At 66.5% G+C, this 85,800-nt stretch carries 74 protein-coding genes and 2 riboswitches; of the genes, 43 read left to right on the forward strand and 31 right to left on the reverse strand.

Annotation, left to right across the window (positions count from 1 at the left end):
• Window positions 1-3: 3 nt before the first annotated feature.
• From G6N77_RS11120 to G6N77_RS11135, 4 genes are read right to left on the reverse strand one after another with little or no spacing between them, the layout of a single operon-like run.
• On the reverse strand, window positions 4-1,575 hold the full coding sequence (locus tag G6N77_RS11120; RefSeq protein ID WP_165182239.1) for a family 20 glycosylhydrolase: 1,572 nt from the start codon (window positions 1,573-1,575) through the stop codon (window positions 4-6).
• Between the two features lie 25 nt (window positions 1,576-1,600).
• Entirely contained in the window at window positions 1,601-3,193 is a 1,593-nt protein-coding gene (locus G6N77_RS11125) for a beta-N-acetylhexosaminidase (RefSeq protein WP_165182240.1), read from the reverse strand.
• Window positions 3,190-4,557: a glycoside hydrolase 5 family protein gene (locus tag G6N77_RS11130; RefSeq protein ID WP_205678221.1), complete on the reverse strand. Its 1,368-nt coding sequence runs from the start codon at window positions 4,555-4,557 to the stop codon at window positions 3,190-3,192. Before G6N77_RS11130 ends, G6N77_RS11125 begins: the two co-directional genes overlap by 4 nt.
• The gene (locus G6N77_RS11135; RefSeq protein ID WP_165182241.1) at window positions 4,554-7,640 is read right to left on the reverse strand and encodes an alpha-mannosidase; all 3,087 of its coding nucleotides are present in this window, start codon (window positions 7,638-7,640) and stop codon (window positions 4,554-4,556) included. The genes G6N77_RS11130 and G6N77_RS11135 overlap by 4 nt, the downstream gene beginning before the upstream one ends.
• A 301-nt stretch (window positions 7,641-7,941) precedes the next feature.
• Between G6N77_RS11135 and G6N77_RS11140 the strand changes: the two genes are divergently transcribed.
• From G6N77_RS11140 to G6N77_RS11165, 6 genes are read left to right on the forward strand one after another with little or no spacing between them, the layout of a single operon-like run.
• Window positions 7,942-9,009 (forward strand): ABC transporter permease, encoded by a 1,068-nt coding sequence (locus G6N77_RS11140; protein ID WP_240901982.1) that lies wholly within the window; start codon window positions 7,942-7,944, stop codon window positions 9,007-9,009.
• A gap of 3 nt (window positions 9,010-9,012) precedes the next feature.
• Entirely contained in the window at window positions 9,013-9,939 is a 927-nt protein-coding gene (locus G6N77_RS11145; RefSeq protein WP_165182243.1) for an ABC transporter permease, read from the forward strand.
• Window positions 9,936-10,991 carry an ABC transporter ATP-binding protein gene (locus tag G6N77_RS11150; RefSeq protein ID WP_165182244.1) on the forward strand — a complete coding sequence of 352 codons (1,056 nt, stop codon included), beginning with the start codon at window positions 9,936-9,938 and terminating at the stop codon, window positions 10,989-10,991. The genes G6N77_RS11145 and G6N77_RS11150 overlap by 4 nt, the downstream gene beginning before the upstream one ends.
• Window positions 10,984-12,015: an ABC transporter ATP-binding protein gene (locus G6N77_RS11155; protein WP_165182245.1), complete on the forward strand. Its 1,032-nt coding sequence runs from the start codon at window positions 10,984-10,986 to the stop codon at window positions 12,013-12,015. Before G6N77_RS11150 ends, G6N77_RS11155 begins: the two co-directional genes overlap by 8 nt.
• A 50-nt stretch (window positions 12,016-12,065) precedes the next feature.
• Window positions 12,066-13,721, forward strand: a complete 1,656-nt coding sequence (locus tag G6N77_RS11160; protein WP_165182246.1) for an ABC transporter substrate-binding protein — start codon at window positions 12,066-12,068, stop codon at window positions 13,719-13,721.
• 9 nt (window positions 13,722-13,730) lie between these two features.
• A complete protein-coding gene (locus tag G6N77_RS11165; protein WP_165182247.1) occupies window positions 13,731-15,386 on the forward strand; it encodes an ABC transporter substrate-binding protein in 1,656 nt (551 codons plus the stop codon).
• Here the strand turns inward: G6N77_RS11165 and G6N77_RS11170 are convergent.
• Window positions 15,367-16,626, reverse strand: coding sequence for an ROK family transcriptional regulator (locus tag G6N77_RS11170; protein WP_165182248.1), 1,260 nt, complete (start codon window positions 16,624-16,626; stop codon window positions 15,367-15,369). The genes G6N77_RS11165 and G6N77_RS11170 overlap by 20 nt on opposite strands.
• A 220-nt stretch (window positions 16,627-16,846) precedes the next feature.
• Here G6N77_RS11170 and G6N77_RS11175 point away from each other — a divergent pair, with 220 nt between their 5' ends.
• From G6N77_RS11175 to G6N77_RS11185, 3 genes are read left to right on the forward strand one after another with little or no spacing between them, the layout of a single operon-like run.
• On the forward strand, window positions 16,847-18,220 hold the full coding sequence (locus G6N77_RS11175) for a glycoside hydrolase family 125 protein (RefSeq protein ID WP_240901984.1): 1,374 nt from the start codon (window positions 16,847-16,849) through the stop codon (window positions 18,218-18,220).
• The gene (locus G6N77_RS11180; RefSeq protein ID WP_165182250.1) at window positions 18,217-19,317 is read left to right on the forward strand and encodes a Gfo/Idh/MocA family protein; all 1,101 of its coding nucleotides are present in this window, start codon (window positions 18,217-18,219) and stop codon (window positions 19,315-19,317) included. The genes G6N77_RS11175 and G6N77_RS11180 overlap by 4 nt, the downstream gene beginning before the upstream one ends.
• Before the next feature lie 2 nt (window positions 19,318-19,319).
• Complete coding sequence (locus tag G6N77_RS11185; RefSeq protein ID WP_165182251.1) at window positions 19,320-20,066, forward strand: ThuA domain-containing protein; 747 nt, start codon at window positions 19,320-19,322, stop codon at window positions 20,064-20,066.
• 473 nt (window positions 20,067-20,539) lie between these two features.
• Here G6N77_RS11185 and G6N77_RS11190 read toward each other — a convergent pair whose 3' ends face one another.
• A complete protein-coding gene (locus tag G6N77_RS11190) occupies window positions 20,540-21,082 on the reverse strand; it encodes a P-loop nucleotide/nucleoside kinase family protein (RefSeq protein ID WP_165182252.1) in 543 nt (180 codons plus the stop codon).
• A 180-nt stretch (window positions 21,083-21,262) separates the two neighbouring features.
• Window positions 21,263-22,135: a glycosyl hydrolase family 18 protein gene (locus G6N77_RS11195; RefSeq protein ID WP_165182253.1), complete on the reverse strand. Its 873-nt coding sequence runs from the start codon at window positions 22,133-22,135 to the stop codon at window positions 21,263-21,265.
• 173 nt (window positions 22,136-22,308) lie between these two features.
• Between G6N77_RS11195 and G6N77_RS11200 the strand changes: the two genes are divergently transcribed.
• From G6N77_RS11200 to G6N77_RS11210, 3 genes are read left to right on the forward strand one after another with little or no spacing between them, the layout of a single operon-like run.
• Entirely contained in the window at window positions 22,309-25,557 is a 3,249-nt protein-coding gene (locus tag G6N77_RS11200; protein WP_165182254.1) for a GH92 family glycosyl hydrolase, read from the forward strand.
• 21 nt (window positions 25,558-25,578) lie between these two features.
• The gene (locus G6N77_RS11205; protein WP_165182255.1) at window positions 25,579-27,378 is read left to right on the forward strand and encodes an ATP-binding cassette domain-containing protein; all 1,800 of its coding nucleotides are present in this window, start codon (window positions 25,579-25,581) and stop codon (window positions 27,376-27,378) included.
• Window positions 27,379-27,435: 57 nt separating this feature from the next.
• Entirely contained in the window at window positions 27,436-28,122 is a 687-nt protein-coding gene (locus G6N77_RS11210; protein WP_165182297.1) for a DNA alkylation repair protein, read from the forward strand.
• A 64-nt stretch (window positions 28,123-28,186) separates the two neighbouring features.
• Here the strand turns inward: G6N77_RS11210 and G6N77_RS11215 are convergent, their stop codons facing one another.
• Genes G6N77_RS11215 through G6N77_RS11230 form a run of 4 tightly spaced genes read right to left on the reverse strand, consistent with a single transcriptional unit; the run spans window position 28,187 to window position 30,452 of the window.
• Complete coding sequence (locus tag G6N77_RS11215; protein ID WP_165182256.1) at window positions 28,187-28,948, reverse strand: ABC transporter permease; 762 nt, start codon at window positions 28,946-28,948, stop codon at window positions 28,187-28,189.
• A 10-nt stretch (window positions 28,949-28,958) separates the two neighbouring features.
• Window positions 28,959-29,729 carry an ABC transporter ATP-binding protein gene (locus G6N77_RS11220; protein ID WP_165182257.1) on the reverse strand — a complete coding sequence of 257 codons (771 nt, stop codon included), beginning with the start codon at window positions 29,727-29,729 and terminating at the stop codon, window positions 28,959-28,961.
• A 25-nt stretch (window positions 29,730-29,754) separates the two neighbouring features.
• Complete coding sequence (locus G6N77_RS11225) at window positions 29,755-30,120, reverse strand: DUF1048 domain-containing protein (RefSeq protein WP_165182258.1); 366 nt, start codon at window positions 30,118-30,120, stop codon at window positions 29,755-29,757.
• A gap of 2 nt (window positions 30,121-30,122) precedes the next feature.
• A complete protein-coding gene (locus G6N77_RS11230) occupies window positions 30,123-30,452 on the reverse strand; it encodes a PadR family transcriptional regulator (RefSeq protein ID WP_165182259.1) in 330 nt (109 codons plus the stop codon).
• A gap of 193 nt (window positions 30,453-30,645) precedes the next feature.
• On the opposite strand from G6N77_RS11230, the gene G6N77_RS11235 reads away from it, so the two are divergent.
• The 4 genes from G6N77_RS11235 to G6N77_RS11250 all read left to right on the forward strand — a co-directional run bounded on the left by G6N77_RS11235 (window position 30,646) and on the right by G6N77_RS11250 (window position 34,663).
• The gene (locus G6N77_RS11235) at window positions 30,646-31,701 is read left to right on the forward strand and encodes a zinc-dependent alcohol dehydrogenase family protein (protein WP_165182260.1); all 1,056 of its coding nucleotides are present in this window, start codon (window positions 30,646-30,648) and stop codon (window positions 31,699-31,701) included.
• Window positions 31,702-31,767: 66 nt separating this feature from the next.
• The gene (locus G6N77_RS11240) at window positions 31,768-32,403 is read left to right on the forward strand and encodes a winged helix-turn-helix domain-containing protein (protein WP_205678222.1); all 636 of its coding nucleotides are present in this window, start codon (window positions 31,768-31,770) and stop codon (window positions 32,401-32,403) included.
• Window positions 32,400-33,116, forward strand: a complete 717-nt coding sequence (locus tag G6N77_RS11245; protein ID WP_205678223.1) for an SRPBCC family protein — start codon at window positions 32,400-32,402, stop codon at window positions 33,114-33,116. Before G6N77_RS11240 ends, G6N77_RS11245 begins: the two co-directional genes overlap by 4 nt.
• 23 nt (window positions 33,117-33,139) lie before the next feature.
• On the forward strand, window positions 33,140-34,663 hold the full coding sequence (locus tag G6N77_RS11250) for a S10 family peptidase (RefSeq protein WP_165182261.1): 1,524 nt from the start codon (window positions 33,140-33,142) through the stop codon (window positions 34,661-34,663).
• A gap of 18 nt (window positions 34,664-34,681) precedes the next feature.
• Here the strand turns inward: G6N77_RS11250 and G6N77_RS11255 are convergent, their stop codons facing one another.
• Window positions 34,682-35,950 carry a CAP domain-containing protein gene (locus G6N77_RS11255; RefSeq protein WP_165182262.1) on the reverse strand — a complete coding sequence of 423 codons (1,269 nt, stop codon included), beginning with the start codon at window positions 35,948-35,950 and terminating at the stop codon, window positions 34,682-34,684.
• A 304-nt stretch (window positions 35,951-36,254) separates the two neighbouring features.
• Between G6N77_RS11255 and G6N77_RS11260 the strand changes: the two genes are divergently transcribed.
• The gene (locus tag G6N77_RS11260) at window positions 36,255-37,646 is read left to right on the forward strand and encodes an MFS transporter (protein ID WP_165182263.1); all 1,392 of its coding nucleotides are present in this window, start codon (window positions 36,255-36,257) and stop codon (window positions 37,644-37,646) included.
• A gap of 113 nt (window positions 37,647-37,759) precedes the next feature.
• Window positions 37,760-38,506, forward strand: coding sequence for a 3-hydroxybutyrate dehydrogenase (locus G6N77_RS11265; RefSeq protein ID WP_165182300.1), 747 nt, complete (start codon window positions 37,760-37,762; stop codon window positions 38,504-38,506).
• A gap of 320 nt (window positions 38,507-38,826) precedes the next feature.
• On the opposite strand, the gene G6N77_RS11270 is transcribed toward G6N77_RS11265, so the two are convergent.
• A complete protein-coding gene (locus G6N77_RS11270) occupies window positions 38,827-39,735 on the reverse strand; it encodes a LysR family transcriptional regulator (protein WP_165182264.1) in 909 nt (302 codons plus the stop codon).
• Window positions 39,736-39,911: 176 nt separating this feature from the next.
• On the opposite strand from G6N77_RS11270, the gene mmsB reads away from it, so the two are divergent.
• From mmsB to G6N77_RS11290, 4 genes are read left to right on the forward strand one after another with little or no spacing between them, the layout of a single operon-like run.
• The gene (gene mmsB / locus G6N77_RS11275) at window positions 39,912-40,841 is read left to right on the forward strand and encodes a 3-hydroxyisobutyrate dehydrogenase (protein WP_165182265.1); all 930 of its coding nucleotides are present in this window, start codon (window positions 39,912-39,914) and stop codon (window positions 40,839-40,841) included.
• 13 nt (window positions 40,842-40,854) lie between these two features.
• Complete coding sequence (locus tag G6N77_RS11280; RefSeq protein ID WP_165182266.1) at window positions 40,855-42,360, forward strand: aldehyde dehydrogenase family protein; 1,506 nt, start codon at window positions 40,855-40,857, stop codon at window positions 42,358-42,360.
• Window positions 42,353-43,648: a CaiB/BaiF CoA transferase family protein gene (locus G6N77_RS11285; RefSeq protein WP_165182267.1), complete on the forward strand. Its 1,296-nt coding sequence runs from the start codon at window positions 42,353-42,355 to the stop codon at window positions 43,646-43,648. Before G6N77_RS11280 ends, G6N77_RS11285 begins: the two co-directional genes overlap by 8 nt.
• Window positions 43,645-44,484, forward strand: a complete 840-nt coding sequence (locus tag G6N77_RS11290; RefSeq protein WP_205678224.1) for an enoyl-CoA hydratase/isomerase family protein — start codon at window positions 43,645-43,647, stop codon at window positions 44,482-44,484. The genes G6N77_RS11285 and G6N77_RS11290 overlap by 4 nt, the downstream gene beginning before the upstream one ends.
• A 189-nt stretch (window positions 44,485-44,673) precedes the next feature.
• Here the strand turns inward: G6N77_RS11290 and G6N77_RS11295 are convergent, their stop codons facing one another.
• The gene (locus G6N77_RS11295) at window positions 44,674-45,345 is read right to left on the reverse strand and encodes an ABC transporter ATP-binding protein (RefSeq protein WP_165182268.1); all 672 of its coding nucleotides are present in this window, start codon (window positions 45,343-45,345) and stop codon (window positions 44,674-44,676) included.
• A 3-nt stretch (window positions 45,346-45,348) separates the two neighbouring features.
• On the reverse strand, window positions 45,349-46,815 hold the full coding sequence (locus G6N77_RS11300; RefSeq protein WP_165182269.1) for an ABC transporter permease: 1,467 nt from the start codon (window positions 46,813-46,815) through the stop codon (window positions 45,349-45,351).
• Between the two features lie 163 nt (window positions 46,816-46,978).
• Between G6N77_RS11300 and G6N77_RS11305 the strand changes: the two genes are divergently transcribed.
• From G6N77_RS11305 to G6N77_RS11315, 3 genes are all read left to right on the forward strand, one after another.
• Window positions 46,979-48,052, forward strand: coding sequence for a lipid II:glycine glycyltransferase FemX (locus tag G6N77_RS11305; protein WP_165182270.1), 1,074 nt, complete (start codon window positions 46,979-46,981; stop codon window positions 48,050-48,052).
• A gap of 96 nt (window positions 48,053-48,148) precedes the next feature.
• Complete coding sequence (locus G6N77_RS11310; protein ID WP_165182271.1) at window positions 48,149-49,441, forward strand: peptidoglycan bridge formation glycyltransferase FemA/FemB family protein; 1,293 nt, start codon at window positions 48,149-48,151, stop codon at window positions 49,439-49,441.
• Window positions 49,442-49,596: 155 nt separating this feature from the next.
• On the forward strand, window positions 49,597-50,976 hold the full coding sequence (locus G6N77_RS11315; protein WP_165182303.1) for a threonine/serine exporter family protein: 1,380 nt from the start codon (window positions 49,597-49,599) through the stop codon (window positions 50,974-50,976).
• A 30-nt stretch (window positions 50,977-51,006) separates the two neighbouring features.
• Here the strand turns inward: G6N77_RS11315 and G6N77_RS11320 are convergent, their stop codons facing one another.
• Window positions 51,007-51,861: a siderophore-interacting protein gene (locus tag G6N77_RS11320; RefSeq protein WP_306987319.1), complete on the reverse strand. Its 855-nt coding sequence runs from the start codon at window positions 51,859-51,861 to the stop codon at window positions 51,007-51,009.
• A 68-nt stretch (window positions 51,862-51,929) separates the two neighbouring features.
• Entirely contained in the window at window positions 51,930-52,595 is a 666-nt protein-coding gene (locus G6N77_RS11325; RefSeq protein WP_240902003.1) for a uracil-DNA glycosylase, read from the reverse strand.
• A 314-nt stretch (window positions 52,596-52,909) separates the two neighbouring features.
• Between G6N77_RS11325 and G6N77_RS11330 the strand changes: the two genes are divergently transcribed.
• Both G6N77_RS11330 and G6N77_RS11335 read left to right on the forward strand, forming a co-directional pair.
• A complete protein-coding gene (locus tag G6N77_RS11330) occupies window positions 52,910-53,179 on the forward strand; it encodes a DUF3263 domain-containing protein (protein WP_165182304.1) in 270 nt (89 codons plus the stop codon).
• A 42-nt stretch (window positions 53,180-53,221) separates the two neighbouring features.
• Window positions 53,222-53,824 carry a LytR C-terminal domain-containing protein gene (locus G6N77_RS11335; protein ID WP_165182273.1) on the forward strand — a complete coding sequence of 201 codons (603 nt, stop codon included), beginning with the start codon at window positions 53,222-53,224 and terminating at the stop codon, window positions 53,822-53,824.
• Window positions 53,825-54,337: 513 nt separating this feature from the next.
• Here the strand turns inward: G6N77_RS11335 and G6N77_RS11340 are convergent.
• On the reverse strand, window positions 54,338-54,790 hold the full coding sequence (locus G6N77_RS11340; RefSeq protein ID WP_240901986.1) for a TM2 domain-containing protein: 453 nt from the start codon (window positions 54,788-54,790) through the stop codon (window positions 54,338-54,340).
• 424 nt (window positions 54,791-55,214) lie between these two features.
• Between G6N77_RS11340 and groL the strand changes: the two genes are divergently transcribed.
• Both groL and G6N77_RS11350 read left to right on the forward strand, forming a co-directional pair.
• On the forward strand, window positions 55,215-56,843 hold the full coding sequence (gene groL, locus G6N77_RS11345; RefSeq protein ID WP_165182274.1) for a chaperonin GroEL: 1,629 nt from the start codon (window positions 55,215-55,217) through the stop codon (window positions 56,841-56,843).
• An 89-nt stretch (window positions 56,844-56,932) separates the two neighbouring features.
• On the forward strand, window positions 56,933-57,907 hold the full coding sequence (locus tag G6N77_RS11350) for a ribonuclease HI family protein (RefSeq protein WP_165182275.1): 975 nt from the start codon (window positions 56,933-56,935) through the stop codon (window positions 57,905-57,907).
• Between the two features lie 30 nt (window positions 57,908-57,937).
• On the opposite strand, the gene G6N77_RS11355 is transcribed toward G6N77_RS11350, so the two are convergent.
• From G6N77_RS11355 to G6N77_RS11365, 3 genes are all read right to left on the reverse strand, one after another.
• Window positions 57,938-58,231 (reverse strand): WXG100 family type VII secretion target, encoded by a 294-nt coding sequence (locus tag G6N77_RS11355; protein WP_165182276.1) that lies wholly within the window; start codon window positions 58,229-58,231, stop codon window positions 57,938-57,940.
• A gap of 110 nt (window positions 58,232-58,341) precedes the next feature.
• Window positions 58,342-59,841: a sensor histidine kinase gene (locus G6N77_RS11360; RefSeq protein WP_165182277.1), complete on the reverse strand. Its 1,500-nt coding sequence runs from the start codon at window positions 59,839-59,841 to the stop codon at window positions 58,342-58,344.
• Window positions 59,842-59,847: 6 nt separating this feature from the next.
• Window positions 59,848-60,558: a response regulator transcription factor gene (locus tag G6N77_RS11365; RefSeq protein ID WP_165182306.1), complete on the reverse strand. Its 711-nt coding sequence runs from the start codon at window positions 60,556-60,558 to the stop codon at window positions 59,848-59,850.
• A gap of 245 nt (window positions 60,559-60,803) precedes the next feature.
• Between G6N77_RS11365 and G6N77_RS11370 the strand changes: the two genes are divergently transcribed.
• Window positions 60,804-61,439 (forward strand): TetR/AcrR family transcriptional regulator, encoded by a 636-nt coding sequence (locus G6N77_RS11370; RefSeq protein WP_165182278.1) that lies wholly within the window; start codon window positions 60,804-60,806, stop codon window positions 61,437-61,439.
• A gap of 9 nt (window positions 61,440-61,448) precedes the next feature.
• Window positions 61,449-62,285 (forward strand): maleylpyruvate isomerase family mycothiol-dependent enzyme, encoded by an 837-nt coding sequence (locus tag G6N77_RS11375; RefSeq protein WP_165182279.1) that lies wholly within the window; start codon window positions 61,449-61,451, stop codon window positions 62,283-62,285.
• Between the two features lie 19 nt (window positions 62,286-62,304).
• Here the strand turns inward: G6N77_RS11375 and G6N77_RS11380 are convergent, their stop codons facing one another.
• From G6N77_RS11380 to G6N77_RS11395, 4 genes are all read right to left on the reverse strand, one after another.
• Entirely contained in the window at window positions 62,305-63,096 is a 792-nt protein-coding gene (locus G6N77_RS11380) for a class I SAM-dependent methyltransferase (protein ID WP_165182280.1), read from the reverse strand.
• Window positions 63,097-63,376: 280 nt separating this feature from the next.
• Window positions 63,377-65,035 (reverse strand): DNA repair helicase XPB, encoded by a 1,659-nt coding sequence (locus tag G6N77_RS11385; RefSeq protein WP_165182281.1) that lies wholly within the window; start codon window positions 65,033-65,035, stop codon window positions 63,377-63,379.
• Window positions 65,032-67,791 carry a helicase-associated domain-containing protein gene (locus G6N77_RS20130; protein ID WP_165182282.1) on the reverse strand — a complete coding sequence of 920 codons (2,760 nt, stop codon included), beginning with the start codon at window positions 67,789-67,791 and terminating at the stop codon, window positions 65,032-65,034. The genes G6N77_RS11385 and G6N77_RS20130 overlap by 4 nt, the downstream gene beginning before the upstream one ends.
• Before the next feature lie 36 nt (window positions 67,792-67,827).
• The gene (locus G6N77_RS11395; RefSeq protein ID WP_165182283.1) at window positions 67,828-68,064 is read right to left on the reverse strand and encodes a hypothetical protein; all 237 of its coding nucleotides are present in this window, start codon (window positions 68,062-68,064) and stop codon (window positions 67,828-67,830) included.
• A 198-nt stretch (window positions 68,065-68,262) separates the two neighbouring features.
• On the opposite strand from G6N77_RS11395, the gene G6N77_RS11400 reads away from it, so the two are divergent.
• The 3 genes from G6N77_RS11400 to G6N77_RS11410 all read left to right on the forward strand — a co-directional run bounded on the left by G6N77_RS11400 (window position 68,263) and on the right by G6N77_RS11410 (window position 69,745).
• On the forward strand, window positions 68,263-68,643 hold the full coding sequence (locus G6N77_RS11400) for a cold-shock protein (protein WP_165182284.1): 381 nt from the start codon (window positions 68,263-68,265) through the stop codon (window positions 68,641-68,643).
• Between the two features lie 11 nt (window positions 68,644-68,654).
• A complete protein-coding gene (locus tag G6N77_RS11405) occupies window positions 68,655-69,275 on the forward strand; it encodes a DUF3027 domain-containing protein (RefSeq protein ID WP_165182285.1) in 621 nt (206 codons plus the stop codon).
• A 68-nt stretch (window positions 69,276-69,343) separates the two neighbouring features.
• Window positions 69,344-69,745: a nuclear transport factor 2 family protein gene (locus tag G6N77_RS11410; RefSeq protein ID WP_165182286.1), complete on the forward strand. Its 402-nt coding sequence runs from the start codon at window positions 69,344-69,346 to the stop codon at window positions 69,743-69,745.
• A gap of 87 nt (window positions 69,746-69,832) precedes the next feature.
• Here the strand turns inward: G6N77_RS11410 and serC are convergent, their stop codons facing one another.
• The gene (gene serC, locus G6N77_RS11415; protein WP_262454249.1) at window positions 69,833-70,960 is read right to left on the reverse strand and encodes a phosphoserine transaminase; all 1,128 of its coding nucleotides are present in this window, start codon (window positions 70,958-70,960) and stop codon (window positions 69,833-69,835) included.
• A 226-nt stretch (window positions 70,961-71,186) separates the two neighbouring features.
• Between serC and G6N77_RS11420 the strand changes: the two genes are divergently transcribed.
• The 3 genes from G6N77_RS11420 (at window position 71,187) to G6N77_RS11430 (ending at window position 74,224) form a co-directional block, all read left to right on the forward strand.
• Window positions 71,187-71,882 carry an iron-dependent transcriptional repressor DtxR gene (locus tag G6N77_RS11420; protein ID WP_165182288.1) on the forward strand — a complete coding sequence of 232 codons (696 nt, stop codon included), beginning with the start codon at window positions 71,187-71,189 and terminating at the stop codon, window positions 71,880-71,882.
• 144 nt (window positions 71,883-72,026) lie between these two features.
• Window positions 72,027-72,252: riboswitch (cyclic di-AMP (ydaO/yuaA leader) on the forward strand.
• A gap of 2 nt (window positions 72,253-72,254) precedes the next feature.
• Window positions 72,255-73,097, forward strand: a complete 843-nt coding sequence (locus tag G6N77_RS20135) for a M23 family metallopeptidase (protein ID WP_306987322.1) — start codon at window positions 72,255-72,257, stop codon at window positions 73,095-73,097.
• Window positions 73,098-73,239: 142 nt separating this feature from the next.
• Window positions 73,240-73,438, forward strand: a riboswitch (cyclic di-AMP (ydaO/yuaA leader).
• Window positions 73,439-73,441: 3 nt separating this feature from the next.
• Window positions 73,442-74,224 carry an NlpC/P60 family protein gene (locus G6N77_RS11430; protein WP_240901987.1) on the forward strand — a complete coding sequence of 261 codons (783 nt, stop codon included), beginning with the start codon at window positions 73,442-73,444 and terminating at the stop codon, window positions 74,222-74,224.
• Between the two features lie 62 nt (window positions 74,225-74,286).
• Here the strand turns inward: G6N77_RS11430 and G6N77_RS11435 are convergent, their stop codons facing one another.
• Together G6N77_RS11435 and G6N77_RS11440 are read right to left on the reverse strand one after the other, a co-directional pair.
• Window positions 74,287-75,888 carry an MDR family MFS transporter gene (locus G6N77_RS11435; protein WP_165182290.1) on the reverse strand — a complete coding sequence of 534 codons (1,602 nt, stop codon included), beginning with the start codon at window positions 75,886-75,888 and terminating at the stop codon, window positions 74,287-74,289.
• A gap of 116 nt (window positions 75,889-76,004) precedes the next feature.
• Entirely contained in the window at window positions 76,005-76,631 is a 627-nt protein-coding gene (locus G6N77_RS11440; protein ID WP_165182291.1) for a TetR/AcrR family transcriptional regulator, read from the reverse strand.
• A 100-nt stretch (window positions 76,632-76,731) separates the two neighbouring features.
• Between G6N77_RS11440 and mobA the strand changes: the two genes are divergently transcribed.
• From mobA to G6N77_RS11455, 4 genes are read left to right on the forward strand one after another with little or no spacing between them, the layout of a single operon-like run.
• On the forward strand, window positions 76,732-77,529 hold the full coding sequence (mobA, locus tag G6N77_RS11445) for a molybdenum cofactor guanylyltransferase (RefSeq protein ID WP_240901988.1): 798 nt from the start codon (window positions 76,732-76,734) through the stop codon (window positions 77,527-77,529).
• Between the two features lie 29 nt (window positions 77,530-77,558).
• Complete coding sequence (locus G6N77_RS19910) at window positions 77,559-77,885, forward strand: DUF6457 domain-containing protein (protein WP_240901989.1); 327 nt, start codon at window positions 77,559-77,561, stop codon at window positions 77,883-77,885.
• A gap of 6 nt (window positions 77,886-77,891) precedes the next feature.
• Complete coding sequence (locus G6N77_RS11450; RefSeq protein WP_262454246.1) at window positions 77,892-79,109, forward strand: molybdopterin molybdotransferase MoeA; 1,218 nt, start codon at window positions 77,892-77,894, stop codon at window positions 79,107-79,109.
• On the forward strand, window positions 79,100-79,984 hold the full coding sequence (locus G6N77_RS11455) for an alpha/beta hydrolase family protein (protein ID WP_262454244.1): 885 nt from the start codon (window positions 79,100-79,102) through the stop codon (window positions 79,982-79,984). The genes G6N77_RS11450 and G6N77_RS11455 overlap by 10 nt, the downstream gene beginning before the upstream one ends.
• Window positions 79,985-80,048: 64 nt before the next feature.
• Here G6N77_RS11455 and G6N77_RS11460 read toward each other — a convergent pair whose 3' ends face one another.
• Window positions 80,049-81,491, reverse strand: coding sequence for an MFS transporter (locus G6N77_RS11460; protein WP_165182292.1), 1,443 nt, complete (start codon window positions 81,489-81,491; stop codon window positions 80,049-80,051).
• Between the two features lie 77 nt (window positions 81,492-81,568).
• Here G6N77_RS11460 and G6N77_RS11465 point away from each other — a divergent pair, with 77 nt between their 5' ends.
• Complete coding sequence (locus G6N77_RS11465) at window positions 81,569-82,240, forward strand: TetR/AcrR family transcriptional regulator (protein ID WP_165182293.1); 672 nt, start codon at window positions 81,569-81,571, stop codon at window positions 82,238-82,240.
• A gap of 14 nt (window positions 82,241-82,254) precedes the next feature.
• Here G6N77_RS11465 and G6N77_RS11470 read toward each other — a convergent pair whose 3' ends face one another.
• Window positions 82,255-82,686 (reverse strand): Lrp/AsnC family transcriptional regulator, encoded by a 432-nt coding sequence (locus tag G6N77_RS11470; RefSeq protein WP_165182294.1) that lies wholly within the window; start codon window positions 82,684-82,686, stop codon window positions 82,255-82,257.
• A 128-nt stretch (window positions 82,687-82,814) separates the two neighbouring features.
• Between G6N77_RS11470 and G6N77_RS11475 the strand changes: the two genes are divergently transcribed.
• Window positions 82,815-83,849, forward strand: coding sequence for an ornithine cyclodeaminase (locus G6N77_RS11475; protein ID WP_165182295.1), 1,035 nt, complete (start codon window positions 82,815-82,817; stop codon window positions 83,847-83,849).
• Window positions 83,850-83,915: 66 nt separating this feature from the next.
• On the opposite strand, the gene G6N77_RS11480 is transcribed toward G6N77_RS11475, so the two are convergent.
• The coding region (locus tag G6N77_RS11480) for an FdhF/YdeP family oxidoreductase (RefSeq protein ID WP_165182296.1) at window positions 83,916-85,800 on the reverse strand (1,885 nt) is incomplete at its 5' end.

The following is an 85,800-nucleotide window of genomic DNA, read 5'->3' on the forward strand; positions in this document are numbered from 1 at the left end:
GGGCTAACGCGGGGCGGTTCCGACGGCCGGGAACAGCGTGCTGAATTCGGCAAATGTGCCACAGGGCTTCGGCGATCCCCAGAGCTGCTGGGACAGGGACCGGAACCAGTCAAGGGTTTGATCCGCCACTTCCGCCTCCGTCAGGGCGTCAGGGTAATCACACCAGATAGACATGACCGCCCCGGCAACGGGCACCGACGCGTCCAGCTCGTCGTCGAGCAGGCCGCCGGCCGCCCCCATGAATAAGCGGGGGCGCCACAACTCGTACACGCCCTCGGCGGACTTCCTGCCCGTGGTGGGCGGGACGGAGTCGGAGGACAGCACAAAGTACAAGTGGTCGCCGTTGCGGTTCACAAGGCGGTGCCCGGCGCGGTGGAAGTCACTGGCGCCGGGGAACCCGGCATTCCAGCGGATCCAGCATTCCACGTCCACATCCGGGTCCAACGGGACACCGCGGGCGCCGGGGTGCACGTGGTCGTTCCAGACCCGGGCCCGTTTCCCCGCGGACCGGAGCAGGGCGCTGAGCTGGTTGAGGTAGAGCGTGTACCCGTCCACTGCCGTGCTGCCCGGGTTGCCGGTTTCCGCCCGTGCCCACGCGGCCAGGCCGGGGTAGCGCAGCGGGTCCTGGTGCCCGGCCGGCTCCCAGGGGGCGGCAAAGAATTCGTCGCCGCCCAGATGGAAGTACGGTCCGGGGAAGCGGTCCGCCCATTCCAGCACGACGTCGGCCGCCAGGGTCCGGGCCGCCGCGTTGGCGACATTGAGCTTGTCTTTTTCAACGGTCCCGTGGCGGTCCGTGATTGCCAGTTCGGGGCGCCGGGCCAGGATGGCGGCCGCATGGGACGGGGTGTCGAACTCGGGCACCACCGTGACGTGGTGGGCGGCTGCGACGGCCAGAATGCCGTCCAGGTCCCCGTAGGAGAGGTGCTTTTCGCTGACAATTTCCGGGTGGCTGGTGCATTCCAGGCCAACCCCGACGTTGTCGTTCAGGTGCAGGTGGAGGTGGTTCAGCTTCAGCCAGCCCATGTTTTCAATGAGACGCTTGAGCCATTCCGGGGAGAAGTATTTGCGGCCGACATCAACCATGACGCCGCGCTGTTCGAACGCGGGCCAGTCGGTGATGGTGCCGGTGGGCGCAGTCCCGCTGCGCAACAGCTGCAGCAGCGTCCGGGTGCCGTAGTACAGGCCCGCCACGGCGGGGGCCGTGATGGTCAGGACCGGGCCGGCCGTCAGCCGGTAGGCCTCGGCCAGCTGCCCGGCGGTGAGGCCCGCATCGACCAGCGGCTCGAGGCGCAGCTCGATGTCGCCGGGCTGGGCGGGGCCGGCGGGGGCCTGGAAGCGTGCAGGGGCGGCCGGGCCGGCTTCCCCTGCACGTTCCCGGGCAACTTCCCCTGCACGTTCCCGGGCACGTTCCCCGGCAAGTTCCCCGGACAGCAGCGCAGCCAGTTCCCCCAACAAGGGCGCATCCCGTGCCGCCACCACCACACGCGGCCGGGACGCGGGAACCCAGGGCCCCGGCACGCCCGGCCCCCGGCCGTCGCGGTCCTTCCACTGCTGCACGGCGGGTACGGTCTGCATCCTCATAACTGGCTGCGCCCCGCCCTCAGCGCCCGGCCTTGGCCGCGATGTCTGGGCGTTCCTGCCAGGCGTGCGGGCCGGCCAGCGGCCGGAAGTCCACCCCTGCAGCCGCCAGCCGGTCCAGGTGCCCGTCCTCGAGCCGCTCCACAAAGTCCGCATAGTCGCGGTCCCGGCTCCAGGCCAGCTCGGCGAAGGCGCTCAGGCGCGGGTAGGTGTTGTAGTCGCGGATCTCGCGGGTGTCCAGGTACTCCGTCCAGACCTGCGCCTGGATGCCTGTGATCGCGGCACCTCCGGCCTGGGCAGCCGCCAGCACGCGCGGTTCCAGTGGCTCAAAGTTGTACAGCTTTTCCGTGGACAGCAGGGGGCTGCAGCCGCTGGGCTCGCGGGGATCGTCATTTTCGCGGTAGTCCAGGTACAGGTGCGAGCAGCAGGAAATGGTGGTGTCGTAGCCTGCCGACAGGCTGTGCACCACGGTGTCCAGCCCGCCCCAGGCGTTGACCACGGCCGTCTGCGGCATGGTGGGGCTGACGGCCTCGTGCCACACGCCGGCGCGGCGCCCCCGGGCCTCCACATGCGCGGCGAGCTGGCCCAAGAACCAGCCGTGCAGCAGTTCCACGGACTCCAGGCCCAGCTCCGCCGCGCGCTGCCGCACTGTGTCGGAGGCGTGCCAGCGTTCGTAGGGAACCTCGTCGCCGCCAATGTGGATGATGGGGGCGTCAAAGACGTCCATCACGGTGTCCAGCACGGTGCGGAAGAAGTCCAGCGTGTAGTCCGACGGGTCCAGGATGCAGTCGTTCACGCCCCACCCGGTCCACACCTGGACGTCCGGCGCGTCGACGCCCAGCTGCGGGTAGGCGGCAATGGCAGCCACCGAGTGCCCGGGCAGGTCAATTTCAGGAATGATGGTCACCCCGCGCTCGCGGGCATAGGCGACGGCGTCGCGCAGTTCCTGGATCGAGTAGCAGCCGCCGTGCGGGCGCCCGGTCATGAACCGGCCGTCCTCCGTGTAGACGGCCATGGTGTCGCTGCGCCATGAGGAGACGTCCCGAAGCCGCGGGAACGCCGGAATGTCCATGCGCCAGCCCTGGTCGTCCGTGAGGTGCAGATGCAGCGCGTTGAGTTTGTGCGCGGCGGCCAGGTCGATGAATCGCAGCAGTTCATCCAGCGGCATGAAGTGCCGCGACACGTCCAGGTGCACCCCGCGGAAGGAGAAATTCGGCTCATCGGTGATGGTGACGTTGGGAAGTTCGACGCCGGTGCCCCGCCGGGGTGCCGTGCTGAAGCCCCGAGTGCCCACCAGTTGGCGCAGTGTCTGGGCCGCATTGATGATGCCGGCGGAACTTGCAGCCTCGATGGCGATTCCCGTCGGGTTGACGGCCAGCGTGTATGCGCCCTCCTGCAGGGCAGCGTCCTCGGTGATGCGCAGCCAGCCCTCTTCACCGCCGGACTGATTGGCCGGGACCGCCTGGATGCGGGCATCCAGCCAGTCCTCCAGCGCCCGGTTCAGCCAGGTGCCCAGCGGCGTAAAGGAGGACACGCTGAATGCCTCGGGGACGGCCGTGAAGCCGTGGTGCTCAACTACCGACGTCGGGAGGGGGATAAGGTTCAGTTTGCTCATGCTTCCACCGTTTCGTTCCATATGTTTGCTTCGCTGACCACCGGGGCAGCGCCTGTGCCGGCCGCCTCGGCACCCAGCTGCCCGGGAGTGACAACGTTGGTGATGCCGCGTCCGGCCAGGTGGGCCGTGTCCGCCAGTTTCGATTCACGCACCAGGGCGGGCTTTTCGCCGCGGGCCGCCAGTTCCAGCCAGGCGGCAAACACCTCCCCGGACGGGTCCGTCACGGACCGGCCGATTCCCGTTGACTCGTCCCCCGGGTCGAAGGACAGGGCCGTGCCGCGCTGGCGCAGCGGTGTCGGGTTGAGCTTTTCCTCGGCTATCAGCTCGGCCAGGCGGCGCCCCGCGGGCTTGACCTTGCGGTCCGAGTCGAGCAGGCCCAGGGTGTATTCCAGCTCCGGGAAGTCGGCCAACTTGCGGCTGACGTCATGCGAGCACCACCAGGTGACGCCCCACAGGTTCGGGGTGTCCAGGGACGGGCGCAGGCTGGCCTCCAGGAAATCGGCTGCCTCAGCCTTGGGCACGGCCGGGTACGGTGCGCCGATTTCCTGCAGCCAGATGGGCCGTCCGGGGTTGTCGGCCCAGGCGTCGGCCAGCTGCACCAGGTAGTCGGCAAAGAGCGTCCGGGCGGGGTGGCCGGCCGGGAACAGCTGCGCCACGGACGTGAACACCCACGAGTGCACCGTGGTGGAGTCGCCCAGGGAGGCCGCGTGGCGCGGCGTCACGGGGGACGAATCGATGAACCAGACGTTGTCGTCAAAGCTGTGCTGGTGCATGCCGGCCGGCCACACCTTCTTCACGGAGGAGATGAGCGTGTTGATCCATTCGCCCATCTGCGCAGGCGTGGTCACATGCTTTTCCGGGTGGCGGGCCACCGCGAACTGGTTCGTCTCGTTGCCCAGCGTCATTCCGAGCACGTTGGGCCGGGAGGTGACCTCGGTGGCCAGGGCCGTGACCAGTTCGGCTTCGGCGGCAATGACGTCGGGGTCGGTGAAGATGTTGCGGCGGTGCCAGCTGGTGACCCAGGACGGCAGGTAGTCGTAGCTGGAGAGGTGCCCCTGCAGCCCGTCAACGGAAACATCCAGGCCGAATTCCGCGGCCGCGTCCACCACCTTGCCGACGTCGGCGATGCCCTCGGGGCGGATCAGGGACCGGTTGGGCTGCAGCAGCGGCCACAGCGGGAAAATCCGCACATGGTCCAGGCCGATGGAGGCGATGGATTCCAGGTCCGCCTTGACCGAGTCAATGTTCAAGTCCTGCCAGGAGTGGAACCAGCTGTCGCTGGGGGTGTAGTTGACGCCCCAGCGCAGCGGCTGCTGCCGGACCTGGTTAAAGGCGGCGTCGAAGGTGTGCGGGGAGCCGGTCACTGGGTGCCTTTCTTCAGGCGGAGGGTGGTGATCTGGAACGGGCGCAGCGCCACGGAAAGGGTCTTGCCGCCGTCGGCGCCGTCGGTCACGGTGAGGGTGCCCGCGCCGTACGGCTGTTCGAGGAGGTTGTTTTCCTCGGCGGAGAGCACCTGGAAGGAGGTGTTCAGCGTGACCTTGGCGCGGGCGCCGAGGGGCTCGTACAGGCGCACGATCACGTCGCCGCTGCGGTCGTCAGCCATCTTCACGGCCTCCACCAGGGCTGCCGGGGAGCTGGTGGTGACCAGCGGTGCAACCGGGGCCCCCGTAAGGGCGCGCTCGGGAAGGTTGAGCGCGTAACCGGCGGCAACGGCGTCGGACACGTCAGCCCCGACCACGAACGCGTACGTGAGCTGGTGCCTGCCCTGGTCCGTTTCCGGGTCGGGGAACTTCGGCCCGCGCAGCAGGGACAGGCGCACCGTGGTGTAGCTGGAACCGTCATCGCCCAGGTGGCGGGAAACATCGTGGCCGTACGTGGAGTCGTTGACCACGGCCGCGCCGAAGCCCGGCTCGCTGACGTGGACCCAGCGGTGTGCGCAGACCTCGAAGCGGGCGCTGTCCCAGGAGGTGTTCTCGTGGGTCGGGCGGGTGATGTGGCCGTATTGGGTTTCGTAGCGGGCCGAATCGGCGTGCACGTCGATGGGGAACGCCGCCTTGAGCAGGGTTTCCTGTTCGTGCCAGTCGATGGTGTTGCGGACCGTGATGGTCTTTGAGTCCGGGGCGATCCGTACCTCCTGGACCGCCTTGGAGTTGCGGAAGGAGCGCGCGATGGTGACCACCACCGTGCCGTCGTTCTCGGTTGCCGTCTCCAGAGAATCCAGTTCGCGCACGTCGGTGACGGTGTTCTTGTAGAACTCGTCGATGTCCCAGGCGTCCCACATGTTCGGGAAGTCGGCATGCAGCTGGAGCAGGTTGGCGCCCTGGCCGGCAGGGACCACTTCGCGTCCCGCCGCCACGTCCACCATGGAGGTGATGACGCCGTCCGCGCCGAAGGTCACCGTGACCAGGCCATTGTCGACGACGGTTGTGCCGCCGTCGCGCGTGACCGTCACGGGGGCCTGGGCTGCTGCCGGGACGCCGGCCGAGAAGGCGGCAATGCCGTGGCGGGCGAACGGCGAGCCGTTGAACACGAGGTTTTCCGGGCCTGCCGCAACCGTGGACAGTGCCTCCTGGGCGCGGCTGATGATCGCATTCAGGTCCGCCGTCATTTCGGCGTGGCGCTCGGCGGCTTCGCGGTGCACCCAGGCGATGGAGGAGCCGGGCAGGATGTCGTGGAACTGGTGGAGGAGCACCAGCTTCCAGATGCGGTCCAGTTCCTCGTAGGGGTAGTCGACCAGGCCCCGGGCGGCGGCCGTGGCGCTCCACAGTTCCGCTTCGCGCAGCAGGTGCTCGTTGCGGCGGTTTCCCTGCTTGGTCAGCGTCTGCGAGGTGTAGGTGCCGCGGTGCAGTTCCAGGTAGAGCTCACCCTTCCAGACCGGAGCGTTGGAGTACTCCGCCTCGGCGGCCGTGAAGAATTCCTTGGGGGTCTGGATGGTGACCTGCGGGGAGCCTTCCAGGTCCTTGGTGCGGCGCGCACGGGCGATCATTTCGCGGGTGGGTCCGCCGCCGCCGTCGCCCCAGCCAAAGGGGGCCAGGGAATGGTTGGAGGCGCCCTTGTCCCGGAAGTTGCGCACGGCGTGGGCCAGCTGTCCTCCGGAAAGGTCCGAGTTGTAGGTGTCAACGGGCGGGAAGTGGGTGAAAACGCGGGTGCCGTCGATGCCCTCCCAGTTAAAAGTGTGGTGGGGGAACTTGTTGACGGTGTTCCAGGAGATCTTCTGCGTCAGGAACCACTTGGCTCCGGCCTGCTTGACGATCTGGGGGAGGGCGGCGGAGTAGCCGAAGGAGTCCGGCAGCCAGACCTCCTCGCATTGGATGCCAAAATTCTCGCGGAAGAAGCGCTGGCCATAGGTGAACTGGCGGGCCATGGCCTCGGAGCCGACCATGTTGGTGTCCGACTCCACCCACATGCCGCCCACCGGGATGAAGCGGCCTTCTTCCACGGCGGCCTTGACCTTGGCAAAGACCTCGGGGCGCTGTTCCTTGATCCATTCATACTGCTGGGCGGAGGACATGGCGAATTGCATGTCTGGGTATTCGGCGAGCAGGTTCACCATGTTGGAGCTGGTGCGGGCCACCTTGCGGACAGTCTCGCGCACCGGCCAGAGCCAGGCCGAGTCAATGTGGGCGTGGCCAATCGCGGTCAGCTGGTGGGCGCTGGCGTTGGCGGGCTGGGCCAGCACCTTTTCCAGTTTTTGGCGGGCCGCGGCGGCCGTGCCGGGAATGTCGGTGAGGGAAACGGCGTCGAGCGCGTGCTCCAGGGCGTACAGGATGTCCCAGCGGCGCGGGTTCCCCAAGTCCAGCTCGTTTTGGAGCTGGTGCAGGACTTCCAGGTCCTGGACCAGCTCCCACACCTCGGTGTTGAAAATGTTGATGTCGGCCCTGGCCACCTTGTAGCGCGACTGGTTGCCGGCCGTGGACTTCTCGCCGAGCTCGGTGGGGACAAACGGGTTGTGGTCAAGGATCAGCGGGTTGGCGGCCGCCTCAAGGTAAAAGTCGATCTTCTCGCCGCCGGCGGCCTTGTCCGTGACGGGCAGCCAGGAGTTGAACGGGTTTAGTGCCTTGATGACGCTGCCGTCGGGGTTGTAGGCCAGCCCCTCGGCCTGGAAGCCGGGGGAATGCCCGTCCCAGCCCAGGTCGATGACCATTTCAACCTTGGCGCCGGCAGCCTCCGCCGGCACGGTGCCTGTGATGTGGATCCAGCTGGTGCCCCAGGCGGGGCCCCATTCCTCGCCCAGGGCAAACGGCACGTATTCCACTCCCGCCACAGCCTTCGCGGCGGTGTCGCCGCCGGGCAGGGCGACGGCGGGGTCCACGGGCTCGCCCATGCCGCCGTCCACATGCCATGCAGTCATCTCAAGGCCGGCCACCGGGGTGTAGATGGACGGAACAATCCGTTCCTTCAGGACTCGCTGTAACCGGTTCTCGATCAGGCTGTGGTTGTCATGCATGGGGGCTCACCTTTCGGGGGCGTGGGATCTACTGCCGGGGGATCTTCCTACAAGAAGCATATGTGCTAGTGGCAGACATCACTTAGGCGCTTAAGCTAGCATCATCAATGCAACCACTTTTTCGCTCCAGATGCCAGCGTTGGAGGCAAGCTTTATTTGATATTCGAAAAAAGGATGCACTATTACTTCAAGTAATCGAATGAAGTATGTGTTGTTTATTTGAAATTTGATGTATCGTAGCTCACAATCCACGAAAACTTGGGAGGTAAATATGTCCATTGATGTACAAGATCATCCGCCCTTGGATAAGGGGCCTGAGCCGGACCTGGAAGTGAAGAAGCAGCCCAGGTTCTCCTACAAGGCTCGGGTCCAAGGATTCAAGTACCTGGGCAAGCGGCTCGTCACGTACCTGATCGTGGCTTTTATCTCCCTGGTGGCCAACTTCATGCTGCCCCGCTTCATGCCGGGCAACCCCGCGGACCAGATGATCCAAAGCATCGTTGCCAAGACGGGCAACATGCCCAGCCCCTATGCGCTGGCACAGATCTACGCCCGCTACGGCGATCCAAACCAAAACGTGTTGGTGGCGTTCTGGCACTACCTGGTCCAGACCCTCCAGGGGGACTTGGGCCTGTCCATCCAGTACTACCCGGTCCCGGTGGCCGACCTCATTGGCCGGGCCCTCCCGTGGACGCTGTACCTTGCGATCTTCTCCACCATCATTGGCTGGATCATTGGTACCTGGGCCGGCGCGAAGCTGGGCTGGAAGCCCGGGCGCAGGCTCGACTCGATCGTCACCCCGATCGCCATGTTCTTCAGTTCCATCCCGGCCTTCTGGCTGGGCCTGCTGCTGGTCTGGTTCATCAGCTACAAGAACGGTTGGCTGCCGCCCCAAGGCGCCTACAACGAAAGCCTGGCCATCAACCTGCTTGATCCCACGTTCCTGACCAGTGTGGCCATCTATTCCATCCTGCCCATGGCCACGCTGGTGTTGGTGGGCTTCGCCAACTGGATGTTCACCATGCGCAACATGATGATCACCACGGTCAACGAGGACTACGTCCAGCTGGCGCGGGCCAAGGGCCTCAAGCCCAACAAGGTGCTGCGCAACTATGCCGCGCGCAACGCACTCCTGCCCAACTTCACCGGCCTGGCCCAGTCCATCGGGGCGTCGCTGACGGCCGTGATCCTGGCCGAAAGCGTCTTCATCTACCCCGGCGTGGGCAGCCTGCTCTTCGCCGCCCAGGGCACGCGCGACTACCCCGTCATGCAGGGCGTCATGCTGCTCATCATCCTGGTCAGCCTGGTCTTCAACTTCATCGCTGACTCCGTATACGTGCTGCTCGATCCGCGGACGAAGGAGAAATAAGCCATGTTCGCCAGATTCATGTCCCTGCGCAAGGTCCAGATAGGCCTCGTCATCATGGGAGTCTTCCTGTTTGCCGCCGCCGTGGGGCAGCCGTTCAGCGAGCACGTGCTGGGCTGGACCCCCTACACGTTTGACGGCAACGCCATGGGCCAGGCGCCCTCGGCCAGCCACTGGATGGGCACCACCAGCTCCGGACAGGATGCCCTCTCCTGGCTGCTGTACGGAGCCCGCAGCTCCATGCTGGTTGGATTGATTTCCGCCGTCATCGGTACGGCGCTGTCCGTGGTCATCGGCACCATCGCCGGCTTCTCCGGCGGGGCCGTGGACAGGTTCCTCAACGGCGTCATCCTGGTGGTCCAGAACATCCCGTCCTTCGCGATCCTTTTCATGATCGCCGGGCTCCTGCAAAACGCAAACGTCCTGCTGGTCTCCATCATCATCGGCGGGCTGGAATGGACCGGCGGTGCCCGCGCCATCCGCGCCCAGGCCATGTCCCTGCGCGGCCGTGACTTCACAGCCGCCCTGCGCACCATCGGCGAGCATCCCCTGCGCGTGATCCTGGTGGAAGTCCTGCCGCACCTTTCGGGCATCATTTCCCCCATGTTCCTGCGCCTGATCGCGGCAGGTGTGGGCATGCAGGCCTCCCTGGCCTTCCTGGGCATTGGCAGTGCCGCCGAGCCCAGCTGGGGCTTGATGATCAACTACGCCACCACCCAGAATGCCCTGTTCAACGGCCAGTGGTGGTGGTTTGGACCTCCCGGGGTCTGCCTGGCCCTGATCGGCTTTGCCACGACGATGATCAACTTCGGCCTTGACGAAGTCACCAACCCCACGCTGAGCTCCAAGCGCATGACCCTGATGCGCAAGTTCCTCAAGCAGAAGAAGCGCCAGGATGCCGCCGGGCAGCCCAAGATCGGAGCGATGGCATGAAACTGGAAACAGTGGCTGAAATTGCCCACCGCATTGCCACCTCCCCGCCCCTGCTGGAGGCCAAGGGCCTGTGCGTGGACTATGTCACCGAAGCCGGGAACATCCGGGCCTGCGACGACATCAACATCACCCTGCACCGCGGTGAGATCCTCGGCATTGCGGGGGAGTCGGCGTCGGGCAAGTCCACCTTGCTGGCCGCCCTGGGCCGGCTGCAGCGGGCGCCAGCGGTGACCAGCGCCGGCCAGGTGGTTTTCCACGCCAAGGGCAAGGAACCGGTTGACCTGACACGGCTTTCCGAAGAGCAGCTGGTGGACTACCGCTGGAGCGGCATCTCCATCGTCATGCAGAGTGCCATGGCGTGCCTGAACCCGGTGAGCCGGTTGAAGGCCCAGTTCCTGGATGTGCTCCTGGCCCATGACAGTTCCCTGACGAAGGCGACGGCGACTGCCCGTGCCGAGGAACTCCTGCAGATGGTGGGCATCCCCTCACACCGCATCAACGCGTTCCCGCACGAGCTCTCCGGCGGGATGCAGCAGCGGGCCCTCATTGCCCTGTCGCTGGCCTGCGACCCGGAACTGGTGCTGATGGATGAACCGACCACCGCCGTCGACGTCGTCATGCAGCGCCAGATCCTCGCCAAGGTTCTGGAATTGCAGGAAAAGCTGGGCTTCGCCATTGCCTTTGTCACGCACGACCTGTCCCTGTTGCTGGAAATTTCCGACCGGATTGCCATCATGTATGGCGGCAAGATCGTTGAGGTGGGCACGGCGGCGCAAATGTATGAGGCACCGCGGCATCCGTACACGCAGGGGCTGCGCAACGCCTTCCCTCCGCTGACCGAACCTGTCCGCAAGCTCACCGGCATTCCCGGCTCGCCGCCGAACCTGCTGAACCTGCCGCAGGGATGCGCCTTCGCGCCGCGTTGCTCCCAAAAGATTGCCCGCTGTGAAAGCGAAATCCCCGCCCTGCTGGACATCTCCGGCGGCCGGGCAGCCTGCCACCTGCTCACGCAGGAAATTCCGGAACCAGCAAAGGAGGCACTCAATGCCTGAGACCACCGAACAAGTCCCAGTCCTGGAAGCACGCAACCTCGCCTTGCACTTCGACGTCCACGTGGGCGGGGACCGCAAGACCATCAAGGCCCTGGACGGCGTGGACCTGAAGCTATACGCCGGCGAGATCATGGCGCTGGTGGGGGAATCCGGCTCCGGCAAGACCACCATTGCCCGGGTCTTCTCCCTGATCTACAAGCAGACCGGGGGCGAGGTGTTCTTCCGCGGCGAGCCGATCAAGGTCTCCCCCCGCCACGAGCGCGAATACTTCAACAACGTCCAGCTGATCTTTCAGGACCCGTTTGCCTCCCTGAATTCGCTGAAGAAGATCAGCTACATCCTGGGCCGGGTGCTGAAAATCCACGGACTGGCCAAGGGACGCAAGGACGTGCGGCAGAAGTCGCTGGAACTCCTTGAACGCGTCAGCATGTCACCGGCCGAGGCCTACATTGACCGCTACCCCACCGACCTGTCCGGCGGCCAGCGCCAGCGCATTGCCATTGCGCGTTCGCTGGCCGTCTCACCCAGCGTCATCCTGGCCGACGAGCCCACCTCCATGCTGGACGCCTCCATCCGCCTTGACGTGCTGAACCTGCTCAAGGACCTGCGCGAGGAGGAGGGCATGGCGGTCATGTACATCACCCACGACATCGCCAGCGCCCGCTACCTCTCCGACCGGATTTCGGTCATGTATGGCGGGGTCATCGTGGAGTCAGGGCCCACCGAAGAAGTCATCGCCAACCCGAAGCACCCTTACACCAAGCTGCTGCTGGCCGCTGCGCCCAACCCCGCACGGTTCAAGGGTTCCGGAGTGGCCATTCCCTCCGAGGCCGCCGCCGGCACCGGCATGGACAACAGCAAAACGCATGGCGGCTGCCGGTTCGCCGCCCGCTGCCCGGCTGTCATGGACCGGTGCCTGAGCCAGGAGCCGGCGCTCCTGGAACTCGGCGGGCGCCAGTCCGCGTGCTGGCTCGTGGAGGACGAGGCACAGGCGGCAGCGTCCGGCGAACTGGTTTCACACTAAGACATTTCACGTTTGACCAACTTCAATAAATTCCCTTGAAAGGCAAGAACATGAAGGATTTTGGACGCAGGAATTTTCTGGGCGCGATCATCGCGGGCTCGGCGCTGACCATGGTCGGCTGCAAGGGCGCGGTGGCCGGCGGGCAGGCCGGTGACGGGATTTTGACGCTGGGCGCCGACGCCGGCGCGTCAAACCAGTTCCCGGAGAACTTCAACGCCAACGGCGGCGGCGACGGCGGCCCCGGCATCGGCTTCTTCTACGAGACCCTGTTCCGCGTTTCCACCCGCAACGGCGGCAAGCTGGAACCGCACCTGGCCGAAAAAGTGGTCTATTCCAACGCCGGTGCCACGGCCACGTATACGCTGCGCAAGGGTGTGACCTGGAGCGACGGCAAGCCGTTCACGGCCGACGACGTCGCCTTCACGTACAACTTCGTCTTCGGCAAGCCGGGCCCCAATGAGTTCATCAAGGAAGAAGTCAAGGCACTCGACGCGCACACGGTGGAGGTCAACTACACCGGCCCGAATTACCAGCAGGACACCAACATGTCCATGTACTACCCCGTCTACCCCAAGCACATTTACGGCCAGCAGGCGGACTACGGCAAGTACGTCGACAAGAAGCCGGTGGGCACGGGCCCGGGCGTCCTGAAGAGCTTCTCCGGCCAGCAGGTCCAGATCACCCTGCGCGAGGACTACTGGGGCGGCAAGGCCAAGGGTGTCAAGGAAGTCCACATCATTCCCACCGGCACCGTGGGCAACATCCAGTCCTCCATCTCTTCCGGCAAGGTGGACTGGGCCGACGGCGGCGGGGCGGGCGTCCTGACGCAGTTCCTGGGCATGGGCAAGGACAACCACTACGAGTACTTCCCGGACGGGTCCTCCCGCGGCGTGCTGTTCGGCTGCAACTATGCGCCCTTGAACGATCCTGCCGTCCGGCGGGCACTGCGCGACTCGGTGGACCTGTCGGCGGCCACGAAGGCCGTGGGCATCGGCTACACCGTGCCGTCCGTGACCGGCCTGAACCTTGACCTCTACAACGGCGCCGTTCCGGCCGAGTACGCCAAGCCGCTGGAGCCCGCCGTGGACAAGGCCAAGGCCGACCTCGCGGCAGCCGGTTTCACGGTGGAGGGTGGCAACCTGACCAAAGATGGCAAGGCCTACCCGCTCCGCCTGTTCGTGAACCTGGGCCAGGCGACAGACATTGTGGTGGCGCCCATGATCATTGACCAGTGGAAGAAGAACCTGGGCATTGACGTGAAGTACATGCCCACCCCTGACACCGTGTTCCAGGCCAAGATCCATGACTACGAAATGATGGTGTGGACCACCAACCTCAACGGTTCCGCCTACAACGCCTACCAGGGATACAGCTGGTCCAACATGAGCGACAAGGCCCAGAAGAACGGTGCCGGCAACCAGGGCCTGTGGAAGATGCCCAAGGACGCCAACGATGCACTCATCCAGCTTTCCTCCGTGCCCATGGACCAGACGGAGCAAATCAACAAGCTCCTGAAGGTCATCCAGACTGCCGTGGCCACCGAGGCCCCGTACATGGCCTACATGAGCGGCGGCTCCGGCGAAATGTGGACCACCAAGAACTGGAAGGGCTTCCCGAGCATGAAGGATGACGCCGTCAACTACCGCTCCAGCATTGGCGGCTACAACAACGTCAGCCTCACCACCATCAACCTCTCGAAGGCATAAGGAAATCTCATGAAGGATTTTGGACGCAGGAATTTTCTGGGCGCGATCATTGCGGGCTCGGCGCTGACCATGGTCGGCTGCAAGGGCGCGGTGGCCGGCGGGCAGGCCGGTGACGGGATTTTGACGCTGGGCGCCGACGCCGGTGCGTCGAATCAGTTCCCGGAGAACTTCAACGCCAACGGCGGCGGCGACGGCGGACCCGGCATCGGCTTCTTCTATGAGACGCTGTTCCGCGTTTCCACCCGCGACGGCGGCAAGCTTGAACCGGCGCTGGCGGAAAAAGTGGTGTATTCCAACGCCGGTGCCACGGCCACGTATACGCTGCGCAAGGGTGTGACCTGGAGCGACGGCAAGCCGTTCACGGCCGACGACGTTGCCTACACCTACAACTTTGTGTTTGGCGCCCCGGCCCCGGACGGCTTCATCAAGGAGCCGGTGAAGGCACTGGACGCGCACACGGTGGAGGTCAATTACAACAGCCCGAATTACCAGCAGGACACCAACATGTCCATGTACTACCCCGTGTACCCCAAGCACATCTATGAAAAGCAGGGCGCCCACGACAAGTTTGTGGACAAGAAGCCGGTGGGCACGGGCCCGGGCGTCCTGAAGAGCTTCTCCGGCCAGCAGGTCCAGATCACCCTGCGCGAGGACTACTGGGGCGGCAAGGCCAAGGGTGTCAAGGAAGTCCACATCATTCCCACCGGCACAGTGGGCAACATCCAGTCCTCCATCTCTTCCGGCAAGGTGGACTGGGCCGACGGCGGCGGGGCGGGCGTCCTGACGCAGTTCCTGGGCATGGGCACGGACAACCACTACGAGTACTTCCCGGACGGATCCTCCCGCGGCGTGCTGTTCGGCTGCACCTTCCCGCCATTCACGGACGCCGCAGTGCGCCGCGCGTTCCGCGATTCGGTGGACCTGACGGCGGCCACGAAGGCCGTGGGCATTGGCTACACCGTGCCGTCCGTGACGGGCCTGAACCTGGACCTGTACAAGAGCTACCTGCTACCCGAGTACGCCAAGCCGCTGGAGCCCAACGTCGACAAGGCCAAGGCCGACCTCGCGGCGGCCGGCTGGACCGTGGAGGGAGGCAACCTGACCAAGGATGGCAAGTCCTATCCCGTGCGCCTGTTCGTGAACCTGGGCCAGGCAACAGACATTGTGGTAGCCCCCATGATCATTGACCAGTGGAAGAAGAATCTGGGCATTGACGTGAAGTACATGCCCACCCCGGACACCGTGTTCCAGGCCAAGATCCATGACTACGAAATGATGGTGTGGACGGCCAACCTGAATGGTTCCCCGTACAACGCCTTCCAGGGCTACAGCTGGAAGAACCTGGAGGCAGGACCGCAAAAGCTGGGCTACGGCAACCAGGGCCTGTGGAAGATGCCCAAGGAAGCCAATGACGCCTTGGCAGCGCTGCAGGCCCTGCCGATGCAGAACACCGAGGAGATCACCACGCAGCTGCAGATCATCCAAAAGGCTGTCGCGGAGGGTGCCCCGTACCTGTCCTACATGAGCGGCGGCTCCGGCGAAATGTGGACCACCAAGAACTGGAAGGGCTTCCCGAGCATGAAGGATGACGCCGTCAACTACCGCTCCAGCATTGGCGGCTACAACAACGCGGCCATCACCACCATCAACCTCGAGAAGGCGTAGCAGCTGGCTGGTGCCCCGGCTCATCGAGCTGGGGCACCAGCACGTTCGTGCGCAGCAGTTCGCGCAGGCTGAGCAGCCCGACGCCGATCATCCCGGCATGAGGGCCCGCAATGGACTTTTCAATGGTCAGGTTCTTGGTGGCCAGGGGGTGGCAGCCTTCATAGAGCTGGCTGCGGATGGCTGCAACATACGGTTCCACCTGCGACAGGGCGCCGCCGAGGATGACATGGTCGGGATTGGCGAAGTTGACAATGCTGCAAAGCATTTCCCCCAACATGCGCCCCGCAGTCCGGACACTGGTGGTGGCAAGGGCGTCGGCCATATTGGCCAATGCCACCACCTCCGTCAGGTTCGACACCTCAACTCCCTTGGCCACCAGGTCGGCCACCACAGCGGAGCCGCTGGCGATGGTTTCCAGGCAGCCGAAATTGCCGCAGGTGCAGGCCCTCTCACCGGCCGCCTTGACGCGCACGTGGGTGATGTCCCCGGCGGTGCCGGTGGAGCCGCGGTACACCTCGCCATTGGCCACCAATCCACAGCCAATGGCCGCACCGGCCTTGATGAACAAGGTGTTGACCGGCTTTTTGGGATGGTCCTCGGAATTCTGCCGCAGGGCGTGTTCGGCCAGGGCCATCACATTGGCGTCGTTGTCACAAAATACCGGGGAGTTGAAGTGCGCGGACATCCAGTCGCGAATGGGGAAGCGGTGCCAGCCGGGCATCCGCGCCGGGGAATCAACCCACCCCGCTGCGAAGTCCACGGGGCCGGGCAGGGCCAGGCCCACACCCCGCAGCAGCCCGCTGGAGTTGCCGGCGGCCAGGGAGTCCATCATCGCCGCGATGGCAGTGAGGGTGGCTTCCGGGCCGGTGGCGACGTCGACGGCGGCCGATTCGGTGGCCAGCAAGGTGCCAGCGAGGTCCATCATGCCCACCCGGACGTGGCGGGAGCCGAGGTCGGCCACCAGCACGTGTCCGGCGCGGTGGTTGAGTTGGAGGCTGCGCGGCTTCCGGCCGCCGGTGGAGGAGCCCTCCCCGGTTTCCACCACCAGGCCCGCTTCCATCAACTCATTGACACGCAGGGAAACCGTGGAAGGGGCAAGCTTGAGGGACCTGGCCAGCTGGGCGCGGGAGATGGTGGTTTCGGTGGCGACCAAGGTCAGCATGTCCATCGCCGAGTCGCTGACGGACATGGCCGCGGGCTGCGGGGCGTGCCCCTTGCCGGGTGAGTTGTGGGCGACCATGGTGCTGCTCCTGAATGATTCCTGCGAAAGACTGGCGACTTTGTTTGAAGTCAATGATTGGACACCACTCTACCGCCTGGTAGGGCCATTGGTCTAGGACTAATCCATGCCAGAATCACGCAAAAGTACGCGGTTCGAACAAAGCTCGACTGTATTGCAGTATTGCACTATCTTTATTCGATACCCCTTCCCGGGGATGACACTACACGGAGGTGGCGGATTGCCGTCCACAAGTACACAGCAGCCGGCCGGACCGGAAGCTGAATTTCTGCACGGCGCCCTCGCAGTCGGTGCCGCCCGGATCCTCGAGGTCACGGGGGATCCCGTCCTGGCCGGGATGTTTGTCCACGCCATGCGCAACACCCTGGACACCACCTTGACGAGGGAAGCCGGCGGGACCACCTTTGTGATCACCGGTGACATTCCCGCCATGTGGCTCCGGGATTCTTCGGCGCAGATGCTCCCGTTTCTGAGGTTGTTGGGTGCGGGCGTTGGCGGGGGCGCCGGCCCCGACTCCGGGGACGAGCTTTCCGACGTCGTCGCCGGCCTGGTCAGGCGCCAATTTGAGTGCGTGGCCATGGACCCCTACGCCAACGCCTTCAACCAGGAACCGAATGGTGCCTCCTATGATCCGGCGGACGCCTGCGACAACCCCTGGATCTGGGAACGCAAGTATGAGATTGACTCGCTGGCATTTCCGGTCCAGCTGGCCCACCAGCTGTGGCGGCGGACGGGCCGGACGGACATCTTTACGGATGCCGTCCATGAGGCGATGCGGTCCATCGTGCGCCAGTGGCGCCTGGAGCAGGACCATGAGCAGAACTCCGACTACCGCTTTGTGCGCCACACGGAGCTGCCCAGCGAAACCCTGTCGCGTGACGGGCTGGGGCCGGCCACGGCCGTGACCGGCATGACATGGGCCGGGTTCCGCCCCAGCGACGACGCCTGTGTGTACAGCTACAACGTGCCCGGAAACCATTTTGCGAAGCTGGCCCTTGAACACATCGGCGAGATTGCCGCCGTCGTCTATCAGGACGCGGAACTGGCAGCCGAGGCGCTGGCGCTTGGCGCGGACATTGCGGCCGGCATTGCGCGGCACGGAGTGGTCAACCACCCCGACTTTGGCGACATTTACGCCTATGAGGTGGACGGGCTGGGCAACACGCTGCTCATGGATGACGCCAACATGCCCAGCCTGCTGTCCCTGCCGCTCACGGGCGGGGTGGACGCGGCCGATCCCGTCTACCAGGCCACCCGGGCGTTCGTCCTCAGCAACGCCAATCCCTACTTTTACACAGGTTCCCATGCCGCGGGCATTGGCAGCCCGCACACCCCCGAGGGGTACATTTGGCCCATTGCGCTTGCCGTCCAGGGGTTGACCGCCGCCACGCGCGAGGAGAAGTGGGACATCCTGCAGACCCTCCGGGACACCACCGGCGGCACCGGCAACATGCACGAAGGCTTCAACCCCGACAACCCGGAACAGTTCACCCGCCCCTGGTTTTCCTGGGCCAACTCCATGTTCTGCGAACTGCTGCTTGACTATTGCGAGGGCCCCGACGGCCATGACAACAAGAACGGAAACGTCTCATGACAACCGATGACTTTGCGGAGCGGACACTGAAGGTCGGCGTCGTCGGCCTTGGCTGGGCCGGCCAGCAGCACCTGGCGGCCTTCAGCGCCCTGGACGGTGTGGACGTCGTCGCGCTTGCCGGCATGGAGGCCGATGTCCTGGCCGAACTCGCCGACACCTTCCAGGTGCCCCACGCCTTTGCCACCTGGCAGGAACTGCTGGAACTGGAGGGCCTCGACGCCGTCAGCATTGCCGTCCCCACCTTCCTTCACGCGCCCATCGCCGTGGCTGCGCTGGAGCGCGGCCTTCATGTCCTGAGCGAAAAGCCGCTGGCCCGCAACGGTGCCGAAGGTGCCGCGATGGTCGCGGCCGCGCGCCAGGCCGGGCGGGTTCTTGACGTCGTGTTCAACCACAGGCGCCGCGGGGACGTGCGCAAGCTCAAGGAAATCATCGACGGCGGCGGGCTGGGGCGGCCGTATTACGCCAAGGCATCCTGGCTGCGCCGGCGCGGCATCCCCACCCTCGGCAGCTGGTTCACCAACCCGGATCTTTCCGGCGGCGGCCCGCTGGCGGACATTGGCGTGCACGTCCTGGACTATGCACTGCACCTGCTGGGTGAACCCAAGGTCATCTCCGTTTCGGCGTCGGCCTACGCGGAACTGGGCCCGCAGGGACGCGGCGGCGACGTGAACTACCTGGCCGCAGCGTCGGAGCACAAGTTTGAGGTGGAGGACTTTGCCTCCGCCTTCATCCGGCTCGAAGGCGGCGTGACGCTGGTCCTGGAGGCGGGCTGGGCCAGCTACCGGGACCCGGCAGACCTCATGGATTTCCGGGTCTACGGGACCGACGGCGGCGCCGAATTGCGGGCTGCCCAGTCCCAGTCAATCTCCGACGCCGGCCTGCACGTCTTTACGGACGGGGATGGCCAGAACGCCGACTACGTGGCGGAGGTTCCCGAGGACGGCAACCACAGGGCCGTGGTGGAGGACTTCGTGGCCGCCATCCGCTCGGGGTCCGAAAACTGGGGCCGGCACGACGGCTCCGTGGCACTGACCCGGGCACTGGTCATCGACGCCTGCTACCTTTCAGCCCGCGAACAACGAGAAGTGGAGCTTTAGCCATGAACCCCCAAAGCCTGCGCATCACCGTCTGGAATGAAGGCGTGCACGAGGCCCGCCAGGACCCGCCCGCCATTGCCGGCTATTACCCGAATGGCATGCACGGCGCCATCGCGGAAGGGCTGGCCGGGCACTTTCCTGGCGCGCTCATCCGGACAGCCGTCCTTGCCGATCCGGAGCACGGACTCAGCGAGGACGTGCTTGCGGACACGGACGTGCTGCTGTGGTGGGGACACCTGGCACACGGCGACGTCAGTGACGAGGTGGTGGAGCGCGTGCGCCGCCATGTCCTCGGTGGCATGGGGCTGCTGGTGCTCCACTCGGCCCATTTTTCCAAGATCTTCATCAGCCTGATGGGCACCACCTGCTCGCTGCAGTGGCGCAATGACGGCGAACGGGAGCTGGTGTGGAACGTCAACCCGACCCACCCCATTGCCGAGGGCATCACCGGGCCCATCGTCATCCCGGAGCAGGAAATGTACGGAGAATTCTTTGACATCCCCACCCCGGACGATTTGGTGTTCATCAGCTCGTTCGACGGCGGCGAGGTGTTCCGCTCCGGTGTCACCTTCACGCGCGGCAGGGGCCGGATCTTTTACTTCAGCCCCGGCGACCAGGAATACCCCGTCTACAACCAGGCCGAGATCCGCCAGGTCCTCGCCAATGGCGTCAAGTGGGCCGCCCAGCACGGCATCGAGCGCCAGGCCCCTTCCGTGGGCAACCCCCAGCGCGGCTCCTTCGGTAGCTGACAAGAGTCGAGCCGTCCGGCCCCGGTGGTCGAGCAGCGAGACCCCGCCTCCGTTGGTCGAGCAGCGAGCTCTGCGCGCGCGCCGAGACCAGGCGGGCAGCCCTGCTGCGCCGAAAGCGGGGCCAACCCGCCGGAAACCAGGCTCCGATTACGAATGACGGGGCCAACCCGCACGTGCGGTGTATTTTTCCGGTGCGTTCGCGGGGTGGCCCCGCAGTCGTGGAAAGCACCGCGGGGAGCCGCCGTTATCGCGGCTTGGCCCCGCAGTCGCCGTCCATCCCATGGTCTGGCGCGCTCGCAGGACTCGCTGCTCGACCAGCGGGGCGGGCGGTGGTTGAGCTTGTCGAAATCCTCGGTCTCGACGCGCTCGCGGGGCTCGCTGCTCGACCAGCGGTGGTTGAGCCCCGCTGGTCGAGCTTGTCGAAACCTTGCTCGACCAGCGGGTCGTGGCGGGTTCGATGGCTGGAGCGCGCGTCAGCCGGCGGCGCTGGACCGCAGTCGTTCGACGATCCGGAGGAGACCCGCTGGGTCTTGCCCGTATGTCACGGCGCCCTCTTCGTCGCCCGGGATGTCAAAGCGATCGAAGAAGTCCCGGAGGGCTTCCGGCGACACCGTTAGCGCATTGGCGTCCTCGCGTTGATTGCGTTCCGTCAGGCGGGCCAGTGCCGTACCGTAACTAACGGGTAGGTACACGAGAACGGGGATGCCGCCGGCGTCGCGGACGGTTGACTGCCAATGACGCCTTTCGGCCCGAGTCCACAGGCCATGGTCGAGTACTACGTCGCGACCGGTGGCAAGCTCCCCAATGAGCCTATTCCGGACGGTCCCCACGGCGGCGGATTCACGTTCGTAGTAGCCGTCCTCCGGATAGTCGATGCCATACCGCCCGTGTGTGCGAAACACTTCCTCATCGACTGAGGCCCTGATCATCCCGTATGTGGCAAGAGTCTCGGAAAGCGTGGTCTTTCCCGAACCGGTCACGCCTGCCAGGAGCACGGCGACGGGTATGCGAATCATGGTTCTCCTCAATATTAGGTTTGCGCCGCAGCTGTGGTCGGGCCTTTCAAGCCCTGGCTCAGCCCCGCTGGTTGTTCCTGTCGAAATTGGGCTCCACCCGCTGCTCGACCCTGGGGTCTCGACGCGCTCGCAGGGCTCGCTGCTCGACCAACGGGGAGCTCCGTCCGGCCCGCCGCCCGGTCAGCGGGTGCGGCCCTGCTCCATGGCTGCCCCCATCGCCTGGGCCCACTCCCACGGCGCAGCGGTTCCGCCGGGCTCCGAGTTGAAGTATTCCCAGGACGACATGCCGCCAAAATCCGGGTACTTGGCGGCCAGCGATGCCACCGTCTTATTGAGCACGGCAGGTTCCACAAACCCCTTTCCGTGCATGGGGTGGGTGCTGGTCCCCGCAACCACCTTGGCGGCCGGGAAAACACCCCGGGAAATGATGGCGTCATATTCGGCCGTGCTGTCCAGCACGCCCCAGCCGCAGTAAAACTGGGTGTTCATCCAGTCGATCTGGCCGCCGTGGGTGGCCCAGAGTTCCTCGTAGTCGAAGCCGGAGAGGTTTCCGCCGCCGGACAGGGCCGTGGCCACCGGGGCCAGCGTAATGATGAAGTCCGGGCCGAAGTCTGCGCGCAGTGCGTCGACCAGGTGGCGTGCACCCTCCACCGACATGTCCTCCTCGACATCCAGGTCGATCCCGTCCAGCCGGTACGTGCCGATGAGCTCGCGCAGCGGCGGGTAGTAGGTGCCGAAGGTGGCGGGTTCAAGCCGCTCGAAACTGCCCATCGCGGCCCCGCCCAGCATCCCGATCACGGCCACGCCCTGCTCCTGCACGGCGGCCAGCTCGGCCCACATCGCCTGGTTGTCGGGGTGGTCGGCGGGGTCGTCATTGAGCGTGATGTCCCCGGGCTCGGCGTTGACATGGATGGCACCCACAATGATGGCCGTCAGCTCCCGGCAGCGGCGTGCCAGTTCCACGGGGGACACCAGGGCCCCGTCCACCCGGTTCGTCTGGTAGTAGACCACCACGCGTCCGGGGGCGGCTGGGTTGAGGGGCGTAGCTGTCATGGCAATCCTTTACGACGTGGTGCCTGCCGGAAAATCCCGAAAAGGCGTCTCTGGTGATGGACTTAACTTATGCGCTTAAGCATAGAATAGTTATGCCGTGCGTCACAGCATTCCGCTCCCGGTGCCGCGCGTCCCCACAGACCTCATCCCTTCCTGACCTCCAAGGAACAGCCATGGAATTGCTGCCCCACAGCGGCCCCTCCCACACGCCCAGCTCGCGCCCGGGGCAGGGCTTCAACACCGCCTCCCCGTGGCGCTACGCCGTTTCCGCCAACGAGCCCAAGGACACGGCCGACGCAGGAGCCCCCTTGGGTGCGGAGCGCACGGTTCGCGCCGTGCTGCGGGAGGAAACGCACCGGATCGCGGCGGGCAGCACCCTGAGGTACTTCCTCTACCCGGCGTTTGCCGGCAATGACGACGACCCGGCAGGCGGCTACGGGGACTGCGCCGCCGCCGTCGACCTGGTCCTGGACGGCGGCACCCGCCTCTCGGAGACCGGGCTGGCGGACCAATACGGCTTCGGGGCCGGCGCGAAGGCGCAGGGCGAAGCCAAGACGCTCATCCCTGACCAGTGGAACATCCGCACCGTGGACCTCTCCGCGCTCGCGGGCCGCACAGTCACCGCCGTCGAGGCCGCCGTGCACCTGCCCGGTGGCGTGCCGGAGGCCGCGCTGGAAGGATGGATCGACGGCGTCGAGCTTTATGTGGCTGCCGATCCGGCGGGGGAGGGGCGCCCCAGTGACCACGTGCTGACCACGCGCGGCACGCATTCCTCCGGCGGGGTGTCGCGCGGCAACACGCTGCCGGCCGCGGCCGTGCCCTTCGGCTTCAACTTCATCACCCCCTGCACTGACGCCCGCACCACCCAGTGGGTCTACGCCTACCACCAGCACGACGTGGCCCCCGGGGTGAGTGCCCTGCAGGCCCTGAGCATCTCCCACCAGCCCAGCCCGTGGATGAACGACTACTCCGTGCTGCAGTTCATGCCCGGCACGGGCACCCCCGAGCTGGACCCTGCCACGCGCGCGCTGGCTTTCCGGCACGGCAACGAAGAGGCCGGGCCGCACCGCTACCGCGTCACCTTCGACAACGGCCTGGTGGCCACGGCTGCGCCCGCCGACCACTCCGTGGCGCTCCGCTTCGAGTACCCGGAGGGCACAGGCAACGACGGCGCAACGGGCGCCACCCTGCTGCTGGACCAGCTCGACAACAACGGCTCCCTGACCATCAGCACCGGAACCAACGGGCTGCCGGTGCTGTCCGGCTACGTGGACGGCAGCGAAAACTCCACCGCCCTGCGCATGTACTTTTACGCCGTGGCAGACCGCCCCGCCCTGGAATCCGGCATGTTCGACGCCGAACGCCCCGCCGGGTGGGTGCGGTTCGCACTGGATGAATCCCGCACCGTGAACGTCAAGGCGGCCACGTCCTTCATCAGCATCGCCCAGGCCCGCCACAGCCTGGCCCTGGAAATTCCCGACGGCGACGGCGTGGACCAGGTTGCGGCCCGCGCCAGGGAACTGTGGGACGCCAAGCTCGGCGCCGTCACCGTGCAGGGCGCCAGTGCGGACCAGCTCACCACGCTGTACTCCAACCTGTACCGGATGTTCCTGTACCCGAACTCGGCCAGCGAAAACGCGGGCACCACGGCTGAGCCCAAATGGCAGTACGCCAGCTTCCTCAAGCCCGCGGACGCCCACGGCGCCGAGGTGACCGGCGCGCAGCTGAACCCCGGCACCACCTTCGTCAACAACGGCTTCTGGGACACCTACCGCACGGAATGGCCGGCACTGTGCCTGCTGGACCCCGACCGGGCAGGGAACATGCTGGACGGCTTCGTGGAGCACTACCGCGACGGCGGCTGGACCCCCCGCTGGTCGGCACCCGGCTACTCGGATTGCATGGTGGGCACCAGCAGCGACCTGGTCTTTGCCGATGCCGCGCTCAACGGCGTGGGCGGCTTTGACCTGGCCGACGCCTACGATTCCGCGCTGCGCAACGCCACCGTGCCCTCCGGTGATTCCGCCACGGGCCGCAAGGGGCTGGACGTGGGCATCTTCACCGGCTGGATCCCCAGCGACGCCACGGACGAGGCCATGTCCTGGTCGCTGGAAAACGCCATCAGCGACTACGGCGTGGCCCGCTTCTCCGAACTGCTGCTGGAACGCGCCTCCGCGGAGGACCCCCGCCGCGCCGAGTATGCAGCCAACGCCGCCTACTTTGGCAACCGGGCCCGCGGCTACCGGCACCTCTTTGACCCGGCCACCGGCTTCTTCCAGGGCCGCAACAGCGGGGGCGCCTTCAGCCACGGCCCGGACACCTTCGACCCCCGCACCTGGGGGCACGACTACACGGAAACCAACGCCTGGGGCATGGCCTTCAGCGTGCCGCAGGACGGTGCCGGCCTGGCCGCACTCCACGGCGGCCGGAAGGGCCTGGAAGCGAAGCTGGACGAGTACTTCGCCACGCCCGAAACGGCCCGCCACGAGTTCAAGGGCTCCTACTGGGACGTGATCCATGAGATGACCGAGGCCCGCAACATCCGCATGGGCATGTTCGGCATCTCCAACCAACCGGCCCACCACGCCCCGTTCATGTACGCGTTCACGGACGCCCCGCACAAGACCCAGGCCATCACCCGCGAAAGCGTGGCCCGCCTCTTCACCGGCAGCGAGATCGGCCAGGGCTACCCCGGGGACGAGGACAACGGCGAAATGTCCGCCTGGTACGTCTTTGCCGCGCTTGGTTTCTACCCGCTGTCCCTGGCCTCGGGCGGTTTCATCCTCACGGCGCCGCTCTATGCCGACGCCTCGGTCCGGCTCGCCACCGGCAACACCATCACAGTCCGGGCCGCCAACCACGGCCCCGAAAACGTGTACATCCAGTCCCTCACCGTCAATGGCGAGCCGTGGCACAGCACCTTCATCGATCATGCAACCCTGGCCGCCGGCGCCACGCTGGACTTTGTGATGGGCGCGGAACCGTCCTCGTGGGGGTCGTCTGCCGAAGCAGCCCCGCCGTCACTGGACGCCCCCGGCGAAACCCGGGCTCCGGCGTCGGACCTCATAGCGCCCGACGGCGACATATCGGGGTCCGTGGACGCGCCGGAACTGCTGTTCAACAACACCTCCGAGGACGGCGTTTCCATGCCCGACGGCGGGTGGGCGGCCTATGCGCTCCAGGCACCCGCGGCCGTGACGCTGTATACCGTGACGGCCGGCCCGCAGCTCACCGGCTGGGTCCTGGAGGGCTCGCTGAACGGCGATGACTGGACAGTCCTGGACACCCGCAGCGGCGAATCGTTCCTGTGGGAGCGCCAGACCCGCCCGTTCCAGGTGTCCGGCTGGCCGGCCACCCATTTCCGGCTGACGGCGGCGGGCGCGGCAACCGTGTACCAGCTGGAACTTTTCGCCGGGCTGTAACCGGCAGGAACTTAAGGAATCATGAAGACATATTTGCGCAGTTCCGGATTCATCATCAGCCAGACGTTCCGGGCCTCGCCGCGCCGGACCGTGATCACCATCGCCCTGTCCCTGGTCATGTCAGCCATCCCCGCCATGCAGGTGCTGGCGATTGCGGCGCTGGTCAATTCCCTCAAGGGCGCCCACGCGATGGGCGACGTCATTGTCCCGCTGCTGTGGGTGGTGCTCATTGTCGGATTCACCGGCCCCGTGCGGGTGGCCTGCGCCACGATCCGCCTGATGGCCATGACCCGGGCCGCCGCGGCCATGCAGACCAGGCTCGCTCACAGGGTGGCCCGGATGCGTCCTTCGGAGCTGGTGAAGCCGGCCACCACCACGGCCATCGAGAAGCACAACCGGGCCATTTCCGAACAGGTCAGCTACCAGTTCGAATCCCTTGTGGCCGGCGTTTTGGAGCAGACGCTGGCCGTGGTGGGCGTCATCATCGCCCTCTTTGCCTTCAGCAAGCTGGCCGGGCTCCTGGTCCTGCTGGCGTTGGTCCCCACCATGGTTTCCGCCAAGATTCTGGGCGGCGTCCAGACCCGCATGTGGGAGAGCCTGGGCACCTTGTTTGGCCGGGAACGCTACCTGCGCGACCTGCTGGTGCGGGAAAAGACAGCCACGGAACTGTCGGGGCTGGGTACGGGAGAACGCGTGGCGGACATGGTCCGGAGCACGTGGACTGACGTGGTCGCGGCGCGGGACAAGCTGTCCAAGGCCGTGCTGGGCATGGACTGGGCCATCGGTGCCATCACCACCGTGCTGCTGGTCGGCGCCATGGGGGCCGTGGTGGTGGACATGCACTACGGGCCCGCGGCCGTGGCCGGCGTGTACGGGGTCATGGCCGCCATGGCGTCAGTGGGCGGTGCCGCCGGCTCCATTGGCGTCTCCGTGCAAAACTCGCCGCAATGCGAGGGGCTCCGGGTGTTTTTCGCCGATTCCGGCAAGCAAAAGCGCGGCGAACAGGTCATTGTCCCCACGGCCGAACGCCTGGCCGGGGCCAACATGCAGCACCGCTACCCGGGGGCGGCGGTTGACACGCTCCGGGATGTCAGCGTTGAGGCCCGCCGCGGCGAGATCATCGCGCTGGTGGGCGTGAATGGCGCTGGAAAAACCACCACCGTGAACGCCCTGCTGGGCCTGACCGAACTCTCCGGCGGGACAGTTTCGATTGACGGGCAGACGCAGGCGGAACTGTCCGAGGATGTCTGGCTGGGCTACTTCGGCCTGCTGACCCAGGAGTTTGGCCGCTACGAGATGACGATCCGGGAGGTGGTGTGCCTGGGCACCCCGCGCACCGGGATCACGGACGAGGAGGTGTGGGCGGCGCTGGAATCCGCCCGCGCCGCGGACCTGGTCCGCAAGTTCCCACTCGGCCTGGACACCCAGCTGGGCGAACAGTGGGGCGGGCTGGGCGTTTCCGGCGGGCAGTGGCAGCGCCTGGCCCTAGCCCGCATCTACCTGCGCGACCCCGCCATCTGGGTGCTGGACGAGCCGACGTCGGCCATTGACGCCGAGGCCGAACAGGACATCTTCCGGGAACTCGCCAGGACCCGCCACAACCGCATCACCATCGTGGTCTCCCACCGGGCCTGGACGCTGAAGGGCATGGACCGGATTTACGTGATCGACGGCGGCCGGGTGGTCCAGCGGGGCCGTTATGAAGAGCTCATGGCTGAGCCCGGCCGCTTCAGCGAGATATTCGCCGAACAGCTCGACGGCGGCGTCAGCCGGCGGCCGCCCGTGGACCAGGCCCTGGGTGTGGCTGCAACTTCCCGGTAGGCTGGCAGCGTGCCGGCCGGACAGGCCAGCGCCAGGTCCGATGGACAGGAGAGCATGATGTCCCCAACGACAGCGGCCGGAACCACGGCCGCCGAAGTAATGGCCGAGCTGGCCGCACTGGAGGACCCGCGGGCACGCGCCGTGAATGAGAAACACGGGGACGACCACGGGGTGAACCTGGGCAAGCTGCGGGCCATTGCAAAACGGCTCAAGCCCCAGCCCGAGCTGGCACGCGAACTCTGGGACACGGGGGACACCGTGGCCCGGCTCCTGTCGCTGCTGATCAGCCGCCCCAAGGCCTTCACAGCCGGGGAACTGGACACCATGATGCGCCAATCCAGCGTCCCCAAGGTCAACGACTGGTTTGTCAACTACGTGGTGAAGAAGGGCCCGCACACCGAGGAACTGCGCGTGGCCTGGTTCGCCGACCCCGACCCCGTGGTGGCGAGTGCGGGCTGGGGGCTGACCGGCGACCGCATTGCCAAGACACCCGGCGGACTGGACCTCCCGGGGCTGCTGGACCTCATCGAGGCGCACATGGCGGATGCCCCGGACCGGCTGCAGTGGGCCATGAACACCTGCCTGGCCCAGATCGGCATAGGGAACCCGGATCTGCGGGCCCGTGCCGTCGACATCGGCGAACGCCTGGGGGTCCTCAGGGACTACCCGACGCCGCCGAACTGCACCTCGCCTTTCGCGCCGCTGTGGATTGCCGAAATGGTGCGCCGGCAAGGCGGCCAGTAGCCCGGACGGGCGGCCTGGCGGCCCGGCCGGAAACCCCGGACGGGCCGCCTGCCTTGTGTGGGGCTCAGGCAATCTTCTTCCGGTAGGCGGCCATGGCGAAGAAGTACGCCACCACCAGGATGCCGACACACCAGACCAGCGCCACCCAGATGTTGCTCCCCACCGGCTGCTGCGCGAAAAGGTCGCGGATGGAGTTGACGATGGAGGTGACCGGCTGGTTTTCGGCAAACCAGCGCACCGGCCCCGGCATGGTGGCGGTGGGCACGAACGCCGAGCTGATGAACGGCAGGAAGATGATCGGGTAGGAGAAGGCGCTGGCGCCGTCCGCCGACGTCGCCGACAGCCCTGGGATCACAGCTATCCAGGTCAGCGCCAGCGTGAACAGCATCAGGATTCCGGCCACTGCCAGCCATGCCAGCGGGCCTGCCGGGCTGCGGAATCCCATGACCAGGGCCACGAGCACGACGACGACGATAGAGACCAGGTTGGCAACCAGGGACGTCAGCACGTGCGCCCACAGCACGGAGGAGCGGGCGATCGGCATGGACTGGAACCGCTCGAAGATGCCGCCCTTCATGTCCAGGAACAGCCGGAACGCCGTGTAGGAGATGCCGGAGGCAATGGTGATGAGAAGGATGCCCGGCAGCAGGTAGTTGACGTAGCTGCCGGAGCCGGTCTTGATGGCCCCGCCAAAAACGTAGACAAAGAGCAGCATGAAGGCGATCGGCATGATGGTGGTGGTGATGATCGTGTCCAGGCTGCGGCTGATGTGGCGCAGGGAGCGTCCCAGCAGCACGGCGGTGTCGCCGAAAAAGTGGGTTTTCATCGAATTCTCCTCAGTCCTTCTCGCCGACCAGGGCGAGGAAGACATCCTCGAGGGTCGGCTGCTTTTCAACGTATTCAACTTTGGCCGGCGGGAGCAGCGCCTTGAGCTCGGCCAAGGTGCCGTTGACGATGATCCGGCCCCCGTGCAGGATGGCTATCCTGTCCGCGAGCTGTTCGGCCTCGTCCAGGGTTTGCGTGGTGAGCAAAACCGTGGTGCCGTGCGCCGCGAGTTCGCGCACGGCGGCCCAGACCTCCAGGCGCGCCTGCGGGTCAAGCCCGGTGGTCGGCTCGTCGAGGAAGATCACGGGCGGGTTGCCGATAAGGCTCATCGAAATGTCCAGCCGCCGGCGCATGCCGCCCGAGTACTCGGAGACCTTCCGGGCGCCCGAATCGGCCAATGAGAACCGCTCGAGCAGCGCATCCGCAACGGCGCCGGGGTCCTTGACGTGCCGCAGCTTGGCAACCAGGACCAGGTTCTCCCGCCCGGTGAGGATTTCATCCACCGCCGCGAACTGGCCGGTGAGGCTGAACGACTCCCGCACCTGGGCGGGCTGGGAGGCGACGTCGAAGCCGTTGACCGCGGCAGCACCGGCGTCGGCCTTCAGGAGCGTGGCCAGGATCCTGACCACTGTGGTCTTGCCCGCCCCGTTCGATCCGAGCAGGGCAAAAACGCTTCCCTGCGCCACGTCAAAGTCCACGCCGCGCAGCACTTGCAAATCCTTGAATGACTTTTCCAGGCCCTCAACATGAATCACGGGTGCCTGGCCGCTGGTGGTTTCCATCTGCCTGTCCTTCCCTTCTGCGAAATTACTGTTCGCTGTCCGCGATGGCGTCGATGGAGTCGACCAGGCGCTTGCGCTCCTTGTTGATCCACTGCCCCTCCGAATAGTTCGCCAGGAATGAGTCCACGAACTCCACGGGGTCCGCCCCGACAATGGCGCGGACGGTGGTGCCGTCCGCGGCGCTCTGCTCGAAAAGGACCAGCAGGTCCTCCAGCATCAACAGCAGCGTGTCGCCCTTCGTGACGGCACCGAAGTACATGAGGTAGCGGTCCAGGGCCTCAATGGCCGTGCGGTAGTTTGGCGGCAGCGCCTTGATGCGCGCCTTGTACTGCCTGTACTGCTTCTTCTGCTCCAGCGAGCCGGCGACCAGCTCAATCCAGTTTGTTGCCATGGCTACTTTCCTTCCTCCTTGAGCTGTCCCAGCCTGTCCGCCAGGAAGCCCCATGTGGTCCAAAATTCCTCGAGATATTCGCGGCCCGGGACGTTGAGCGAATACACCTTGCGTGGCGGCCCCTTCTCGGAGGGAACCTTTTCCACCCCGACCAGGCCGTTGCGCTCAATCCGCACCAGCAGTGCATAGACGGTTCCTTCGGCGATGTCCGCGAAGCCCTGTTCCCGCAGCCGCGCTGTGATCTCATACCCGTAGGCAGGCCGCACTGACAGGATTGCCAGGACGATGCCCTCCAAGGTGCCCTTGAGCATCTCCGTCATTTGCTTGCCCATTCGGCGCCTCCCTTCACTACTTGGTGATACTAGCTACCAGTACATAGTAGCGTTAAGTAGCGATCGTGCAATACTTTTTTTTGAGGGACCCGGCAGGCCGTGCGGGAGGGGTTCGGATGGGGCCGGCCAGCGTTCTGCCGGCCTGCGGTCACTAGAATCAACGTGGATCAAAATCAGGATTGAGGACTATCCCATGCGCGCAACAATGATTTACGGACCCGGCGACATCAGGGTCGAGGACCGGGACTACCCCGCCATCAAGATGCCCGGCGATGCGGTGGTGAAGGTGGCCGCCGCCTGCGTGTGCGGCTCGGACCTGTGGCCGTACCGCGGCGTGAAGGCCCTCAGTGAACCCTCGGCGATCGGCCACGAATTCGTTGGCGTCGTGGAAAGTGTAGGGGCGGACGTGACCGGGCTGGGCGTGGGCGACTTTGTCATTGCGCCGTTCGTGGACAGCTGCGGCCAGTGCCCCCCGTGCCAAAACGGCGTGACCGTTGCCTGCGAGCACATTGCCGGCTGGGGCGACACCGATGAGCACGGCTTCTTCGTCGAAGGCGCCCAGGGGCAGGCAGTGCGCGTGCCGCAGGCCGAGGCCACCCTGGTCAAGGTGCCCGGCGTCACCGAACCCGACGACGCCCTGACGGCCAGCCTGCTGACACTCTCCGACGTCATGGCCACCGGCCACCACGCCGCCGTCAGCGCCAACGTGGGCCCAGGCCGGTCCGTGGTGGTGGTGGGCGACGGAGCCGTGGGCCTCTGCGGCGTGCTGGCAGCCAAGCGGCTGGGCGCCACGCGGATCATCGCGATGTCCCGCCATGAGGACAGGGCTGCGCTCGCCGTTCAGTTAGGCGCCACGGACGTGGTGGCCGAACGCGGGGACCTTGGCGTGGCCCAGGTCCGCGAACTGCTCGGCGGGGTGCTGGCCGACTCCGTGCTGGAATGCGTGGGCACGAAGGAGTCCATGGAACAGGCCCTCCACAGCACCCGGCCCGGCGGCAGCCTGGGATTCGTGGGCGTCCCCACGGGAGGGGCCGAAATCCCGCTGCGCTACCTGTTTGACTCCAACATCCACGTGGCCGGCGGCATGGCCTCGGCCAGGACCTACATCCCCGAACTGCTCAAGGACGTGCTGGCCGGCACCATCAATCCCGGCCTGGTCTTTGACTCCGTCATGGCGCTGGAGCAGGCTCCCGAGGCCTATCGGGCCATGGATGAACGGCGTGCCATCAAGGTCCTGCTCCGGCCGTAACGGCTGTCGCCCGCGGAACGCAAAATAATTCTGGACAAATAAATTATTCGGTGAGACACTGGTGTCATGTTGGAAGTGGCAGTCATCGAGGACGCGCAGGCGGCCGAGGCCTCGCTGGACCCCATCCGGGCCCGGCTCCTGGCTGAACTGCGAACCCCGGCCTCCGCGGCCACCGTGGCCGCGCGGATCGGCCTGCCGCGCCAAAAAGTGAACTACCACCTGAAAATGCTTGAACACCACGGGCTCGTGGCATTGGTCGAGGAGCGCCGCAAGGGCAATGTGACGGAACGGATCATGGGCGCCACGGCGCGCTCCTATGTGATCTCACCCGCCGCACTGCCCGGCGTCGCGCCTGACCCTGCGCTGGCACCCAACCGGGTTTCCGCCCGCTGGATGCTGGCCGTGGCCGCCCGCCTGGTCAACGATGTTGGATCGCTGATCACCGGGGCCGACAGGGCCAACAAGCGGCTGGCCACCTTCGCCCTGGACGGGGAACTGACCTTCGCCAGCGCGGCAGACCGGGCGGCCTTTGTCGCCGAACTCTCGGCCAGCGTGGCCGGGCTGGTGGAAAAGTACCACAGCGCAAACGCGGGCGGCGGGCGGAACCACCGCATCGTCGTCGCACTTCATCCCAGCGTCAAGGCGCCGGAAGCAGCACCCCCAATCACTGCCGGAACACCCGGCCGCACCAAGGAGCAATGATGGCCAAGGAATTCAAGATTGTGCACGAATCGGAGATTGACGGCACGCCGCAGCAGGTTTTTGACGCGGCAACGCTGGGCAACTCGGGCTGGCTGTGGCCCATGGAGGTGGAGCCCAAGCTGGGCGGCGTGGGCCCCTACGGCAGCACCGTCACCGTGTGGGAGCCGCCGCACCGCTTCGCCAACCACCTGGAGGGCGAGGGCGGCTTCTTCAACACCCTCGAATATGACATCTCCGAGCTCCCCGGCGGCAAGTCCTGGCTGCGCTACGTCCACAGCGGCGTCTTCTTCGAGGACTGGGACAACCAGTACGACGGCGCCGCCAAGCATACGGCGTTTTACCAGCACACCCTGGGCCAGTACGTGAAGTACTTTGCCGGGAAGCAGGCCGCGTTTGCCGACATCCAGGGGCCGGCCGCCTCCTCGTCCCCCGAGGCCTTCGAAGCCGTCAAGGCAGCCCTGGGGATTCACGACTCCGGAGCCGGGGGACATGTCAGCCTCACCATTGCGGGGGTCGGCACCGTGGACGCCGTGGTGGACTACCTGGATAAGAACTTCGTGGGGCTGCGCACCGAGGACGCCATGTACCGCTTCTTCGGCCGCAACGCCTTTGGCGCCGTGGTGGGCATGACCGTCCACCTTTTCGCGCCCGGGGCCGACGGCGAGGCCGCCGGAACAGCATGGGGTGCCTGGCTGAACGGGATTTACTCCTAGCCGCAGGGCGATAGGCTCGCTGCATGGCTGAAAACACCGACAATGCAGCAACCACCGGTCCGGACGGATCCGCCGGCGTGCAGGCGCCGTCCGCCGGCACCCCCGCGTCGTCCGCGACTCCCGCCGTCACCGATGACTTCACCTCCCGGAAGCATGCACTGGCATCCGGCCTGCGCTACACCAGCACGGCCGGCCGGCTGGTGCTGCGCCAGGAGGCCACCGAAGACGGCAAGGCGCAGGGCTTCAAGCCCAAGGCCGAGATTTTCATGGTCAGCTACGTCAGGGACCAGGAAACTGAGGCGGATGCGGCCGGGCCGTCTTCGCGTCCCGTCGTGTTTGCCTTCAACGGCGGCCCCGGCTCCTCCAGCGTGTGGCTGCACATTGGCCTGCTCGGCCCGCGCCGCGTGGACAGCGGCGACGTGGGCGCGCTGACGCCGGCACCGTTTGGCCTGGTGGACAACGCCAACACCATCCTGGAGCACGCCGACCTGGTCCTGATCGACCCCGTCAACACCGGCTTTTCCCGCGTGGTGGACGGCGGCACGGCGGACGAATTCCACGCGTTCGTGGAGGACCGCGACCTTGTGGCCGAGGTGGTCCGGCTCTGGACCACGCGCAACAACCGCTGGCTCAGCCCAAAGTACCTGGTGGGGGAGTCCTACGGCACGCTGCGGGCAGTGGCCGTTGCCGCGCGCCTCTTTGACGCCTACGGGCTGGCCGTCAACGGGCTGGGCCTGATCTCCACCGTGCTGAACCTTTCCACCCTGGACTTCCAGCCCGGCAACGACACCCCGTACGCACTGCACCTTCCCACCTACGCCGCCATCGCCCACTTCCACGGCCGCCACCCTGGCCGCGAGTTGGAGGACGTGGTGGCCGAGGCGGAGGACTTTGCCGGGCGCGAGTATGGCTGGGCCCTCACCCAAGGCGCCCGGCTCAGCGCAAGCGAGCTGGACGGCGTCGTACTTAAATTGGCGGAGCTGACAACACTGGGCGAGGACTTCATCCGGCAGTCAAATCTGCGCTGGGACTATTCGGAGTTTTCCGCCGAACTGCTGCGCGCGGAGGGACTCACGGTGGGGCGGATCGACGGCCGGTTCACGCAGCGGCACCTGCGCGGGCAGGCGTCGGTGAACTGGGACGACCCCTCCATGAACGCCATCACCGGCCCCTACGCCGCCGCCATCAACCACTATGTGCGCGCCGAGCTGGGCTACGAAAACGACCTCCCCTACGAGGTGCTGACCGGCCGCGTCCAGCCGTGGAGCTACAAGACCTTTGAGGGCGCGCCGGTGGATGTGACGGGGGATTTGGAACGGCTGCTGAACTACAACCCGGCCCTGCGCGTGCACGTGGACTACGGCTACCACGACGGCGCCACGCCCCACTTCGCGGCCGAATACGTGTGGGCGCACCTGAACATTTCAGACGAGGCCCGCGCCCGCTTCACACACCACTACCACCGGGCCGGGCACATGATGTACCTCAACGAGCAGTGCCGGGAGGACCAGCTGGCCGCGCTCGCGGAGTTCGTGGCGCCGCGGTAGGGGCTTTGTCCGTGCGAATCAGCTCCCCAGTGTCAGTGGGCCCCAGCCTCCGGTGCCGATCTGGGACCGGGCGCCGAAGCCGCCGGTGAGGATGGGGTAGTGCAGCAGGTTCCCGGCGCCGTCGCGGGCCAGGATGCCCCAGGCGTTGGTGCCGAGATGGTTGTAGATGCCGGACAGGTGCGTCATGCCGCCCCAGCCGGTGCCGATGACCCGCCGGGTTTCGCCCACGAAGCCGCCCGTGCCGGTGCCGCGGTAGAGCAGCAGCTGGCCGGCGGCGTTGCGGGCCGCCAGGTCCATCCGGCCGTCGCCGTCGAAGTCCAGGCCCATGATGGTCAGCGGGCCCCAGCCGTTGCCGATCTGCAGGCGCGGGGTGAAGCCGGCGCCGTTGAACGGGTAGTAAAAGAGGTTTCCGGTGGCGCGGTCCTTGGCGACGAGGCCCGGAAAGGCGTCCGAGGCGCGCCATTTGGCGGCAACAATGTCATACGGGCCCCAGCCGTTGCCAATGGCCTGCGGCGCCTTCAAGGTCCCGTTGGCCTGGCCGTAGCTGATGGTCAGCGCGCCCGATTTCCACACGGTGAGGATGTCCTGGAAGCCGTCGGAGTTCAGGTCCGTGATGGCCAGCTGCTGCACGCCCGTCCAGCCGGAGGAGACAAACTTGCGCTGCCACAGGTCCCCGCCCCTGGCTGAGGGGTAAATGAACAGGTTGCCTGCGGTGTCCACGGCGGCAATGTCGCCCGGATTGGCCACGGGTTGCGGCGGCGGCTGCGGCTGGTTGAGCCGCGAGGCGGCGTACCCCGCCAGGTTGGCCACTGTCACCGTCATGCCGCTCCAGCCGGATTTGGTGGTGACCACGTATCCGGCACCGACGTCCGTGGCGCGCGGGTCCAGCAGGGCAGCCCGGTGCGCAGGCGAGTTCATCCACCAGTCCACGGTTGCCTGGGCCGAGACGTTGATGGCAACGATCTCCGAGTACATGTCCGCCCCCGCCGGCAGGATGGAGAGCCCGCCGTCCGGGCGGTGCACCTTGGCCACGTCGAAGGTGCCGGCGTTGATGCGGCTGTTGAGGGTCCCCGCCCAGTCCTGGGAGCCCTTCGCAATGGTGGCGTTCCACACCAGGGGGCCCGCGCCGTTCTGCCACCGGTAGCTGTTCATCAGCTGCAAAACCTTGGCCAGATACGGATCGGCGGGCGGCGGAGGAGTCGTGGCGGCCAGTGCCGGCGCAATGCCGGTCCCGAGCAGGGCGGCCGCCAGCAGGAGGCTGGTCAGGAAACCGAGGAGTTTGCGCATGTGCGAAGCCTTGCTCTGGAAGTTTGGTCGGGGTTTGGTTTGCTGCGGAGCTTCTTACTGGTTTTGCGACGGGCGGGCGCCCCCATAGTACCCCGGAGGAAAAATACAGGAAACCTTCAGCCTGAATGTGCAGCCGGGCCAGGCGAGTGTGCATTCCTGCGCACGGTGTCTGCGCTAATGGCTGTTGTTACCGGTTGGTTTGCACTGCGATACTCAAGAAAACCACCCATTGTGCTTCATGTCACAGCCAGTGGATGGGCCCATTGTCAACGAAGACAGCGCGCCATGGCGCGAAGGAGAAAACATGAGTCAGAATGTTGGAGCCCGGCCATCCGTCAAGGAATCCGGGCTCCGCAAGGTGGTTGCGGCATCAATGGCCGGCACTGTGGTGGAGTGGTACGAGTTTTTCCTCTACGCCACGGCCGTCAGCCTGGTGTTCGGCAAAATGTTCTTTCCCAACGCCGGCTCCGTTCTGGACGGCATCATGGCAGGGTTCCTCACCTACGCCGTCGGCTTTGTTGCCCGGCCCATCGGCGGGATCGTCTTTGGCCACTTTGGCGACAAGTTCGGCCGGAAGAAGCTCCTGCAGCTGAGCATCATCATGGTGGGCATAGCCACGTTTGGCATGGGCTGCCTGCCCGGCTTTGACCAGGTGGGCTACTGGGCCCCCGCACTGCTGGTGGCGCTGCGCTTCATCCAGGGCTTCGCCGTCGGCGGTGAATGGGGAGGAGCCGTGCTGCTGGTGGCCGAGCACAGCCCGGACAAGTCCCGCGGCTTCTGGTCCTCCTGGCCGCAGTCCGCCGTGCCCATGGGCAACCTGCTCGCCACCACGGTGCTGCTGGTGCTTTCCTCCACGCTGAGCGAGGCGGCGTTCCTGAGCTGGGGCTGGCGCGTGGCCTTCTGGCTCTCCGCCGTGATTGTGCTCATCGGCTACTACATCCGCACCAAGGTCAACGATGCACCCATCTTCCTCAAGGCGCAGGAAGAAATGGAAAACAACCCCAATGCCGGCTACGGCGTGTTCGAGGTCTTCCGCCGCTACCCGCGGGGCGTGTTCACTGCCATGGGCCTGCGTTTCGCCGAGAATATCCTGTACTACCTGGTGGTCACCTTCTCCATCACGTACCTGAAGATCATCGTTGACATTGACACCTCGAGGATCCTGCTGCTGCTCCTGGTGGCACACGGCATCCACTTCTTCGTGGTTCCCACGGTGGGCAGGCTCTCCGATGCGATCGGCCGCAAGCCCACCTACATGCTCGGGGCCATCACCGGCGCCACGTGGGGCTTCTTCGCTTTCCCCATGATGGACACAAAGAACGATTTCCTCATCCTGGCCTCCGTCACCATCGGGCTGGTGTTCCACGCCCTCATGTACGCCGGCCAGCCCTCCATCATGGCCGAGATGTTCCCCACCCGCATGCGCTACTCCGGCGTCTCCCTGGGCTACCAGGTCACCTCCATCGTGGCCGGTTCCATTGCCCCCTTCATCGCCACCGCCCTGGTGCAGCACTACCATTCCTCGGTCCCCGTGGCCATCTACCTGCTGGGTGCCTGTGTTGTTACGGCCGTGGCTGTGCTATTCCTGAAGGAAACCAAGGGGGTCTCCCTGCAGGACATTGACGACGCCGATGCCGCCGGCACGCTGGCGATCGCCCGTACCGCTGCAGGCACGTCAGCAACGAAAGTGGGTTAGCCATGGCAGGGAACGAAACTGTGGATCCGGCAGGGGCGGGCGAGGCGCGGGCAACCGTCGTCGGGCGCGTCACGGGGGCCGTTCTCCCGGCAGCCGGGGTCCCGGCAGGCAGCCTGTCCGGCAGCCTGTCCGGCAGGCGGGCGCTAGTCACCGGCGGTGCCGGCGGGCTCGGGTCCGCAACCGCCCGTGCGGTTGCGGCCCGCGGAGCCTACGTGATCGTTGCGGACCGGGACGGGGCCGGGGCGGCCGCCGTCGCCGCCGAAGTGGGCGGCGAGTCCTGGGAGCTGGACCTGCTGGACACCTCCGCCCTTGAATCGCTCACCCTGGACGTGGACATCCTGGTCAACAACGCCGGCATCCAGACCATCAGCCCTATCGAGGATTTCGACCCGGCAGCGTTCCGGCGCATCCTGACCATCATGTTGGAGGCGCCGTTCCTGCTGGTGCGGGCAGCCCTGCCGCATATGTACGCCCAGGGGCATGGACGGATCATCAACATGTCCTCCATCCACGGGCTGCGGGCGTCGTCGTTCAAGTCCGCGTACGTGTCGGCCAAGCACGGTCTTGAGGGGCTGTCCAAGGTGACGGCCCGCGAGGGCGGCGCCCACGGGGTCACGAGCAATTGCGTCAACCCCGGCTACGTCCGCACGCCCCTCGTTGAAGGGCAGGTGGCCGACCAGGCCAAGACGCACGGGATTCCCGAATCGCAGGTGCTCGGCGAGGTGATGCTGGCCAACAGCGCCATCAAGCGCCTGGTGGAACCGGACGAGGTGGCCGGGCTGGTGGCCTGGCTTGCCTCCGACCAGGCCGCCATGGTCACCGGCGCCTCCTACGTGATGGACGGCGGCTGGACCGCCTAACGACGCTCGGTTGCAATCGGGCCCTCTTTTTCCGACGCTCGGTTGCAATCGGGGCAATATTCGCAAACGCTCCTTCACCAAGTGGGGGAGCGTTTGCTTCGCGTGCCCCGTTTGCAACCGAGGGATGGGGAAAATGGCCCCGTTTGTGCGGGAGGGATGGGGAAAATGGCCCCGTTTGCAACCGAGGGATGGGGAAAATGGCCCCGTTTGTGCGGGAGGGATGGGGAAAATGGCCCCGTTGGTGCGGGAGGGATGGGGAAAGTGGCCCCGTTGGTGCGGGAGGGATGGGGAAAATGGCCCCGTTTGCAACCGAGGGATGGTCAGGCGGGGAGGAGGCGGTGCTGCTGGCGGCGGGTCTCCCGGAGCAGGGCAGCCACCACGGCCTGCACGGCCGGGGACCGCAGCGATTCGGGGCGGGCGGCGGCCCAGTACTGCACCCGCTGCTCCACCTCCCCGGGCAGCACCCGGACAAAGCCCTCCTGCCCGTCGGCCATGAACGCCGGCAGCATGCCAATGCCGGCGTTGGCCCGGACGGCCTCAATCTGGGCAAACACGCTGGTGGACTGGAATTCGGCCGGTGCGGAAGTGGAGCGGTGGTGGCGCTGGGCCAGCTCGGCCACCTGCAGCGTGGACTCGACGTAGGAGATGAAACGGTGGTCCTTGAGCCCCGCCTCGCTGCCTGGCAGCCCGTGCGCCTCCACGTACCCCCTCCCCGCATACAGCCGCAGCGTGTAATCGGTCAGGAAGATGACCTCCGCCCGGCCTGCATCGACGCTGCCGGCCACCACCTCCAGGTCAACCCCCGAGCGGTTCCGGCTCAATTTTCGCGTGGCGCTGAGCAGTTCCACGCGCAGCAGCGGATGGTCCAGCTGCAGCCGCACCAGAGCCGGGGTGGCAATCAGGGCGCCGAAGCCGTCTGACGTGCTGACCCGCACCACGCCGGAAACAATGTCCTTTCCCTGCCCCAGGCCTGAAGAGAGCAGGGTGAGGTTTTGCTCAATCCCTTCCGCGGCACTGACGGCGGCCCGGCCCAGCTCGGTCAGCTCCCACCCCTGCGGCGTGCGCTCCAGCGTGCGCCCGCCCAACTGCTTGTCCAGGGCCAGGATGCGCCGGGACACCGTGGTGTGGGTGATCTCCAGGGCATCCGCCACGGCGGTAAAGCGGCCCAGCCGGGCAACTGTCAGCAGGATCAACAGGTCATCCGGGTTCGGAAACCTCTTAAAGTCCATCCAGCATCCCTCCATATGTACGGGCCGGATCCCCGGCCGGCCGGCAAAGTGCATCCATGCACATGGCGTCTGCCATTTTTGGTCTTGTTTGCACTCTAACAGGGTGTGATGGTTGTCATATCCGGTAAAAAATTGGGCCGGGGCATAATGGGAACAGTGAGCAAAGGGGCTTCATCATGGCAACAGTGGCGTGGATTGGATTGGGCAACATGGGCGGGCCCATGACTGCCAACATGGTCAAGGCCGGCCACGCCGTTCGGGGCTTCGACCTCAGCACGCACGCACTCGAGGCCGCCGTCGCCCACGGGGTCACCGCCACCGCCTCGATTGCGGAGGCAGTCCAGGGCGCCGACGTCGTATTTACCATGCTTCCCAAGGGTGACCACGTCCGCAGCGTCTACTTTGGCGAGGCCGGCATCCTGGCCCATGCCGCCAAGGAAACCCTCCTCATTGACTCCTCCACCATCGACATTGAGTCCGCCCAGGCCGTGCACGACGCCGCTGCTGCCGCCGGCTTCCGCTTTGTGGACGCCCCGGTCTCGGGAGGCATGAGCGGCGCGGCCGCCGGAACCCTCACCTTCATGATCGGCGGCGAGTCAGGCGCCGTGGCCGAGGCGTCCGGGTACATCGAGCCCATGTCCGCAAACATCATCCCCACGGGCGGCGCCACCACCGGCCAGGCCGCCAAGATCTGCAACAACCTGATGCTGTTCATCAACCTGGCCTCCACATCCGAAGGCGCCGTGCTGGCGGACCGGCTGGGCCTGGACAAGCAGGTCTTTTGGGACATTGCCTCCGTCTCCTCCGGCGACAGCTGGGCGCTGCGCACCTGGTACCCGCTGGCAGGGGTGGTCCCCACCGCTGCCTCCAACAACGGCTTTGCCCCCACGTTCACCGCCGAACTGGCCAACAAGGACATCGGCCTGGCCATTGCGGCCGCCCGGAGCACCGAGACGCCGCTTGAGATCGGCGAGCACGTCCAGCAGCTGTTCCAGCGCCTGATCGACGGCGGCCAGGGCGCCAAGGACTGCACCATGATTGTGTCCCTGGTGGACGGCTCCCTCGCAGCCCCGGCCGTGCCCGCATCCGCCACAGCCCTTTCCTAGGAAGGTTATTGCCATGACTGAAACAACCACCCAGACAGCACCCGCCGTCCGCGACTGGCCCATGTGGATCGGGGGCCAGGAGCAGCCCTCAAGCGGCGCGCAGTGGCGCGAGGTCTTCAACCCCGCCCGCCGCGAAACCGTCATAGCCCGCGTCCCCGCCGGCACCGTGGAGGACGTGGACCGGGCCGTGGCGGCCGCCCGCGCAGCCTACCCGGCCTGGCGTGCCCAGCACTTTACCGGCCGGGCCAAGGCTCTGCTGGCCATCGCCGACGAACTCGAGCAGCGCAGCGAGGAATTCGCCCGGCTCACCGCGCTGGACACCGGCAACGCGCTGCGCACCCAGGCCCGCCCCGAGTCCACCACCATGGTGGCCATGTTCCGCTACTTCGCCGGCATCGCCGGGGAGGTCAAGGGCACCACGCTGCCGGCCGGCGAGAACCAGCTGCAGTACACGCGCCTGGAACCCCTCGGCGTGGTGGCCGCGATCCTGCCCTGGAACTCGCCCCTGATGATCGCTGCGTTCAAGATCCCCGCGGCGCTCGCCGCCGGGAACACCGTCATCATGAAGGCGGCCGACGACGCCCCGCTCACCATCCTCAAGCTGGCGGAAGTGTGCAACCGGCACCTGCCGGCCGGCGTCGTCAATGCCCTGACCGGGCGCGGCGGCGTGATCGGCACCGCCCTGGCCAACCACCCCGGCGTCGACAAGGTCTCCTTCACCGGCTCCACGGAAGTGGGCCGCGAGGTGGCCGGGGAGGCCGGCGCGCGGCTGGCCCACATGTCGCTGGAGCTGGGCGGGAAGAACCCCTCCATCGTTTTCCCCGACGCCGTGGACGACGACGAACTCCTGGACGGCCTGCTCCTCGCCTCCCGCTTTACCCGTCAGGGCCAAAGCTGCACGGCCGGCTCCCGCCTGTTCCTCCACGAGGACATATACGACGACGTCCTGGGCCGCCTCAGTGCCCGCCTTGGGGCGCTGAAGGTCGGTGACCCGCTGGACGAGGCCTCCGACATGGGCGCCATCATCAACCGCAAGCAGCACTCGGCCATCACCGGCTACCTCGACGAAGGGCGCGCCACGCCGGGCATGAAGGCGGTGCTGGGCGGCAGTGCCCCCAGCGACGGGCCGCTGACGGAGGGCTACTACCACCTGCCCACCGTCTTCAGCGGGGTCCGCAACGAGTTCAGGCTGGCCCGCGAGGAGATCTTCGGCCCGGTCCTGGTGGCCATCCCCTGGAAGGACACCGAGGACGTGATCCGCATGGCCAACGACACCAACTACGGACTGGCGGCCTATGTGTGGAGCCACAATCTGGACAACGCACTGAACACGGCCCACCGGATCGACGCCGGCTGGGTGCAGGTCAACCAGGGCGGCGGGCAGGTGGTGGGCCAGTCCTACGGCGGCTACAAGCAGAGCGGGATCGGCCGGGAAGTGTCCCTGGAGGGCATGCTGGCCGGCTTCACCCAGACCAAGCAGATCAACGTAAAGCTGCGCGGAGTGGGCAGCAATGGGTGACAGCGGGCTGCCGCTGGCGGGGATCCGCGTCCTGGACCTGAGCCGTGCATTGGCAGGGCCGTACTGCACGGCCCTGCTCGGCGACCTGGGCGCGGACATCATCAAGGCCGAAAGCATCAAGGGCGGGGACTCCAGCCGTTCCTGGCCGCCCTTTGAACACGAGCACAGCCTGTATTTCGACTCCGCCAACCGGGGCAAGGAATCCATTGCGATTGACTTTTACAGCCCGGAGGGCCGGGAGCTGCTGTGGACACTTGCCCTCAGCGCCGACGTCGTAGTGGAAAACTTCCGCCCGGGCGTGCTGTCCACCATGTCCCTGGACCCGGATGCCCTGCGGGCGGCCAAGCCAGGCATCATCATTGCCTCCGTCAGCGGCTTCGGCGCCATTGGGCCACTGTCGCAGGCGCCCGGGCTGGACCAGGTGGCCCAGGGCATGACGGGGCTGATGTCCGTCACAGGTGCTGACGCCGACACCATGGTGAGGGTGGGCGTGCCCATCATCGACATGGTCTCCGGCATCAACACGGCCCTGGGCATCGCCGCCGCCCTGGTGGGACGTGAACGCACCGGCACCGGCATGGAGGTTTCCACCTCGCTGCTGGAAACCGGGCTGGCGCTGGCCGCGTTCCAGGGCCAGAAGTACCTCAGCACTGGGGAGGTGCCGGTGCCGCAGGGCAACAACCACCCGGTCCTGTCCCCGTACGGCGTGTTCAGCACGGGCGACATTCCGCTCATCATCGCCGTGGGCAACCAGACCCAGTGGGGCGTGCTCTGCCGGCTGCTGGGCGCCCCCGAACTGGAGGGCCACCCCGACTACGCCACCGGCAAGCTGCGCAACGTCAACCGCCACGCCCTCAAGGACGTCCTGGAGAAACTGCTCGCCAACGGCACGGCGGAGCACTGGCTGCGCGAACTGCGGGCCGCCAAGATCCCCGCCGGGCCCATCTACAATTACGCCCAGGCCTTCGCCGATCCGCAGGTCCAGGCGCTGGGCGTGGTGCAGGAAGTCCGGCGCGCGGACGGATCGGCCCTGCCGCTGGTTCGCGGACCCATTTCCGTCAACCGGCAGGCGCCGGCCATCCGCAATGCACCTCCCGCACTGGGCCAGGACACCCTTGCCGTTTTGGCGCGGCTGGGGCTGACTGCGGAACAGGTTGCAGGGCTCGTGGAGGCGGGCGTAGTGCTGGCTGTGCCGGCCCCCGCTGTGGACCCGGCCCCCGTCCCAACCCCGGCGGCAGGCGGGCCGGCCGCCCAAGGTGACGGCCCGACGTCGGACGTGTTGGCGTGAGCGCCGCACCGGCCGGGACCCCCGGGGAATCCTCGCCGCGGGTAGGCCGGCTGCGCGTGGAGAACAACGGCCCCGTCGCCACGCTCATCATGGACAATCCCGCCATGCGCAACGCCATCACCGCCGGCATGTGGCCGCAATTTGCCGAGCAGCTGGACGCGCTGGAGGCCGACGACACGGTCAAGGTGGTGGTGGTGCGCGGGGAAGGTAAGCATTTTTCCGCCGGCGCGGACATCGCCTCGGTGCGGGAAATCCTGCGGGACCCCGCCACCGGAAAGCGCGACGGCGGCGACATCACGGTGGCCGAAACCGCCCTGGCCCGCTTCCGCAAGCCCACCATTGCCGCGATTGACGGGTACTGCGTGGGCGGCGGCTGGCAGATCGCCGGGGCGTGCGACATCCGGCTCGCCTCCGAAAACGCGGTCTTTGGCATCACGCCGGCGAAGATCGGCATTGTGTACCCGCTGTCGGGAATCCGGAAGCTCGTGGAGCTGGTGGGGCCCGCCGTGGCGAAATACCTGTTGTTCAGCGGCGAGATGGTCGACGCCGCCGAGGCACTGCGCCTGGGCCTGGCGGTGAAGGTGCTGCCCGGCGGCACCTTTTGGCACGACATCGAGGCGTTCGCCCTGATGCTGGCCGGCCGCTCCCAGTTTTCCATCCAGTCGCAAAAGGACCTGGTCAACGCCCTTAGCTCCGGTGTTCCGGAGGCCGAACTGGCGGAACGGAACACGCATTGGCAGCGCGAAATGGCGGCCAGCGCCGATCCGCGGATCGGCGTGGCCGCCTTCCTTGCCAAGGAGACGCCGCAGTTCACCTGGCTCCGCCCCCTCCAGTAGCCTCCCCTCCCTTTTGACGCTCGGTTGCAATCGGGGGTCATTTCCCCGACGCTCGGTTGCAAACGGGTGAGTTTTGGGGATCGCTCCCTCAGTCGCCAACCGAGGGTCGGCTGGATGTGCCCCGGTTGGAACCGAGGGTCGGCTGGATGTGCCCCGGTTGGAACCGAGGGTCGGAGGGGGCGGGGGCGGCTAGTCTTCGGTGAGCTTGCCGCGGGCCAGGCGGAACTTCCTGTCGGTCTGTGAGGCCAGGGCGTGGTCGTGGGTGACTACCAGGATGGTGGTCTTCTTTTCGTGCGCCAGCTGGCGCAGCAGGGCAATGATGAGCTCGCCCGTCTCGTCGTCCAGGTTGCCGGTGGGCTCGTCTGCCAGGATCAGCTTCGGATTGTTCGCCAGCGCCCGGGCAATGGCCACGCGCTGCTGCATGCCGCCGGAGAGGCGGTTCGCCTTCCGCCCGTGCATCTCCTCCGTCAATTCCACCTGGTTGAGCAGCTCCGCGGCACGCTTGCTGCGCTCGCCGTGCCGCACCCCGGCGAACTCCATGGGCAGCATGACATTTTCCAGCGCCGAGAGGTTCGGGATCAGGTTGTACTGCTGGAACACGAAGCCGATGTCGTCGCGCCGGTAGGCCGTCAGCTTCCTGTCCGGAAGTTTGGAAATGTTCACCTCATCCACCACCACATCCCCCGAGCTGGCCTTGTCGAGCGCGCCCAGCAGCGACAGCAGGGTGCTCTTGCCGCTGCCGCTCTTGCCCAATATTGCGGCAAAAGTGCCCTGTTCCAGGGTGAAGCTGACACCGTTGACGGGCTTGATGGTCCGGTCTCCGGAATTAAACGTCTTGACAACATCAGTAACACTAAGCATGGTTTACTCTCCTCGCAGGACTTCGATGGGGCGGACTTTTGCTGTCAGCAGGGACGGGATCAGGGCGCCAATTGCGGCGATCACCAGAATTCCGACGGCGCCCAGCACCAGGGTCTGCCAGCCGACGGATGTGCTGATGGTTCCGATGAGCTGGCTGGCACCCGAGAAGGCGCCGCGGGTCCGGGTGAACCCGCCGCCGCCGAACCCGCCGCCGAACCCGCCGCCGCCCCCGGCGCCCTGGACGGGGCCGGCCGCCGCTGCCGTGGAACCGGTGTTTCCGGCCACCAGGGCGCTGACGATCGGGTTGCTGCTAAATGCGGCCACGACGGCGCCCACCACGGTGCCCATGACCACCAGGACCATGGCCTCCAGGACAAACTGGACGCCGATGGTGCGGTTGGCGGCTCCGATCGCCTTCAACACGCCAATTTCCCGACGCCGTTCACGCACCACCATGATCATGATCAGCAGCACTATGAGCCCGGCCGTGACGAGGGAGGCGATGAAGGCGATGAGGGAGATGCTTTGCACGCTGCCGAGGGAGCTGATGGCTGATTGCAGGCCCGAGGAGCCGGCCGTTACGTCCACATTGGTGGCCCCGAGTGAGGCGGTGAGGGCGGCCTGTGTGGCGGAGACATTTTCAATGTTGTCCACCACCACGTTCAGGCTGCTGAGCTGGCCGGCCTGGCTGGTCAGGGTCTGCGTGGCGGCCAGCGGCAGGTAGATGCCGTTGTTGTCGAAGGCGTCCCCGGCGTCGAAAATGCCCGTCACCGTCATGGTGCGGCTCTGGACGGTGAAGGTGGAACCAACCTTCAGGGAATTCTTGGTGGCCAGCGTGGTGCCGACCAGGGCCTGGGTTGAATTGGCCGCAAAGTCCGTCAGCTGCGCGCCGCTGGTGACCTTGATGGCCGCACCCGTGGCCGTCGTCGAGGTTGAAACGCCCGTGGCCTGGATGGGGATGGTGAACGCGGGGCGCGTGGTGGTGCTGCCGCCCGTCGAGCCTCCGGTGGCGCCGCTGTTGCTGTTGTTGCGCTGGCCCAGGACGCCGGGGTCAACAGCCGACTTGAGGCTGGTGGTGCCGCTGGAGCCAAAACCGCCGCCGGGGCCCCCGCGGTCGGCGCCCTGCCCGGCCCCGGGCGTCGCCGTCGTGGTGGACGTTGCCGCCGAATTGGCCAGCCGCACACTCAACGTCCCGTTGACGCTTGTTACATGCGCGACGGCGGCCGCCTTGGTGGCGTCAGCAGCGGTCAGAGGGTTGCCGCCGCCGAGCCCTCCGCGGGAGCCTGCCGGATTGACCGTGAGATTGTTGCCCACGGACGCCTTGAGTGAGTCGACCTTGGCGCCCACCGCCTGGTTGGCCACCAGCATGGCCAGCGCCAGCCCTATTGCCACCGCCAAAATGACCACGACGGCGCCGCTGCGCACCTTGTTGCGGAACGCGTTGCCCACGCTCCGGGAAACCACACCCATGTCCTGCTCCCTGCTTTTGATGGCCACCCGAGCGGCGGCCGTCCAGCTTCCATGTTCTGGCGGCCGGCGGAGCGTTCGATAGGGGTGGGCTGTGCGTGGGCTGTGAGATTCCGGGCCGGTAGACTGTTCGGCGGGAACACCAACGACGTAATTGAGGCCTCACTTGCTCGAATTCACCGCACGATTTGCCACCGCCGCCGAGATTGACCAATGGGACACACTGGTCACGGCAAACCCCAACGGCGGCAACCTCCTGCAGTCCGAAGCGTTTGCCGCCGTGAAGAAAAACCATGGCTGGACACCGCAATTCCTGGCAATTGAGGGGCCCGGGTACACCAGCTACAACCTGGCCCTGGAAAAGTCCTACCCCCTCCTGGGCCGGCTGTGGTACCTGATCAAGGGCCCCGACATCCCCGGCATAGCGGAGCTGCCGGCCGTCATGGCGGCCCTGCGCACGTTCTCGCGGCAGGCCCGGCTGAACGTGTTCGCCGTCAAAATTGAACCGGACATCGTCAAGACCGAAGAAGCCCTGGACGTGCTCAGGGATGCCGGATTTACCAAGGCGCCGGACCTGCAGCCCAACGACCACACGGCCCTGCTGGACATCACGCCCGAACCGAACGAACTGCTGCGCAAGCTCCATTCGCGGGGCCGCAACGCCGTCCGGCGCGCCCAGCGAGAAGGCGTGGAGGTGACGCCCATGGAGCCCTCGGAGGAGACCATGCGCAGCATGTACGGCCTCATGGAGGGCACCTTTGAGGCCAAAAATGCGGGCAAGGCACGTGAGTTTGGCTACTTTCGCCAGTTCTGGACCGAGTTCGCCAGCCGCGGCCAGGGCAGGTTTTACTTTGTACACGAGGACGGCGTCCCCTCGGTTGGCGCCTTCGTGATCAACTACGGGACCAAGGCCACCTACAAGGACGGCGGATCGCTGCAAAAGCGCTCTCAGTACGGCGATTCGCACCTGATCCAGTGGGCCGCCATCCTGGACATGAAGGACCTGGGCGCCGTGCAGTATGACTTCTGCGGCACGCCGCCGTCGGACCGGCTCAAGGACCCCACCCACCCGCACCACGGGCTGGGACTGTTCAAGACCAGCTTCACGAAGACCGTGACAGACTTTGTGGGGTGCTGGGACCTGGCCTTCTCTCCGGTGAAATACAGGATTTGGACCACCGTCGGTGAGCGGCTGGCACGGCAGGCATACGTCCGGCGCACCGGGCAGCGATTTTACTAGGCCTTCCACACCAGACAGATTTACCGGGCCCGGCCGCACGGCCGCCAGCTACGGGCAGCACACGCGATACTTCCAGGGAGCAAAGAGGAAAACCACATGGAATATTCAGAATTGACCGCCGGTGAATTTGACACCTTCGTTGACTCCCAGGCGACGGGCAGTTTCATGCAGTCCTCGATGATGGGCGCCCGCCGCGACGGCAATGGCTGGACCATGCGCATGGTGGGTGTCAAGCACGACGGCGCCGTGGTGGCGGCTGCGCTGCTGAGCTCGCGCAACGTCCTGGGCGGATTTGCCGACGTCGAATGCCTCCAGGGCCCTGTCCTGGATTACCGCGACGCCCCCCTCCGCACCTTTTTCTTCACCCGGCTTGAGGAAGACCTCAAGGCCCACAAGGTCCTCAGCTTCACCTTCAACCCGAAGCTGCTGGCCAACCACCGCGACCAGGACGCCAATATCATTGACGACGGCTACACGGATGCCGACGTGGTCCAGGCCCTGGCGGAACTGGGCTTCGAGCACCAGGACAACACGGAGGTGGACGCCAACCCGCTTTACCTGCGCTGGTACTTCGCCAAGGACCTGACCGGAATTGCGACGCCGGAGCAACTGCTGGCCGGCTTTGACGGGCAGGCCACGCGCTCCGTGAAGAAGGTCCTCAAGAGCCCCATCGAGGTCAGCGCGCTGGCAGAGGATGAACTGGACCAGTTCTTCGCCGTCATGCGCCACACGGGGGAGCGCCGCGGCTTTGACTACCGGGACGAGGACTACTACCGCTCCCTGGCCCACGTTTTCGGCCCCGAGCACATCGAGTTCCTGGTGGCCCGGCTCGACGTCGAACGCTATGAGGGCGAGCTGGCGGCACAGGTCAAAACCGACTCGGCTGCCCTGGAAAAGGCCCGGGCCGCCCTCGAAGCGGCGCCCGACAATGCCAAGAACGCCAAGCGGCTTGCCGCGGCCGAGCAAACGTGGGGCAGCTCCCAGGCGAAACTTGCCGACCTGCCCAGGCTGCGTGAGGACGGGCCGCAGGCCGTGCTGACCGCCGCCGTGTTCATCACGTTCGCGGGGGAGACGGTGTTCCTGGCCGGCGGCTCCTACGACCACTACTCACACTTCCACGCCAGCTACGCCCTCCACTGGCATGCCCTCCAGGAAGCCATGGCACGCGGCATCAGGCGCTACAACTTCTACGGGACCAAGGGCGAGTTCAGCAACAACCCCGAACAGCATGGCGTGTACCGCTTCAAGCGTGGCTTTGGCGGGGTCGTGGAGGAACAGACCGGCTACTTCACCAGCACGCCCAACAAGGCTGCGGAGAAGGCCCGGGAAACAGTCTCGGTCCTCCGGGGGGCCGTGGGGTCCCTGCGCAGCAAGCTCAGCGGCAAGTAGCCCGGAAGGCTCAGCACGTGGAATCCGAGCCGCGTAACCCGCAGGAGGGCCGGCCGCCCGCCCCCAAGCCGCTGACGCCCGCCGCCAAGCCGCTGACGCCCGCCCCCAAGCCGCTGACGCCCGCCCAGGCGCGGGCCAACGCCTCGGCGCGCCGCATGATCCGCAGGCTGGTCCAGGGCGACACCCCTCCGACGGCACCCATGAACATTGTGGAACGGCTGGCCGGCAGTCCGTATGCCAACCCAATGATCCAGGTGGGCAAGGCGGATGAGTCGGCGCGCAAGACCATCGACTTTGCCCTGCGCCTGGCTGAGACGATGTTCCGGTACGGGGCCGGCGCCCTGGAGGTGGAGACGTCCATCATCGCCGTGACCGCCGCCTTTGGGCTGCGCAACATTGAGGTGGACATCACCAACCAGTCCGTCATCATCAACTACGCCCACCGCGACGGCGTGCCCATCACCTTGCTGCGCGTGGTGCGGTCGTGGACCAGCAACTATGCCGGCCTGGTGCAGGTGCACGAACTGGTGACGGACATTGTCGGCAGCGGCGTGGGGCGCGCGGAGGCCCACCGCCGCCTGGACACCATCATTAAGGCGCCCAAGCCGTTTCCCCGGTGGATGGTGGCCCTGGCCGAAGCAGTGTTCGCTGCCGCCGTCGTTGGGGTCATCGGCGGCTCCGCCTTTGGCATGGGAGTGGCACTGGTGACCATCCTGCTGGCCGGCCAGGTGGCCCGCGTGCTGGGCAAATGGCGGGTGCCGGACTTCTTCGTCACCGCGATCAGCTCCTTCATTGTCACCGTGGTGGCCGTGCTGTGCTTCATGTTCCACGTCCCGCTGAGCCCTTCCGTGGTGGTGGCCGGCGGGATCCTGCTCATGCTGCCCTCGGGGCGGCTGGTCTCCGCCGTGCAGGACGCCATCAACGGCTTCCCCGTCACGGCCGCCGGGCGCTTCCTCTCCGCTTTTTTGACCTTTGGGGCCATAGTTTCCGGCATCGCCGTCGCACTTGTCATCGGGGCGCTCTTCGGCACGGACAGGCTCAACGTGGCCGAGCCCATCGCGGCCACCCTGCCGCTGTACGTGGTGTTGCTGCTGGTGGCGCTGTCCACCGTGGCGATCTGCATTGCCGAGCAGACGTCGGTGCGGCTGCTGCTGCCCACCACGGCGGTGGCGCTGGCGGGCTACCTGGCCTACTACTACGGCATGGAATTTGGCCTCGGCGCACGGTTTGCGCCCGCGCTGGCAGCCATTGTGGTGGGCATCCTGGCCCGGGTCATCGCCCTCCGCCTGGGCGCCCCGCAGCTGGTGGTGGCCGTTCCGTCCATCATTTTCCTGCTGGTGGGGCTTTCCATCTTCCGGGCCATGTTTGTCATGACCCTCACGCCCAACGATTCCGTGACGGGCGCCGTCGGCATCTTCAACGCCTTGGTGGTGATCCTGGCCGTCGCGGCCGGCGTGGTCCTGGGGGACAACATGGCCCGCCCGCTGACCCGCTCCAACGGCCAGAAGGACAGGCGCCGCAACCGCAGGCGGTAGAACCGCCGGCGCCGCAACCGCCGGCGGTAGTTAGAGGATCTGGCCGATGGGCTGCTTCTTTTCGGCCTGGAAGTAGTCCTCCGTGCGCCCGTAGGCCCAGTAGCCGGACAGGGAGACCTGGGAGCGGTCCAGTCCGCGCTGCTTGAACAGGACGTCGCGCAGCTGCTTCATGTACTCCCGTTCGCCGTGGATGAAGGCATCCACGCGCCCGGCCGGCCATGTCCCCGAGGCCACGGCGTCGACCAGGGCCGTGCACCGGTCCGGGGTGGCGCCTTCGCGGAACAGCCAGGTGACGTCGACGCCGTCGGGCGCGTCAATTGGCTGGATGTCCGCCGCGGTGTCCACCTCAAGGTAGGCCAGCCCGGAGGCCCCGGCGGGCAGGGCCTCGAGGGCGGCCGCGATGGCGGGCAGGGCGGCCTCATCCCCGGCGAAAAGGTACCAGTCGGCATCCGGATTGGGCCGGTAGGCGCCGCCGGGCCCGGAAAAGATGATCCTGTCCCCGGGGGCTGCTGCCGCGGCCCACGGCCCGGCCAGCCCGGAGTCGCCGTGGACCACAAAGTCAATGGCGATTTCCTGCGCTGCCAGGTCCACCCAGCGGACGGTGTACGTGCGAGTGGCCGGCCACTGCTCGCGCGGCATGAACTCGCGGAGGGCAAACACGTCCACCGGCTCCGCGTACTCCACGCCCGGCTGCAGGAAGTGGATCTTGACGTACATGTCCGTGGCATCCTTGGGCACAAACGCCGCCAGCCCGGGCCCGCCGGCCACCACGCGCACCATGTGGGGGCTGAGCCGTTCGGTGCGGACCACGGCCAGGGACACCTGCGTGCGGGGCTTGACGGCGGGGGCAACAAACGGTTCCGGGCTGGTGCCAGCGGGATTCACAAAATACTCCTGGGGGTTGGTGCCGCCGCGCGGCCGCGTGAGATGGGCCTAAGAATATCAGCCGCCGCTCAGGCCGCCGGCAGCGCCCAGTCGATGGGGGAGGCGCCCTGCGCGCGCAGTGAATCGTTGATGCGGCTGAACGGGCGCGAGCCGAAGAAGCCCCTGGACGCCGACAACGGGCTGGGGTGTGCCGATTCAATGATGGCCGTGCCGCCCAGCAGCGGCGCCAGTTTTTGCGCGTCGCGGCCCCACAGCACGCTGACCAGGGGCCGGTCCCGGGCCGCCAGCGTCCGGATCACGGCCTCGGTGACCTTTTCCCACCCACGACGGCGGTGCGAACCCGCCGCTCCCGGCGCCACCGTGAGCACCCGGTTCAGCAGGAGGACGCCCTGCCCGGCCCAGGCGCTCAGGTCGCCATGGGCGGCCGGCGGGATGCCCAGATCCGCCTGGAGCTCCTTGTAAATGTTGTTCAGGCTGCGCGGCAGGGGGCGCGTGGCCTTGTCCACGGCAAAGGCCAGGCCCACGGAGTGGCCCGGCGTGGGGTACGGGTCCTGGCCAACTATCAGCACCTTGACCCCTGAAAGGGGTGCTCCCAAAGCACGCAGCACACCGGTGGGCGGCGGCAGGAAGGAGGCACCGGCGTCGTACTCCCGGCGCAGCATGGTGCCGAGGCCGCGCAGCGTGTCCTCCTGGGGCGCAAGGGCCTCCGCCCAGTCCGGGGCCATGAGCGCCATGGGATGGGACGCCAGGGTTTCCAGGGCCTGCAGCTGGGCGCCGTCCCAACCGGCGGGGGAAGCGGGTTCGGGCAGTTCGAACAGTGCAGGCAGGGAATCCATGGTTCCATTCTCGCCCCCTGCCGTGCAGGCTTCATCCCTCCACAGGCGCGGCCCGCTGCCTGCCTGTCCACAACCTCCCAAATGACACTCGTGTGATTCGCCATTATCATGGTAGAAGGAGCGGTGCCTGCCGGGCGCGGCCGTGTGGACAGGAAAGAGAGCGTGTTGTGACGCAAGCAGCTGAACCCCTGCCACCTGCACACGGCGGAAACATGGTGCCGGATGCGGGCCGGGAGCACGGGCTGACCGAGCGGGACACGCAAATGCTGGCACTGGAACGGCAGTGGTGGAAGTACGCCGGGGCCAAGGAGCAGGCCATCCGCGACTTGTTCGACCTGTCCGCGACACACTACTACCAAATCCTCAATGCGCTGATCGACACGGAGGCCGCCCTGGCCCATGACCCCATGCTGGTCAAGCGGTTGCGTAGACTACGTACGTCGCGACAAAAGGCCCGGACCGCGCGCCGGCTGGGCAACTGACGCACGCCCTTACTGCCTCACCCACAAGGACAGCACTGCACTATGAGCAATTACCCGCGGGATGAATTTGACCGTGTCCTGGAGAACTCGGCCCGTCATGGCGTCCACCGTGCCTCCCTTGAGGCGCCGCCCCGGAGCCTGATGCCGCTCATGACCTTCGGTGTGGCAGCCCTGTGCATTGGCCTGCTGGCGTTCCTGATTGTGCCCAAGCTGAGCGGCAACCACGCCGTGACCAATCCTCCCGCGGCCGTGTCGTCGACCTCCGCCAAGGCCACCACGCCCAGCCCGCTGCCCTCCAGCGCCGCCCCCCACACCACGGCTGCCGCGGAAACGCCGACACCGACCCCCACGCCAACGCCCGACTCGGTCCTGAACAAGGCCACCCCCGTTGCGATCTACAACGCCACGGGCATCGGCGGGCTGGCGGCCAAGTATTCCGGAATAGTCATGACGGACGGCTGGACCGTGTCGCAGGCGGCCAACTGGGCGGGCCGGCCGCAGGGGGCGTCGTCCATTGTCTACAACGGCGTGGCCCAGAAGGCGAACGCCGAGGAATTGGGCAAGCTCCTGAACATCCCCACCCTGCTGGACAGCGCCGAAATCGGGACGCCCCTGGCTGTAATCCTGGGCCCCGGCGCCCAGTAGCCCGCAACTGGGCCGGGTTGGGGTCCGCCGATTTGTACGCTGGATTCAGGACGGGTTTGGCGCCGGGAGTCCCGAGCGTTCCGTCCAGGCTGAGTGCACGACGCCGGGTCCCCGCCCTTCGCTTGCGGCCACGTTGCGCTTGCGGCCACGTGGGGAAGACGAAGCCCCTTCGCGTAGTTGGCATGTGGCGACGGCGGGGGAAAGCAGCCGCAAGCCAAGCCCTGCTCGCCGATAACGGGGCCAAACCGCCGCAAGCTGGGCTCTGCTCGCCGATAACGGGGCCACTCCGCGGTGCCGGGGTATCTTGTCGGTGCGTTCGCGGGTTCGCCCCGCAGTTTAGAAATCTGCCCGGGGACCCACCGTTCTCATGGCTTGCCCCTGGTTCGGCGGGGTTCGGCCTCACTGCGCGGCACCCCGCGTTCACCTTTTACCGCCGACAGCACAGATATGGCGGGCGAACTGATGGTTCGCCCGCCATATCTGCGCTGTCGTCATGCGATTGCGCCCGTGAATTCAATCCTTCAGCGGTACACCGTTTGCGTCGCGCTTGAAGGGATCTGCGCCGACAAGGATCATGATGCCTTCGATAAAGCCCCAGATGCCGCCGAATCCGATGGTCACAAATGTCACGACGATCTGGATGATGCCGATCTTCGTGTAGCCAAGGTAAAAGCGGTGGATGCCGAGGCTGCCCAACAGGATGCCCAGTATGCCGGCCACGATCTTTGACTTTTGCTCATAGCCGGGCTGCTGGAAGCCGGGCTGCTGCGGGTAGCCCTGCTGCTGGTACGGCTGGGCCTGGTAGGCAGGGGGTGCCTGGTCCATGGGCTGCTGGTACGGCTGTTCCTGGTAGACCGGAGGTGGCGGTGCATCGGCATAAGCTGCCGGAGCTTCGGGGGCGGGAAATGGGGGAGCCGGCGCGGGCTCTGGTTCTGCAGGCAAATCGGGGTTTTGGTTCTCACTCATGGTGACTCCTTCAGTGGTGCCGTTGATGTTGGTGAACGGGTGCATTGAGTTCGTATGTCACAGGTGCGGAATGCGATGCTGCACGCCCCACGCTAGCCGGTTGTGTTGGCCCGGGGAAGTATTTGCAAGATGGCGGCGGCCGTTCGTGGCAGAAATGGCGCAGCATTCCGTTCGCCGTCAGCACATCGGGACAATCCGCGCTTGCACTCTAGGGTGTCGAGTGCTAATTATTGACTTAGCACTCTGTGGTGGTGACTGCTAGTTCCTAGCCAGGCAGCCGCCGTCGGAGGTAATAACTTTCCTCATGTGGTGAGGATTCCGCTGCCGGGGTGAAATAGATCGCCGGTGCCGGGTCCGTCCGTCGCGGGCACCACTGTGGGGAACAAGAGTCCAAAATGACTGTCCCGAAAGGACTGAAGCCTAAATGGCCAAGATCATTGCATTCGATGAAGAGGCACGCCGCGGCCTTGAGCGGGGCCTGAACATCCTCGCCGACGCCGTCAAGGTCACCTTGGGCCCGCGCGGCCGCAACGTCGTTCTCGAAAAGAAGTGGGGCGCCCCCACGATCACCAACGACGGCGTTTCCATCGCCAAGGAGATCGAGCTGGACGACCCCTACGAGAAGATCGGCGCCGAGCTGGTCAAGGAAGTTGCCAAGAAGACCGACGACATCGCCGGTGACGGCACGACGACGGCAACCGTGCTGGCCCAGGCACTGGTCAAGGAAGGCCTGCGCAACGTTGCGGCCGGAGCAGACCCGCTCTCGCTCAAGCGCGGCATCGAGAAGGCTGTTGCAGCCGTCATCGAGCAGCTGCTGATCTCCGCCAAGGAGATTGAGACGAAGGAAGAGATCGCGGCCACGGCCTCCATCTCCGCCGGCGACACCGAAATTGGCGCACTCATTGCCGAAGCCCTCGACAAGGTTGGCAAGGAAGGCGTCATCACTGTCGAGGAGTCCAACACCTTCGGCCTGGAACTGGAACTCACCGAAGGCATGCGCTTCGACAAGGGCTACATTTCCGCTTACTTCGTCACGGACACCGAGCGCCAGGAAACGGTCCTCGAAGACCCGTACATCCTGATCGTCAATTCCAAGATCTCCAACGTCAAGGACCTGGTTGCGGTCCTGGAAAAGGTCATGGCGTCCAACAAGCCGCTGCTGATCATCGCCGAAGACGTTGAGGGCGAGGCCCTGGCCACGCTGATCGTGAACAAGATCCGCGGCCTGTTCAAGTCCGTTGCTGTCAAGGCCCCCGGCTTTGGCGACCGCCGCAAGGCACAGCTCGCTGACATCGCCATCCTCACCGGTGGCCAGGTCATCTCCGAGGAAGTCGGCCTCAAGCTGGAGAACACCACCCTTGACCTGCTGGGCAAGGCCCGCAAGGTTGTTGTCACCAAGGACGAGACCACCATTGTTGAAGGTGCCGGCGAAGCCGACGCCATCGCAGGGCGCGTGGCGCAGATCCGTGCCGAGATCGAGAACTCCGATTCCGACTACGACCGCGAGAAGCTGCAGGAGCGCCTGGCCAAGCTGGCCGGCGGCGTTGCAGTCATCAAGGCCGGCGCGGCAACCGAAGTTGAGCTCAAGGAACGCAAGCACCGCATTGAGGACGCAGTCCGCAACGCGAAGGCTGCCGTTGAAGAAGGTATCGTCCCCGGCGGTGGCGTTGCCCTGATCCAGGCCGGCGTGAAGGCCTTCGACAGCCTGAACCTGGAAGGCGACGAGGCCACTGGTGCCAACATCGTCAAGGTTGCCATCGACGCCCCGCTGAAGCAGATCGCCTTCAACGCCGGCTTCGAGCCCGGCGTGGTTGTCGACAAGGTTCGCGGCCTGCCCGTGGGCCACGGCCTCAATGCCGCCACCGGCGTGTACGAGGACCTGCTGGCTGCCGGCGTCAACGACCCGGTAAAGGTGACCCGTTCCGCACTGCAGAACGCGGCGTCCATCGCCGGGCTGTTCCTGACCACCGAAGCCGTAGTGGCCGACAAGCCCGAAAAGGCTGCACCGGCTGCCGGCGGCGGAGACGACATGGGCGGCATGGGCGGCTTCTAGCCCTCAGCTGCCAGCACCAGGGCGCACTTTCCACTTCGGAAGGTGCGCCCTGGCGTTTAAGTATCGGTGGCATCTGAAAGTATGGACATATGACTATTGTTGCGGCAGCCGACGGTTCGGCATTGGGAAATCCTGGCCCCGCGGGCTGGGCCTGGTACGTGAACGACGACTGCTGGCGTGCAGGGGGCTGGCCGCACGGCACCAACAACATGGGAGAGCTCATGGCAGTGCTGGACCTTTTCCTCTCCACCGCCCATGTCCCGCAGGAGCCGCTGCACATCCTGTGCGACAGCCAGTACGTCATCAACTGCGTGACCAAGTGGATGCCGGGCTGGAAGCGCAAGGGGTGGCGGAAGTCCGACGGCAAGCCGGTGCTCAACGTGGACCTGCTCAAGCAGATTGACGCCGCCATTGTGGGCCGCAATTTCACGTTCGAATGGGTCAAGGGCCACGCGGGCCACGACCTCAACGAGGCTGCCGACGACCGTGCCCGGGATGCGGCCACGGCGTACCAGGGCAGGCGCGCCCCCGACGAAGGCCCGGGCTTTCCCGGCGCGGCAAGCGGCGGGCCACAGGCGCCGGCACCCGCTTTAGTGCAGGCTGACGTTCCCCCTGTAACCGCCGCAGCAGCACCCGCAGCGGGGCCGGCGGAGGCCGTGGCGCAGCTCGATTTATTCTCCAGCCTCGACGATGAGCCGGACCCCGCCTTTGCCCCGTCCCCGGATGGCGGCCTGGGCATCCTGGTGGAGCTGGAACGCGAGCTCATGGACCCCGAGGTGCGCGCCGACCCCACGAGGGTGGGCCGCCTGCTGCACCGCGACTTTGTGGAGTTCGGCGCTTCCGGCCGTTCCTGGTCCCGCGAGGACCTGATTGTCTCCCTCGCCGAAGAGGACGGCAGCCCGGCCACGCTTGACGTCCTGACGCTTGACAGCGTGGACACCGATACGGCCCTGCTGACCTACAGGTGCGTCGGGCTGCACGGCACTTCGCTGCGCAGTTCCCTCTGGCGCCGGGACAACGGCCGGTGGCAGCTGCGCTTCCACCAAGGGACCCGCGAAGCATAGCCGCCTGGCTGCTCCCGAATCAGACACGCATCAACGTGCGCTGAACATCCTGGCGTTGGCGTCCTCGGCCTGTGCGTATTGGGTGGCTGCCATCGACAGGGCCGAATTGATGCTCTCCAGGGAAGCTTCCACCTTGACCTGGGTGGCATGCCATTCCTGCAGCAGGGCCTGGAAGTTGGTGGCGGCCGACCCCGTCCAGGTGCCTTCCAGGTCCAGCAGGTTGCGCTTCATGGCGTCCACTTCCATGCGGATGCGCTCCACTGAACCCTTGACGGCCGTACTCTTGATCGCGAGGTCGTCGGAGTTGACGTTGAACTGTGCCATGGCGGGGGTTCCTTAACTGCAGTGTCCCGTGCGGGAATGTTTGTTGGATGCCTCCACCATAGGGTCCCCGTAGCCGACAGACGGAGCCGCCGCCGCAATCTGTGGATGGGTTAGTCGTTGCTGCCGTCTGTGGAGGGGGCATCGGCGCCGTCGTCCGTGAATGGCAGCTCAATGGCCATGGTGGCGCCGCCTCCAGCGGTCTGCTCCAGGCGGACCGTGCCCCCGTGCGAGGCCACAATGGCCGAGACGATCGCCAGCCCCAGCCCGCTGCCGCCCGTGTTGCGGTCGCGGGAGGTGTCGGCGCGGTAGAAGCGTTCAAAGATGCGCGGCGAATCGTCCTCGGAGATGCCGGGGCCGTGGTCGCGGATCTTGATGACAGACATCTTTTGCCCAACCTCCTGCCGCGTGCCAACCACAATTTCCACGGGAGAGCCGGCCGGGGTGTAGCGCAGGGCGTTGCCCATGAGGTTGGCCACCACCTGCCGCAACTTGGCCTCGTCTCCCAGCGTGGGGGCCGGGGCCCCGCGGCCGCCGTCGAGCCCCACCACGGAGAACGTCCGGTCCCTGGCGGATGCCCGGGCGTCCAGAACCGCGTCGTGGCCGATGAGCAGCAGGTCCACGGGACGCAGCTGGAGGGGGCGCTGCTCGTCAATGCGGGCCAGCATGAGCAGGTCCTCAACAAGTTCGCCCATGCGCTTGGCCTCGCTTTCAATGCGCCCCATGGCCGTGCCGACGTCGTCCGGGGTTTGCAGCGCGCCGTGGCGGTACAGCTCGGAGAATCCCCGGATGGTGACCAGGGGGGTGCGAAGCTCGTGGGAAGCGTCCGCCACGAAGCGGCGCATCCGTTTCTCCGACGCAGTCCTGGCGGCAAAGGCCTGCTCAATGTGCGCCAGCATGGTGTTCAGCGATCCGGAGAGGCGCCCCACCTCGGTGGCGGGGTTTTCAATGTCCACGCGCCGGGTCAGGTCTCCGGCAGCAATCGCGGCGGCCGTCTTTTCAACCCTGCCCAGCGGCTGAAAGGAGCGGGTGACCGTCCAGTACGCGATCATGGTGCCCAGGGTGACGGCCAGAATGGCCACGCCGGCGATGACCACGGCCAGGCGTTCCAGGGTGATGTTGAGGCCTTCATAGGGCAGCCCGACCACCACGTAGCCAAGGTATTCAGGCGGGCTTCCCACCAAATTGGGCGGTCCGTAGGAGAAAGCCTGCGGGGCGATGATCGTGATCCGCCACGGCGCCCCGCCGTCGGTGCTGGGGACGGTGAACATCTTCCCGTTCAGGGCAGCTGCCTGCTTCATCGAGTAGGCCGGGTATACCGGTTTGTCCTGCCCGGAGCGGTTTTGGGACGCCAGCACCGAGTCCGAGTACCGGAAACCCACGTAATAGTCGAAGCCAAACACTGAACGTCCGGCGCTGGTCGAATCCACCGTGCCAATGTTCACAATGGACTTTTGGAAGGTGGACAGCTGGGCATCCATCTGTTCTTCCAGAAAGGAGTGGAGCAGCAGGAACGTTGAGGCGGCCAGCGCCAGCAGCGACAGCGTCAACAGCGCGCTGATGATTGCCACCAGCTGCGAACGCAGGGATGCGTTCTTCCACAACTTGATCAAGGCGTGTTAGCGCTTGTCGGCCGTTCGCAGCACATAACCCACGCCGCGCTTGGTCTGGATGAGGGCAGGCAGCGAGGCATCCGTGTCCACCTTGCGGCGAAGGTAGGAGATGTACGACTCCACAATGGAGGCGTCGCCGTTGAAGTCGTACTCCCACACGTGGTCAAGAATTTGCGCCTTCGAAAGCACCCTGTTGGGGTTGAGCATCAGGTAGCGCAGCAGCTTGAACTCGGTCGGGGAGAGCTCCACGGTCTGGCCGGCGCGGCGGACCTCGTGGGCGTCGTCGTCGAGCTCCAGGTCGGCAACGCGCAGCACGGCGTCGTCGTCCTCCATGGGTTGGGTGCGGCGCAGCACGGCACGGATGCGGGCCACCACCTCGTCCAGGCTGAACGGCTTCGTCACGTAGTCGTCCCCGCCCACGGTCAGGCCCGTGACCTTGTCCTCGGTGTCGTCACGTGCCGTCAGGAACAGGACGGGAAAGTGCCTTCCGGCCGCGCGGAGGCGCCGCGTGACAGTAAACCCGTCCATGTCCGGGAGCATGACATCCAGCACGGCCAGGTCAGGGTTGTACTCTTCAGCGGCGGCCAGGGCTTCGCGGCCATTGGCGGCGGCCACCACTTCGAAACCGGCAAACCGGAGGGAAGTGGAGAGCAGTTCGCGAATATTGGGCTCGTCGTCCACAACGAGCAGCTTTGCTTCAGGTCCGGTCTTCTTCACCATCTAAGTCTCCGACCATTGGCTGGGAATAAGCTGGCTATTCCTTGGGTAAGTTCTGTCAGCTTACGCTCAGGCAGCTCCCAGCGGCTAGTGGGGCGGGTGAAAACTTGTCCCTGCCCCGGGAAGTTCGACGGCGGACGCGGCCCGCGCGGGCCGGCGGCGGTTGGGCAGGGGTTGAGTCAGGGGCCGGGATATTTCCTAATGGCCTATTGATTTCCTAATGCCATTAGGTAGATGATAAGGGCATGGAGCCAGAACAGGAACACCGCCCGGTGCTGGACCGGCGCAAAGCCCGCCGGGACGCCACCATGGGTGAAATCCTGGCCGCGGCAGTGGAGCTGATGGCCCGGGACGGCGTGGCGGGCATGTCCCTGTCGGCCGTGGCCCGCAGCGTGGGCATGCGCCCGCCGTCGCTCTACGAATACTTTCCCTCCAAAAATGCCGTCTACGACGCACTCTTTGAAAGGGCTGCCGCCGGACTCCGCGACGCCGTCGGCGAGGCCGGCGGCAGGCACCCGGACCAGCCCCTCGCGGCCCTTCGCGCGGGGGCGCAGGCGTTTGTGGCGTGGTCGGTGGGGAATCCAATCGTCGCGCAGCTGATCAACTGGCGGCCGGTGCCGGGGTTTGAACCGTCGCCGCGGGCCTTCGCGCCCAGCCAGGAGATGGTCGCCCGGTTGCAGGAACAGATCGTGCTCGCCGTCGCACGCCGGGAACTGCGGGCGTCCGCAGCCACCGAGGAAGCCGTACTGCTGTTCACCACGGTGGTGGCGGGAGTCGTCTCACAACAACTGGCCAACGAGCCCGCGGGAGGGGGGTCCGGGCGCTACGCGCGCCTGGCCGAGCCCGCGGTCGAGCTGTGGCTCGAACACTACGCACCCTAAGAAGGAACCATGAGCGCCATGACCATTTCCGCAACGTCAATCCCGGCTGCCGGCAGCGAATCCGCCGCTGCAGGCTACCTCACCGTCATGAAGGCCGTGACCGGCCAGCTGCGCGCCCTGCCCGCTGCCAGCTGGGGTGCCGGCACGGACTGCACCGGATGGACGGTCCGCGACATGGCGGCCCACCTGCTCGGGGCGCAGGAGGATGTGATGGGCGTTCGCGCCACCTTGCGGCACCGCAGGCAGGGGCACAAGAGGCACCCATCACTTTCACCCCTGGATGCCGCAAACCAGGCGCAAATCGACGCCCACGCGGAATTGTCCCCGGCTGCGCTGGTGCAGGCCTACGAGGCCAACTTTGCCAAGGTCTCCCACCGGGTCCGCACGTTTCCCAGGGTGCTGGCAGGGATTCCGGTGGACAAGTCCATGGCGCCCGGCCACTCGCCGTTGCGGCTGGGCTACCTGTACAACGTCATCTACCTGCGCGACGCCTGGATGCACGCCATTGACCTGGCCCGCGCCACAGGGGTGCCCCGCGGAACCGCTGGCGCGGACCAATTGGTGGTGGAGCAGATCATGCGCGACGTTGCGGTGGAATGGGCTTCCGGGCCGGCTGCAGCCGGCGGAATTGAGCCGGCCTCCGGACCCGGCCTGGAATTGGAACTCACCGGGGAGATTTCCGGAAGTTGGCACCTGGGTGGGGCCGGCCTGCAAACCCGGGCGGCCGGCGTCGGGCTTGAATTTGTCAGGGGACTCTCCGGGCGGACTCCTGACTCAGGTCTGGCCTGCGTGGCGGGCGACCCCCGCCAGGTGGAACGGCTGGCCGCGCTGCGCATCTTGTTCTGACGTGCCCCGGTGAGGGACTTCAGGGGCGGTGGGCATAGATTTCAACGGGTGCCAAAATGCCCGCGCGGAAGGCAGTCAGCAAGTTTGCCAGGGCGGACCCGGCCAGCCCCACGGGACCTCCGGCGTCAAGCGCGTGCTCCAGGAAGGCGATCCCCTCGGGCAGCGGCTTGGCTTCATGGCCGACGTCGAATCCAGCCTGGGCCAGCGCATCCGAATAGGCGAGCGGGGGCTGGACAAAGGACGTCTCCGCGGTGGGGGCCCAGGGCATCGGGTAGGCCTCGATGTCCCCGCCCGTGACCATGATGTCGTAGACGGCAAGGACGCCGCCGGGCCGCAGGACGCGGGCTGCCTCGGCAAACAGCCGGTCCTTGTCGCGGATGTTCATGCCCACGTGGACCAGCACGGCAGCGTCAAATGAGGCGTCCGCCAGGGGGAGGGCAAGGGCGCTGGCCTGGGTGAATTCCAGCTGTTCGGCCAGCCCGGTTCGCTCGGACAGATTCTGCGCCGCGGCCACAAATTCCGGCGTAAGGTCCACCCCGTGCACTGTGGCGCCGAAGTCGCCGGCCAGGTGCCGTGCCACCCCGCCCAGCCCGGAGCCGATGTCCAACACGCGGGCGCCCGCCCTGATTCCGGCCCTTGTGGCCACCCTGGACGTGGCGGCCGGGCCGCCAATGTGGAGCTGGTCCGCGCCGCGGAGATCCGCCGGCGCAAAGTGTTCAGGATTGCCCCCGGCATTGCGCACCACGGCCAGCATCCGCTCCAGGACGCCGCCGCTCCCATAGTGTGCGGCAACGGAATCTTCGTAATCCATGACGCCTCCAGCTGGAACGGACCTGTGTGAAGCGATCCTACTCCGCACCACTCCCGGACGCTCGGTTGCAATCGGGGCGTTTTTTCAAGACGCTCGCTCGCAATTGGGGGTGTTTTCGCGAACGCTCCCTCAGCAGGATGCGGGAGCGTCGGGGAAAAGTGCCCCGTTTGCAACCGAGGGTCGGGGAAAAGTGCCCCGTTTGCAACCGAGGGTCGGGGAAAAGTGCCCCGGTTGGAACCGAGGGTCGGGGAAAAGTGCCCCGTTTGGAACCGAGGGTCGGCTAGGGGGCGTCGATGATGCGGTAGGCGTAGCCCTGCTCGGCCAGGAAGCGCTGGCGCTTCGCAGCGAAATCCGCGTCGATCGTGTCGCGGGCCACGAGGGCGTAAAAGCGCGCGGTGCGGCCGTCCGCCTTGGGGCGCATGAGCCGGCCCAGCCGCTGGGCCTCCTCTTGGCGGGAGCCAAAGGAGCCGGAGACCTGGATGGCCACGGATGCCTCGGGCAGGTCGATGGAAAAGTTGGCCACCTTGGAGACCACCAGCGTTTTCAGCAGCCCCTGCCGGAATTCCCCAAACAGCCGTTCGCGTTCCTTCACTGTGGTGCTGCCCTTGATCAGCGGGGCATCCAGCCGCCCGGCAATCTCATCCAGCTGGTCAATGTACTGGCCGATCACCAGGATTTGTTCCCCGGCGTGTTGGGCCACCAGCTTTTCAACGACGTCGGACTTGCTCTCGCTGGAGGCGCACAGCCGGTACTTGTCGGCGTCGTCGGCCATGGCATAGGCCATCCGCTCGTCCCTCGGCAGGTCAATCCGCACTTCCACGCAGTCCGCCGGGGCAATGTAGCCCTGCGACTCGATGTCCTTCCACGGGGCGTCGTACCTCTTGGGCCCAATCAGCGAAAACACCTCTCCTTCGCGGCCGTCCTCGCGCACCAGGGTGGCGGTCAGGCCCAGGCGGCGGCGCGCCTGGAGATCCGCCGTCATGCGGAAAATGGGGGCCGGAAGCAGGTGGACCTCGTCGTAGATGATCAGGCCCCAGTCGTTGTCATTGAGCAGTTCCAGGTGCGGGTGGAGGCCGCCGCGGCGCATGGTCAGGACCTGGTACGTGGCAATCGTGACGGGCCGGACCTCCTTGGCGGCACCGGAATATTCGCCAATTTCCGCCTCCGTCAGGGAAGTGCGCTTGAGCAGTTCGGCCTTCCACTGCCGGGCCGAGACGGTGTTGGTGACCAAAATCAGGGTGGTGGTGCCGGAGACCGCCATGGCTGCCGCGCCCACAATGGTTTTCCCGGCCCCGCAGGGCAGCACCACCACGCCGGAGCCGCCGGCCCAAAAATTCTCCACCGCCAGGTTTTGGTACGGGCGCAGGGACCAGGTGCCGTCCTTCGGCGCCACGGCGTCGGCATCCCCTGCCGTCAGCTCAATCGGGTGGGGCGTGCCGTCCACGTAGCCGGCCAGATCCTCCGCGGGCCAGCCCGCCTTCAGGAGCAGCTGCTTCAGGGCGCCGCGCTGCGAGGAATGCACCACCACGGTGGAGGCGTCAATCCGCGGCCCCAGCAGCGGCCCCACCTTCTTGGCATGCATGACTTCCTCGAGCACGGGAAAGTCGGTGGTGCGCATGACCAGCCCGTGGACGGGGTCTTTTTCCAGGCGCAGCCGCCCGTACCGGGACATGACGTCCTCAATGTCCACCAGGAGCGGATGCGGCACGGGAAAACGGGAATACGTCAGCAGCGTGTCAAGCACCTGCTCGGCGTCCAGCCCTGCAGCCCGCGCATTCCACAGCCCCAGCGGCGTGATGCGGTACGTGTGCATGTGTTCCGGCGCCCGTTCCAGCTCGGCAAACGCGGCAATGGCGTGCCGTGCCTCGGTGGCCTGGGGGTGGTCCACCTCCAGCAGGATGGTCTTGTCGCTTTGGACGATCAGCGGCCCGTCCGTCATGGCGCCCCTTTCCCTTTCGCAATAATTTCCACACCCATCACGCGGTGGATGCCGATGGCCCGTTCCCTGCCGCTGCCCGGATCGAACACCCGCACCCGCCCGCCCGCCACCGACACCGGGAAAAGCTGCCGCCGCTCCGGGTGTCCGTCACTTCCGACGGCGGTCAGCCAGACAGCCTGCTTGCCCCGGACTGCCGCGTGCAGCTGTTCCAGGGCCAGGGCCGGTGCCGATTCCCCCGTGCCGGGCGTCCAGGCCGGCCGGCTGCGCAGCAGTCCCAGTTGCGCTGCGGCAGCGGCTTCAGCCGCACTGGCAAGAACGACGGCGGCAGTCGCCGCGCCGCTGTCGGCATCCGGTCCTGCGCCACCTTCAAAAGTTTCGTCGGCTTCCTCGGCCAGGAGCCGGGCCACCTCGTGGGGGGCCAGCATTTCGGGCCCGGACTGCGCCGCCCTGTCCCGGCTGCGCGGGGCGCCGGACGTGGTGCCCCGCCGGGTGCCGCCGTCGTCCGAGCCAGCGGCAAGGGGTGTGCCGGGGGCAATGCCGGGGGAGTGCCCTGCTGCCCGCAGGGCGGAAACCACCTCCGCCGCGCTGCGCGGGCTGACAGCCGCGGTGGGGGAAATTGCCGTCAATTCCAAGGCGGCCGCGGCGCCCCCGGCCAACAGCTCGGCCAGGGCGGCGGCGTCCTCAGCCGTGAGGTACGTCCCGGCCTGGCCAACGGTGAACCGGCCGTGCCGGGACTGGGCATCCCTGAGCAGGTACTCGAGGGGCTGCGGTACGGGGGTGGCTGAATGCTGCGCGAGGAAGGAGAGAATGCCTTCCGCCGTGCGGCCGGCGGAGAAGGCCCGCTGGATGGACGCGGCACTGAAGCGGTAAACGCCTGCCGCGCCCCGGCCCTCCGGATCGGCCAGCAGGGCCAGTTCCGCGGCGAGTTCCGGGGCGAGGAATCCGGGGGCCACTGCCGTGAGATCGCCCTGGAGCAGCAGGTGCTCCACGGGTTCGGGCAGAGCCGCGGCGACCAGGGCGAGGGCGCCGTCCCAGTCCCGGTGAACAATGGCCCTGCCATGGTCCGTCAGTGCGCCCGCACCGCTGAGCCCCAGCAGCTCCGCTTCGGACAGGAACCCCGCCAGCGCCTTGGCGACCCTGCGGGCCGGGCGCGGGTGGTGCCAGCCGAAGTGGGCCAGCACCTGGTCCCCGCGGGGGGAGGGCACGGTTGCCTGGCCTGCCGGGGAGGTGCCCGCCGGGGCCGGCCCGGCGCCGTCCGCGGGTGGCCCGGCTGCATCCTCAGCCGCCGTGCCGGCTGCCGTGCACAAAGTTTCCAAAACCTGCAAGGTGGAGCCGCGGAGCATGGGGGCGTCGGACCGGAAGGCTTCCCCGGAAAGGACGTTGACCACGGGCTGGCCGGTCCCCACCAGTGACGGCATCCGATCCGAGTCGAGCCACGCGGCCGCCAGCCACACCCACTGGGCTGCCCTGTCGCGGGCCAGCCAGCCGTCCGCCACCGCATGCCACTGGGAGGTGTCCGGATTGAGCTTGATGAGTTTCGCCAGGGCTGCCAGTTCAAGGTAAAAGTACGACTGTGCCACATCAATGCCCAGGTCCCTGGCAAGCTGCCGCACGGCGCGCACGCCAACACCCCCGGCACGCAGTGTCGCCAGGGGATTGCCGGCTACGGATTCGAGCAGTGAATTCATGGTCCGCAGCACGGCGGCCACCGACCCCATGGCCGCGTTGTCGCGCACCGAGAGGCGGATTTCCGGCACCTCCAGCGCCGGGGGAGTCGCAGCAAAGCCCGGAATTACCTGTCCGTTGCGCAGCAGCAGCCCCACCTCGGCAGGCAGCTCCACATGTCCGCCATCAAGCGGGACCAGCAGGCCCCGGGCCGTCAGCCAGTCGATGGCTTCGGCAGCCTGGTGGCCCTGGATGCCGCCAGTTTGCCGGGACCCCTCCTGCCGGGACCCGGCCTGCCGCGTGGACCCAGCCAGCCGGGCCTCCTCCTGCGTGGACCCTGCTTGCGTGGACCCTGCCTGCCTGGACCCCTCCTGCCGGGCCTCCGCATCCCGAAGTGCGTGGGCCACCGATCCCATGGGGACGTGGCGGAACTGGGCCAGCAGTTCCTTCGTTCCCTCGGGCGCGCCCGCCAACAGGGCGGCGGGGGACGGGCAGGCCGTCACGGCGTCGTGCAGGGCGGCTGCGGGATCCCAGGTTGCGGGATCCGGCGGATCTCCCTGGGAAGCAGCGGTGCGGCCGGCGGCCGCGGCGAGTCGCTCTCGGCAACCGGGGACCGAGGCGGCCAGTTCCGCGTAGCTGCGGCCCAGCCCGGCGGAGTGCGCGCCCAACACTTCGCGCAGGGAGGCGACTGGCAGGAAAATGGCGGGACCGGCGTCGTCCGCTGTTCGGGACGGAGCCGACGGAACCGGCGGCGACGGGACCGGCACCACCAGCGCCAGCGCGCACAGTTCCGCCAGCCAGGGTGCCAGCTGTTCTTCGCCGGCACCGGCCACGGCGGCCGCAAGCTGCTCCGCGGTGGCCCCCTGCAGGGGATCGGCCACCACAAACAAGGCTGTCAGCAGCTGCAGCTGGGGCAGGTTCAGCCGGTCCAGGGCACGGGCCACGCCCAGCCGGCTGGAGGCCCGGGCGGCCAGGGCGGAAAAGTCGGCCACGGGCGGGTCCATCAAGTCCGGACGGCGCGCCAACAGCCACAACAGCTCCGCATCGGGCGCGGCGGCCAGCCGGGAAGTCAAAAGCTGCAGGGTGGACATCAGCTCAACGCTACCCCCACGAGTGCCCCGGCGAAACTACAGCCTGCGGCGGCGGGAAACGGCATGCAGCACACTGGCGCCCATCATGAAGAACGCGGCGGGAAGGCCCAGCATGGCAATCCAGTCGAACCCGGGCCAGGGCGTCCCGCCAGCCCATTTGCCCAGCAGCACGTAGGCCAGGGATGCCAGCCCCGCCACGGCCAGCACCATGGCTGCCGCGCTGAAGGCCTGCCAGGCGCGCTCGCGGCGGGGTGAAATTGGTGAAGGGGTCATGTCCATAACGCTAACAGCGGACAGGTGCGGCACAAAGCGGCCGGGCATTGCCCAACGCGGTAATCTAGAGGGAATAGACCAGCACGCCATGTGCCTGTTTGTACCAGCTGCACATTTCACAGCCCACAGGTACTGCGATTAAACCTCGCGCAGGTGTCAAGCGTGATTCCCACGGATGAAATACACGAGGTAAAGCAAGTGCCGATCGGCAAAGTTAAGTGGTACGACAATGACAAGGGCTTCGGCATCCTGACGGCCGACGACGGCCGCGAGGTGTTCCTGCGTGCCAACGCCCTGGCCCCCGGGACGGGCGAGATCAAGCCGGGCACGCGAATGGAATTTGGCGTGGCTGACGGCCGCAAGGGTGCCCAGGCCATGGCCGCCAAGGTGATTGACCGCGGCCCGTCCGTGGCCAAGGCCAAGCGCATGCCCGCCCGCGACCTGGCCCCCATTGTGCAGGACCTGGTGTCGCTGCTGGAGCATTCCGTAGGATCCTTGACCAACGGCAAATACCCGGAAGGCGACGCGAGCAAGATTGCGGCGGCCTTGCGCAAGGTTGCCGACAACTTCGACGCGTAACGGTGCCCACCATGACCGAACTTCCCACCGATTCCCCCCAGCTGGCAGCCCCTGCCCCGCAGCGCCCCGGCGTGCCGCTCTGGCGGGTGGGCAAGCCGGACTCCTTCTTGGCCGAAGCCGTCGCCACGGCGCGCACGGCCATCCTGGACATTGCCGCCGACGGCGACATTGGCCGCCATGTGGGAGCCCGCAGCGAGGGGATCCGCTGCGTCACCCACCTTTTTGAGTGCAATTTACCCGGCTACACGGGGTGGGAGTGGTTTGCCACGATCACCCGTGTTTCGCGGTCCAAGGAGGCCACGGTCAACGAGGTGGGCCTGTTGCCAACCAACGGCTCCGTGCTGGCCCCGCCGTGGGTGCCGTGGGCCGAGCGCGTCCGGCCCGAGGACGCTGCGGCCCTGGCTGCCGCGGAGGGTCCAGTTGACGGCGGCGAGGAGCAGGCTGATGCCAAGGACGACGGCGGCGATGCGGGAGAGGCTGCTGCCGAGGACGGCGGCGACTCCGCGGACGTTGCCGACGGCGACGACAGTGACGCGGGCACCGACGACGATGACGAGGCCACCGAGGCCGACGCCGTCGCCGACGGCGGCGACGACGACTCCTACTCTGACGGCGAGTTTTCGCGCAACTGACCGGCCCTGTCGACTCGGCAACCAAGCGGCTGTTGACGGGGGCCCGGCCACGGGTCCATGCTTTGCGCATGGATGATGCAGCAGTTGATGTGGTGCGCCGTTTCTATACTGCCGTTGCCGACCGTGACATGGCCGCGGCGCAGGGTTGTTTTGCTGCCGATGCGTTGTGGCACCTGCCCGGCAGCAGCCCAATTTCGGGCGACCACATTGGCTGGGCGGCCATCCGGGACGAGTTCCTGGCGAAGCTTGGCCCACTCTCCGGCGGCACGTTCAAGGCCGAGCTCCTCGACGTTGCCGTGGGTGAGAAATACGTGGTGGCCATCCAACACGCCACGGGGGACTTTGGCGGGCGCATCCTGGACATCACCGGCTGTCAGCTGATGCGCGTGCAGGACGGCCTCATTCACGCCGTCCGCGGACATTACTCCGACCAGGCCCAGCTGGATGCGTTCTGGGAAGAACCGGCCTGACCCTCCGCGGCGCTGAGGAGGCCGAAACGGATAATTGAGCCTAATATATCGGGATCAATTATCCGTTCCGGCCTCCCGGCGGGATGCCTAGAGGTTTTCCACCACGTAGTCGATGCATTTGGTCAGTGCCGTGATGTCATCCGGATCGATCGCGACGAACGTGGCGATGCGCAGCTGGTTGCGGCCCAGCTTGCGGTAGGGCTCGGTGTCCACGATCCCGTTGGCGCGCAGCACCTTGGCAACGGCGGCCGCGTCGACGGAGTCATCGAAGTCGATCGTGACGATGACATTGGAGCGGTCCTCGGCCCGGGCCACAAACGGGGTGGCCACGCTGGAGGCCTCGGCCCAGGAATACAGGCGCCCTGCGGAGTCCGCCGTTCGCTTGGCGGCGAAGTCGAGCCCGCCGTTGCCGTTGAGCCACTTGACCTGCTCGTTTAGCGTGACGAGCGTGGACAGCGCGGGCGTGTTGTACGTCTGGTTCTTGAGGGAGTTGTCAATGGCCGTGTTCAGGTTCAGGAAGTCCGGCACCCAACGGTCCGTGGCGCCAATGCGGGCGGCACGTTCCAACGCGGCCGGGGAGAAAAGGCCCAGCCACAGGCCGCCGTCGGAGGCAAAGTTCTTCTGCGGCGCGAAGTAGTACACGTCCGCCTCGGTGATGTCCACGGCCAGCCCGCCAGCCGCCGAGGTGGCGTCGACCACGACCAGAGCGCCGCCGTCGGCCCCTGCAACGCGCTTGACGGGGGCGGCGACGCCGGTGGACGTCTCGTTCTGGGGCCAGGCGTAAACATCCACGCCGGCCTCGGCTGCCGGCTCGGGGCGTGTCCCCGGGGCGGAGGTGATGATGGAGGAGGCATCCAGGAAGGGTGCCTTGTTGGTGGCAGAGGCAAACTTTGAACCGAACTCGCCAAACGAGAGGTGCTGGGCCTTCTTCTCAACCAGGCCGAAGGAGGCCACGTCCCAGAAAGCGGTGGAGCCGCCCACGCCCAGGATGACCTCGTAGCCGTCCGGTGCCCCGAAGAATTCCTTGAGGCCGCTGCGGACCTCGCCCACGAGGTTCTTCACGGGAGCCTGGCGGTGGGAGGTCCCCAGCAGGGAGGCACCGGCGGCGGACAGAGCAGCCACCTGCTCGGGACGGACTTTGGACGGGCCGGCACCGAAGCGGCCGTCGGCCGGGCGAAGATTGGCAGGGATGGTGAGGGGCGTGGATTCGCTCACGTGTTTGCTCCAAAATTTAAGCGATGGAAGTAAAGGCGCCAAGGGCCTGGTGCCAATTCTGCCGCAAAATGGCGCCCATCCCGAAATGCGGGCCGCATGCCGAAACAATCGGGCTGTGGGTGCCGGCCGGGAACAAAGGACCGTTTTCATCCCTTGTATTAAGCACGATAACGTAGGGAGTCAGGCCCCTGCCCGGAATCTCGCTCAACATTAGGAGGAATCTGACGTGACAGATTTGATTGACACGACGGAAATGTATTTGCGAACCATTCTGGAGCTGGAAGAAGAGAACATCGTTGCCCTGCGGGCCCGCATTGCAGAGCGCCTGCACCATTCCGGTCCCACCGTGTCCCAGACCATCGGGCGCATGGAGCGTGACGGCCTGGTGATAGTTTCCGGGGACCGGCACCTCGAGCTCACCCCCGCCGGTCGGGACAAGGCCACCCGCGTGATGCGCAAGCACCGCCTGGCCGAACGCTTGCTTTCCGACGTCATTGGCCTGGACTGGGCCTACGTGCATGAGGAGGCCTGCCGGTGGGAGCACGTCATGAGTGAACGCGTGGAGCAGCGGCTGTATGACCTGCTGGGCAAGCCTGAGGAATCGCCCTACGGCAACCCCATCCCGGGCCTGGAGGAACTGGGCGGGGAAGTGGCGCCGGAGTTCTCTGCCGGGCTGGTGACCCTGGTGGAGGCCATGGGCACCTACTCCCCGGACCAGTCCGTCACCATCCACCGGCTCTCGGAGCGCATTCAGGTGGAACCGGAGCTTCTTGGCCAGCTGGACGAGGGCGGCCTGCGCCCCGGCGCGCAGATTTCGCTGGCCCAGGTGGGCGAATACATCTCGGTTCGCGTCCCAGGCATCGAAGGCGCCTTGGAACTGCCTCCCGAAGTTGCCTCACATGTTTTTGTTTCCATGAGCTGACTAGCCCTGAAGGCGCCCTCCATGGCCCCGGCGCCAGCCGCCCAGGAGATAACGGAATTATCACGGCGGCCAGATTTACCGTATAGTAGCCAACGGCGCTGTAACCAAAGCGTTACCAACTTTTGACACCGAGCCTTGCCTTCAAAAGATGGTTTGCAAGCAATTCAGGCAAGGACGGGGGAACCACAAGCGGCGGACCCAACAGTCCGCCTTGGGGTGAAGCCCGCAGGCCACGCACTTAAATCCCATCCACGCACTCCGCCAGGACTGCAACGGGATGCCAATGTGCCGGGCGCGGGCCGGATCAACAAGCTGCACTCAGATCCGAATCCGACAGCTAACCTCGCAGGTGCCTTTATAGAGAGGTATTGAGTGTCAGAGGCAATTCAGCACGGCCGCCGTCGCGTGGTTGTGCAGGCCACCTGTGTGCCCGAGGGCGTCCCGGCCAGCCGCCGGGAAGCGCTCGCCGCAGAGCGGGGCAGGGCCAAGCCGCAAACTGCGCACGGCCACCCGGCCCGCTCCGGATCCCGTTACAGGGTCCGTGCCGGCCGAAAGCCCGGCTTCCCCAGTGGCGCGGGGCAGACAGCGGGAATTGTGCTGGCCGCGACAGGACTGGCGCTGGCCGTCGCCCTTCCCTCCGCCGGCGGCGCACTCCCGGCCGTGGACGCCCAACCGGCCCTGGCGGTGCAATCCCTGGTGACAGCGGCCGCGGACGTGCCCATCAGCTTTGCCACCCCGGCCGTGGGCAGCTCGCTCAACCTTGATGGTCAGCTGAAGCAGACACTGCAGGTCGAGGCCGCCAAGGTGACACCCCAGGCAGCCAAGGGGACGCTGTCGGCACCCCTGAAAAACCTGGTACAGACATCGCCGTTTGGAGCCCGCATCAATCCCGTGACCGGAGCCGCAGGAGACTTCCATACCGGCCAGGACTTTGCCATCCAGTGCTCGACCGAGGTATTTGCTTCTGCCGGCGGCACCGTGAGCTACGCGCAATGGCATGAGTTTGGCGGTGGCAACCGGGTGGTCATCAACCATGGCAACGGCCTCTCAACCAGCTACAGCCACCTCAGCTCAATCGGCGTCAAAGTCGGGCAAAAAGTGGAGCGTGGCGACCTCATTGCGCTGAGCGGCACCACCGGCAACTCCACCGGCTGCCACCTGCACTTTGAGGTGCTGGTGGATGACGAAACCGTTGACCCGCAAGGCTGGCTTTAATCCCTCCACAGGGGGTGCCAGGTCACGGCTTTGACACCGCACCGTGACCGGAACGTGACATTGGCGAAAATCTGTTGTACCGTCGTAACCGCGCCTGCTTCGAATCAAGCGGGCGCCCATGAGTGGATTGCCTAGCTCTGCCACTGCTCATGGTCCGTTCGTAACAATCGTCTGGCAGGGGCGGGGGAACCAATATCGGGCTTCGTTTTCACGAGAAGTCCTAGGGGTGAAGTCGCACTACATCCGCACAGAAGATTCGTCTTCAGCGGTGGATGGGAATGCGGCCGGGTGACTCCCATCCGAATCCGACAGCTTACCTCGCAGGCTTTGGGAGAGGATCCTTCTTGTCTTCAAACACTGCCCTTGGGCGCCACCGCGCCGAGGTTGTTAAGACCAGCCCGATCTCCGTCATCTCGAAAGCCGTCAGCTCCAACGTCGGTGGTGTCGGACGCCAGGCCGCTGTAATCGCAGCAGCTTCAGGGCTTGTCCTTACTTCTGGTATCGCAGCAAACGCATCAACCCCCACCGTGGAGCGTGCATCTGACGGTGGAACCACGCTTAGCCTGAACTCGGAGCTGGCCTCCGGCGTAACGGCGGCATCCACAGTAAAGATTTCCTTCGCAAGCCCTGTGGTCACTTCCACGCCGGCTCCTGCTGTGCAGGCACCCGTCGTGGCAGCACAGAGCAACGATGTTGCAGCAGCCCCGGCTGCCGCAGTCGCAGCAACTCCCGCAACCGCAGCTCCCGTCATCACAACCACTGAAGCTCCTGCGCCGGCCGCCAAGCCTGCTGTCAAGAGCGGCATTGGGGCAACCATTGCAGCTGCGGCTTACGCCCAGCTGGGTGTTGCACAGGACTGCACCGCGCTGGCCTCCAACTCCCTGGCGGCCGCAGGCATCAACTTCCACGGCTGGCCGGCGGACTACATGTCCCTGGGCCGCACCGTGGGCCAGGCCGAAGCACAGCCCGGTGACCTCATCTACTACGCAAACGGTGGCGGCGGCATGGCCCACATCGCTGTTTACGTAGGCAACGGCATGGCCGTCCACGGCGGATTCAACGGTTCAACCGTTCTGTACTCCGTGAACGTCGGCTCCGGCCCGGTCTTCATCGCGATCGGCCACTAAGCCAAGCAGCAACCACGTCAAAGGGCCCCGTCACCATGACGGGGCCCTTTGACGTGTCGAGGCTAACCGTCCACCGCTGCGGAGCCGGCCTCCGCAACGCCGGCCTCCGCAACGCCGGCGTCTTCCGGTGAGGGCTGCCGGTCAATGCTGGTTGCCAGCGGAATCTCCTTCACGAACATCAACAGCACCGCAGCAACCAGCAGCAGCGGCACCATGTAGGCGAAGATCGGCGTCAGGGCGTCGTTGTAGCCGCCAATGATGATGCTGCGCACCTGCTCGGGCAGTTGCCGGACAATCTGCGGCGTCAGGGAATTGATGCCGCCACCCTGCTGGCCGCCGCCGGCGGACATCCGCTCGGTGAGGATTTGCGCCAGCCGGTGGGCAAACAAGCTGCCGACGACGGCGGAACCCAGCGAGGCTCCCACCTGGCGGAAGTAGTTGTTGGACGCCGTGGCCATGCCCACCTGTGAATTGGGGAACTGGTTTTGGACTATCAACACCAGGATCTGCATGCTGGTCCCCAGCCCGATGCCCATGACTGCCAGGTAGACGCAGATGAGCCAAACCGGCATGGCGGTGGTCATCGTGGAAAGCAGCACCAGGGCACCCGCCACAATCAACATGCCGGCCACGGGCAGCCACTTGTACCTGCCGGTCTTGCTGACAAACTGCCCGGAGACGATGGAAGTGACCAGCAGTCCGGCCATCATGGGGATCATCAAAAAGCCCGCTTGCGTGGCGTTGGCACCCGTGACCATCTGCAAATAGGTGGGCAGGTAGGCCAGCGTGCCGAACATGGCGATCCCGGTGATGAGGCCTGCCGCCGTGGTCAGGTTGAAGTTGCGGTCCTTGAAAAGGTGCAAGGACATGATGGGGTGCACTGCCCGGTGTTCGATCCACACGAATGCCGCCCCCGCGGCCAACGTGCCAATGGCCATGCCGATGATCTGTGGCGAGCCCCAGTCGTACTTGGTGCCGCCCCAGGTGCTCACCAGCACCAGCAGCGTGGAGGTGATGCCCAGCACGGCCATGCCGGCAACGTCCACGCGGGCATTTCCGTGGGGGTGCTTGGGCAGGCGCAGGAAGAACACCGCGGAAATGATGGCCATGATGCCCAGCGGAATGTTCATCCACAGGCCCCAGCGCCAGCCGATTCCGTCGGTGAACCAGCCGCCCAGCAGCGGCCCGGCCACGGATGACAGTGCAAACACGCCGCCCATGATGCCCATGTAGCGCCCGCGCTCACGGGCCGGCACCACGTCGGCAATGATGGCCTGCGAGAGCAGCATCAAGCCGCCGCCGCCCAGCCCCTGGACGCCGCGGCCAATGATGAGCCACGTCATGTCCTGCGCAAAACCGCCCACGATCGAGCCGAGGATGAAGATGGAAATCGCGGAGATGAACAGGCCTTTGCGCCCCATCAAATCGCCCAGCTTGCCATAAATGGGCAGCATGATGGTGGAAGCGAGAATGTAGATGGTGATGACCCACAGCATCTCGCTGACGCCGTTGAGCTCGCCAACAATGGTCGGCAGGGCGGTGCTGAAAATGGTCTGGTCCAGCGATGCCAGCAACATGGTCAGCATCAGGCCGGCAAAAACCAGCAGGATGCTGCGGCGGTCGCCCGTTGTGGGAGGATGGGCAATTTTGGTGGTCGACGTCATGAAAGGTTCCTTGCACGCGAACGGGTAAAAGTGGAAGGGCGGCGGATTGCCGGCCAAGTACGACGGCGCGCTGCCGCGGCTTGCGCTGCGCAGCAACTGGCCGTTGCGGCGCCGGATTAGGGCCAGTGCTCACTGCTGGTGATGCGCTGGATCAGGCTGGAGGCCGAGCGGACCAATTCCTCACGGGTGTCGGTGAAATTGCCGGCCACCCACTTCTGCATGGCGAAGCGCATGGCGCCCGAGACCAGGGAGACCACCATGCGGGCTTCGTCCTCAAGGTCGGGGGTTTGTTCTTCGGTGCGTCCCTGGAAATGGAAGCGGTCCATGACGTAGCGCACGAACGTTTCCTCGACCTCGCCAATGCGTGCCTTTTCCCGTTTGAGCAGTTCCGGGCTTTGGTGGATCAACTGGTGCCGGGCCTGGAACAGGGCAAGGTCCGGCTCGGTGCTGACTATGGTCTGGGCCAGCATGCTGAAAAGGTCCCCAAACACGCTGCTGCCCTTGCCCTCAACAAAGCCCTGGATGAGTTCCGGCGTGGGCATGGCCTTTTCGGCGCCGACATAGACGCCCTCCTTCGAACCAAAATAGTTGAAGAAGGTGCGCTGGGAGACCATGCTGGCCGCGCAGATCATGTCCACGGTGACATTTTCGTAGCCCTGCTGCAGGGCCAGCTCGACGGCGGCCCTGCGGATCGCCTGGCTCGTGGCGGCGCGTTTTCTGCTGCGCAGGGTTTCCATGGACATGGGACCAGTATAAATGCAGTTCCTGTAAATATGCGGTGAGTGCACATTTATGGCCGGGTGGCACGGAGCCGAACGTTCCGGACGGGCTAGCATGAACTTCATGGACACTGGATGCCGCGACGGGGACTTCGGCAGTGAACGCAAGCACGCACCCATGCAGGCTGTGATCCTCGCCGGGGGACTGTCCCGGCGTCTGGGCGGGGTGCCGAAGGCCGGGCTCACAGTTGGGGGCATTACCCTGCTGGCCCGGACCGTGGAGGCTGCCCTCGCCCTCATTGACAGCGAGGGGCCGGGCAGGGACGCCCGGCCGGAGTGCGAGGGGCCGGAGTGCGAGGACCCGGGCCGGGCCACAGCCCCCGCCGTCGCCGTCGTCGGGCCGGCGGAACTGCTGGCACCCTGGCTGGGCCCGTTGGCGGGCCGGGTGGTTTTTGCGCGGGAGAATCCGCCCTATTCCGGGCCCGCAGCGGGGCTGGCGGCCGGGCTCGCGGAACTGGCCGGAGCCCTCCCTGGGGCATCCGGGGCCCGGCCGCGGGCACCGGCAGGTGCAGACGGCGGCCATGTGCTGGTCCTGGCGTGCGACATGCCCCAGGCAAGCGAACTGGTGCGCTTTTTGGCGGCAGGGCTGGAGGGCGACGATCCCGGCACCGGCGTCATGGCCGTGGACGGCGGCCGGCGGCAGCCCCTCGCGGCAATATACCCGCTGGGCCCCCTGCGCGCGGCTGTGGATGCGGCGCGGGCGTCACACCGCCTCAGCAACGCGTCAGTGTTCTCGCTGCTTGCTAGTGTGAACACCAAGGAATGCGCAGTGCCCCCGGGGTTGACGGCGGACATTGACACGTGGGAAGACGCCCGGATGCATGGAATCGCCGCCAAGGATCAAGATCCGGCGCCGCGGTGACAGGCGGCCGGGCCAGGAGAGGTGGAACCATGGAAAACCATGACGACGTGCTGGAGGCCTGGCTCGCCAAGCTGCTTGCCGCCTTTGAGCTCGCAGATGTAAAGGTCGACACCCACGCAGTGCTCAACCTCGCCGGCGTGGCAGCCCACGCCGTGGTTCGGCCCGCCGCGCCGCTGACCACTTTTGTGGCCGGGCTGGCCGCGGGGCTTGCCGCCGGCTCCGGCCAGGCCACCGACCAGGCCGCCATGGCGGCGGCCCTCGGCCTGGCCAAACAGCTGGCCGCAGCCGAAGCCCCCGCCCCGGAATCACCGGCGGCCGGCGCGGCGGACGCAGCCCCGCAGCGCGCAGCGGAGTAGCCGGCCGTGGAGCCCCCCATCGAGGAACCGGCCACCGCGCCGCGCCCGCTGCCCCACACGTGGGAGGAGGCGCGGGCGCTGGCCTATGGCGTGGCACAACCGCTCCCGGCCCACGACGTGCCGCTGGCTCAGGCCGCCGGGCGGAAACTGGCCGCGGACGTCCATTCGCTCCACGCCATGCCGCACTACGCGTCGTCCGCCATGGACGGCTGGGCAGTTGCCGGCAGCCCGCCCTGGATCCTGGCCGAGCCCGGGCGCCGCCTGTCCCCGGGACAGGCCGTGCCCGTGGTGACCGGCGGACTGATTCCGGCCGGTGCCAAGGCCGTCCTACGCAGCGAGTCGGGGACGCTTTCCACGGACGACGACGGCCTGCCGGTCCTGGTGCGCAACGGCGCGGCCCGGCCCGGCGAGCCAAAAAACGGCCAGCACATCCGCCCGGCGGGCCAGGAGGCAGCGGCCGGCGAGCTCCTGGTCAAGGCCGGGGTGCGGCTGAATCCGGCCCATCTTGCCCTTGCCGCGCTGGGCGGGCTGGACTTCCTGTCCGTCCTGGGCCGTCCCGCCGTCTCCCTGGTCCTGACCGGCGACGAGGTGGTCTCCAGCGGAATTCCGGACCCCGGCCACGTCCGCGACGCCTTCTCGCCCCAGCTGGGAGGCGTGGTGGAAGCGTTGGGGGGCTCCGTCGTCGGGCTTCAGCGTGCAGGCGACAGCCTGCCTTCCATGCTGGACGCCCTGGCGGACTTCGACGACGACCCGGCCGATGTTGTCATCACCACCGGTGCCACGGGCCATTCGCGCGTGGACTTCCTGCGGCCCGCGCTGCGACAGATGGGCGCCACCCTCCATATTGACGGCATCGCCATGCGCCCGGGCCACCCCACCCTGCTGGCGGAACTGCCCGATGGCCGCTTTGTGGTGGGGCTGCCGGGGAACCCCCTCGCGGCCATGACCAGCCTCATTTCGATCGGCGCGCCCCTGCTCGCCAGGCTTGCCAGCCTGCCCATGCCGGCCACGGTGGAGGTGGTGTGCGGATCGCCCGTCAAGGAATACCACGGGCCCACGCGCCTCATGCCGTACCGGCTGCTTTACGGCCTCGCCTCGCCATGCGCCTTCACGGACTCCGCCATGATGCGCGGGCTTGCGGCAGCCGACGGCATCATGGTGGTGCCGCCGCACGGGGCGAAGATGGGGGAGACCCTCACGGCATTCGGCCTCCCGTGGGCGTGATTTCCGGGGCCCCTGCCGCCTTGTCGGTCAGGTGCGCCGACGGGCGGGAGGTGCACGGGCACGTCTTTGCGGTGCCGGACGGGGTGGCCCGGCTGGGAACGGTGGTGGTGGCCTGCGCCACCGCAGTGAAGGCCAACTACTACCACCGGTATGCGGCCTTCCTGGCGGAACACGGCTTCACGGCCGTCACCTTTGACTATCGGGGCATCGGGGAATCCCGCGGCGGGCCCCTGCGCGGCCAGCAGGTCCGCTGGCATGAGTGGGGTTCGCTGGACATCGACGCCGTGGTGGGCTGGGCAATGGCGCAGGCGGAAGGGCTGCCGGTGAACCTGGTGGGCCACAGCTACGGCGGCTACGGCGTGGGCCTGGCAGCAAATGCCGCTGCCCTGTCCCGGATCCTGACTGTGGGGGCGCAACATGCCTACTGGCGCGACCTCCGCTTCAGGCACCAGCTGGGCCATTGGGCCCGCGCGGCGCTCATGCTGCCGCTCGTGGCAGCTTGTGGGTATTTTCCGGCCAAGCGGCTGGGCCTGATGGAGGACCTGCCCGCCGGTGTGGCCCTGGATTGGGCGCGCAGCCGCAAGGACTTTACCGCATCGGCCGCAGCTTCCCAGCGTGCCGCCCTCCGCGGGCACCAGTTTGCCGTCACGGCGCCCATCCTTGCCCTGGCGCCCACCGACGATTCCTACGCAACACTGCCAGCCATGCGGCGGGCCGTGGCGTATACGCCGAACAGCCCGTCCCGGATTGTCCGGCTGCACCCGTCGCAGTACGGCGAGGCGTCCCTGGGCCACTTCGCCCTGTTCCACAGCCGCTACCGGGACACCTTCTGGGAGCAGACCCTGGCCTGGCTGCGCGGGGGCGACTGGGCTTAGCGGGTGCCGCCGCTGCGGACACAGTGCGGCGGCCCGGTATTTTTCCGGCGTCAGGTGGGCGGCGTCAGGCGTGCGCTGGCAGCGGGACCGGTGCGCCGCCGTCGTGCGTGTCCCCGGGGATGGCGGCGGCCAGCTCGCGGGAGCGCTTGAGGGATGGCAGCCAGAAGGCGGACGCTGTGGCCACCACCAGGACGGCGGCACCCACATAGATCGCCGGAATGGCGGCATTCACGTAGCCCGTGGGGGTGAGCTGCCCGCCGGCCCCGGTGAACACGGCGGTCAGGACGGCGACCCCCAGGGCCACGCCCACCTCACGCAGGGTGGCATTTGCGCCGGAGGACTTGGCGTGGTCGTCCTGGTGCATGTTGGCGAGTACGGCGGTGGACATGGGGGCGAAGACCAGGCCCATGCCGATGCCCGCAGCGAGGAAGCCGGGCACCATCACCGGGTAGGCGACAGTGGAGCTCAGTGAGGCGGCGAGCCAGAACATGCCGGCCGTCAACAGGGCAAGGCCGGTGATCATCAGGGTGCGGGTGCCCAGCCGGGGGGCCAGGAGGCCGGCCAGCGGGGCCACAAACATGGGCGCCAGGGTCCACGGCATGGTGAGCACGCCGGCCTCGAGCGGGCTGTAGCCCTGGACCACCTGCAGGAACTGGATCAGGATGAACACGGATCCGAAGATGCCAAAGCTGAAGGTGAAGCCCACGATGTTGGCCACCGTGAAGCTGCGGTCGCGGAACAGCCGCAGGGGAAGCAGGGGTGCCTCGGCGCGCCATTCGCGGACGACGAAAGCGAGCAACAGGGCGCCGCCGCCAATCAGGGGAAGCAGCACCTCGGTGCTGGTCCAGCCGGCGGTGTTGCCCCGGACTATCCCGAACACCAGCCCCAGCAGGCCCAGGCCGGACAGCACCAGGCCGGCGACGTCGGCCTTCAGCCGTGCGCCGAAGCTGTTGGGCAGGCCCAGGAGCACCAAAGGGACGGCAACGAAGCCGAAGGGGACGTTCAGCCAGAAGATGGCCTGCCAGTTCCAGCCCTCCACCACGGCGCCGCCGATCAGCGGGCCGAGGGCGACCCCCAGCCCCGAGACGCCGCCCCAGATGCCAATGGCCAGCGGGCGCCGTTCCCGGCTGACTGATCCGGCCAGCAGCGTCAGCGACAGGGGCATGATGGCGGCCGCGCCCAGTCCCTGCACGGCCCGGGCGGCGATGAGCGCCGTGGGGTCGGGACTCAGGGCGGCAGCTGCGGATGCCAGCGTGAAAATGGAGAGCCCGGCGAGAAAGACCCGGCGCCGGCCCAGCCTGTCGCCGAGGCCCACGGCCAGCAGCATGAAGGTGGCAAAGCTGAGTGCGTAGGCGTTGACCACCCATTGCAGCTCTTCGACGCCGGCGCCGAGCTTCTCGTGGATGACGGGCAGGGCGTTGGTGACCACCAGGTTGTCCAGGGTGGCCATGAATACAGGGAGCGAGGCGGCCGTGATGGCCAGCCAGGCCGGGATGGGGCGTTTCATGAGAACTTCTTCACAGTTGAGGTAATTGGATGATTACTTATCAGCAAATGTAGTTATCAACTGATAACATGTCAAGCATGGTGAAGAAAATTGTCCGGGAATCCGGGGCCCGGCCCGCGCGCATGCCGGCAGCTGAACGCCGTGAGCTCATCCTGCAGGCGGCCACGGCCGTGTTTGCCGAACGCGGGTACTCCGGTGCAACCACTGACCAGGTGGCCAAGGCGGCGCACATCAGCCAGCCCTACGTGGTGAGAATGTTTGGCACCAAGGAGAACCTGTTCCTGGAGGCGCTGGACCGGGCGCTGGGCAAGCTGATGGACAGCTTCCGTTCCGTCATTGCCGATTACGACGCCGGACGGCTCGCCGGGAAGGTGGCGTTGCTCGACCCGGACAAGGGTTCCAGCCGGGAGGTTCAGCTCAAGCAGCTCATGTCGCTGGCTTATGCCGACCTGGTCCAGGACCGCGGCATTCTCTTGATGATGATGCAGTCGTTCATTGCGGGGCACGAACCCGTCATTGGGGCGTGCGCCCGCGACGGCTTCGTGGGCATCTACCGCTTGGTGCGTGACGAGGCCGGGCTGGGTGAGGAAATGACACGTGACTTCCTGGCCCACGGGATGCTCATGAACACACTCATCAGCCTGCGCCTGACCGATCTCTACGAGACGAATTCCGCAGTTGCGGAGTTGCTTGAATGCACCATGGGCGCCAAGTTGCCGCTGCTATTTGCCTCCGGCAAGGCGGGCTGAGCGGAAGGCGTCCGCTAGCGCAGCACGGAGCTGAGCAGCAGGCTGCTTTCGCTGTTGACGATGCCTTCGATGGAGCGGATCCGGCCCAGCACCTGGTCAAACGCCGCCAAGTTGTCCATGGCGAGCTCGGCCACCAGGTCCCAGGCGCCGTTGGTGGTGTGCAGGGCCCTGATTTCAGGCAGGCCCTTGAGGGCGCGGATCACCTTGTCGGTGGCGCGGCCCTCGACTTCCAGCAGGGAGATGGCCCGGATCGAGCCGGCGTTGGTTTCGTCACGGACGCGGACGGAAAAGCCCACGATGGTGCCGGAATCCACCAGCCGCGCCAGCCTGCTGTTCACTGTTGCCCTGGAAACGTCCAGGCGGCGGGCAAGGGCGGCCACCGGCTCCCTGCCGTTCTCGCGCAGCGCGGACAGCAGCCGCCGGTCCAGGTCATCCAAGCTAGTCATGATCACATTGTATGGATTGCCTGTCAGATATGTGCAATATCTGCGCTGAATGTAGGTTGATTGCTCATTGAACATGCAAATCGACCAGACCTACAGTGGAAGCATCAATGACTTTTGGAAGGATCGCAATGACGCGTTTTGTGGATGTCGGGAACATGGTCCGGTGGGCGGCCGCCCAGGGAACCGAACACATACTGGCCGAAATGGTGGGCTATGTTGAGGATGATTTTCGCCGCTGGGAAGATTTCGACAAAAAGCCCCGCGTGGCCAGCCACACGCCTTTTGGTGTCATCGAACTGATGCCGGCCAGCGACCATGAAACGTACGGCTTCAAGTACGTCAACGGGCACCCGTCCAATCCCTCCCGCGGCTTCCAGACCGTGACGGCCTTCGGGGTTCTGGCCGACGTCAGCAACGGCTACCCCACGTTTGTTTCGGAAATGACCCTCCTGACGGCTTTCCGTACCGCCGCAACGTCCGCCATGGTGGCCAGGAAGCTGGCCCGTCCCGACTCGAAGCGGCTGGCACTCATCGGTGCCGGCAGCCAATCTGAATTCCAGTCCCTGGCGTTCCGCAGCGTGCTGGGCATCAATGAGGTTTCCGTGTGGGACACCGATCCTGCCGCCGTCGAAAAGTATGTGCGGAACATGGCCCCGCTTGGCTTTGACATCATCGTGGCAAGCTCTGCTGCCGACGCTGTCCGCGGTGCCGACATCATCACCACCTGCACGGCTGACAAGGCAAAAGCCGTCATCCTCACGGCGGACATGATTGAAGCCGGCGTGCACATCAACGCCATGGGCGGGGACTGCCCCGGCAAGACCGAGCTGGACCCGGCCATTCTGGCCCGGGGCGACGTCTTTGTCGAATTTGATCCACAGACCCGGATTGAAGGGGAAATTCAGCAAATGCCGGCCGATTTCCCGGCGACGGAATTCTGGCGCGTGCTTACCGGCCAGGCCGCCGGCCGCACGACGGCGGAACAAGTGACCATCTTCGATTCCGTGGGGTTCGCCATCGAGGACTTCTCAGCCCTTCGTTACGTTCGCGACGCCGTTGCCGGGACCGATTTCTTCGACGAGATCGACCTCGTGGCCAGTCCGGAGGATCCGAAGAACCTGTTTGGCCTCATCGGCGCCCGGGCTCCGCACCTGATCCGCTGACGGGCCTGCCGACGCCCACCCCTGCCTCCCGTCGACATTCGAGATAACCACCAATGAGGGCGGTGGTTATCTCGAATCTCGACGGGAGGCGGCGGGTTCCAGTCGGATCACCACGGATTTGGATGTTGGTGTGCCGCTCGTGTCGGCGGTGGAATCGAGCGGCACCAGCACATTGGTCTCGGGGTAGTAGGCTGCGGCACAGCCCACGGGGGTGGGGTAGGCAACAGCGCGGAACTCGGGTGCGCGGCGGTCCACGCCGTCCTTCCATTCTGAGACCAGGTCCACCATGTCGCCGTTGGCGATCTCCAGAGCGTCCAGGTCCGCCTGGTTGACGAAAACCACGCGGCGGCCGTTTTTGATGCCGCGGTAGCGGTCGTCCTTGCCGTAGATGGTGGTGTTGTATTGGTCGTGGGAGCGCAGGGTCTGCAGCAGCAGCCGGCCGGCGGGCACCAACGGATATTCCAGCATGTTGGCGGTGAAATGCGCCTTGCCGGATTCGGTGGTGAAGGTGCGGGAGTCGCGGGGTCCGTGGGGCAGGATGAATCCGCCGGGGCGCCCGACCTTTGCCTCGAAGTCCTCAAAACCCGGAACCACACGGGCAATGTGGGCGCGGATGCGGGAATAGTCCGCAGCCAGCCCCGCCCAGTCCGCCGCGGGCGCTCCCTGCCGGGTGCCGCCGTCGGGCGTGGAAAACATCAGGGCGGCGAGCCGGCACACAATGGCGACTTCGGAGAGCAGCGACGCCGACGCCGGGGCCAGGCGCCCGCGGGAGGCATGGACGGCGCCCATGGAGTCCTCGACGGTGACGCGCTGGTCGCCGCCGGCCTGCGTGTCGCGCTCGGTGCGGCCCAGGGTGGGCAGGATGAGCGCCTGGCGGCCGGTGTGCAGGTGGGACTTGTTGAGCTTGGTGGAGATCTGCACGGTCAGGGACAGCTTGCCCAGGGCGGCCTCGGTGACGAGCGAGTCCGGGGTGGCGCGCACAAAGTTCCCGCCCATCCCGAGGAACACGCGGGCCTTGCCGTCGCGCATGGCCGCGATGGCCGCGACGGTGTCGTAGCCGTTGGCGCGGGGCGAGGTGAAGGAAAACTCGGCGTCCAGGGCGTCGTGGAAATCGGCGGGCATGCGTTCAAAGATGCCCATGGTCCGGTCGCCCTGGACGTTGGAGTGGCCGCGGACCGGGCAGACGCCGGCGCCGGGCTTGCCGATGTTGCCCTGTAACAGCAGCACGTTGACCACGTCGCGCAGCGTGGCCACGGAGTGCTTGTGCTGGGTCAGGCCCATGGCCCAGCAGACAACGGTGGCGCGGGAGGCGAGCAGGCGGGCGCCCGTGGCCCGGATCTGTTCCTCGGTCAGCCTCGTGGCCGTGAGAATTTCCGCCCAGTCGGCGGCCTCGAGCTGCGCCAGGTAGTCGCCCAGCCCTGAGGTGTGTTCGTCGATGAACGCGGTGTCGAACACGCGGCCCCCGTGCGGTGAGCCGGGGCGGCGCTGCTCTTCGAGCAGGACCTTGCCGAGCCCCTGGAACAGCGCCTGGTCCCCGCCGAGCCGGATCTGCAGGAAGTCGTCGGCCAGCGCCGTGCCGCCGCCCACCAGCCCGCGCACCGTCTGAGGGTTCTCAAAGCGCATCAGCCCGGCCTCCGGCAGCGGGTTCACGGCCACGATCACGGCACCGTTCTTCTTCGCCTTCTCCAGCGCGGAGAGCATGCGGGGGTGGTTCGTGCCCGGGTTCTGGCCGGCGACGATGATCAGCTCGGCCTGGTGCATGTCCGCCAGCGACACCGAGCCCTTGCCGATGCCGATGGTCTCCGTTAGCGCCGAACCGGACGATTCGTGGCACATGTTGGAGCAGTCAGGCAGGTTGTTGGTCCCCAGCCCGCGGACCATGAGCTGGTACAGGAACGCGGCCTCGTTGGAGGTGCGCCCGGAGGTGTAAAAAATGGCCTCGTTGGGATCC

The organism is Arthrobacter silviterrae, assembly GCF_011045165.1.
In the GTDB taxonomy this organism is placed as follows: domain Bacteria; phylum Actinomycetota; class Actinomycetes; order Actinomycetales; family Micrococcaceae; genus Specibacter; species Specibacter silviterrae.

Coding starts and splice junctions, on each gene's coding strand:
- G6N77_RS11120 (WP_165182239.1), bottom strand. CDS start 1,575: ATGCAGACCGTACCCGCCGTGCAGCAGTGGAAGGACCGCGACGGCCGG.
- G6N77_RS11125 (WP_165182240.1), bottom strand. CDS start 3,193: ATGAGCAAACTGAACCTTATCCCCCTCCCGACGTCGGTAGTTGAGCAC.
- G6N77_RS11135 (WP_165182241.1), bottom strand. CDS start 7,640: ATGCATGACAACCACAGCCTGATCGAGAACCGGTTACAGCGAGTCCTG.
- G6N77_RS11145 (WP_165182243.1), top strand. CDS start 9,013: ATGTTCGCCAGATTCATGTCCCTGCGCAAGGTCCAGATAGGCCTCGTC.
- G6N77_RS11150 (WP_165182244.1), top strand. CDS start 9,936: ATGAAACTGGAAACAGTGGCTGAAATTGCCCACCGCATTGCCACCTCC.
- G6N77_RS11155 (WP_165182245.1), top strand. CDS start 10,984: ATGCCTGAGACCACCGAACAAGTCCCAGTCCTGGAAGCACGCAACCTC.
- G6N77_RS11160 (WP_165182246.1), top strand. CDS start 12,066: ATGAAGGATTTTGGACGCAGGAATTTTCTGGGCGCGATCATCGCGGGC.
- G6N77_RS11165 (WP_165182247.1), top strand. CDS start 13,731: ATGAAGGATTTTGGACGCAGGAATTTTCTGGGCGCGATCATTGCGGGC.
- G6N77_RS11170 (WP_165182248.1), bottom strand. CDS start 16,626: ATGGTCGCCCACAACTCACCCGGCAAGGGGCACGCCCCGCAGCCCGCG.
- G6N77_RS11180 (WP_165182250.1), top strand. CDS start 18,217: ATGACAACCGATGACTTTGCGGAGCGGACACTGAAGGTCGGCGTCGTC.
- G6N77_RS11185 (WP_165182251.1), top strand. CDS start 19,320: ATGAACCCCCAAAGCCTGCGCATCACCGTCTGGAATGAAGGCGTGCAC.
- G6N77_RS11190 (WP_165182252.1), bottom strand. CDS start 21,082: ATGATTCGCATACCCGTCGCCGTGCTCCTGGCAGGCGTGACCGGTTCG.
- G6N77_RS11195 (WP_165182253.1), bottom strand. CDS start 22,135: ATGACAGCTACGCCCCTCAACCCAGCCGCCCCCGGACGCGTGGTGGTC.
- G6N77_RS11200 (WP_165182254.1), top strand. CDS start 22,309: ATGGAATTGCTGCCCCACAGCGGCCCCTCCCACACGCCCAGCTCGCGC.
- G6N77_RS11205 (WP_165182255.1), top strand. CDS start 25,579: ATGAAGACATATTTGCGCAGTTCCGGATTCATCATCAGCCAGACGTTC.
- G6N77_RS11210 (WP_165182297.1), top strand. CDS start 27,436: ATGTCCCCAACGACAGCGGCCGGAACCACGGCCGCCGAAGTAATGGCC.
- G6N77_RS11215 (WP_165182256.1), bottom strand. CDS start 28,948: ATGAAAACCCACTTTTTCGGCGACACCGCCGTGCTGCTGGGACGCTCC.
- G6N77_RS11220 (WP_165182257.1), bottom strand. CDS start 29,729: ATGGAAACCACCAGCGGCCAGGCACCCGTGATTCATGTTGAGGGCCTG.
- G6N77_RS11225 (WP_165182258.1), bottom strand. CDS start 30,120: ATGGCAACAAACTGGATTGAGCTGGTCGCCGGCTCGCTGGAGCAGAAG.
- G6N77_RS11230 (WP_165182259.1), bottom strand. CDS start 30,452: ATGGGCAAGCAAATGACGGAGATGCTCAAGGGCACCTTGGAGGGCATC.
- G6N77_RS11235 (WP_165182260.1), top strand. CDS start 30,646: ATGCGCGCAACAATGATTTACGGACCCGGCGACATCAGGGTCGAGGAC.
- G6N77_RS11240 (WP_205678222.1), top strand. CDS start 31,768: ATGTTGGAAGTGGCAGTCATCGAGGACGCGCAGGCGGCCGAGGCCTCG.
- G6N77_RS11245 (WP_205678223.1), top strand. CDS start 32,400: ATGATGGCCAAGGAATTCAAGATTGTGCACGAATCGGAGATTGACGGC.
- G6N77_RS11250 (WP_165182261.1), top strand. CDS start 33,140: ATGGCTGAAAACACCGACAATGCAGCAACCACCGGTCCGGACGGATCC.
- G6N77_RS11255 (WP_165182262.1), bottom strand. CDS start 35,950: ATGCGCAAACTCCTCGGTTTCCTGACCAGCCTCCTGCTGGCGGCCGCC.
- G6N77_RS11260 (WP_165182263.1), top strand. CDS start 36,255: ATGAGTCAGAATGTTGGAGCCCGGCCATCCGTCAAGGAATCCGGGCTC.
- G6N77_RS11270 (WP_165182264.1), bottom strand. CDS start 39,735: ATGGACTTTAAGAGGTTTCCGAACCCGGATGACCTGTTGATCCTGCTG.
- mmsB (WP_165182265.1), top strand. CDS start 39,912: ATGGCAACAGTGGCGTGGATTGGATTGGGCAACATGGGCGGGCCCATG.
- G6N77_RS11280 (WP_165182266.1), top strand. CDS start 40,855: ATGACTGAAACAACCACCCAGACAGCACCCGCCGTCCGCGACTGGCCC.
- G6N77_RS11285 (WP_165182267.1), top strand. CDS start 42,353: ATGGGTGACAGCGGGCTGCCGCTGGCGGGGATCCGCGTCCTGGACCTG.
- G6N77_RS11295 (WP_165182268.1), bottom strand. CDS start 45,345: ATGCTTAGTGTTACTGATGTTGTCAAGACGTTTAATTCCGGAGACCGG.
- G6N77_RS11300 (WP_165182269.1), bottom strand. CDS start 46,815: ATGGGTGTGGTTTCCCGGAGCGTGGGCAACGCGTTCCGCAACAAGGTG.
- G6N77_RS11310 (WP_165182271.1), top strand. CDS start 48,149: ATGGAATATTCAGAATTGACCGCCGGTGAATTTGACACCTTCGTTGAC.
- G6N77_RS11315 (WP_165182303.1), top strand. CDS start 49,597: ATGATCCGCAGGCTGGTCCAGGGCGACACCCCTCCGACGGCACCCATG.
- G6N77_RS11325 (WP_240902003.1), bottom strand. CDS start 52,595: ATGGCGCTCATGGCCCCGGACTGGGCGGAGGCCCTTGCGCCCCAGGAG.
- G6N77_RS11330 (WP_165182304.1), top strand. CDS start 52,910: ATGGTGCCGGATGCGGGCCGGGAGCACGGGCTGACCGAGCGGGACACG.
- G6N77_RS11335 (WP_165182273.1), top strand. CDS start 53,222: ATGAGCAATTACCCGCGGGATGAATTTGACCGTGTCCTGGAGAACTCG.
- G6N77_RS11340 (WP_240901986.1), bottom strand. CDS start 54,790: ATGAGTGAGAACCAAAACCCCGATTTGCCTGCAGAACCAGAGCCCGCG.
- groL (WP_165182274.1), top strand. CDS start 55,215: ATGGCCAAGATCATTGCATTCGATGAAGAGGCACGCCGCGGCCTTGAG.
- G6N77_RS11350 (WP_165182275.1), top strand. CDS start 56,933: ATGACTATTGTTGCGGCAGCCGACGGTTCGGCATTGGGAAATCCTGGC.
- G6N77_RS11355 (WP_165182276.1), bottom strand. CDS start 58,231: ATGGCACAGTTCAACGTCAACTCCGACGACCTCGCGATCAAGAGTACG.
- G6N77_RS11370 (WP_165182278.1), top strand. CDS start 60,804: ATGGAGCCAGAACAGGAACACCGCCCGGTGCTGGACCGGCGCAAAGCC.
- G6N77_RS11375 (WP_165182279.1), top strand. CDS start 61,449: ATGAGCGCCATGACCATTTCCGCAACGTCAATCCCGGCTGCCGGCAGC.
- G6N77_RS11380 (WP_165182280.1), bottom strand. CDS start 63,096: ATGGATTACGAAGATTCCGTTGCCGCACACTATGGGAGCGGCGGCGTC.
- G6N77_RS11385 (WP_165182281.1), bottom strand. CDS start 65,035: ATGACGGACGGGCCGCTGATCGTCCAAAGCGACAAGACCATCCTGCTG.
- G6N77_RS20130 (WP_165182282.1), bottom strand. CDS start 67,791: ATGTCCACCCTGCAGCTTTTGACTTCCCGGCTGGCCGCCGCGCCCGAT.
- G6N77_RS11395 (WP_165182283.1), bottom strand. CDS start 68,064: ATGACCCCTTCACCAATTTCACCCCGCCGCGAGCGCGCCTGGCAGGCC.
- G6N77_RS11405 (WP_165182285.1), top strand. CDS start 68,655: ATGACCGAACTTCCCACCGATTCCCCCCAGCTGGCAGCCCCTGCCCCG.
- G6N77_RS11410 (WP_165182286.1), top strand. CDS start 69,344: ATGGATGATGCAGCAGTTGATGTGGTGCGCCGTTTCTATACTGCCGTT.
- G6N77_RS11435 (WP_165182290.1), bottom strand. CDS start 75,888: ATGACGTCGACCACCAAAATTGCCCATCCTCCCACAACGGGCGACCGC.
- G6N77_RS11440 (WP_165182291.1), bottom strand. CDS start 76,631: ATGTCCATGGAAACCCTGCGCAGCAGAAAACGCGCCGCCACGAGCCAG.
- mobA (WP_240901988.1), top strand. CDS start 76,732: ATGGACACTGGATGCCGCGACGGGGACTTCGGCAGTGAACGCAAGCAC.
- G6N77_RS19910 (WP_240901989.1), top strand. CDS start 77,559: ATGGAAAACCATGACGACGTGCTGGAGGCCTGGCTCGCCAAGCTGCTT.
- G6N77_RS11460 (WP_165182292.1), bottom strand. CDS start 81,491: ATGAAACGCCCCATCCCGGCCTGGCTGGCCATCACGGCCGCCTCGCTC.
- G6N77_RS11465 (WP_165182293.1), top strand. CDS start 81,569: ATGGTGAAGAAAATTGTCCGGGAATCCGGGGCCCGGCCCGCGCGCATG.
- G6N77_RS11470 (WP_165182294.1), bottom strand. CDS start 82,686: ATGACTAGCTTGGATGACCTGGACCGGCGGCTGCTGTCCGCGCTGCGC.
- G6N77_RS11475 (WP_165182295.1), top strand. CDS start 82,815: ATGACGCGTTTTGTGGATGTCGGGAACATGGTCCGGTGGGCGGCCGCC.